74 protein-coding genes (1 of these 74 running past the window's edge) are annotated in these 115,343 nt (G+C 74.8%); 39 read left to right on the top strand and 35 right to left on the bottom strand.

The features are described 5' to 3' along the window. From ACIPXB_RS23480 to ACIPXB_RS23465, 4 genes are all read right to left on the bottom strand, one after another. Positions 1-1,021 carry the 5' portion of an ABC transporter permease gene (locus tag ACIPXB_RS23480; RefSeq protein WP_401452939.1) on the bottom strand. It extends 62 nt beyond the left edge of the window, so the window shows 1,021 of its 1,083 coding nt (coding positions 1-1,021); its start codon is at positions 1,019-1,021; its stop codon lies off the left edge, out of view. Beyond that, a complete protein-coding gene (locus ACIPXB_RS23475; protein ID WP_401452937.1) occupies positions 1,018-2,718 on the bottom strand; it encodes an ATP-binding cassette domain-containing protein in 1,701 nt (566 codons plus the stop codon). Before ACIPXB_RS23475 ends, ACIPXB_RS23480 begins: the two co-directional genes overlap by 4 nt. 174 nt (positions 2,719-2,892) lie before the next feature. Next, entirely contained in the window at positions 2,893-5,721 is a 2,829-nt protein-coding gene (locus ACIPXB_RS23470) for a SpoIIE family protein phosphatase (RefSeq protein WP_401452935.1), read from the bottom strand. Between the two features lie 161 nt (positions 5,722-5,882). Beyond that, positions 5,883-6,833 carry a cyclase family protein gene (locus ACIPXB_RS23465; RefSeq protein ID WP_401452934.1) on the bottom strand — a complete coding sequence of 317 codons (951 nt, stop codon included), beginning with the start codon at positions 6,831-6,833 and terminating at the stop codon, positions 5,883-5,885. 248 nt (positions 6,834-7,081) lie between these two features. Here ACIPXB_RS23465 and ACIPXB_RS23460 point away from each other — a divergent pair, with 248 nt between their 5' ends. Beyond that, entirely contained in the window at positions 7,082-8,266 is a 1,185-nt protein-coding gene (locus ACIPXB_RS23460; RefSeq protein WP_401452932.1) for a PP2C family protein-serine/threonine phosphatase, read from the top strand. Here the strand turns inward: ACIPXB_RS23460 and ACIPXB_RS23455 are convergent. Beyond that, positions 8,245-8,955, bottom strand: coding sequence for a YitT family protein (locus ACIPXB_RS23455; RefSeq protein ID WP_401452930.1), 711 nt, complete (start codon positions 8,953-8,955; stop codon positions 8,245-8,247). The genes ACIPXB_RS23460 and ACIPXB_RS23455 overlap by 22 nt on opposite strands. Before the next feature lie 311 nt (positions 8,956-9,266). Between ACIPXB_RS23455 and ACIPXB_RS23450 the strand changes: the two genes are divergently transcribed. From ACIPXB_RS23450 to ACIPXB_RS23430, 5 genes are all read left to right on the top strand, one after another. Continuing rightward, positions 9,267-11,102, top strand: coding sequence for a VanW family protein (locus ACIPXB_RS23450; RefSeq protein WP_401452928.1), 1,836 nt, complete (start codon positions 9,267-9,269; stop codon positions 11,100-11,102). Between the two features lie 110 nt (positions 11,103-11,212). Further along, positions 11,213-11,845: a hypothetical protein gene (locus ACIPXB_RS23445; protein WP_401452927.1), complete on the top strand. Its 633-nt coding sequence runs from the start codon at positions 11,213-11,215 to the stop codon at positions 11,843-11,845. A 116-nt stretch (positions 11,846-11,961) separates the two neighbouring features. After that, positions 11,962-12,198 carry a ferredoxin gene (locus ACIPXB_RS23440; protein WP_401453081.1) on the top strand — a complete coding sequence of 79 codons (237 nt, stop codon included), beginning with the start codon at positions 11,962-11,964 and terminating at the stop codon, positions 12,196-12,198. Further along, positions 12,191-13,582, top strand: coding sequence for an NAD(P)/FAD-dependent oxidoreductase (locus ACIPXB_RS23435; RefSeq protein WP_401452925.1), 1,392 nt, complete (start codon positions 12,191-12,193; stop codon positions 13,580-13,582). The genes ACIPXB_RS23440 and ACIPXB_RS23435 overlap by 8 nt, the downstream gene beginning before the upstream one ends. 25 nt (positions 13,583-13,607) lie before the next feature. Further along, complete coding sequence (locus ACIPXB_RS23430; RefSeq protein ID WP_401452923.1) at positions 13,608-14,846, top strand: cytochrome P450; 1,239 nt, start codon at positions 13,608-13,610, stop codon at positions 14,844-14,846. 73 nt (positions 14,847-14,919) lie between these two features. On the opposite strand, the gene ACIPXB_RS23425 is transcribed toward ACIPXB_RS23430, so the two are convergent. From ACIPXB_RS23425 to ACIPXB_RS23410, 4 genes are all read right to left on the bottom strand, one after another. Continuing rightward, positions 14,920-15,822, bottom strand: a complete 903-nt coding sequence (locus ACIPXB_RS23425) for a glycoside hydrolase family 19 protein (protein ID WP_401453079.1) — start codon at positions 15,820-15,822, stop codon at positions 14,920-14,922. 148 nt (positions 15,823-15,970) lie between these two features. Beyond that, entirely contained in the window at positions 15,971-17,623 is a 1,653-nt protein-coding gene (locus ACIPXB_RS23420; RefSeq protein WP_401452921.1) for an HAD-IIIC family phosphatase, read from the bottom strand. Between the two features lie 80 nt (positions 17,624-17,703). Then, entirely contained in the window at positions 17,704-18,270 is a 567-nt protein-coding gene (locus ACIPXB_RS23415; RefSeq protein WP_401452919.1) for a dihydrofolate reductase family protein, read from the bottom strand. An 18-nt stretch (positions 18,271-18,288) separates the two neighbouring features. After that, positions 18,289-20,523 carry an ATP-binding cassette domain-containing protein gene (locus tag ACIPXB_RS23410; RefSeq protein ID WP_401453077.1) on the bottom strand — a complete coding sequence of 745 codons (2,235 nt, stop codon included), beginning with the start codon at positions 20,521-20,523 and terminating at the stop codon, positions 18,289-18,291. A gap of 192 nt (positions 20,524-20,715) precedes the next feature. Here ACIPXB_RS23410 and ACIPXB_RS23405 point away from each other — a divergent pair, with 192 nt between their 5' ends. Then, positions 20,716-21,483: a TetR/AcrR family transcriptional regulator gene (locus ACIPXB_RS23405; protein WP_401452917.1), complete on the top strand. Its 768-nt coding sequence runs from the start codon at positions 20,716-20,718 to the stop codon at positions 21,481-21,483. Here the strand turns inward: ACIPXB_RS23405 and ACIPXB_RS23400 are convergent. The 13 genes from ACIPXB_RS23400 to ACIPXB_RS23340 all read right to left on the bottom strand — a co-directional run bounded on the left by ACIPXB_RS23400 (position 21,480) and on the right by ACIPXB_RS23340 (position 45,739). Further along, entirely contained in the window at positions 21,480-22,436 is a 957-nt protein-coding gene (locus ACIPXB_RS23400) for an SDR family oxidoreductase (RefSeq protein ID WP_401452915.1), read from the bottom strand. The genes ACIPXB_RS23405 and ACIPXB_RS23400 overlap by 4 nt on opposite strands. Before the next feature lie 73 nt (positions 22,437-22,509). Continuing rightward, positions 22,510-23,862 (bottom strand): diaminopimelate decarboxylase, encoded by a 1,353-nt coding sequence (lysA, locus tag ACIPXB_RS23395; protein ID WP_401452913.1) that lies wholly within the window; start codon positions 23,860-23,862, stop codon positions 22,510-22,512. Positions 23,863-23,878: 16 nt separating this feature from the next. Next, positions 23,879-24,331: an SAV_915 family protein gene (locus ACIPXB_RS23390; RefSeq protein ID WP_401452912.1), complete on the bottom strand. Its 453-nt coding sequence runs from the start codon at positions 24,329-24,331 to the stop codon at positions 23,879-23,881. A gap of 158 nt (positions 24,332-24,489) precedes the next feature. After that, a complete protein-coding gene (locus ACIPXB_RS23385; RefSeq protein WP_401452910.1) occupies positions 24,490-25,071 on the bottom strand; it encodes a hydrolase in 582 nt (193 codons plus the stop codon). A 178-nt stretch (positions 25,072-25,249) separates the two neighbouring features. Continuing rightward, positions 25,250-26,524 (bottom strand): MFS transporter, encoded by a 1,275-nt coding sequence (locus ACIPXB_RS23380; RefSeq protein WP_401452908.1) that lies wholly within the window; start codon positions 26,522-26,524, stop codon positions 25,250-25,252. A gap of 36 nt (positions 26,525-26,560) precedes the next feature. Further along, positions 26,561-27,775 (bottom strand): alkaline phosphatase family protein, encoded by a 1,215-nt coding sequence (locus tag ACIPXB_RS23375; protein WP_401452906.1) that lies wholly within the window; start codon positions 27,773-27,775, stop codon positions 26,561-26,563. A 22-nt stretch (positions 27,776-27,797) separates the two neighbouring features. Next, positions 27,798-28,802, bottom strand: coding sequence for a galactokinase (locus ACIPXB_RS23370; protein WP_401452904.1), 1,005 nt, complete (start codon positions 28,800-28,802; stop codon positions 27,798-27,800). Further along, positions 28,799-30,835 carry a methyltransferase domain-containing protein gene (locus ACIPXB_RS23365; RefSeq protein WP_401452902.1) on the bottom strand — a complete coding sequence of 679 codons (2,037 nt, stop codon included), beginning with the start codon at positions 30,833-30,835 and terminating at the stop codon, positions 28,799-28,801. The genes ACIPXB_RS23370 and ACIPXB_RS23365 overlap by 4 nt, the downstream gene beginning before the upstream one ends. Positions 30,836-30,977: 142 nt before the next feature. Further along, on the bottom strand, positions 30,978-32,141 hold the full coding sequence (locus ACIPXB_RS23360) for a glycosyltransferase (RefSeq protein ID WP_401452900.1): 1,164 nt from the start codon (positions 32,139-32,141) through the stop codon (positions 30,978-30,980). Continuing rightward, on the bottom strand, positions 32,138-32,941 hold the full coding sequence (locus tag ACIPXB_RS23355; protein WP_401452899.1) for an alpha/beta fold hydrolase: 804 nt from the start codon (positions 32,939-32,941) through the stop codon (positions 32,138-32,140). Before ACIPXB_RS23355 ends, ACIPXB_RS23360 begins: the two co-directional genes overlap by 4 nt. Before the next feature lie 4 nt (positions 32,942-32,945). Continuing rightward, positions 32,946-33,302, bottom strand: a complete 357-nt coding sequence (locus ACIPXB_RS23350; protein ID WP_401452897.1) for an acyl carrier protein — start codon at positions 33,300-33,302, stop codon at positions 32,946-32,948. Continuing rightward, complete coding sequence (locus ACIPXB_RS23345; RefSeq protein WP_401453075.1) at positions 33,292-38,346, bottom strand: beta-ketoacyl synthase N-terminal-like domain-containing protein; 5,055 nt, start codon at positions 38,344-38,346, stop codon at positions 33,292-33,294. Before ACIPXB_RS23345 ends, ACIPXB_RS23350 begins: the two co-directional genes overlap by 11 nt. A 43-nt stretch (positions 38,347-38,389) precedes the next feature. Then, on the bottom strand, positions 38,390-45,739 hold the full coding sequence (locus ACIPXB_RS23340) for an SDR family NAD(P)-dependent oxidoreductase (RefSeq protein WP_401452895.1): 7,350 nt from the start codon (positions 45,737-45,739) through the stop codon (positions 38,390-38,392). 515 nt (positions 45,740-46,254) lie between these two features. Between ACIPXB_RS23340 and ACIPXB_RS23335 the strand changes: the two genes are divergently transcribed. Beyond that, positions 46,255-47,148: a LysR family transcriptional regulator gene (locus ACIPXB_RS23335; RefSeq protein ID WP_401452893.1), complete on the top strand. Its 894-nt coding sequence runs from the start codon at positions 46,255-46,257 to the stop codon at positions 47,146-47,148. Positions 47,149-47,342: 194 nt separating this feature from the next. After that, positions 47,343-48,599, top strand: a complete 1,257-nt coding sequence (locus ACIPXB_RS23330; protein ID WP_401452891.1) for a putative Ig domain-containing protein — start codon at positions 47,343-47,345, stop codon at positions 48,597-48,599. Positions 48,600-48,791: 192 nt separating this feature from the next. Here the strand turns inward: ACIPXB_RS23330 and ACIPXB_RS23325 are convergent, their stop codons facing one another. The 6 genes from ACIPXB_RS23325 to ACIPXB_RS23300 form a co-directional block, all read right to left on the bottom strand. After that, on the bottom strand, positions 48,792-49,418 hold the full coding sequence (locus ACIPXB_RS23325) for a hypothetical protein (RefSeq protein WP_401452889.1): 627 nt from the start codon (positions 49,416-49,418) through the stop codon (positions 48,792-48,794). Positions 49,419-49,570: 152 nt separating this feature from the next. Beyond that, entirely contained in the window at positions 49,571-51,190 is a 1,620-nt protein-coding gene (locus ACIPXB_RS23320; RefSeq protein ID WP_401452887.1) for a molybdopterin-dependent oxidoreductase, read from the bottom strand. A gap of 17 nt (positions 51,191-51,207) precedes the next feature. Further along, on the bottom strand, positions 51,208-52,395 hold the full coding sequence (locus ACIPXB_RS23315) for an oxygenase MpaB family protein (protein ID WP_401452886.1): 1,188 nt from the start codon (positions 52,393-52,395) through the stop codon (positions 51,208-51,210). A gap of 152 nt (positions 52,396-52,547) precedes the next feature. Further along, positions 52,548-53,579 carry a polyprenyl synthetase family protein gene (locus tag ACIPXB_RS23310; protein ID WP_401452884.1) on the bottom strand — a complete coding sequence of 344 codons (1,032 nt, stop codon included), beginning with the start codon at positions 53,577-53,579 and terminating at the stop codon, positions 52,548-52,550. Further along, positions 53,572-53,892 (bottom strand): hypothetical protein, encoded by a 321-nt coding sequence (locus ACIPXB_RS23305; protein WP_401452882.1) that lies wholly within the window; start codon positions 53,890-53,892, stop codon positions 53,572-53,574. Before ACIPXB_RS23305 ends, ACIPXB_RS23310 begins: the two co-directional genes overlap by 8 nt. Before the next feature lie 277 nt (positions 53,893-54,169). After that, a complete protein-coding gene (locus tag ACIPXB_RS23300) occupies positions 54,170-55,840 on the bottom strand; it encodes a ricin-type beta-trefoil lectin domain protein (RefSeq protein ID WP_401452880.1) in 1,671 nt (556 codons plus the stop codon). Positions 55,841-56,011: 171 nt separating this feature from the next. Between ACIPXB_RS23300 and ACIPXB_RS23295 the strand changes: the two genes are divergently transcribed. From ACIPXB_RS23295 to ACIPXB_RS23265, 7 genes are all read left to right on the top strand, one after another. Continuing rightward, entirely contained in the window at positions 56,012-56,653 is a 642-nt protein-coding gene (locus ACIPXB_RS23295; RefSeq protein ID WP_401452879.1) for a TetR/AcrR family transcriptional regulator, read from the top strand. 114 nt (positions 56,654-56,767) lie between these two features. Continuing rightward, positions 56,768-57,688: a serine/threonine dehydratase gene (locus ACIPXB_RS23290; RefSeq protein ID WP_401452877.1), complete on the top strand. Its 921-nt coding sequence runs from the start codon at positions 56,768-56,770 to the stop codon at positions 57,686-57,688. Between the two features lie 155 nt (positions 57,689-57,843). Then, a complete protein-coding gene (locus ACIPXB_RS23285) occupies positions 57,844-58,224 on the top strand; it encodes a hypothetical protein (protein ID WP_401452875.1) in 381 nt (126 codons plus the stop codon). Between the two features lie 321 nt (positions 58,225-58,545). Further along, positions 58,546-59,883 carry an ABC transporter substrate-binding protein gene (locus ACIPXB_RS23280; protein WP_401452873.1) on the top strand — a complete coding sequence of 446 codons (1,338 nt, stop codon included), beginning with the start codon at positions 58,546-58,548 and terminating at the stop codon, positions 59,881-59,883. 35 nt (positions 59,884-59,918) lie between these two features. Continuing rightward, positions 59,919-60,791: a carbohydrate ABC transporter permease gene (locus tag ACIPXB_RS23275; RefSeq protein ID WP_401452871.1), complete on the top strand. Its 873-nt coding sequence runs from the start codon at positions 59,919-59,921 to the stop codon at positions 60,789-60,791. 50 nt (positions 60,792-60,841) lie between these two features. Next, a complete protein-coding gene (locus ACIPXB_RS23270; protein WP_401453073.1) occupies positions 60,842-61,612 on the top strand; it encodes a carbohydrate ABC transporter permease in 771 nt (256 codons plus the stop codon). 103 nt (positions 61,613-61,715) lie between these two features. Then, positions 61,716-64,808, top strand: coding sequence for an alpha-mannosidase (locus ACIPXB_RS23265; RefSeq protein ID WP_401452869.1), 3,093 nt, complete (start codon positions 61,716-61,718; stop codon positions 64,806-64,808). 14 nt (positions 64,809-64,822) lie between these two features. Here the strand turns inward: ACIPXB_RS23265 and ACIPXB_RS23260 are convergent, their stop codons facing one another. The 3 genes from ACIPXB_RS23260 to ACIPXB_RS23250 are packed head-to-tail and all read right to left on the bottom strand — an operon-like array spanning position 64,823 to position 69,132. Beyond that, positions 64,823-66,232 carry a protein kinase gene (locus ACIPXB_RS23260; RefSeq protein ID WP_401452867.1) on the bottom strand — a complete coding sequence of 470 codons (1,410 nt, stop codon included), beginning with the start codon at positions 66,230-66,232 and terminating at the stop codon, positions 64,823-64,825. Further along, positions 66,222-68,396, bottom strand: a complete 2,175-nt coding sequence (locus ACIPXB_RS23255; protein WP_401452865.1) for an AIPR family protein — start codon at positions 68,394-68,396, stop codon at positions 66,222-66,224. Before ACIPXB_RS23255 ends, ACIPXB_RS23260 begins: the two co-directional genes overlap by 11 nt. Continuing rightward, complete coding sequence (locus ACIPXB_RS23250) at positions 68,383-69,132, bottom strand: SAVMC3_10250 family protein (RefSeq protein ID WP_401452863.1); 750 nt, start codon at positions 69,130-69,132, stop codon at positions 68,383-68,385. The genes ACIPXB_RS23255 and ACIPXB_RS23250 overlap by 14 nt, the downstream gene beginning before the upstream one ends. 255 nt (positions 69,133-69,387) lie before the next feature. Between ACIPXB_RS23250 and ACIPXB_RS23245 the strand changes: the two genes are divergently transcribed. Both ACIPXB_RS23245 and ACIPXB_RS23240 read left to right on the top strand, forming a co-directional pair. Then, on the top strand, positions 69,388-71,403 hold the full coding sequence (locus tag ACIPXB_RS23245) for an FAD-dependent oxidoreductase (protein ID WP_401452861.1): 2,016 nt from the start codon (positions 69,388-69,390) through the stop codon (positions 71,401-71,403). 72 nt (positions 71,404-71,475) lie between these two features. Beyond that, entirely contained in the window at positions 71,476-71,889 is a 414-nt protein-coding gene (locus ACIPXB_RS23240; protein ID WP_401452859.1) for a PaaI family thioesterase, read from the top strand. Positions 71,890-72,141: 252 nt separating this feature from the next. Here ACIPXB_RS23240 and ACIPXB_RS23235 read toward each other — a convergent pair whose 3' ends face one another. Continuing rightward, a complete protein-coding gene (locus ACIPXB_RS23235; protein WP_401453071.1) occupies positions 72,142-72,813 on the bottom strand; it encodes a DUF4291 domain-containing protein in 672 nt (223 codons plus the stop codon). A gap of 307 nt (positions 72,814-73,120) precedes the next feature. Here ACIPXB_RS23235 and ACIPXB_RS23230 point away from each other — a divergent pair, with 307 nt between their 5' ends. Both ACIPXB_RS23230 and ACIPXB_RS23225 read left to right on the top strand, forming a co-directional pair. Further along, a complete protein-coding gene (locus tag ACIPXB_RS23230; protein WP_401453069.1) occupies positions 73,121-73,786 on the top strand; it encodes a DUF4142 domain-containing protein in 666 nt (221 codons plus the stop codon). A gap of 9 nt (positions 73,787-73,795) precedes the next feature. Further along, on the top strand, positions 73,796-75,184 hold the full coding sequence (locus ACIPXB_RS23225) for a DUF1996 domain-containing protein (RefSeq protein WP_401452857.1): 1,389 nt from the start codon (positions 73,796-73,798) through the stop codon (positions 75,182-75,184). A 463-nt stretch (positions 75,185-75,647) separates the two neighbouring features. On the opposite strand, the gene ACIPXB_RS23220 is transcribed toward ACIPXB_RS23225, so the two are convergent. Then, complete coding sequence (locus ACIPXB_RS23220; protein ID WP_401452856.1) at positions 75,648-77,198, bottom strand: helix-turn-helix domain-containing protein; 1,551 nt, start codon at positions 77,196-77,198, stop codon at positions 75,648-75,650. 460 nt (positions 77,199-77,658) lie between these two features. Between ACIPXB_RS23220 and ACIPXB_RS23215 the strand changes: the two genes are divergently transcribed. From ACIPXB_RS23215 to ACIPXB_RS23165, 11 genes are all read left to right on the top strand, one after another. Next, the gene (locus ACIPXB_RS23215) at positions 77,659-78,672 is read left to right on the top strand and encodes a hypothetical protein (RefSeq protein WP_401452854.1); all 1,014 of its coding nucleotides are present in this window, start codon (positions 77,659-77,661) and stop codon (positions 78,670-78,672) included. Next, on the top strand, positions 78,669-80,120 hold the full coding sequence (locus ACIPXB_RS23210; protein ID WP_401452852.1) for an NADH-ubiquinone oxidoreductase-F iron-sulfur binding region domain-containing protein: 1,452 nt from the start codon (positions 78,669-78,671) through the stop codon (positions 80,118-80,120). The genes ACIPXB_RS23215 and ACIPXB_RS23210 overlap by 4 nt, the downstream gene beginning before the upstream one ends. Positions 80,121-80,305: 185 nt before the next feature. Further along, complete coding sequence (locus ACIPXB_RS23205) at positions 80,306-81,376, top strand: SCO0930 family lipoprotein (RefSeq protein ID WP_401452850.1); 1,071 nt, start codon at positions 80,306-80,308, stop codon at positions 81,374-81,376. Between the two features lie 85 nt (positions 81,377-81,461). Then, positions 81,462-82,016, top strand: a complete 555-nt coding sequence (locus tag ACIPXB_RS23200; RefSeq protein ID WP_401452848.1) for a hypothetical protein — start codon at positions 81,462-81,464, stop codon at positions 82,014-82,016. A gap of 222 nt (positions 82,017-82,238) precedes the next feature. After that, positions 82,239-83,282, top strand: coding sequence for an SPFH domain-containing protein (locus ACIPXB_RS23195; RefSeq protein WP_401452846.1), 1,044 nt, complete (start codon positions 82,239-82,241; stop codon positions 83,280-83,282). 46 nt (positions 83,283-83,328) lie between these two features. After that, on the top strand, positions 83,329-84,243 hold the full coding sequence (locus ACIPXB_RS23190; RefSeq protein WP_401452844.1) for a C40 family peptidase: 915 nt from the start codon (positions 83,329-83,331) through the stop codon (positions 84,241-84,243). Positions 84,244-84,299: 56 nt separating this feature from the next. After that, the gene (locus tag ACIPXB_RS23185) at positions 84,300-85,589 is read left to right on the top strand and encodes a DUF6545 domain-containing protein (protein ID WP_401452842.1); all 1,290 of its coding nucleotides are present in this window, start codon (positions 84,300-84,302) and stop codon (positions 85,587-85,589) included. Positions 85,590-85,652: 63 nt separating this feature from the next. After that, positions 85,653-86,171: a toxin-antitoxin system, toxin component gene (locus ACIPXB_RS23180; protein WP_401452840.1), complete on the top strand. Its 519-nt coding sequence runs from the start codon at positions 85,653-85,655 to the stop codon at positions 86,169-86,171. A gap of 109 nt (positions 86,172-86,280) precedes the next feature. Continuing rightward, positions 86,281-87,669: a glycosyltransferase 87 family protein gene (locus ACIPXB_RS23175; protein ID WP_401452838.1), complete on the top strand. Its 1,389-nt coding sequence runs from the start codon at positions 86,281-86,283 to the stop codon at positions 87,667-87,669. After that, on the top strand, positions 87,666-88,496 hold the full coding sequence (locus ACIPXB_RS23170) for an FkbM family methyltransferase (protein ID WP_401452836.1): 831 nt from the start codon (positions 87,666-87,668) through the stop codon (positions 88,494-88,496). The genes ACIPXB_RS23175 and ACIPXB_RS23170 overlap by 4 nt, the downstream gene beginning before the upstream one ends. Before the next feature lie 88 nt (positions 88,497-88,584). Further along, positions 88,585-89,745 carry a glycosyltransferase family 4 protein gene (locus tag ACIPXB_RS23165; protein ID WP_401452834.1) on the top strand — a complete coding sequence of 387 codons (1,161 nt, stop codon included), beginning with the start codon at positions 88,585-88,587 and terminating at the stop codon, positions 89,743-89,745. A gap of 23 nt (positions 89,746-89,768) precedes the next feature. Here ACIPXB_RS23165 and ACIPXB_RS23160 read toward each other — a convergent pair whose 3' ends face one another. Together ACIPXB_RS23160 and ACIPXB_RS23155 are read right to left on the bottom strand one after the other, a co-directional pair. Further along, on the bottom strand, positions 89,769-90,452 hold the full coding sequence (locus ACIPXB_RS23160) for a response regulator (protein ID WP_401452832.1): 684 nt from the start codon (positions 90,450-90,452) through the stop codon (positions 89,769-89,771). Beyond that, entirely contained in the window at positions 90,440-91,717 is a 1,278-nt protein-coding gene (locus tag ACIPXB_RS23155) for a sensor histidine kinase (protein WP_401453067.1), read from the bottom strand. The genes ACIPXB_RS23160 and ACIPXB_RS23155 overlap by 13 nt, the downstream gene beginning before the upstream one ends. Before the next feature lie 156 nt (positions 91,718-91,873). Between ACIPXB_RS23155 and ACIPXB_RS23150 the strand changes: the two genes are divergently transcribed. The 8 genes from ACIPXB_RS23150 to ACIPXB_RS23115 all read left to right on the top strand — a co-directional run. Beyond that, a complete protein-coding gene (locus ACIPXB_RS23150) occupies positions 91,874-92,623 on the top strand; it encodes an ABC transporter ATP-binding protein (protein ID WP_401452830.1) in 750 nt (249 codons plus the stop codon). Further along, positions 92,623-94,605: an FtsX-like permease family protein gene (locus ACIPXB_RS23145; RefSeq protein ID WP_401452828.1), complete on the top strand. Its 1,983-nt coding sequence runs from the start codon at positions 92,623-92,625 to the stop codon at positions 94,603-94,605. The genes ACIPXB_RS23150 and ACIPXB_RS23145 overlap by 1 nt, the downstream gene beginning before the upstream one ends. 154 nt (positions 94,606-94,759) lie before the next feature. Then, positions 94,760-95,431: a response regulator transcription factor gene (locus tag ACIPXB_RS23140; protein ID WP_401452826.1), complete on the top strand. Its 672-nt coding sequence runs from the start codon at positions 94,760-94,762 to the stop codon at positions 95,429-95,431. Positions 95,432-95,452: 21 nt separating this feature from the next. Further along, positions 95,453-96,841 (top strand): sensor histidine kinase, encoded by a 1,389-nt coding sequence (locus ACIPXB_RS23135; RefSeq protein WP_401452824.1) that lies wholly within the window; start codon positions 95,453-95,455, stop codon positions 96,839-96,841. A gap of 131 nt (positions 96,842-96,972) precedes the next feature. Further along, positions 96,973-98,412 (top strand): serine hydrolase domain-containing protein, encoded by a 1,440-nt coding sequence (locus tag ACIPXB_RS23130; RefSeq protein WP_401452822.1) that lies wholly within the window; start codon positions 96,973-96,975, stop codon positions 98,410-98,412. Positions 98,413-98,487: 75 nt separating this feature from the next. Continuing rightward, entirely contained in the window at positions 98,488-108,885 is a 10,398-nt protein-coding gene (locus ACIPXB_RS23125; protein ID WP_401453065.1) for an amino acid adenylation domain-containing protein, read from the top strand. Between the two features lie 58 nt (positions 108,886-108,943). Then, the gene (locus ACIPXB_RS23120; RefSeq protein WP_401452820.1) at positions 108,944-109,153 is read left to right on the top strand and encodes an MbtH family protein; all 210 of its coding nucleotides are present in this window, start codon (positions 108,944-108,946) and stop codon (positions 109,151-109,153) included. 76 nt (positions 109,154-109,229) lie between these two features. Continuing rightward, a partial coding sequence (locus ACIPXB_RS23115) for an amino acid adenylation domain-containing protein (RefSeq protein WP_401452818.1) occupies positions 109,230-115,343 on the top strand: 6,114 nt, incomplete at its 3' end.

Genomic DNA, 115,343 nt, shown 5'->3' with positions numbered 1-115,343 from the left:
CGTCGTCGGGGCGCAGCCGGCGGCGGGCGGAGTAGCCGGCCAGCCCGACCGCGACGAGCAGGGTGGAGCCGTTGAACAGCGGGGTCGCCCAGAAGTCGGCGCCGAGCTGGCCGATCCCGGCGAGCCCGACGGCGAGCACGGCCACGGCCACCAGGGTGCCCAGGGCGTTGGCACGTCCCGGCTTGATCGCGGTGGCGCCGAGCAGGGCGCCGACGAACGCGGGCAGCAGGTAGTCCAGGCCGACGCTGGGGTTGCCGATCTGCTGCTGGGCGGCGAGCAGCACCCCGGCGAACCCGACCACCGTGCCCGACGCCGCGAACGCGTACACGCACATCCGGTGCGTGGGGATGCCGATGATCGCGGCGGCGCGGGGGTTGGAGCCGATGACGTACAGGTACCGGCCGAACGGCAGCCGCTCCAGCACCACCCAGAGGACGACGACCAGGGCCAGGACGTAGTAGGCGGGGAGCGGCAGGCCGAGGAGCCGGGTGTCGTAGAGGCCGGTGAAGGCGGCCGGCAGCCCCTCGGGGCCGGGGACGATCCGGCCGCCGTCGGTGATCCAGCCCGTGACGGCGTACATCATGCTGCCGGTGCCGAGCGTGGCGATGAAGGAGTCGATCCGGGCGAACTCGACGATGACCCCGTTCACGGCGCCGGCCAGGGTCCCGCCGAGGATCACCACGAGGCAGGCCGCCGGCCAGGGCCAGCCCTCCTCGACGATGAGGTGCAGCACCATGACGTGCGCCAGGCCCAGTCCGTAGCCGATCGACAGGTCGAACTTGCCGCACGCGACGCAGATCGTCGCGCCGAGGGCGAGGACGGCGGGGATCGACTGGTTGGACAGGATGGAGGAGAGGTTGTCCCGGGTGGGGAAGGTGCCGGGCAGGGCGAGGGAGAAGCCGAGGAACAGCAGGACGGTGAGGGCCAGCAGACCGTACCGGCCCAGGAAATGGCCGTGCCCGTGCCCGTACCCGTGCGGGTGGGCCGGCCCGGAGCGGCGCGAGGAGGGCGGCGGCGTCACGGCCTCTCCGGGGGTTCGGTGGGTCCGACGGGTCCGACGGGTCCGGCGGGGCCTGTGGGGCCTGTGGGGTCGGGCGTGCCGGGGTCCCCGGCCGGTTCGGCGGGTCCGGGCGGTCCCGTGGCCGTGGTGTTCCCGGTGAACGCGGGCAGCGCCGAGGCCGTACGGGTCAGTTCGGTGACGGTCAGCGCTTCGCCCGTCAGCTCGGCCACCACGCTCCCGCGTCCGAACACCAGCGCGCGGTGGCAGAGGCCGGCCACCTCCTCGGCGTCGGTGGAGATGAGCAGGACCGCCAGACCCGCGGCCACCGCCTCGTCGAGGAGCCGGTGGACCGAGGCCTTGGCGCCGACGTCCACGCCCGCCGTCGGGTCCTCCAGGATCAGCAGGCGCAGATCTCCCCGGAGCATGCGGCCGACCATGACCTTCTGCTGGTTGCCGCCGGACAGGGTGGCGATCGGCACCTCGCTGTCCCGGGGGAACACCGAGAACCGCTCGATCAGGGCGGCCGCCTCGGCACGCTCGCGCCGCGGCCCGAGCCAGTGCCGTCCCGGCCCACCGGTGGCCCGGGGGTCGGCGAGGAAGTTCTCCCGTACCGTCAGGTCCGCGGCGCAGCCCTCCTCCTGACGGTTGCCCGCCACCAGGCCGACGCCACGGCCGACCGCGGCGGCGACGTCGCGCGGCCGGTACGGCCGTCCGTCGAGCAGCGCCCGCCCGCCCAGCAGCGGCAGCGCACCGGCCAGGGCCCGGCCCAGGTGTGCGTGGCCGGCGCCGGTCAGGCCCACCAGGGCGAGGATCTCGCCCGCGCGCAGGTCCAGGCTGACGGGTCCGGTGCGCGCGGTCGTCACGCCGTCCAGGCTCAGGACGGGCGGGTGGGCCCGAGGGGCGGGGGTGGTGGGGGCGCTGGGAGTGGTGGGTGTGGTGGCAGGGGGGCGGCCGGCCGGGTCGTGGCCCACGATGTCGCGGACCAGCCGGTCCGGACCGTACCCGGCGAGCGGACCGTGACCGACGAGCCGTCCGTCGCGCAGCACGGCGAAGGTGTCGGCCACCTCGTACACCTCGTCGAGCCGGTGGCTGACGTAGAGGATGCCGTGCCCGCGGTCGCGCAGGGCGTGCAGGACGCCGAAGAGGCGGGCGCAGTCCGCGGCCGGGAGGGTGGCGGTCGGCTCGTCGAGGACGAACAGCCGGGCCTCGCGGGCGAGGGCGCGCGCGATGGCGACCAGGGAGCGTTCGGCGGGGGCGAGGCCGGCGACCGGCGCGTCGGGGTCGAGGTGCCCGGCGACGATCCCCAGCGCCCCGGCGCATCGCTCGCGGGTGCGCCGCCAGGAGATCAGTCCGCCGCGGCGGGGGTATCCGGTGCCCAGGGCGATGTTCTCGGCGACCGTCATCCACTCGACCAGCCCCAGGTCCTGGTGGATGAAGGACAGGGCGCGGCGGGCCGCGTCCGAGCCGAGCGGGTGCCCGGCCACGGTCACCTCGCCCGCGTCGGCGTGGTGGACCCCGGCGAGGATCTTGATGAGGGTGGACTTCCCGGCGCCGTTGGGGCCCAGCAGGGCGAGGACGCTGCCGCCGTACACGTCGAGGCCGACCCCGTCCAGGGCGACGGTGCCGCCGAACCGCTTGCCGAGACCGCGTATCCGGACGAGGGGTGCCCCGCCGGGGCGCGGGAGCGGACTCGTCGGGGGGACGGGAGTGTCATGCACGGACTTCTCCGGGGCCGCCTGGGGAGGTTCTTCCTGGAGCGAGGGGAACAGTGAGGGAAGAGGAGGAAATGGGGGAACGGGGGAAACGGGGGAAACGGGTGGAACGGGAGGGAACAGCAGGGGACATCGGTGATGCTACTGGTCGATACCAGGGCATGACGGATATGTACGCGGTCAGGCCGCGTCCACGGCGCATTCGGCCCAGATGACCTTGCCGTGGGGGGTGTAGCGGGTGCCCCAGGCGTGCGCGAGCTGCGCGACGAGGAACAGTCCGCGTCCGCCCTCCTCGGTGCTGGCCGCCCGCCGCAGGTGCGGGGCGGTACTGCTGCCGTCGGAGACCTCGCAGATCAGGTTCCGGTCGTGGATCAGGCGCACCTGGATGGGCTCGCCTCCGTAGCGGACGGCGTTGGTGACCAGCTCGCTGAGCATCAGCTCGGCGGCGAACGCCAGCTCGTCCAGCCCCCAGTCGGCCAGCTGGCCGGTGGCCGCGGCACGGATGCCGGAGACGAGGGAGGGATCGGCGGGCACGTCCCAGGTGGCGATCCGGTCCGCGGGCAGGGCGAGCGTACGGGCGACGAGCAGCGCGACGTCGTCCGCCGGGTGGTCGGGCGCCACGGCGTCGATGACGGCCTGGCAGGTGTCCTCCGGCGCCCGGTCCGGGTGGGCCAGGGCCCGGCTCAGCTGGTCGACCGCGACGTCGAGGTCGCGCTCGCGGTCCTCGATCAGCCCGTCGGTGTAGAGGACCAGCGTGCTGCCCGGGGGGAGCTGGATCTCGGCCGTCTCGAAGGGCAGCCCGCCCAGGCCCAGGGGCGGTCCGGCGGGCAGGTCGGGGAAGGTCACACTGCCGTCGGGGTGGACCAGGGCCGGCGGGGGATGGCCGGCGCGGGCCATGGTGCACAGCTGCGACGTGGGGTCGTAGACGGCGTACAGGCAGGTGGCGCCGACGATCCCGCTGCTGCCGGCGGCGTTCTCGCCGCCCTCCTCGCGGTCCAGGCGCACCAGGAGGTTGTCCAGGTGGGTGAGGAGCTCGTCCGGGGCGAGTTCGAGTTCGGCGAAGTTGCGGGCGGCGGTGCGCAGCCGGCCCATGGTGGCGGCGGCGTGCAGGCCGTGGCCGACGACGTCGCCGACGAGGAGGGCGACGCGGGTGCCGGAGAGGGGGATGACGTCGAACCAGTCGCCGCCCACGCCGGACTCGGCGGGCAGGTAGCGGTGCGCGACCTCGACGGCGCCCTGCTCGGGCAGGCCGTGCGGGAGCAGGCTGTGCTGGAGGGTCAGGGCCAGGGTGTGCTCGCGGGTGTAGCGGCGGGCGTTGTCGATGCAGAGGGCGGCGCGGGCCGCGAGTTCCTGGGCCAGCCAGCAGTCGTCGTCACCGAACGGGGCGGGGTCCTGCGAGCGGTAGAAGCTGGCGACGCCGAGCAGGACGCCCCGGGCGAGCAGCGGGACGCAGACGAGGGAGTGCACGTCGTGGGCGAGGATCCGGCGGGCGTGCTCGGGCTCCTGGTCGATCCAGCCGACGGAGTGGCGCAGATCGGCCTCCAGGACCGCCCGGCCGCTGTCCAGGCAGCGCATGTGGGGGGTGCCGGGGAGCAGGTCCACCGGCCGGCCGGCGGGGTAGAAGGGGCAGTCGTCGCGGATGCCGTGGACCACCGCCCGGTGCAGCTCGGTGTGCGGGTCGGCCGACTCCTCGCCGCGCAGGACGGCCTCGGGCACGTCGACGGTGACGTAGTCGGCCAGCCGCGGTACGGCCACCTCGGCGAGCTCCTGGGCGGTACGGGTCACGTCCAGGGTGGTGCCGATACGGGTGCTCGCCTCGGCCAGCAGCTCCAGCCGGCGCCGCGCCGCGACGGCGTACTTGCCGACCTCCGGCTCGCCCACCAGGACCAGTCCCCTGACCCCCCGGCCGGGGGCGCCGGGGCCGGACGGCTCGCTGTCGGCGGGCCCCTCGGTGGGCGACGCCGTCGCGCCGGCGGCCGGAGCGGCCGGGGGCCGGCCGGGGGTGCCGCGCGGACCGGCGGGGGCTCCGGTGGCGGGGCCGGCGGGTCCGGCGCGGGGTGCGTCGTGCGGCGGGACGGCGAGGTGGTGTACGGGCGGGGCCTCGCCCGTGAGCACGGCCTCGACGACGACCCCCGCCACCCCGGAGCGGCTCACGAGCGGGCTGCTCACGAGCGTGACGCCGCGCCCGTGCGGCAGGGACACCTCGACGGCGGCCCGCTGCGTCGAGCACAGCAGTTCGGTGGCCTTCTCCTTGAGGATCATCTGGTCGCCGCGGTCGAGCCCGCTGTCGCCGAGCTCGTCCAGGGCGAGCAGGTGCCCGTTCACGGCGTCGCCGCCGGCCCGGGTGAGGTGGCCGGCCTCCAGGTACGTCCGCAGCAGGGCGCGCTCGCGCGCCGAACGCTGCTCCATCAGCCGCCGCTCGATCCTCTCGGCGGCCCGGCGCACCACGGCCGGCAGTTCCGGGTCCTCGTAACTGTGCGGGTAGCCCAGGCACAGGACGCCGACGACGTGTCCGCTCAGCTGGTCACGGATCGGGGTCGCGGAGCAGGCGTTCGCCTGGGAGCGCTGGGCGAAGTGCTCGGCCCCGTAGACCCGGACCAGGCGCCGTTCGGCCAGGGCGAGCCCGATCCCGTTGGTGCCCGCGAAGCGTTCGGCGAAGACGAAGCCGGGGACGCTCTGGATGGGCGGGAGGCTGTGCTGCAGCGACGGCTCGCCGAAGCGGCGCCGGATCACCGTTCCGTTGCCGTCGGCGAGGCAGACGTTCATCTGGCTGCCCGAGAACCGGGCCGCCAGCCGGTCGAGCACGGGCCCGGCCGCGCGGACGAGCCGGCTGTCCGGGTCGAAGTCGTCCCGGTAGGGGAGCTCGGTCTGGTCCGGGGAGAGGCCCAGCGACTGGCAGCGCAGCCAGGAGTCCAGGATGGGGCCGCGCACCCCGTCCGCGACCGGTTCGCCCAGCAGGAACCGCTCACGGGAGCGTACGGGACCGATCTCGTCTCCCGTGACCCCCATACGCATCGCTTCTCCTCACCGAGCCCTTTTGCCGCATGGAGCGCTTGCCTCGAGTAAGTGCTTTTCGAGTATATTCCTCCCGGTTTGTCGGAATCGTTTTCCTGGCCGGACCGCGGCGCGGACCGCGGCGCGGGCAGCGGAAGGCGGGACGCGGGAGGCGGTCAGAGCACCGCGACGGGATCGACGGGCGAGCCCGTCCCGCCCGGTACGTTCAGCGGGGCCACGACGATCATGAACTCGTACCGGCCCGCCGCGGCGCACGCGGCGGAGAGGGCCTCCAGCTCCAGGTTGTCCAGCAGCGGCACCCCCATGGCCGCCACCGCCAGCGCGTGGACGGGGGAGTGGACGCCCTCGACCGGCGAGGGCCGCAGGTCGCTGTCCCCGTCCGCGCCGATCAGGGCGACGCCGCGCTCGGCCAGCAGCGGTACGGCGTCCACGTGGAAGCCCGCGCTCGCCGCCCCCGAGTCCCAGGGGCCGAGCTCCCGGCGACGGCGGAACCGGCCCGAGCGCAGCAGCACCGCGCAGCCCTCGTCGACCGCCACCCCCAGCGCCCGCTCCGCCGCGGTGACGTCCCCCGCGTGCACCGCCCGTCCGGGCTCCAGCCAGTCGACGCCGAGGACGGCCGGCAGGTCGAGCAGCACGCCCTTGGTGACGAGCGGGCCGAGCTCGGCCACCGAACCGAAGCGCGCGCCCCCGGCGCCGACTGCGTCCCGCGCCGGACGGCCGTCGTAGAGGAGCCCCTCGTACGCGACGTGCGACAGCGCGTCCAGGTGGCTGACGCCCTTGCCGTGGTAGTCGACGCCGATGAAGTCCTTGTACGTGGCCGGTTCCGGGGCCTCCACGTCACCGAGGTCGGACATGAGGTGCAGGGCGGGCCTGGCGTTGTCCGGCCCCGGCCGGGTGTCCCAGGGCAGCCCGAGGCGCACCACGGTTCCGGAGCGGACCAGGGCCGCGGCCCCGCGTACGTGGCCGGCGGAGACCCGGTTCCAGGCGCCCCGGTCGGCAGGGGTCCAGCGGCCCCAGGTGCGGACCGCCGCGAAGAGGGCGTCGAACTCCGCGCGGGGGACCGGGGGCTCCCCGGCGGCGGGAGGGGGCGCGGGACTGCTGCTCATCCGGGGTCGGCGCTCCAGGTCTCGGGGGCTCGGGGCTCGGGGGACGGGGACGGGGTCACGGGGCCGGGGCTCGGGGGACGGGGCCAAAGCTCGGGGGCAGGGGGCAGGGGGCAGGGGGCCCGGGTGTTCCGGCCCCGTACGCAAGCCTCCCGCCCGCCGGCCCCGCTCGCCACGCCGCCCGGCCGGTGCGCGGGCCCCATCCGGGCGAAAGGTGGCGGTGAGCAGGGCCGACGGGGCAGGCTGGGAGCATGCGGGTGTTCCCCCGCCGGACTCGTCGACCGGGAGCCGGCGGTCATCACCAGGTCCTCTTCGTCCTCGCGGAGTGCGTGCCCTTCGTGATCGCGCTCGCGGTGCTGGCCATCGAGTTCACGCCCGCCCACTTCCTCTACACCGGCCCGCTCCTGATCGCGACGCCGGCGCTGGCCGCGGTGACCATGGGTCCCCGGGGCACGCTCGCGGCGGTGATCCTGGCGGTGGCCGTGAGCGTGGCCACCGCGACGTACAACGAGGCGTGGGGCAGCGACCAGGTGTACACCAACTTCCTGGCGCTGACCCTGGTGTCGCTGGCCAGCGTCGCGACGAGCAGTGCCGCCCGCACCCGGCGGGAGATCGAACTCGACCAGGTCCGCCGGATCGCGGTGGCGGCCCAGGAGGCGGTCCTGCGGCCCGTACCGGCCCGGCTGGGCCCGGTACGGGTGGCCGGCATGTACCTGGCCGCCGAGACGGGGGCCCAGATCGGCGGCGATCTGTACGAGGCCGTCCAGACGCGGTACGGGGTCCGGGCGATCGTCGGTGACGTCCGCGGCAAGGGGCTGCCGGCCGTCCGGGCGGCCGCCGCCGTGCTCGGCGCGTTCCGGGAGGCCGTGCACTACGAGGACGACCTGGTCGACGTCGTCAACCGCTGCGAGGCGGCGCTGCGCCGGGACGCCGCCGTACCGGGCGTGATCGACCCGGAGGCGCTGGTGGAGGGGTTCGTCACCGTCCTGGTCGCCCAGGTGCCGGACGCCCCCGTCGTCGAGGTCGTCAACCGAGGCCATCCGCCGCCGCTGCGGTGGAGCGACGGCAGGGTGGATGCCCTGATGCCCGCCTCCCCGCTGCCGCCGCTCGGCCTGGAGGAGTTCATCACCGGTCCGCGCGGCCGCACGGAGAGCTACTCCTTCCTGCCCGGCGACCGCCTGCTGCTGCACACGGACGGCGTCATCGAGGCGCGCGACAGCGGCCGGGCCTTCTTCGCGCTGCCCGAGGCGATGACCCAGCTGGAGCCGCGGCCCGAACGCGGCCCGCGGGACTTCCTGGACCGCCTCCACCAGGACCTGCTCCGGCACACCGACGCCCGCCTCGTGGACGACGCCGCGATGATCCTCTTCGACCGGGTCGACGGGGCGGACGCCGCGGGAGCCGGGCCGGGCGGTCAGACGGTGCGGCCGCAGTAGGCGGCGAGCGGGTCGGGCCCAGGAGCGTTGCCCGCGCCGGCCGCGGCAGCCGTGCCGGCCACCGGGGCCGCCGCGACCGCCGGCCCGGGCACGGCGAAGACCCGCAGGAACAGCTGGGACAGCGGGCCGATGGCCAGCGCGTAGGCGAGGGTGCCGATGCCGACGGTGCCGCCGAGCAGGAAACCGGCCGCGAGGACGGTGAGCTCGATGCCGGTGCGGACCAGCCGCAGCGAACGGCCGGTACGGCGGTGCAGGCCGGTCATGAGGCCGTCGCGCGGCCCGGGGCCGAAGCGGGCGGCGATGTAGAGGCCGGTGGCGGCGCCGTTGAGGACGATGCCCGCCGTCAGCAGGGCAGCCTGCGGCACGGCGCCGTGCACGTCCGGCAGCACCGCGAGGGTGGCGTCCATGGACAGGCCGACGGCGAACACGTTCGACACGGTGCCCAGGCCCGGCCGCTGCCGCAGCGGGATCCATAGCAGCAGGACCAGGGCGCCGACGGCCACCGAGACCGTGCCGATGCTCCAGCCCGTCCGCTCGGCGAGGCCCTGGTGGAAGACGTCCCACGGGTCCAGCCCCAGGCCCGCGCGGACGAGGAACGCCGAGCTCGCTCCGTAGAGGGCGAGTCCGGCGTAGAGCTGGAACAGCCGCCGGGGGAGACGGCGTGCGGGGCGGGGAGGGCTGGCGGACACGGCGGACACGGCGGACACGGCGGAGCCTTTCTGGGAGCCAAAGACCGACAGGGGTCACGGTGTGGCACGGTCAGGGCGCCTCGACAGGGCCAATCCGGGGTAAGTGGCCCTTCTCCCGGCCTGCTCCACCCCGGGCGGTGGCCGGTCGGTGACCTCCGGTCGCGAGCTCGGCGGGCAGGTCGTGAGAACCGGCACATTTTTGGCGCATTTAGTCCGAATTGGTGAATCATGGTGTCCGGTCTGGCCTCCTTTGCGGGTTCTCGGGTGGGTGCCAGGCATCGCACTGACGTACCAGCGCCACCGGGAGAGACATGCGACGCGAACACCGCCGGACCTACAACTGGCGGATCGCCCTGCCCGTGGTGGGCGGGGCCGCCGTACTCGGCTTCGGAGGCCTCTACGTCACCGGGCTGGTCGTGACCGGCGACACCGTCGCCGACGGCACGAGCGTGCGCGGCGTCGACATCGGCGGCATGAGCCGTACGGAGGCCAGGGCCACCCTCGACCGCGAGCTCGGCCCCGCCGCCACCGCCCCCATCGAGCTGCGCATAGGCGACCGCACCGAGAAGGCCGCCCCCGCCGCGTTCGGCCTCTCCCTGGACACCGGGGCCACCGTCGACCGCGCCGCGCCGTCCGGAGCCGACCCCTTCACCGTGATCGGGCGCCTGTTCGCAGGGGACGCGAAGCGCGTGGTCCAGCCGGTGATCCGCACCGACGGCCCCACCAGTACGGCCGAGGTCGACCGGATCGCCGCCGCCGGCCGCCAGGCCCGGGACGGCGCCATCACCTTCGAGGACGGCCGCCCCCACGTCACCGACGCCGTCACCGGTGTCACCGTGCGCACGGAGGCGACGGCGGACACCGTCCGCGCCGCCTACCTCGGCCCCCAGTCCGGTCCGGTCGCCCTGCCCGTGGTCCACAAGACCCCGGCCGTGGACGCGCGCGAGACCGAGCGGGCCCTGAAGGAGTTCGCCGAGCCCGCCATGTCCGGCCCGGTCACCCTCACCCTCAACGGCAGGCCGATCTCCATATCCCCGGCCGTCCTCGGCGACCACCTGACGGTCGAGGCCGACGCTCAGGGCCGGCTCGTGCCGAAGCTGGACGCCAAGGGCCTGCTGGCCGACCCCGCCGTCGCCCGGCAGATCGACGCGCTCACCCAGGGGCCGCGGGACGCCACGTTCCGCGTCGACGCCGCCGGCCGTGCCGTCGTCGCCGAGGACGGGCTCAACGGGGCGAAGGTCACCGAGAAGGCGCTGGGCGACGCCGTGCTGCCGCTGCTGACCCGGACCGGCGCCGACGCCCGTACCGGGGAGCTCGCCGTCACGACCGTCCCGCCGAGCATCACGGCCGCGGAGGCCGCCCGCCTGGGCATCAAGGAGAAGGTCTCCTCCTTCACCGTGAACTTCCCGGCCGCCCCCTACCGCACCACCAACATCGCGCGGGCCGTGGAACTGATCAACGGCTCCCTGGTGCGGCCGGGCGAGACGTGGAGCTTCAACAAGACGGTCGGCGAGCGGACCAAGGAGAACGGTTTCGTCGACGGCATCATGATCAATGACGGCCAGTACACGAAGTCGCCCGGCGGCGGCGTGTCGGCGGTCGCCACGACCATGTACAACGCCGCGTTCTTCGCCGGCGTCAAGCAGGTCGAGCACGGCGCGCACTCCTTCTACATCGAGCGCTACCCGGAGGGCCGCGAGGCCACCGTCGCCTGGGGCACCCTCGACCTGCGCTGGAAGAACGACCTGGACAGCGCGCTCTACGTGCAGGCCCAGTCCACCGACACCTCGGTGACCATCACCCTCCTGGGCACCAAGAAGTACGACGAGATCCGCGCCACCCAGAGCCCGCGCAGCAACGTCGTACCGCCGGCCAAGCGCACCGGCGCCGGTCCCACGTGCGAGGTGCAGACCCCGCTGGAGGGCTTCGACGTCTCCGTCGACCGGCTCTTCGTCCAGGGCGGCAAGGAGGTCAAGCGGGAGACGTACCGTACCCACTACACCCCGCGCGACGAGGTCACCTGCACCCCGGAGGGTTCGGCCGGCACGCAGCCCCCGGCCGCCCCGGGCACCGGGCCCACCACGAAGCCGTCGCCCGCGACGGCCGTCCGGGCCGCCGGTACGACGGAGCCCCAGCCCCTCGCCTGACCCCCGGCGTCCCCCGGCGCCACCGGCGTCCCCCGCCCCCGGGGCCCGCGCCGTCACCCGGGCGCGCGGTCCCGCTGGCACGCGGGGCCGGTTCCCGGCTTGCTGTACGGGTGAGACAGCGAGCTCCGGGGACCTCCCGCGAACAGATCCTGCGCACACCGCGGGCCGCCGGGCTGGCGGGCATCGTCTTCGCCCTGCTCCTGGCGGCCGTGATCGTTCTCCTGCGGACGGCCCTGCCCCCCGGGGCGGCCGCCGCCGAGGCGCGGCTCGACGAGGGTCACCGGCGGGCGGTGAGCACGGCCCTGGAGCTCGTCCCCTTCGCCGGCATCGCCTTCCTGTGGTTCATGGGCGCCCTGCGCGAGCACACCGGGGCCGCCGAGGACCGCTTCGTCGCCACCGCCTTCCTGGGCAGCGGACTGATCTTCGTCGCGAGCCTCTTCGGTGCCGCCGCGGCCGCCGGGACCGTCCTGGACGCCGACCAGAGCTCGCAGTTCGGCCGCCACTTCGCGTACACGCTGCTGACGACGTACGCGATGCGCATGGCGGCCGTCTTCGTCCTGGCCACCTCCACCATCGGGCGCAGGCTCGGCGTCTTCCCGCGCCCGCTCGCCCTGGCCGGCTACGCCGTCGGCCTGGTCCTGCTGGCGGTGGGCTCGTCCATCGCCTGGTCCGAGCTGGTCTTCCCGGCCTGGGCCCTGGTCATCAGCCTGTACGTCCTGCGGGCGGGGCGCCGCGCCCGCTGACGCACCGGCCGCCGCCGTCACCCCAACGGCCTTCCGGACGCGCCGCCCGGGCCCGGACCGCGCACGCTGGCCGGTGAGAAGTGTGTGTGGGGGGCGAGCGAAAGGACCGCGTCTTGCTGAGGCTTGTCGTCGACCTCAACCGGTGCCAGGGGTACGCCCAGTGCGCCTTCCTCGCGCCCGACGTCTTCGCGATGCACGGTGACGAAGGACTTCTCTACGACCCGCAGGCCGAGGAGGCCCAGCGCGCCCGCGTCGCCCAGGCGGCCGCCGCCTGCCCCGTGCAGGCCATCCTCGTGGACGAGCTGGACCTGGCGTCCCGGGCCCCGGACACCGCGGAGGCCCCGGATGCCTGACGCTGCCCTGGAACGGCTCCGGCGCGAGGGCCGCATCGTGGTCGTCGGGGCCTCGCTCGCGGGGCTGCGCGCCGCCGAGACCCTGCGCGAGAAGGGGTTCAAGGGGTCCCTCACCCTGATCGGCGACGAGCCCTACGAGCCGTACGACCGCCCGCCCCTGTCCAAGCAGGTCCTGCTGGGCAGGACCACCGCCGAGCGCACCGCACTGCCCCGCCGCCGCGACCTCGACGCCGACTGGCGGCTCGGCGCGGCGGCCACCGGCCTCGACATGGCGGCCCGCCGCGTCCGGCTCGCCGACGGCGACGAGGTGCCCTACGACCGGCTGCTGATCGCCACCGGGGTGCGCGCCAGGCCGTGGCCGAACCAGGCGGAGGGCGAGCTCGACGGCGTCTTCGTGCTGCGCACCCGCGACGACGGCGCGGCCCTGGCCCGCCGGCTGGACGCCGGACCCCGCCGGGTCCTGGTCATCGGCGCCGGGTTCACCGGCTCGGAGATCGCCTCCGCCTGCCGTGAACGCGGACTGGAGGTCACCGTCGCCGAGCGCGGCGACGGGCCCCTGGTCGGCGCGCTCGGCGGGGTCATCGGCGCCGTCGCCGCCGAACTCCAGCGGGAGCACGGCGTCGACCTGCGGACCGGCGTCATGGTCACCGCCCTGGAGGGCGACGCCACCGGACGCGTCCGCGCCGCGCACTTCTCCGACGGCACCATGCTGGAGTGCGACGTGGTCGTCGTCTCGCTCGGCGCCCAGCGCAACACCGAGTGGCTCACCGGCTCCGGGCTCGGCGCGGGGCCGCGCGGCATCGCCTGCGACGCCGGCTGCCGCGCCTTCGACATCCGGGGCATCGTCACCGACGACATCTTCGTGGCCGGCGACGTCGCCCGTTCCCCGCACCCGTTGTTCGGCTACCAGTTCCTGTCCCTGGAGCACTGGGGCAACGCCGTCTGCCAGGCCGAGACCGCGGCCCACAACATGCTCAGCGAGAGCACCGACCGGGTCCCGCACATCTGGGTCCCGGCCTTCTGGTCCTCCCAGTTCGGGGTGAACATCAAGTCGGTCGGCGTGCCCTCGATGGGCACCGAGATCATGATCATTCAAGGGTCGCGTGCCGAGCGGCGCTTCACCGGCGTCTACGGCTACCAGGGCCGTGTCATCGGGGCGGTCACCTTCGACAACGCCCGCTGGCTGTCGTTCTACCAGCAGCAGATCGAGTCCACGGCGCCCTTCCCCCCGCCGTACCCCACCGTCGACCGGCGTTCCGAGGGACAGCGGCCGATGCCCGCCGACTTCCCCGACCCGTCCGTGCCCACGCACGGGCCGACCGTCACCCTCAGCGGGTACTCGCCGGCCGACCGCCGGATGACCTTCACCCCCGCCGGGCACTGACCCGCGTTCCCCCGAAGGACCCGGTATGAAGCAAGGCATCCTGACCGACATCCTCGACTACGCCAACCGCGCGAACCCGTACCCGCTCTACGCGGAGCTGCGCAAGACCCCGGTCTTCCACGAGGGGGACGGCCCGTACGTCGTCAGCACCTACTACGACATCCACAGCCTGCTCCACGACCCCCGGCTCAGCTCCGACTCCCGCAACCTGGCCGCGACGGCGGGCGATCCGCTGGCCGAGAGCGGGGACGAGGGGGCGGCGGCCCTGCCGCCGAGCTTCCTCAAGCTCGATCCCCCCGAGCACGACCGGCTGCGCCGAATGACCAACCGGCCCTTCGGGCCGCCGCACTCCCCGCGCCGCATCGAGGGGATGCGCGAGGACCTGGCGGGCATCGTCACCGGTCTCATCGACGACCTCGGCGACCCGGGCCGCATCGACCTGGTCGACCAGTTCGCCTACCCGTTCCCCGTCACCATGATCTGCCGGCTGCTCGGGGTGCCCCGCGAGGACGAGGCGCGCTTCCACGTCTGGGCCGACACCCTGGCCGCCAGCCTGGACCCCGATCCGGGCGCCGACCCCGGCGAGCGGGAGCGCACGACCCACGACGCCCGGATGGAACTGGGCATGTACCTGGCCGGGCTGATCGAGGAGCGGCGCAAGAACCCCGGCGAGGACATGCTCTCCCAGCTGTCCGTCGGGCACGGCAAGGACGAGGCGATGAGCACCATGGAGCTGCTCAGTACGGCCGCCCTGCTGCTGATCGCCGGACACGAGACCACCGTCAACCTGATCACGAACGGGATGCTCACGCTGCTGCGCAACCCGGACGTGCTCCAGCAGCTGCGCAAGACGCCGGGGCTCGTGGTGCCGCTGGTGGAGGAACTGCTGCGGTTCGAGCCGCCGGTGCAGCTGCTGCCCCAGCGCACCCCGCTCGTCGACATCGAGGTCCGCGGGGTCACCATCCCCAAGGGCTCGTCGATGTGGCTGGTCCTGGCCTCCGGCAACCGTGACCCGGACCGCTTCGAGGACCCCGACCGCTTCGACCCGTACCGCAAGGACATCCAGCACCTGGGCCTCGGCAGCGGTATCCACAGCTGCTTCGGCGCCCCGCTGGCCCGGCTGGAGGCGCAGTTGGCGCTGAGCGAGCTGGCCCGGCGGCTGGAGAACCCGCAGCTGCTGGAGGACCCGCCGCCGTACCGCCAGAACGCGGTCCTGCGCGGCCCCCGGCACCTGCCGATCAGCTGCGACGGCATCCGCCCCTGAGGGAACGCACCGCGGGAGGCCGTCCTCGGATCCGCTCCGGTACGGCCTCCCGCGCCGCTGTGCCGGTGGCCGGTCAGCAGGAGAGGTTGGCGCCCGGCGAGACACCGAGCATCTGGGTGAACCGCTGGTAGTCGGCTATGCGGCTCTGGACCTGGGCGGGGTTGCCGCCGTTGCACTCCAGGGCGCCGTTGATCGAGCGGATGGTCTCGCCGAAGCCGGCGCCGTTGACCATGGCCGCGTGGGCGGTCATGGTGCCCGGGCCGTTCTGGGTGTTCCAGTACCACAGGGCCGTCTTCATGGCGACGGCCGGATCCCGCTCCACGAGGTAGGGGTTGCCCAGCAGGTCGAGGCCGAGGGCGTCGCCGGCGGCCTTGTAGTTGAAGTTCCAGCTGAGCTGGATGGGCCCGCGGCCGTAGTAGGCCGCCTGGCCGGCCGGGCAGCCGTAGGGCTGGTTACGGTCGCAGTAGTGCGGGTAGTTGGCGGTGTTCTGCTCGACGATGTGCACCAGCCCGCCGGTCTCGTGCGAGACGTTCGCGAGGAACGCGGCCGCCTCGCGGCGCTTGGTGGTGTCGTCGCCGGTGTTGGCGAAGCCGGGGTACGCGGAGAGCGCCGCGACCAGGCCGTTGTACGTGTAGAAGGGGTTCCGGTTCGGGAACATCTGGTCGAACTGGGCTTCGCTGACCACGAATCCGGACGGACCGCCCGGATCGCCCGGGTCCTCGCCGCCGCCTCCGCAGCTTCCCTGGTCCGCCCAGACGCCCCACTGCCCGGTGGTCCCGGGCGTCTCGCCCTGGGTCCACCACTTGGCCTGCCAGTTGTGCCCGCCGTACGAAGCGGTCATCCCGCCCGTGTACACGGCCGACGAGGACCAGGCGCCCGCGCAGGGGGCGGCGGCGGAGGAGGTGGCGGGGAAGGCGGCGAACAGACCGACGGCGGCCGCCGCGGCCGCGGCCAGGGCGAGGGCGCGCCGGCGCATCGCACGTATCACGTAACTACTCCTTGAGTGGGGGGGAGTCGCCGAGGTGGGGGTGGCAACTCCCTCACTCAACCGAGAATGGTCTGAACCTGTCAAGGTCTAGACCAAACGATTCCGCGGATCCCCTCGGGTTCACCGCCGCCCCCGCTCAGCCGCCGCGGCCGCCGAACCCCAGGGCAGCGGCGCTCAGTTCTGCCGGGGGCGCCGTCAGGGCCGCGGCGCCGACGACGAACAGCCGCTCGCCGCGGGCGTCGTCGGCGTCGTGACCGGCGTCGTGCGCGGTGGCCGCCGCCGGCCACGCGTGGGTGCGGAGGAAGCCGAGCGCCGGGCCGTTGCGGCCGGTCTCCCGGAAGCGGACCGTCAGGCGCGGCACACCGGCGCGGTCGGCGATCGCCGCGAACAGCGACTCGGCGACCCCGCGGTCCATCGCCCGGCAGCTCATCGCGAAGCACTCCACGTGGACCTCCTCGCCCAGCCGCGCGGTGACGGCCGTCGCGACCGTCCCGTAGTCGCCGAACCGGTCGCGCAGGGTGGCCACCCACGCGTCGGCGCCCTGCCACGCCAGCAGCGCGGGGACGTCCGCGCCGTCGGCCGTGCCCGAGGCGAACTGGTTCGTACGGGCCAGCAGTTGCGAGATGCGGGGCAGGTCCGAGGGCGCGGCACGGCGGACGACCACCACGGTGCCCAGCCGCTCGTTGAGCCGGGCGGTGTCCGCCGCGCCGTCGGCCGCCTCCCGGCGCAGCGCGTCGGCCCGGTAGGTGTCGTTGCGCGAGCGGTCCTCGGGCGTGGCGAAGAACCGGTCCAGTTCCCAGGCGTGCCGCAGGACGGCCGGCGGATCGGTCTCCGGCCCGACGTGCAGCACCGTCACGCCCGGCAGGGTCTCGGCGACCTCCGCGCACACGTACGGGTCGTCGTCGAGCAGGACGAAGCTGTCCGGGCCCAGCCGCAGTTCCTCCGCCAGCGAGGCGATGTTCTGCGACGTGGGCTTCCAGTTGACCCGGCTGGCGACGAAGTGCTCGCGCTCCAGCACCATCTCCCGCCCGCGCTCGGCGAACACCCGCTCCACGCCGGCCTCGTCGCCCCGGCCGCACAGCGCCAGCACGAACCCCTCGTCGCACTTCTGCCGCAGCAGGTGCCGTACGGCGAGGTAGCGGCCGCCGAGATCGAGGTCCTCGGGGGCCGCGTCCCCGCACGCGCCGCCCCACAGCGTGTAGTCGCAGTCGACGGCGATCACCGTCCGGGGCCGGATCAGCGTGGAGTGGACGACCCGGGCCAGGCCCACCGCCAGCGCGGCGAACGCCTCGTCCGTATAGGGGACGCCGGCGATCTGCGCGCCGTGCGGATCGTGCACGTTCCAGCAGCCGTACGCCGTGAACCAGTCGGCGGCGTCGATCACGGCGAGCCCGGGGACGTCCCGCAGCCGCGCCGGCAGGCGAGCGAGCGCGCCGGGGCCCGGCCCCTGCGCGCCGGGCGGGTCGGGGCAGACCACGAGCGCGGTCGGGGTGCCGCGGCCGGCGGCGAACTCCCGGGCCGCCGCGACGAAGGCGGCGACCCGATCGGGGGCCGCCGCGCCGCGGGCGCCGCCGTCCGTCCAGTCGGCGAGCCGCACCAGGCCGACGTTGACGCCGTCGGTGTTGCGGGCGAACAGGCCCGCTGGTGAGGCAAGTTGCTCGACGAGCTGACCGTACGGGGCGCTCTCGACGCGATGCGGGGCCTCGATGTGCTCCAGCGCGTCGCGCAGCAGCGGCAGGAGAGGGTCGGCGGTGAAGGTTGCGGCAAGAGTCAGTGACGGGCGGGTCATACCCCGAAGTACGAGCACTCCGGGGCGGAGGTTCAAAAATCGGTCCTCGTCCGCCGCCGTTTCGTGGGTTCCTCCGGACGTCAGGCCCGGCGGTGGTGCAGGAGCACCACGCCGTTGCCGAAGGTCCGGGTCTCGACGAGCTCCAGCGGCAGCGGGGAGGTGACCGGCGTGCCCGGGAAGAGCGGCGTGCCCCGGCCGACGCGGACCGGATGGACGTAGATCCGGTACGCGTCGACCAGGTCCTGGGCGAGGAAGGAGGCCGCCAGGTTCGCGCCGCTGAGCGCGAGGTCCCCGCCGGGCTCCGCCTTCAGGGCGGCGATCTGCCGGGGATCGACCTCGCCGAGCACGGTGGTGTTCCAGTCGGCCGCGCGCAGGGTCCGGGAGAACACCCACTTGGGCTTGGTGCGCCAGATCTCCGCGAACTCGGCCTCCACCGGGCTGACGTCGGGGTCCTGGTCGGCCGTCGGCCAGTACGAGGCCATCAGTTCGTGCGTGACGCGGCCGCTGAGGATGCCCCCCGCGTCGCGCGTCACCTCGTTCATGTGGGCGTGCAGCTCCGCGTCCACCCGGTGCCAGGAGATGTCCCGGCCCGGCGCCTCGATGAATCCGTCGATCGACACCTGCGCCATCAGCACGATCCGTCTCACAGCGCCCGACCCTACCCCCTACGAGGCCACGTACTGCCGCAGGTGGCGTGCCGTCAGCGTGTCCGCCTGCGCCACCAGCGCCGCCGGGGTTCCCTCGAAGACGACCCGGCCGCCGTCGTGGCCGCCGCCCGGACCGATGTCGATCAGCCAGTCGGCGTGCGCCATCACCGCCTGGTGGTGCTCGATGACGATCACCGAATTGCCCTGGTCCACCAACCGGTCCAGCAGGGCGAGCAGCTTGTCGACGTCCGCCATGTGCAGTCCGGTCGTCGGCTCGTCCAGGATGTACGTCGAGGACGCCTCCGCCATGTGGATGGCGAGCTTGAGCCGCTGCCGCTCACCCCCCGACAGCGTGTTGAGCGGCTGCCCCAGGCGCAGATAGCCCAGCCCCACGTCCGCGAGCCGCCCCAGGATCCGGTGCGCCTGCCCGGTGGGGAAGAAGGCGTGGGCCTCCGCCACCGGCATGTCCAGCACCTCGCTGATGTTCTTGCCGTTCAGCCGGTACGTCAGCACCTCCGGCGTGAAGCGCCGGCCCTCGCACTCCTCGCACACCGACGCCACCCCGGCCATCATCGCCAGATCCGTGTAGACCAGGCCCAGCCCGTTGCAGCGCGCGCACGCCCCTTCCGAATTGGCGCTGAACAGCGCCGCCTTGACCCCGTTGGCCTTGGCGAACGCCGTCCGGATCGGGTTCAGCAGCCCCGTGTACGTCGCCGGGTTCGACCGGCGCGACCCCCGGATCGGGGACTGGTCGGCCACCACCACGCCCTCGCGGCCCGCCAGGTGACCGTGGATCAGTGAGCTCTTGCCCGAACCCGCCACGCCCGTGACCACCGCCAGCACCCCGAGCGGCACCTCGACGCTGACGTTCCGGAGGTTGTGCAGATCGGCGTCCTTGATGGACAGGTGCCCGCGCGGCATGCGCACCGACTCCCGCAGCTCCGCCCGGTGTCCGAGGTGGCGCCCGGTGAGCGTGCCGGAGGCACGCAGCCCCTCCACACTGCCGCTGAAGCAGATCTCCCCGCCCGCCGTGCCCGCGCCGGGCCCGAGGTCCACGACGTGGTCGGCGATCGCGATGACCTCCGGCTTGTGCTCCACGACCAGGACCGTGTTGCCCTTGTCGCGCAGCCGCAGCAGCAGGTCGTTCATCCGCTGGATGTCGTGCGGGTGCAGACCGGTGGTCGGCTCGTCGAAGACGTACGTCACGTCCGTGAGCGAGGAGCCGAGGTGGCGGACCATCTTCACGCGCTGCGCCTCGCCGCCCGAGAGGGTGGCGGAGGGCCGGTCCAGGCTGAGGTAGCCGAGGCCGATCTCCGACAGCGAGTGCAGCAGGTCGCGCAGGCCGGCCAGCATCGGGGCGACGGACGGATCGTCGATCCCGCCGATGAACGCGGCCAGGTCGCTGATCTGCATCGCCGCGCACTCGGCGATGTTCCGCCCGTCGATCCGGCAGGACAGCGCGGCCCGGGTCAGCCGGCTGCCCCCGCACTCGGGGCAGGAGGCGAACACCACGGCCCGGTCCACGAAGGCCCGGATGTGGGACTGCATGGACTCGCGGTCCTTGGCGAGGTACGTGCGCCGGATCCTGGTGATCAGGCCCTCGTACGTCACGTTGCTCGTGCCCGCCTTCACCTTCACCGCGGGCTTGTGCAGGAAGTCGTCCCACTCCTGCTCGGTGAAGTCCTTCAGCCTCTTGCCGGGGTCGTAGAAGCCGGAGTTGGCCATGACCTGCCAGTACCAGGTGTCCACCCCGAAACCGGGGGCCGTGATCGCGCCCTCGTTCAGGGAGAGTTCGCGGTCCACCACCTGGTCGACGTCGATGTCCGAGACCTGGCCGAGGCCCTCGCAGTGCGGGCACATGCCCTCGGGCAGGTTGAAACTGAAGGCGCCCGAGGTGCCGACGTACGGGGTGCCGAGCCGGCTGAAGAGGATCCGCAGCATCGTGTACGCGTCGGTCGCCGTGCCCACGGTGGAGCGGGAGCCGGCGCCCATCCGCTCCTGGTCCACCACGATCGCGGCGGAGAGGTTGTGCAGGGCGTCCACGTCCGGCCGGCCCGGACTCGGCATGAAGGACTGGACGAAGGCCGTGTACGTCTCGTTGATCAGGCGCTGGGACTCGGCGGCGATGGTGCCGAACACCAGGGAGGACTTGCCGGACCCGGAGACTCCGGTGAAGACCGTGAGCCGCCGCTTGGGTATGTCCAGCGAGACGTTCGCGAGGTTGTTCTCACGCGCCCCCCGGACCTGGATCACCTGGTGGCTGTCGGCGGCCTGGGCGGGGGCGGGGGTGGTGGTCTGCACGGAACTCCTCACGGTGGGGGTGGCTCTCGGGCTTTCTCTGTACATTGTACTTTATACGCTGTACGAAGAAATGGCGGCCGCCGACGGACGGGCGGTCACCCCTGCCGGGAAGAGACCGGAAAGAGACCGGAAAGAGAGCAGCCCATGGCCAAGGACACCAGCGGGGCCGGCGACCCCGTCCGCACCCTGGAACTCCTGTGGCGCGAGCCCGGCCAGGACCAGGAGCGCCGCCGCGGACCCCGGCAGGGGCTCAGCGTGGACGCCGTCGTCACGGCCGCCACCGGGCTCGCCGACGAAGCGGGCCTGGACGCGCTCACCATGCGCGCGCTGGCCCAGCGCCTCGGCGTGACACCGATGACCCTCTACACGTACGTCCCGGGCAAGGCCGAGCTGCTCGACCTGATGCTGGACCAGGCGTACGCGGACATGGCACACCGCCCGGTGCCCGCCGGCGCCCCCTGGCGGGCCCGGGTCACGGCCGTGGCCGAGGACAACCGCGACCTGCTGCGCGCGCACCCCTGGATCGCCGGCCTCGCCGTCACCCGCCCGCCGCTGGGACCCGGTGTCTTCGCCAAGTACGAGTACGAACTCCACGCGTTCGAGGGCATCGGCCTGCTCGACGTGGAGATGGACGCGGCCCTCAGCCACCTGCTCGGCTTCGTCCACGCCATGGCCCGGGCCGCCGCCGACGCCGCCGCGCACAACAGCCGGCTGCCCGACGACGAGTGGTGGGCGGCCAGCGCACCGTTCCTGGAGCGGACCGTGGACGAGACGCGCTACCCGCTCGCCACCCGCGTCGGCACCGCGGCCGGCGCCTACGACCCGGAACTCGTCTGGGACTTCGGCCTGCGCTGCATCCTCGACGGCCTGGCCCGCACCGCCGACGGGCCCCAGGGCCCGTCCGAACCCTAGCGGTAGCCGGTGGTGTCCGCCGGGAGGTCGCGGTCCTGGACCTCGACCAGGTAGCGCCAGGCGTCCGGGCGGCTGCCGTCGAGGTCGGTGAAGCCGTACTCCCGGGCCAGCTGCCCGCTGGAGAGCGAGGCCCCGTTCCAGCGCGCGCGGCCGGGGTCGGCGGCCAGCGCCGCGACCGCCCGGCCGACGTACGACGGGGTCTCGGAGATCGCGAAGTGCGGCGAGACGCGGGTGGCGTCACGCCAGTTCTCCTCCGTCACCCCGTAGTTCTCCAGCATCATCTCCGAGCGCAGCCAGCCCGGCGTCAGCGCCACCGCCGTCGCCCCGTGCGGCCCCACCTCGTGGGCGAGGGCGAAGGCCATCCGCAGGACGGCCGCCTTGGCGAGGTCGTAGAAGAACGACACCCGGTAGTGGCCGTCGTTGTACGCCCGGGTGCCGTCGGTCACCTCCACCACCAGCCCGCCCGTACGGCGCAGCAGCACCGGCAGCGCGAAGTGGCTGGTGATCATGTGGGTCTCGGTCGCGCGCCGCAGCAGCCGCAGCCCGCCGGCCAGATCGTGCTCCCACACGGTGCTGCCCCACTCGAAGGCCCGCTCACCGCCCCAGATGTCGTTCACCAGGACGTCCAGGCGCCCCTGTTCGGCGTCGAGGCGCCGCACCAGCGCCTGCACCTGCTCGGGCACCTCGTGGTCGACGGCCACCGCGATGCCCCGCCCGCCGGCCGCCGTGACCAGGTCGGCGGTGTCCTCGATGGTCTCCGGACGGTCGTACTCCGAGCGGCGGGTCCGGGTGCTGCGGCCGGTCACGTACACGGTCGCGCCCCGCGCGCCGAGCTCGACCGCGATGCCCCGGCCCGCGCCCCGGGTCGCCCCCGCCACGAGGGCGACCCGGCCCGCGAGCGTCCCGCGCGGCCCGGCCGGCGCCGGCTGTGCTGCTGGCTGCGTGTTCGGCATGGGCCGACCCTACGCCCGGCCGGGCCGGCGGACCTGACGGGACGTCGGCGACACGGCCCCTCGGCGACACGGCCTACAGGCCGACGTCGCGCCGGCTCATGTCCTCCAGCGACTCCCGGCGCACCAGCGTGCGCGCCGCCCCGTCGCGCACCGCGACCACCGGCGGCCGGCCGACCAGGTTGTAGCCGGAGGCCATCGACAGGTGGTAGGCGCCCGCCGCCGGGACGGCGAGCAGGTCGCCGGGGCGGACGTCGGAGGGCAGGGACACCGACTCCGCCAGGACGTCGCCCGCCTCGCAGTGCCGGCCGACGACGGTGACCTCGGCCTGCTCGGCCGCGCACGTCCGGCCGATCAGCCGGGGCGCGTAGCGCACCCCGTACAGCGCGGGCCGCGGGTTGTCGCTCATCCCGCCGTCCACGGCGACGAAGACCCGCTCGCCGGTGCGCTTGACGGCCAGCACCCGGTACAGCGCGACCCCGGCCGGGCCGACCACCGCCCGGCCCGGCTCGACGGTCAGGCGCGGCACGGCGAGCCCGGCGCGGGCGCAGCCCTCGGCGAGCTCCGCCCGGACCCGGGCCGCCAGCGCGGGGACGTCGAGTTCCGGCTCGCCGGGCCGGTACGCGATGCCGTGGCCGCCGCCGAGATCGAGTTCGGGCAGCTCGACGCCGTGCTGCTCGTGGACCCGGGCCAGCAGGCCCACCATCCGGCGGACGGCCGCGACGTACGGCTTGACGGAGGTGATCTGCGATCCGATGTGACAGTGCACGCCCATGAGTTCCAGGGCCGGCTGGCCCAGGATCCGGCCGATGGCGTGCTGGGCGGAGCCGTCGGTCAGCGACAGGCCGAACTTCTGGTCGTCCGTGCCCGTCCGTACCTTGGCGTGCCCGCCCGCGGCGATCCCGGGCACCACGCGGACCAGCACCCGCTGGCGGCTGCCCGCCGGGACGATGGCGGCGATCCTGGCGATCTCCGAGGCGCTGTCGACGACGATCCGGCCGACCCCGAGCCGGACGGCGGTCCTCAGGTCCTCCGGGCTCTTGGCGTTGCCGTGCAGGACGATCCGCTCGGCCGGGAAACCGGCGGCGAAGGCCAGCAGCAGCTCGCCGGCGGAGCACACGTCCAGCCCGAGCCCCTCCTCCTCGATCCAGCGGACCATCGCCCGCGAGATGAAGGCCTTGGCGGCGTAGAGCACGTCCGCCCCGGGGAAGGCGGCGCGGTAGGCGCGGCACCGGCCGCGCACCTCCTCCTCGTCGAGGAGGTAGAGCGGGGTGCCGAAGCGGTCGGCGGCCTCGGCCAGCGAGACCCCGGCGACGCTGACGTCCCCGTCCGCCGCGGGGCGGGCCGAGGCGGGCCAGACACCGAGCCATCCGGTGTCGGCGGCCGGCAGCGGGCCGGCGGTGCCCGGGGTGTCGAGGGTGGTGGTCATGGTGTTCTCCTCGCGCTCAGCGGGCCGTCGGGGCGGGGGCGTCGGCCGGTACGGGGGCCGGTACCGCGGCCGGTACGGGCGGCGGCACCGGCACCGGCACCGGCACCGGCGCGGACGCGGGCACGGGTGCCGGCGCGGGCGTGGGGGCCGCCGGGCCCCGTACCTCCCCCGTGGAGGCGGCGGGCTGTTTGGCGGAGAACTGCGGGTCGACGGTGAGCGCGGTGACCCCCAGCGGGGCGGCCAGGGCGCGCAGCGCCGGCACGGAGAGCCGGATCCAGGGCTGGTCGTCGCCGAGGGTGGCACGCAGTCCTTCGAGGGAGGTGAACCCGACGGCGGTACGCGCCCCGGGCGGGGTGCGGAAGAAACGGGTGACGTAGCCGGCGGGACCCGGCCGGACCGGGACGTGGAGCGGTCCGGCCGGGCCGGGTTCGAAGGGCTCTGCGCCGTCGGCGCGGGCCTGCGCGGTCATACGGTCCTCCTGGGGCGGACGTGGTCACGGCGGCTGCGGCCGGGACCGGCCGGATGCGCGCCTGCCGTGACGCTATGCCCCTCGGGGCCCGTACCGCTGCGGCCCCTGACGCAGACTTGACGGCTTCGCGCCCCTTGCTGACGGCTCCCATACGTCGCTCATACGGGACCCAGGGCCTTGATCACCTCGGCGCTGGAACGGACCAGCCCGAGCCGGGGGAAGATCTTGGTGAAGGTGTGGGCGTGGGAGTCCGCGTCGAGATCGGCGGTGGCGTCCTCGGCGAACACCAGACCGTAGCCGTGCTCCCAGGCGCTGCGGGCGGTGGACTCCACCCCGGCGCTGGTGGAGATGCCGGCCAGGACGATACGGCGGACCCCGCGCCGGCGCAGCTGCAGATCGAGCTCGGTGCCGGTGAACGCCCCCCAGTGCCGCTTGGTGACGACGAGATCGCCGGCGCCGCCGTCGGTCAGGGCGGCCGGGAACGCCGAGAACGCGGCAGGCGGCGCGGCGGCCGGGCCCGGCCGGTCCACCTCGGCGGGCGGCCGGTCGCCGCCGTCGGGGGACCACTCCACCTTCACCCGTACGACGGGCAGCCCGTGCGCCCGGAAGGCCCGCGCCAGTGCGACGCCGTGGGCCAGCACCTCCTCGGCGGGACGGGCGGTGGGCAGCGCCAGGATGCCCTCCTGGAGGTCGATGAGGACGAGGGCGGTGTGCGCGTCGAGCGTCAGCGGGGTGCTCAAGGGGACTCCACAGGGGTGGTACGCGGGTGCGGGGCGGTGCGGGGCCGGGGGTTCGGGGCTTACCAGGACATGCCGGATGGGCGGCGTGTGCCGCGGGCCCACTATCGCGGCTGCGTGCCGGGCGGGGCCGGATTGACGGCCGGAGCGGGATCCGGAGCCGGAGCCGGACCGGTCGCGGTCACCGGCTGCGCCGGTCTCCCGACCGGGCGCGCCCCGCGGCCGCGACCGTGACCAGCGCGGTCAGCAGCCCGGCCGCCGCGACGGCCAGCGCGGTGTCCGGCCCCCACAGCGTCCACGCGGCCCCGAACAGCACCGAACCCGCGAACCGGGCCAGCGCCTGGCACGTCTGGAGCAGCGCCAGGCCCGTGGTGCGCAGCTCCTCCGGCAGCAGCGGCCCGGCGGCGGCCATCAGGACCCCGTCCGTGGCCGCGTAGAACACGCCCAGCAGGGCCGGCACGGCGACGACGAGGGGCAGCCAGGCCGGTACGGGCACCACCAGCAGCAGGCAGACGCCGATCAGCAGCAGGTGCCCGCCGAGGAAGAGCCGGTGCCGGCCGAGCCGGTCGGCCAGGCGACCGGCGGGCACCGCGCACAGCAGGAAGGCCGCCGCCACCCCGACGGGCAGCAGCGGGAACTGGGCGGCGGGCAGGTCCAGGCGCCGCTGGAGCAGCAGGAACAGGAAGGCGTCGCCCACCGTGAACAGTCCCAGCAGGGCGGCGGTCAGGCAGAGCCGGCGCAGGCCGGGGATCCGCACGAGGGTGCGCGCGGCGGCCGGGCGGGGCCGCGGGCCCGCCGCCCGGGCGGCGGGCGCGGGAGCCTCCCGTACGAACAGCGCGAGCAGCACCACGCCCAGGACCGCGACGCACGCGCTGACCGTGAACACGGCGTCGTAGCCGTCCACCGCCACCCACAGCACGCCGAACGCGGCCAGCGGGCCGAGCAGCGCGCCCGCCGTGTCCATCGCCCGGTGCACGCCGAAGGCCCGCCCCTGTTCCCCGGGCGGGACGGACAGCGAGATCAGAGCGTCCCGCGGCGCCGTGCGCAGGCCCTTGCCGGTGCGGTCGGCGGCCAGCACCGCCGCCACCGTCCACGGCGTACTGACGGCGAGCAGGCCCGCCTTGCACACGGCGGACAGCGCGTAGCCGGCGCCCGCCACCAGCTTGCGGCGCCGGGTGCGGTCGGCGATCCGGCCGCCGAGCAGCCGGAAGAGCGCGGTGGCGCCCTGGTGGAGTCCGTCCAGGGCGCCGAACGCGAGCGGGGTCATGCCGAGTCCGGCCACCAGGTACAGCGGCAGGACGGCGGTGACCATCTCGGCGGAGATGTCGGTGACCAGGCTGACCATCCCGAGCGCGAGGACGGTGCCGGGCACGGCCCGGCGCCCGCGCCACCGCGCCGTGCCCGGCGCGGGAACGCCCTGGGCGGCGTCCGCCGCCCGGTTGGCCGACAGGTACACGTGACTCTCCAGGGATAGGGGCCGGTGCGGGCCGGGTCAGAACCAGGTGAGGGTGAGGGGGAAGGTGGTGGTGGCGGTGGCTCCGGTGGAGTCGGTGACGGTGGTGGTGATCTGGAGGGTGCCGCTGCCCCAGGGTTTGCCGCTGATGCGGCCGGTGGTGGCGTCGGTGGTCAGGCCCCAGGGCAGGCCGGTGGCGGTGTGGCGCAGGGGCGGCCTGCCGCCGGTGGCGGTGATCTGGATGGTGCAGGACTGGTTGAACTTGCAGGTCTGCGGGCCCGGGTTGACGACCTTCAGATCACCGGCGGTCGGCGACGGCGTCGGGGTCGGCGTCGGCTCCGTCCCGGTGCTGAAGACCTCCGAGATCGGCTGCACGTTCGCCGCGTTGCCCGCGTGCGTGGTCCCGAACAGGTCCTCGAACGTGCGCAGCAGGTGGTGGTGGTTGACGGGTGTGCTGTACCGGCCCGTCTTGACGTGCGCGCCGTAGAACACGGTCGCGATCTGGTTCGAGCCCAGGTAGTTGTCCTCGTCCCAGGTCAGCACCAGCAGGCTGTTGTTGGCCTTCGCCCACTGCGCGTAGGCGTCGATGTTGTTCCGGGTCCACGTGTCACCGGTCGCCACCGGGCACGAGTGCATGTCGTTGCACTGGTTGGGCACGATGAACGACAGGTGGGGGAGCGCGGCGAAGTTGCCCTGCGGGAACTGCGCCCAGGTCTTGCCCGTGTTCAGCGGCACGTTGCGGAACGCGAACCAGGGGTTGTGCTTCTGCGCGTACTGCCCGTTGGTGCAGGCCGTCGACCCCTCCGCCGGCAGGTCCTCGTTGTACGTCGCGAAGGTCTTCCCGGCGGCGATCAGCTCCTGGCCGAGGTTGGCCGCGGTCATCGACTGCGGGGTGTAGCAGCCGTCGCCCGTGATGCCCTGGGTGGAGCCGGAGAAGAGGTTGAAGTAGTTCGGCTGGCTGGGGTGGGTCAGCGCCTTCATGCCGGTCAGGCTCGCGCCGGCGTTGGCCAGCCCGTTGATGTACGGGGCGTTGGAGCTGCCGATGATCTCGCCGTACTGCTTGTTCTCGTAGACGACGACCACGACCTTGTCGTACGAGGGCAGCGCCGCCGCGCCCGCGACCGCCCGCGACCGCTCCGGACCGCCTTCGGCGGCCTCGGAGCTGGCCACGGTGAACGCGCCCAGCAGGCCGAGCGTCCCCAGTGCGGCCGCGAGGGCCGACCAGCGGGTCCGATTTCTCGGTGATGGTGGCATGGGTGGTGTTCCTCCTCGGGTGTCATGACTCCCGCCGGGCCGCTCCGGCCACGGCGATGTTCAGGAAGCGGGGTACGGGCCGGCCCCGGCCGCGGAAGTCCTCCGCGACCGCCACCCGTACCGCCGCCACGCGCTCCTGCGGCAGCAGCACCAGCACGCTGCGGCCCGGCCGTTCGCCGGGCGGCCACACGCTGATCGCCCCCGCCCGGCGGGCGCGGGCCACGGCCCGGGCCAGCTCCGCCGCCACCGGTTCCCCGCGCACGGCGAGCAGCACCAGCCGGGAGCCGGCCGCGACCGGGTCGAAGGCCACGTACCGGTCGGGCCGGCCGGGGCGGTCGTACCCGTCGGGGTGGTCGGGCCGGTCGTACCGGTCGGCGCGGTCGGGCCGGTCGGCGCGGTCGGGGTGGTCGGGCCGTTCCGAGGCCGGCAGCAGCGCGTGGCCCGGCCGGGCGAAGAGCACCGCGTGGCGCAGGGCCGCGTCCCCGTCCGGGAGCGCGCCCGCCAGCAGCCGGGCCAGGTGGGCGCGGTCGGGCTCCGTCCCGGTGTGGGCATCGGCCACGGCGAGCGCCACCGCACAGTCGGCGGGCTCGGCGGTGGCCAGCCCGGCGGCGGGGGTGAGCGAGCTCTGGACGTGCAGATCGGTGCCCCCGCGCCCGTACCCGGCCCGCGCCAGCGCCCGCAGCAGCGCGTACGGGCGAGCGGCCCAGTCCGGTGCGGAGGGTGCCGGACCCGACAGCGCCAGCGGCAGGTCGCAGCTGTGCGCGGGATGGCTGAGCGAGCTGAGCCGGACCAGGCCGTCCGTGCGCGGTGCGGCCGCCGCCGCCACCGGCCAGCCGGCGGCCGCCACCAGTCCCGGCGAGCCCAGCCGGAAGGCGTGCGGAGCGCTCCACACGGACGTCGGCGGCCGGCCGTGCGCGGCCTCCAGCGCGTACGCGGCGAGCCGGAACAGCGGGTCGGCGGTGGCCCGGCGGGCGAGCAGCCCGGCCGCGTCGGGTCCGGCGGCGTCGGGCTCGGCCGGGGCGCTCACGGGGCGTCCTTGCGGGCCAGCATCCGGTAGGCGTTGCCGCCGTCGGCGCGGTGGGCGGCGGCCGTACGGACGACGTCCAAGGCGGCGGCCACGGCGAAGCAGGGCAGTGCGGCGGCCCGTACGGCGTGCCGCACCGCCCGGCGCACCGGCGGGGCGGGAGCGGCCCAGGGGCTGTCCGGGTCGGGCGCCAGCCGGGTCAGGGTGAGGGCGACCGCGCCGAAGAAGTCGTTGCCCTGGTGGGCCGCGCCGTGCTCCTCGGCCAGCACCGTGAACCCCCGGTCGGCCAGCGCCTCGCGCAGGTTGGCGGCCGGCACCAGGTGCTGGTGCTGCGGCTGGAACCAGGGCAGCCAGGCCGGCCCGAGCAGCCGCGCCATCCTCGACTCGGGGTCGGGCAGCTCGATCGCGAGCAGCCCGCCCGGGGCGAGGACGGCGGCCGCCGCGTCCAGCTCGGCGAACGGGTCCCGGGTGTGCTCCAGGTAGTGGTACATGCTGACGACCTCGTACCGGCCGGCCAGCTTGTCGGCGAACTCGGGGAACTGGCCCTGGTATCCGGTGCCGATCCAGCCCCGCCGCTCGGCCTCGCGGACACTGCCGCCCATGTCCAGGCCGTCGAACCGGACGGCCGGCCACACGGCGCGGGCGGCGTTGCAGAAGTGGCCGTGGCCGGTGCCGACGTCGAGCCAGGAGTCCGGGCCGGCGGTGTACGGGCGGAGCATCTCGGCGCGCGCCCGGTAGGCGTCGCCGAGCCGTCCGAAGACGGTCCCGGCGCCGTCGCCGCCGTGTCCGTCGTAGAAGTCGCGGTAGTAGAACTCCAGCCCTTCCAGGGACAGCCGGGGGTTCTGGAAGGTGTGCCCGCAGACCGCGCACTGCTCGAGGGTGAACAGGCCCGGCTTGCCCTGGAGGAGATCCGGCACCCGGACCCGTACGGCCAGCTGCCGTGCGCCGCACCACGGGCAGTCGTTGCGGCGCTGCTCGAGGAACCGGTCGGTGCCGTCGGCGAGTTCGGCGCGGTACGCGGCAGCCTTGTCCGCCGCGGGCTGCGCGGCGCCCCGGCCACGGGTGCGCAGGGCGGCGCCCAGCGAGCGCAGCGGCCGGGCGGCGGTCGCGGACCCCAGGTCGGCCGGGCGCAGGGCACCGGCTCCCGCTCCGCCGAGGACGGCGTACGGCTGGAGCCAGTACAGCGCGGCGGCCGCCACGCCCCACCGGCCCTGCCGCAGGGCCGCCCAGGTCAGCAGGGACAGCCCGGCCAGCTGGGCGGCGGCCAGCGGCCCGGCCGGCAGCCCCTGCGCCCGCAGCTCCTCGGCGCGCGCCCCGGCCCGGGCGCCGGCGCAGCGCAGCCCGGGGGCGACGGCGATCCCGGTGGCGTCCGAGGCGTACTCCTTCAACCGTGCGACCAGCGCCATGAGTTCCGCCGGCCCGGGTCCGCTGCGGGCGGCTTCGGCCGCGGCCCGCTCCAGCGCCCGCCGGACCACCACCTCCCGCACCTTGCCCCGCCCCCACCGCACGCCCAGCCCGGGCCCCCCGACCGTGCGGTCCACCGGGTCGGCGGGGTCGGCCCAGGGGCGGGTCCGGTCCGGTGGCCATGGGTGGTCCGGGTCGATGCCCGCGCGTTCCAGGACCTCCTCGGCGACCAGGACCGCGTACCCCGCGCCACGCCCCGGCGCCAGCCGGTCGCGGCGGTAGGCGGCCGGGTCCAGCAGCCGCAGCAGTCCCAGGGCCCGTTCCGCCCCGAGGTCCGCCGGGACCAGGTCCAGCACGCGCAGGCCCTCCTGTTCCGCGTACGCGTACGCGGAGAGGAAGGTGCCAGGGTCGGGCTCCACCCCGTCGGCGGTCAGCAGCCGCCAGCCGCCGATCCTCGGCAGGGCCGTCCCGCCGGCGCCCGCGGCCGGCGCCGGCAGCACCGGCAGCGCCGCCAGCCGCTGCCGCGCCCGCACGGTCCCCGCCCCGAGGCCGATCAGCAGGGCCACCGACAGCCACGGGGCGCGCCGTGCGCGCACCGCCCGCCCCGGCACGTAGCTCGTCGTCACCGTCATCCCCATCCGTCTCCTTGCGTGGTTTCGGAGCCGCGAAGCGGCGTAGTACGCTGCGCACCTGCTTCGGCAGCGGTCAGGGCTTGGCCGCCTTGCGGGTCTTTGAACCCAAGGGGGAAGCCCCCTCGTTTACGAGGGGGAGGAGTCACGAGAACTTCTCCAACCGGTCGGCCGCGGCGGCGGCTCCGCCCGCCGCGGCGAAGGAGGCCTGGACGCGCCGGGCGGCGCGGCGGTGCGCGGGATCGTCGAGCACGGCCGTCAGGGCGTCGCGCAGCTCCTCCGGCCGGGTACGGCCGAACCGCACCCGGATCCCCGCGCCCGCCGCCGCCACCTGCTGGGCGACGATCGGCTGGTCGTCCCGGATCGGGGCGACCACCAGCGGCAACCCGTACGCGAGCGCCTCGCAGACCGTGTTGTGACCGCCGTGGCAGAGCACCGCGTCCAGGTGCGGCAGCAGCTCCAGCTGCGGTACGCGCTCCTGGAGCAGGACATGGCCGGGCACCTCGCCGACCACGGCGGCCGGCGCGGCCAGCACCAGCTGCACCTCGTCGCGCAGCCGCTCCGCCGCGTCGAGCACGGTCCCGTAGAAGCGGCCGCCCGCCTCCCCGTTGAGCGTGCCCAGCGAGACCAGCACGCGCCGCCGGGCCGGGTCGAGCCGCTGCCACGGGAATCCGGGCACCGCCGGCCGGGCCCCGAAGGCGGGGCCGACGAACGCGTAGTGTTCCGGGAACTCACGCCCCGAGCCCACGAGTTCGGGCGTGGAGAAGACCAGGACCAGCCGGTCCGAGAACCGCGGGTCCCAGTCGGCGCCGTGGGACCCCAGCTCCCGCAGCAGCCCGCCGATCTGCCCGGCCACCCACTCCCCGACCTTCGGGAACCCCTGGAACGGCAGCGTGAACTCGGCGGACGTGCTCGCCGACGTCACCCAGGGGACGCCGGCCCGCCGCGCCACGACCGGACCGGCCAGCGCCTGCTGGTCGCACACGATCACGTCGGGTGCGAAGACGCGGACCGCCTCGGTGACCCCCGGCACCATCGCCCGGGCGAGCGGAACCAGCGCCTCCTCCCACAGGAACCGCAGCGCGCCGACCCCGCGCAGATCGCGCCACCGGTCGTGCAGCGCCGCGTATCCGCCCCCGGCCGCCTCACCGGAGGCCAGTACCCGGGCGTGCCCGGGCAGCAGCCGGGCCAGCACCTCCGGCGGGCCGCTCCAGGCCACCTCGTGCCCCCGGGCGGCCAGTTCGGCGCCCACGGCGACGGTCGGATTGACGTGCCCCGCCAGCGGCGGGACCACGAACAGCACCCTCATGGCACCAGCGCTCCCGTCACCGCGTCGAGATGGGCGAGGACGGCCGCGCGCAGCACGCCACTGGTCTCCTTCAGTACGTCGTGGCCCAGGCCCGGCAGGATCTCCAGCGCGCAGCGCGGCGCGTTCTTCGCCAACTCCTGTGCACCCGGGACCAGTTCGGAATGCTCGCCGCACACGGTCAGCACCGGGCAGTGCAGCCGGGCGTAGTCGGCGGGCGTGAAGGTCCGGCTGGCGGCGATGTCGTCGATCAGCGAGGTCCGGTTGAGGAGTTCGTCGGCGATCGCCGTGAGGTTGGCGGCCTTGCGCAGCCGCAGGGAGGTCAGCTCGGCCGGGACCGTGCTGTCCTCCAGGCCGAGGGCGGCGGCCGAGAGGGTGTCCACCATGTTCTCCACCCACGCCCCGCTGAGGGGTGGTTCGAGCAGGGTGAGGCCCACGACGAGATCGGGCCGGGCGAGCGCGGCGTGCAGGGCGAGCGTGCCGCCGTAGCTGTTGCCCACCAGGTGCACCGGGCGGTGGCCGAGACCGAGCGCGCCGAGCACCGCGACGAGGTCGGCGACGGCGGAGCGGGCGTCGTAGCCGGTGGGCGTCCGCTCGGAGCGGCCGTGGCCGCGCAGGTCGTAGAGGACGACCTCGTGACCGGCCCGGGCGACGGGCAGGGCCAGCGGACAGTAGAAGGAGGACAGGTTGTCCACGACCAGCCCGTGCAGGAAGACGACGACGGGCCGCCTGGGATCGGCGTCCGCCGGCGCGGGAAGCCGCTGGACGTGGAAACGCAGGGAGTTGGCGGTGATCTCGGCCATGGCGTCAGCCGGCCGGAGCGGGGGCGGGCGCGCTCGCGCTCGCGGTCGCGGTCGCGGGTACGGGGCGGGAGGCGAGCGACGCGTGGGTCAGGCGGCTGATGTGCTCGACGAGATCGCCGACCGACATGGCCAGGATCTCCTCCATGTCCTTCTCGGCGAGGAAGCCCATGAGGTCGACCTCCGCTCCGTAGCGCTGGTGCAGCAGCTCGGCGAGGGCGACGAACTCGATGCTCTCCAGGGCGAGATCCTCGTTGAACGTGGTCGCCATGGTGACCTCCTCGGCGATCAGGAACGTGTCGCCGACGATCTCCACGAGCATGCCGGTGATCTCGGCGAGGACGGGGCCGTGGTCAGTAGCCATGGGTGGTCTCCATGAGGTGGGAGGAGGGCCGGTCCGCCGGTACGGCGAGCCAGGCGACGACATGGTCGAGCGGGGGCTGCCCCTCGGGGGCGGGCAGCAGGGTCGTCCGTACGGGATGCGTCCGTCCCCGGGGCGAGCGCACGAGCAGACCGCCGCCGCCCGCCGGGTCGCCGGTCACACGCCACTCGCGCGGCCGGCCGCCCAGGCCCTGGCCGGACGCCTTCGCGGCGGCCTCCTTGGCGCACCACAGGGCGGTCAGCGCGGCGGGCAGACCGGCGCCACCGGTGCCGTCGCGGGCGGCCAGCTCCTCGGCCAGGCGCAGTTCGCCGGGGCCGAGCGCGATCCGTACGAGGGCGTCGGGGTCGGCGGTGACGGTCTCGACGTCGATGCCGACGGCCGTCGTGGGGTGGGCGACGGCCACGGCGAGCCGGTCCTTGTGCGCCAGGGACAGCCGGACGCCGCGGGTGAGGTCGCCCCCGGGCACGGGCCGGCCCTCCGCGTCGTTGCCGACCGGCACCTCGGCGGGGAACACCGGCCCGGCGCCGCCGTCCCACAGCAGCTGCCGCAGGGCGTCCTTGGCGGCGATCCGGCCGAGCAGCCAGGGCGAGCGGGCGCGCGGCGACAGCCGCTCGTACGCCGCGCGTTCCGCGGCGCCGAGGTAGCGGCGCATCACCAGCTCCTGCGAGGCGGGATCGCTCCAGCGGCGGCGGGCGGCGCACCAGCCGCCGGGCTGGGGTTCGCCGATCCCGCACACCTCCGGCGTGAACTTCATGGGCCACACCCGCTCGTCGGCGGCGAACCGGCGGTACGTCCAGCCCTCGATCCGGGCCCACAACGCGCCGTCCGGGGACCGCAGTTCGACATCTCCGCGGACGGACAGCGCGCGGACGTCGCGGATCCTGGCGGTGGCCCGCACCAACGCGCCGGCGGGCGGCGGCGGGCCGTGGAACCTGACCCGTTCCACGGTGGCCGGGAACACCAACCGGTCGACGGGCAGGCGCAGTTGCATCCAGTGCCCGAACAACTGGCCTGCGGCGTCGAGCAGCGCGCCGGGCGCCGGGAGCGCCCGCAGCACCCCGCGGATCCCGTCGTCGCCGACCGCCGACACCTCGTGCACCCCGGCGAACCGCGGCCCGTGGAACATCCACCGGTCCCGGTAGAGCGCCTCGGCGCTGACCGGCGCGGCCCCCTCCGCCCGCAGGGGCGCGGGTGGTCCGCCGGCCGGTGCCTGCGGATACCCGCCGGCGAGGAGGACGACCACGCTCGCGCAGTCGCCGAGCTCCACGCGCACCCGCCCGGGCCCGTCGTGCCGGGTCCGCACCTCGATGTCGACCGCCGGCTCGACGGGCAGCCAGCGCAGCGCCCGTACGTCGTCGTAGCCGACGACGACGGCCCCGGGGGCGTCGCGCCGCACGGCGTCGGCGGCCAGCTCCAGCATGGTGGTCATGGGCACGACCGGGAACCGGTCGGAATCCTCGGGCCACGCGTCGGGCTGGAGGTACACGCAGTGGTCGCGGACGGAGGGCAGGGCGGCCAGCGAGAGGCGGAGGCTGTGACGCCGTACGCCGTCGGCGGGTGGCCCCGCCGCCCGCCGGGCCTCGGCGACGGCCACCGCCGCGGCGACGTCGTCGACCGCCGAGCGGGCATCGTCCAGGACGGCGTCCAGCGCCGACAGCAGCACCGGCGAGCCGGCGGGCGCCGCCCGGCGGGGCCCGGGCCCGGCCGGGGCCCGCCCGACCCCGGACAGCCCACCCACCTCCCGGGCCGCCGGCCCGAGCCGCACCAGGGGCGAGCCGAGGTCCAACGCGACGGCGCGGCCGGCGGACCGCGCACGGCCCTCGCCGGTCGACCGGGGTCCGGCGACGGGGGCGGGGGCGGTCCGGGCGGCGGCTGCCGCACCGGAGGCGGCGCCGGGACGCGTGCCGGGCGTGGTGCCGGATTCCGTACCGGCCGTGGTGCCGGCGGACGCGGCGCCGGATTCCGTACCGGGCGTGCCGGTCGTGGCGCCGGTCGTGGCGCCGGACGCGGCGCCGGACGCGGTGCCGGACACGGTGCCGATCGTGGCGCCGGACACGGTGCCGGATTCCGTACCGGGCGTGCCGGACGTGGAGCCGTCCATGGCGCCGGAGGCGGAGCCGGTCGTGGCGCCGGACGTGGCGCCGGCCGCCTCTCGGCCGCCCGCCGCGTCGGTCAGGCGGGACCAGTCGGGGGTCAGGCCCTCCGTCCAGAGCGCGGCCGCCGTACGCCGCAGGCCCGCGAGGCCCGATCGCCGGGGCATGGACATGGCCACCGCCAGGTGGTCCCGCCCCCGCAGGGTGTCCTCGACGAAGCCGGTGAGGCTGCCGGGGCCGGCGGACACGAAGGCGCGTACGCCCGCCTCCTCGTACAGCCGCAGCGTCAGCCGGCGGAAGTCGACCGGTTCCAGGAGGTGGCGTACGACCAGCTCACGGATCGCCTCGGGCGACTCCGGATACGGGGACACCGTCGTCGCCGACCACACCGGCAGCGTCGGCGGCCGCAGCGGCAGCCGGTGGAAGGCGGCGCGGACCTGTCCGAGGTACGGCTCCCACATCGGGGTGTGGAAACCGGAGCGGAAGGGCAGTTCCTGGCCCAGCACCCCCTCGGCCCGCAGCCGCGCCAGGACCTGCGCGACCGCGTCGGGGGCCCCGCACACCACCGACTGGTGGGGGCAGTTGTCGTGGCTGACCACCACTCCGTCCAGTCCGGCCAGCGCCGCCTCGGCCCGCCCGGCGCCGCAGCCGAGCGCCGCGTACACGAGGTCCGGCACGCGGAGCGAGTCCGGCCGCAGCGAGCCGAGGAAGGTGTCCACCGCCCGGCGCGGATACATCCCCGCCACCACCATCGCCGCCCACTCGCCGAGGGAGTGCCCGGCCAGCACGTCGGCGCGGACCCCGAGTTCGCCCACGGCCGCGGCGAAGAAGCGGCCCGCCGCGATCGCGTCGAGGGCGCGCTCCATCAGCTCGCCGCCGCGCGTCAGGGAGGGCGGTTCCAGCGCCAGGCGGGCGGCGACATCGTCGACGACGGGAGCGAACTCCGGTTCCAGGCCGGGGAAGAGCAGCGCCACCCGGCCGCCGCCGCCCGGCTCCAGCAGCCCGCGCGGTGTGAACCACACGTTCCCGCGGCCCCGCCACGCCCGCCCCCGCGCCACCGCCTTGGCGGCCAGCGCGAGCCGCTGCGGTGTCGGATCGAGTACGGCCAGCCGGCACGGGCCCTCCCCGGCCGCGGCCGGACGCCGGCCGGAGGCGAGCAGCGCCGCCAGGGCCTCCGGGTCGTCGGCGGCCAGCAGCAATACGTCGTCCCGCGCACCGGCGGCCCCCCGCACCCCGGCTCCCGAGCCCGGGCCCGGGCCCCGGCCGGCGCGGCCGCCCGCACTGCCCGTGGCCTCGGCCTCGGGCGCGGCCACGGGCGCCCGACGCCCGGCCGCCCCGTCGGTGCCCAGGCCCCGGCCCGTGCCGGCAGCCGCGCCCGCAGCCGAGGCCGCGCCCGCAGCCGAGGCCGCGCCAGCAGCCGAGGCCGCGGCCGGAACCGCGTCCGGGCCGGGAGCACCGGCGGGCGTCGCGCCCCTCGCCGTCAGGGGGGCCGTCGGCCTCGGGGGTGGGAGGAACCGGCGGGTCGGGGCCGGTGGGGACGGGCGGGCGGCCGTCGGGGGTTCCTCCAGGATGACGTGGGCGTTGATGCCGCCGAAGCCGAAGGCGTTGACGCCCGCCCGGCGGGGGGCGGCGCCCCGGGGCCAGGGCTCGGCCGACGTCACCGGGCGCATCCGGGTCCGGGCCAGCCCGGCGTGCGGCTCCTCCACGTGCAGCGTCGGCGGCAGCACCCCCGCGTGCACGGCCAGCGCCGCCTTGATCAGCCCGGCCATGCCGGAGGCCTGCATCGTGTGCCCCAGCATCGACTTCACCGAGCCCAGGGCCACCGGCGCGGCGGAGCCGTCCGCCGGGCCGAACACCGCGGCGAGCGTGTCCAGTTCGGCGGCGTCACCCACCGGCGTGCCCGTGCCGTGCGCCTCCAGCAGGCCCAGCGCGTCCGCGGCCCGAGGGTCGAGCCCGGCCGTCCGCCAGGCCCGCTCCAGTGCCCGTACCTGTCCCGCCACCAGCGGACTCATCAGGCTCGCCGCCCGGCCGTCCCCGGCCACCCCGGTCCCGCGGATCACCGCGTACACCCGGTCGCCGTCCCGTTCCGCGTCCGCGAGCCGCTTGAGGACCACGACCCCGGTCCCCTCCGACAGCAGCGTGCCGTCCGCGCGCCGGTCGAACGGCCGGATCCGCTCGCTCGGGCTCAGCGCCCGCAGCTGTGTGAACACGCTCCACAGCGTGGCGATGTGGCAGTGGTGGACCGCGCCCGCGACCACCACGTCGCACCCGCCGCCCGCCAGCAGCCCCACCGCCTGGTCGACGGCCAGCAGCGACGAGGCGCAGGCCGCGTCCAGGGTGTACGCGGGGCCGCGGAAGTCCAGCCGGTTCGCGGTCCGGGCGGCGGTGAAGCTCGGCACCAGACCGATCGACGCCTCCGGCCGTTCCGGACCCAGCGCCTCCTGGAACGCGGCCCGTACCGACGCGATCCGCTCCTCACCCAGCTCCGGCGCCAGCTCGCGCAGGGTCTGCGCCAACTGATGGGCCGTCCGCACCCGTTGGTCGAGACGGGCGGTCGCCACCCCCATGAACCCGCCCCGGCCGAGCACCACCCCGATCCGAGACCGGTCGGCGGGCAGCCGGTCCTCGCCGCCCGCGTCGGCGATCGCCTCGGCCGTCGCGTGCAGGGCGAGCATCTGGTCCGGCTCGGCGCCGTCGACTACGGACGGCATGATGCCGAACCGCGTCGGGTCGAAGGCGGCGAGCCCGTCGACGAAGCCGCCGCGCCGGCAGTAGAAGCGGTCGCTGACCGCCGGACCCTCGGCGCCGGCCGGGTCGTAGTACACCTCCGGGTCCCAACGCCCGGGCGGCACCTCGGTGATGGCATCCGTACCGGCGAACAGGTTCCGGCGGAACGCGGCCAGATCGGCGGCGCCCGGGAAGACCGCGCCCATGCCGACGATCGCGGCGTCCGTCGGCCGGGGGCCCCGGCGCCGGTCAGCCACGGCCGTTCCTCTCCGGCTCTGCGTCCGTGTCGTCGTCGGCCGCCATGAGGACCACCTGGACGTCGCCGTGGGCATCGCCGCCGTCGCCGTCGCCACCGCCCAGACGGTGCGCGAGTTCGGCCAGGAAGGCCTCCGTGCCCGCGTCCGGCGCGATCAGCGGGATGCCGCGCCGTGCGTAGGCCCGCTCCAGCTCCGGCGTGACCATCCCGCCCGCCTCCGCCGCCCACGGGCCCCAGTCCACGGCCAGGACCCGGCCCGGGAAGGACTCCGCCCAGGAGTGCGCCAGGCCGTCCAGCGCGTCGTTGGCGGCGGCGTAGTCGCACTGGCCGCGGTTGCCGTACACGCCCGCGACACTGCCGAAGAGGACCAGGAACCCGGGCGCGGGAGCCGCGCCGTGCTCGGCGGCCGCGGCGGCCAGGTGCCGGGCACCGGCCACCTTGGTGGTGAACACCTCGGTGAAGGCGGCCGGTTCCTTGTCGCACAGCAGCGCGTCGCGCAGCGTGCCGGCGCCGTGCACGATGCCGTCCAGCCGCCCGTGCCGGGCCCGTACGTCCGCGACGACCGCCCGTACGGCCGCCTCGTCGGTGACGTCGGCGCAGTGGTAGCGGACGGAGGCGGCGGTGCCCTCGAGCGCGGCGAGCGTGGCCCGGACCTCGCGCCCGGCGAGGATCCGGCTCGCCGCGGCCTCGATGGCCGAGGGCGCGCGCAGCCCGTTCGCGATGAGCGCGGCCCGGAGGGCGACCCGGTCCCCGGCGTGCGGGAACTCGTCCTCGTCCGCCGCGGGCAGCGGAGTGCGGCCGATCAGCTCGACATGGCAGCCGGTGGCCCGGGCGAGCGCCCGGGCGGTGCGGGCGGTGATACCGCGGGCCCCACCGGTGAGCAGGACGACGGAGCCGCTGTCCAGGGGCAAGGAGCCGCCGGCCGGGAGCAGGGGTGCGGGCACCGCCTGGCGGGCGTGGCGGCGGGCCTCCGCGGTGTACCCGACGGAGGCGGGTTCCTCCGGCGCGCAGAGCTCGGCCAGCAGCTGCTGCGCGATCCGCTCGGTACGGTCCTTGGGGGCCACGTCCACGGCGCGCACCAGCGCGCCCGGGTACTCGATGGCGGCGCTGCGCGCGAAGCCGTGCAGCCCTGCGCCCGGGACGGGGTCCGCGGCGCTGTCGCCCGCGCCGGTGACCAGCAGCAGCCACCGCACGCCGCCGGTCAGGGCCCGCTTCAGCCCGGGGAAGGTGTCGGGCAGCACCGGATGCGGTCCGGGCCGCAGGGCGCTCAGATCGATGAGCCCGTCGAGCCCGCCGAGCCCGTCGAGCCCGCCGAGCCCGTCGAGCCCGCCGAGTCCGCCGAGTCCGTCGAGCCCGCCGATCCCGTCCGGCGCGTCGGGCCCGTCGGAGGCGCCGTCCGTGTCGGTGGTCCCGGCCAGCGCGCCCTCGGTGAGCGGACGGACCTCGGCGCCGTGCGCCCGGAGCAGGCCGGTCAGCGCGAGCGCCACGCCCTGCCCGTCCTCGACCACCCCGAACAGCCGCCCGCCGAGCGCCTCCCCGGCGTCCCGGGACCGCGGCGCGTCCAGTGCCACGGCCTCGACGCGCAGCCGCCGTACGGGCGTGGTGGGCGCCGGCGGGTCATCGGGCGCTGCCACGCCGCCGGGGGAGGCGGTGTCCCGGGTGTCCCGCACCGTGCTGTCCAGCGCCGGCCCCGGTGCCGGTGCGGGCTGCGGTGCCGGTTCCGGCCGGGGTGCGTGGTGGGCGGTGAGCCAGTCGACGATCCCGCGCAGCGTCTTGATCCGCGCGAGCTCCTCCACGGCCGACTCGGCGGAGTCCCCGGGCTCGCGGGACAGGCCGATGCGGTCGGCCAGGGCTCCGATGATCTCGACGCGCTTGATGGAGTCGATGGAGAGGTCGGCCTCCAGGTCCAGCTCGGGTTCGAGCATGTCCAGGGGGTAGCCGGTGCGCGTGTGCACGATGTCGAGGACGATGTCCATGACCTCCGCCGCCGTCCGGGCCACGGGGGCGTCCGCCGCCCCGCCGGCCGGTGCCCGCACGCCCGCGCCAGGGCCGGAACCCGTCATGCCGGCGTCGGCACCGGAAGCGGCACCCGTCCCGGCGCCGTAGTCCGGCATCGTCGTCGTGGCGTCGAGGGGGACCGACCACACGGGGGCCGGCGGTGCGGCCGGCCGGGGCGCCGGGTCCGCGCCCAGGTACCCCAGGAGTACGTCCCGCTGGGCGGCGATGAGTTCGCGCATCCCCCGCAGGTACTCCATGACCGTCTCCTCGCGCCGGTCGGCGCCGCCCCCGCCCCGCGGCGGAACCGGGCCGGCCGGAACCGAGCCGATCGCGGCCGCCGGGCCGGTGCCCGCCGGCACCACCCCGCCCCCGGCCACCCCGCCCCCGGCCACCCCGCCCCCGGCCACGCCCGCCACGGGCGCCGCCCCCGCCACGGGCGCCGCCCCCGCCACGGGCGTCACCCCCGCCACGGGCGTCACCCCCACCACGGGCATCACCCCCGCCACGGGCATCACCCCCGCCACGGGCGCCACCCGCGTCGCCGGGCGCAGGCCGCCCGCCACCGGGGCGCCGTCCGCCGTCCGTACCAGGTGGCCGTCGACCAGCCAGCCCGGCTGACGCGGGGCGCGGTCCGGGAGCGGGGCCGTGCGGCCCCGGAAGAGGGGGTCGGGGGTGACCGGCACGCCCGCCGCCGCCAGTTCGGCGAGCGCGTTCAGCAGCCGGACCAGCCCCGGTTCGCCGGGTACGTCCAGCGGGACCACCGTGTGCGGGCGCTCGCCCAGGATCCGGCCGACCAGGGAGGTCAGCACGCGCCCGGGGCCCGCCTCCACGAACGTCCGTACCCCGGCCGCGTACATGGCCTCGATCTGCTCCACGAACCGGACCGGTTCGGCCAGCTGACGGGCCAGCAGTTCGCGTACGCCGTCCGGGTCCGCCGGATACGGCCGGGCCGTCGTGTTGGACCAGACCGGGACGGAGGCGTCGGCAACCACCGTCCCGGCCAGCTCGTCGGCGAGGGCGGCGGAGGCTCCCGCCACCACCTCGCTGTGGAAGGCGCACGCCACCGGGATCCGGTCGGCACCGAATCCGGCCGTGCGCAGGGCCGCGACCGCCGCGTCCACCGCCTGCGCCGGGCCGGAGATCACCGTCTGGCGGGGCCCGTTGTGGTTCGCCACGGCGCAGCCGGACCGCGTCACGAGGTCCCGGATCTCCTCCGGCGCGGCGGCCACCGCCGCCATCGTCCCGGGGGCGTCGCCGGCCGCCGCCACGATCGCCTCCGCCCGCCGGGTGCTCAGCCGCAGCAGGGTGTCGGTGTCGTAGGCACCCGCCGCCCACAGGGCGGTCAGTTCGCCGTACGAGTGCCCGGCCACGCAGTCCGGCCGTACCCCGGCCGCCGAGAGCAGCAGGTACGCCGCCGCCCCGGCCAGCCCCAGCGCCGGCTGCGCGATCCGCGTGTCGGTCACGGCGGCCCGCTGCTCCGCCTTCGCCCCGGCCGTGAACGCCGACGGCGGGAAGAGCGCCGCGGCCACCTCGGGCGCCCCGTCCAGCAGTTGCCGCAGCGCCGGGAACGCCATGAACAGCCCGCCCAGCATGCCCGGCCGCTGACTGCCCTGGCCGGGGAAGAGGAAGGCGACCTGCCCGGGGTCGGCCGACTCGGCCCGTACGTGCACCCCGTCGCCCGCGGTGAAGGCGCGCGCCCGCTCCAGCCGTTCCGCCAGCTCGTCCAGGTCCGCCGCCACGACGGCCACCCGCACCGGGCCGGAGCCGCCGGCCGCGGCCTCCGCCGCCAGGTCCCGCAGCGCCCACGGCCGCCCGGCGGCGTCGTTCTCCTCCAGCCGGGCCGCGAGCCGCGCCATCGCCCGGCCCGCCGCCCGCCGGTCGGTGCCGCGGAAGCAGAACAGCTCCGCAGGCCAGTCCCGCAGCCCGTGGGCCGGCTCCGGCGCTCCGCCGTAACCGGCGAGCACCGCATGGTAGTTGGTGCCGCCGAAGCCGAACGCGCTGACGCCCGCCACCCGCTGCTCCACCGGCACCGGCCACGGCCGGGCGTCGGTGTCGAAGACGAACGGACCGGCACCGTCGCGCCACGCCGGGTTGGGCTCCGCCACGTGCAGGGTCGGCGGCCGGACCCCGGTGTGCACCGCCTGCGCCGCCTTGATCAGCCCGGCCAGCCCGGCCGCGCACTTGGTGTGGCCGATCTGCGACTTCACCGATCCGAGGGCGCAGCTGCCCTCCGGTGCCCCGGCCTCGGTGAACAGGTCGGTCAGAACGGCCAGTTCGGTGGAGTCGCCCACCACCGTGCCCGTGCCGTGCGCCTCCAGGAGACCTACCTCGCCGGGGCTGATCCCGGCCCGCTCGTACGCCCGGTCCAGCGCCCGGCGCTGGCCCTCCGGCCGGGGCGCGGTGAGCCCGAGCGAGCGGCCGTCGCTGGATGCGCCGACCCCCTTGATCACGGCGTACACCCGGTCGCCGTCGCGTTCGGCGTCCGCCAGCCGCTTGAGGACCAGCGCGCCCACGCCCTCGCCGAGCGCGATCCCGTCGGCGCTCGCGTCGAAGGGCCGGCAGCGCCCGGTGGGGGAGAGGGCCCGTACCGAGGCGAACATCAGGTAGTCGTTGATCCCGTTGTGCACGTCGGCGCCGCCGCACAGCACCATGTCGCTGTCGCCGTCGCGCAGCTGACGGCAGGCCAGGTCCAGGGCGGCCAGCGAGGACGCGCAGGCCGCGTCCACGGTGCAGTTCGCGCCGCCCAGGTCGAGCCGGTTGGCGACCCGGCCCGCGATCACGTTGGCCAGGATCCCGGGGAAGGAGTCCTCGGTGAGCCGGGGCAGCTGTTCGTCGAGCCCGGGCGGCAGCTCGCCGAGGTAGGAGGGGTGCAGGGCGCGCAGCCCGTACGCGCCGGCCAGCTCGGTCCCGGCCTCCGCGCCGAACACCACCGAGGTGCGGGAGCGGTCGAAGTCGCGCCCCTTGCCGTAGCCGGCGTCGTCCAGGGCCCGCGCCGAGATCTCCAGGGCCAGCAGCTGGACCGGTTCGATCCCGGCGAGCGAGGCGGGCGGGATACCGTGCGCGAGGGCGTCGAAGGGCAGCGGTGCCAGGAAGCCGCCCCACCGCGACGGGGTGCGCTCACCGGCCCGCGCCGGGTCGGCGTCGTAGTACAGCTCCGGGTCCCAGCGCTCGGCGGGCACCTCGGTCACCGCGTCCGTCCCGGCCACGACCTGCGCCCAGAACCGGTCGACGTCCGGCGCGCCCGGGTAGGCGCAGGCCATGCCGACGACGGCGATGTCGAGCGGGTCGGGGACCGGCCCGTGGGCGGCCGCCGGCGCGGTGGGCGCGGCCAGTTCCCGGGCCCGCCGCTCCAGCAGCTCCGTGGCGCCCTCGCCGACCTCGGCGTGCAGTTCGGCGACCGTGGTGGTGGCCCGGCGCAGCGTCGCCGCCTGGCCGATCATGAACAGCCCGTCCGTGCGCTGGACCTCCTCGTCCACCGGCACCGGCCGGCCGTCCTCGCCGTGCCGCAGCCCCTTGCTCGCGATGCGCAGCCGGCCGAGGTTCAGCCGCTCCAGCTCCTCCCACACCTCGCGGGGCGCGGTCCCGGACTGCGCCAGCCGCTGCCGGGTGGCCTCGAACGTGTCCGCGTACGGGGTGTCGGCGCACCGCGTGGCATGGCCCGGCGCCGTATGCAGAAGAACCGTTTCCTCGCAGTCCAGTGCGGCCTGCTGGAACCCGGGCAGGACCGCCCCGGCGGCCACCGCCTCCGCCGTGAACAGGTACGCCGTCCCCATCAGGACCCCGACCCGCGCGCCGGCCCCGGCGAGCGGCCCGGCGGCCGCGGCCGCCATCGCCGCGGACCGCGCGTCATGGATGCCGCCCGCGAACAGCACGTCCAGCGCGGCCACGTCACCGCAGCCCAGCAGCCGTTCGATCTGCTCCTCCCAGAGCGGGAAGGAGGCGCGCGGCCCGACATGGCCACCGCACTCCAGCCCCTCGAAGACGAACCGGCGCGCCCCTTCGGCCAGATACTGCTCCAGCAGCCCGGGCGAGGGCACGTGCAGATGGGTACGCGTCCCGGCCGCCTCCAGCGGCGCCGCCTGCGCCGGGGTGCCGCCCGCGATGATCGCGTACGGCGGCCGCACCCCGGCCACCGCCGCCAGCTGCTCCCGGCGCAGCTCGGGCGGCGCGAAGCCGAGCAGCCCCACGCCCCAGGGCCGGTCCCCCAGCCGCTCGGCCGTCTCCGCGAGGAGCCGCGCGACGTCCGGGCCCGGCATCACCGCCAGCGCCAGGTACGGCACGCCGCCCTCCGCCGCGACGGCCTGCGCGAACGCCGCCTGGTCACTGACCCGTGTCATGGGGCCCTGTGCCAGCGGGAGGTGACGGTCCGTCGGGAGCGGTCGCAGCGGCCGGGCCCGTACGGCGTCGGCCAGATGCCCGGTGACGGCCGCCCGTACGGCCTGCACGACCGCGCCCGTGGTCCGGTACCGCCGCGCCAGCCGGGCCGCCGCCGCGCCGTCCTGGCCCACGGGCAGCGGCTGCCGCTCCAGGCCCCGCGCGCCCAGCAGCCCGGCGACGGGCCCGGTGGGCCGGGCCAGCCCGGGCCGGGTGTAGACGCGGTGCCCGTCCGTCACCCGGGTCTCGGAGCCGTCCATGGCCCGCAGCGCGGCCACCACGTCGGCGGGCAGCTCCGCCTCGCCCTCGGTGGTCAGGGCCAGTTGGACGTCGAGCACCACCCCCGCCGCGCCGCCCGCCACCGCCGCGGCGGCGGTGTGCGGGCCGATACCGCCCAGGGCCCGCACCGGGACCCCGATGCGCGGGTCCGACAGCAGCTGCTGGAGCAGGACGAACGTGGTGCTCCCGGCCACCCGGCCGCCGGCCTCGTGGCCCTTGGCCACGAGCCCGTCCGCTCCGGCCGCCACCGCGGCCAGGGCCTCCCGTGGCCCGGTGACCTCGGCCCACACGCGGCGCCGTCCGCCGTCCGCCCAGGCGGGCGCCTCGCCGTACCGGTCCGGATCGGCCAGCAGTACGGTGTCCACGGCCCCGGGCAGCTCCCCGGGCCCGAGCGGGCAGAACGCCGGGACGCGCACCCCGTACGGGCGGCCCAGCCGGCGCGCCAGCTCGGCGAAGGCCTGCCGGGCGGCGGCGGGATCCCGGCCGAGATCGAGCAGGCCGAGTGCCCCGGCCCGGGCCGCGGCCGCGACGACGCGGGCGCCCGGCTCCTCGAAGGGGCTGAGCGCGACGACGAGATCGCGGTCGGAGGCGGGGTCGGAGGCGGAAGCGGGGGCGGAAACGTGGGAGGGAACGGGGGCAGAGATGGGGACGGGGACGGAGACGGGGGCGGACTCGGCGGGCGTGGGGGTCACGGGCGCTCCTCTTCCGGTGCAATCCGGTGCGGTGTCACATGTCACGGCGCGCTACTGCACGGGGGGACGGGGTGCGGCGCGGCGCGGAGCGGGGGTACGCAGGGGGTATGCGGGGGGTACGCGAGCCGCACCGCCGGGATGCGGGGGCTCGGGTGGCCGGGCGGCCCGCCGTGGAGAGCGGGCTTGAGCAGTGGTCAATGTCCCTGATGCCGCGATGAATCGTGCGGTGACCGCCGTTCAGTGTCAACGGCGGCGCAGAACGTGTTCTATCGCCCCCCGGACTCCGGCCAAGGTCGCCCGGACGGCCGCGGCGGATCCCCTTCCGCGGCGGTGGCCTGCGGTGTTACCCGAGGTTCACATGGGGCCGGGCGGCCGGCCGTACGGAGCGTCGGAAGCCGTGTCATGCCGCAGCGGTATGCCTCGGAGCCGACCGGGCATGAAGGTTGCCGGTGAAGCGGACGGTTGTTCACCTTGCGGCCCTTACAGCGGAACGGTCCCGCCGTTACCTTCCGGGCATGACCCCCACACTCGCGCAGCTTCGCTACCTGGTCGCCGTCGCCGACTGTCGCTCGATCACGAGCGCGGCGGCCTCGGTCTTCGTCGCGCAGTCCGCCCTCTCCCGGGCCGTCCAGGCCATGGAGCGTGACCTGGGCGTCGAACTCCTCGCCCGCCGGGGCAGGGGAGTGGATCTCACCCCCGAGGGCGCCCGCGTGGTGCGCCTCGCCCGTACCGTGCTCGACGCCGTCGAGGCGATCGACGACATCGGGGCGGCGCACGGCAGGAACGCGCGGGCCACCCTCGCCGTCGTCGCCACCCCCACCCTCGCCCTCGACCTGGCCGTCGACCTGGTTCCGGACTTCACCATGCGACATCCCGGCGTGGAAGTGCGGCTCAACCAGTGCGGCAGCCGCGAGGCCGTGGTGCTGGAACTCACCGAAGGCCGCTCGGAGCTGGCGCTCGTGGACCTGCCCATCGACAAGGAACTGTCCACGCATCACATCCAGGAGCGTGAAGTCGTCCTGATTTCACCCCTCGGTTCCGCCTTACCCGATCCGGTGCCCTTCCGCGCGCTCGACGGGCTGCCGATGGTGCTGCCCACCCCCGGTACGGGCCGCCGCACCGAGATGGAGGCGATGTTCAGCTGCCTCGGCGTGCGCCCCGTACCGACGCTGGAGGTCGACGAGCGCCTCGCCTGGGTGACCGGCGTGACCGACGGCCGCGGTTCGCTCATCTGGTACCGGGACGTGGTGCTCAGGGCCTTCGGCCACCGCGCGGAGATCCGCTCCTTCACCCCTCCGCTGCTGCGCCCGGTGGGCATCGCGCACGCCCGGCGCCCGCTCAGCCGGGCCGCCCGCGCGTTCATCGCCCACGCCCGGCACAACGCTCCCGTACGGGAACCCGCGCGCTGACCGGAACGCTGGCCGGAACACCCACCGGAACGCCGACCGGAACACCCACCGGAACGCCGACCGGAAGCCGACCGGGGGCGCCGACCGGAACGTGCCGCCGGGCGCCGTAGTCATGCCGTCCCGGCATTGAACCATGTTCGAAGAGGGGACGGCTCCCCCTGGCCTCGCTGCTGACGAGCCGTCACCTTGGGGGTATGCCCCGACTCCTCACACCCCCCTGGGCCGCCGCCCTGCTGACCGCGGCCCTCGCGGCGACGCTGCCGGCGGTCGCCCTGATGACCACCGCCTCCGCCGCGCAGGTCCCGCGGCCGGGCCCGGCCCACGCCGCCGCGGGCGCGGACCTCACGGCCGCCGCCCTCGCGCCGGAGAAGAAGTGCACGCTGCCCGGCGGCCTGGCCGAGCTCAGCGGCCTGGCCATGAGCCGTAAGCACCCCGGCGTCTTCTACGCCGTCAACGACAGCGGCAACACCAACCAGGTCTTCGCCGTCGACTGCTCCACCGCCGTCGGGCGGCTGCGGGCCACCCTCACCGTCTCCGGCGCCGCCAACACCGACTGGGAGGGCCTGGCCCTCGGGCAGGACGCCACCGGCCGGGCGACCGTCCTGGTCGGCGACATCGGCGACAACCTCAGCGGCCGCGCCGAGATCACCGTCCACGCCTTCCCCGAACCCGACACCCTCGCCAACGCCACCGTGACGCCGACCTCGTACCGCTTCGCGTACGCCGACGGCCGGCACGACGCCGAGTCCCTGCTCGCCGACCCGGTCACCGGCCAGTGGTACGTCGCGAGCAAACTGATCGGCGCGGCGGGCCGGCTGTACGAGGCCCCGCTGCCGCCGCAGCCCGACCGGGTCAACACCCTCACCGCCGTCCGGCCGGGCCCCGTCTTCGCCACCGACGGCGCCTTCTCGCCCTCCGGCGCCTCGTACGCGCTGCGCAGCGGCGGCCCGCTCGGCGCCAACACCGCCTCCGTGTACGACACCTCCGGTACCAAGCTCGCCGACGTCGCCCTGCCGGCCCAGTCCCAGGGCGAGACCCTCACGTACGCCGACTGCACCTCCCTGCTGGTCGGCTCGGAGAACGACCCCCAGATCTGGCGGGTCCCGCTGCCGCCCGAGGCCACCCCGGGCTGCACCGGCACCCCGACCCCGACCCCGACGCCCACGCCGACCCCCACCCCGACGCCCGGTGATCTGAAGGTCGTCAACCCGGGCCCGCAGACCTGCACGTTCAACCAGTCCTGCACCATCCAGATCACCGCCACCGGCGGCAGGCCGCCCCTGCGCCACACCGCCACCGGCCTGCCCTGGGGCCTGACCATCGACGCCACCACCGGCCGCATCAGCGGCAAACCCTGGGGCAGCGGCACCCTCCAGATCACCACCACCGTCACCGACTCCACCGGAGCCACCGCCACCACCACCTTCCCCCTCACCCTCACCTGGTTCTGACCCACCGGACGAACGCCCTTGCCCCACCGGGGAGCGGTCCCGGCGACCGCTCCCCGGACGGCAGCCCCGACGGACAGGCGCCTACGTGAGCGCGGTGCCGCTCGACGTCCTTCGCCTCGCAGGTGACTTCGCACGCGGTGGAGCCGGTGCGATCCGTCCCCATGGCCGGGGGCGCGCCACGGCGGCGCGCGGTTACTGGAGCAGGTTCCAGACGGCGGCCCGGGCGGCCTCCCGGACCAGTTCGTCCTCCAGCCCGCCGGTCCCGCCGCCCACGGGCTGCGCCGGCAGCGCCGCGGGGAAGGCCTCCCACGCCGGGCTGCCGCCGGGGGCGGCGGCCACGCACAGGAAGCGCAGGTCGCCGCAGAACCACACCAGGCCCCGGCCGTCGGTCATGCCCCGCCACACGTCCTCGGGCATCCGGCAGACGAACGCCGCCGCCACCGTCCGGTCGGGCGCCAGCAGATGCAGCCCGTGCGGCCAGTTCTTGTCGCCCGTGGTGACGACCCGGGCGGGCCACACCTGCCAGGGCTGCGTCCGGAGCACCTCCTCCGCGTTGGCCAGCGGCTTGCGCATACGGGACGACGCCCACACCCCGAGACCGGCGAAGAACACCGCGACGGCCAGGCCGATGAGGAGGTGCGTCGCGGCGAACGTGATCACGAGGAGCGCGACACAGAGAACCAGGAGGGTGGTGGTGCCCGGCCCCCACGTCTTGGACTTGCGTGCCTGCCACGTCGCCCGTAACGCGGCCGCCGCGCCCGGCGTCTGTAACAGCGCGGGCCGCGCCGCGACCTGATACCCGAATTCCCTCGCCAGCATGTCGTCCCCCGTCGGTCCGCCCGTTCCCGTTCCCGTCCGCGTGCACCCGTCCGATGCGACCCGGGCAGGCCCATCATCGAGCGGCCGTCGCGCGCCCGGCAAGGAGTCGCCCGGGATCCGTCCCGGAGCCCGGCTTCCGTCCGTGGCGCCGGTCAGGAGCCGTCCGCGACCGTGACCGTCACCGCGTGCCAGCCGCTCGCCCCGTCCGGGGCGGGGGGCGCGCGGTGCTCCGTCTGTACGGCGCCCGTGCCGTCCGTCGCCCGGACCTCCAGGGTGTGGCGGCCCGGGGTCGCCTCCCACGGCCACACCCACTGCCGCCAGGTGTCGGTGCCGTCCGCCGCCCCGAGCCGGGCCTCGTGCCAGGGGCCGCCGTCGACCCGTACCTCGACCCGCTCGATGCCCCGGTGCTGCGCCCACGCCACCCCGGCCACCGCCACGCGTCCCGCGCGGGGCGAGGAGAAGGCGCGCGGGGTGTCGATCCGCGCCTGCGTCTTGATCACGGCCTGGGCCGCCCATCCGCGGCGCACCCAGTACGCGTCGTACGCGTCGAAGGACGTCAGCCGCAGCTCGCGCAGCCACTTGCACGCCGACACGTAGCCGTACAGGCCCGGCACCACCATGCGGACGGGGAAGCCGTGCGCGAACGGCAGCGGTTCACCGTTCATCCCGACCGCCAGCAGCGCCTCGCGGCCGTCCATCACCGTCTCGACGGGCGTGCCGATCGTCATCCCGTCCACCGAGCGCGCCACCAGCTGGTCCGCCGGACCGCCCTGCGACGGCGGCCGCACCCCGGCCTCGCGCAGCAGGTCCGCCAGGCGTACGCCGAGCCAGCGCGCGTTGCCCGCGTACGGCCCCCCGACCTCGTTGGACACGCAGGTCAGCGTGATGTCCCGCTCGACCAGGGGGCGGTCGAGCAGCTCCGGAAGCGTCAGCGTGAGGGGGGTGCGGACCCCGTCGCCCTCGATGCGCAGCCGCCAGGTGCCGGCGTCGATCCGGGGCACGACCAGGGCGGTGTCGACGCGGTAGAAGTCGGGGTTGGGGGTGAGATACGGCTGGGTGCCGGGCACCCGCAGGTCGGCGCCGGGCGGTACCGGGCCGGCCGGTACCGCGGGCGGCGGCAGCCGCAGCCCGGCCCGGGAGGCGGTCGCGTCCGCCGAGCCGTACGCGCCGAGCCGCCGCCCGGCGAACCCGGCGGCCGCCGACAGCGCGACGGCTCCGGCCGCCAGCCGGCCGAACCCCCGCCGGTCCACGGCCCAGGCCCCCCGCGCGCCGGCCCCGCTTCCGGTGGGCCGGGGGGCGGGCCCGGGGACGGGCCGGGTCAGGGCCGTGGACAGGAGCCAGAGCACCGCCGCCGCGACCGCCCCGGCGACCAGGGACGGCAGAGCGTCGCGCCAGGTCGCCCCGGGGCGGGTGGCCGCGGCCGCCGCGCCCGCCGCCCCGAACGCCAGGGCCACCGCCGCACCGGCCGCGCGGCGGCGCAGGGCCAGCAGGCCGGCCGCGGCGGCGACGACGGCCAGCAGGACGACGATCCCCACCGTCAGCACCAGTTTGTCGGCGGTTCCGAACTGGCGGATCGCCCACTGCTTCACGGCCTCGGGCGTCGCGTCGACCACCACCGCGCCCACCGCGCTGACCGGGCGCGCCTCCGGCCGCAGCGCCGCCGCGGCGGGCTCGGCCGCGCACAGTCCGGCGAAGGCGGCGACCAGGCCGGCGAGCGCGGCCAGGCCCCGCTGGTGCCGGGGCCGCCGTACGTCGTTCGTGTCCGCGTTCACCCTTCCAGCATGACGCGTCAGGACGCCGGGCTCGGTGCCGGCGGCACCCAGCGCCCCGTGCGCGGCGGCTTCACCCCGTAGTCGGTCCTCAGTTCCGCCGGGATCGCGTGGTGCATCACCCGCCCCCGGGTGAGCGAGGCCAGCTCGAAGCCGGTGACCAGCGAGCCGGCCTTGTCCATCGCCCACTCGGCCAGCGGGCTGCTGTCCTCGATGGTCTCCAGCAGCCCGAGGACGACCGGCACCGCCTTCGCGGCCGCGTCCCAGGGGCCGCGCGGGATCTCCAGCCAGTCCGCGATCGTGTCACCGACCAGGAAGCGGATGGTCGCCGGCACGATCGGGTCGAAGAAGGTGCCGGGCACCACGTCCTCGTACAGCCGCATCAGCTGGGCGTTCAGCCGCACCCCGTCCTGCGACGGCCCGAGATTGCGGATCAGGTACAGGTCCGTGTACTGGCGCGCCTCCGTCAGATCGCGCGGAACGGAGTCCATGTCGCACCCCAGCATCGCTCCGACCACCCGCCACGCGTAGAAGTACGCCTCCGCGCCCTCCTCGCTCATGTGCACCCCGAGCCGGTGCATGGCGTCCAGCACCAGCAGCGAGAAGCAGACCTGACCCCCGATCATGTCCTCCTGGGACAGCGGCAGTCCGTCCGCGGCGACGTCCCAGTGGCCGCCCTCGCGCAGGTGGTGGCGGACGGCCGCGTGCAGCAGCCGCACCTTCTGCACGGCCGGGATGAACTTGCTGCCGTCCTCGAAGGCGTTCGTCTGCATCAGGTACGTCACGAACTGGCCGGTGTTGGCCATCCGCCGCGAGGGGTAGTCCATGGAGTGGCTCGCTGCCAGCAGCCGGGCCACCCGCGGGATCGCGTAGCAGGCGGGCATCGACGCGAAGGACAGGCCGGTGTTGATGTGCGCGGCGTTGTCCATGAAGAACAGCCGGGCCTGCTCCATCACGTCCCAGTCCACCCAGGACGGAGGGACGGAGGTGGCCTCGAAGTACGCGGCCGCGGCGGCCGGCATCCGGTCGGGCAGCTGGTGGCCGGCGGTGGTGAAGAACCGCATCAGGGTGTTGAGGTCGCCGACCTCGCCGCGGGCGAACATCGTGGCCACGGTCTCGTCGGCGAGCGGATCGCCCTGGGTGGCGAGCGCGTCGAGCGCGGTGTCGTCGTAGCGGGGGCGCGGCGGGGCGGTGGGGGTGGGGTTCACTTCGGTCCTCGTTCTCTCGAGATCAAGTCGTCGTCGCGGCGGGAGCGTTCCGCCGCGGTCACGGGGCGCGGCGTGCGGCCACGGCGTCACGGGGTGCCGCCGAACGCGTCACGGGGTGCCGCCGAACGCGTCACGGTGCCCGGCTGGCCGCGTCACCGGGCGCGGTCGGCCGCCGTACCGGCCAGCTCGTGCAGCGCCGTACGCGCCTCGGCCGGCATCGCCACGAGGTCCAGCGCGCCCGTGGCCCGGTGGATACGCCGGGTGATCATGTCCTCGACGCGCTCGCGCGCCCCGCAGCGCTCCATCAACTCGCGCACCGACCGCGCCTCTTCGTCGCCGAGGTCGGGATTGCCGACCAGCTTGCCGAGCAGCCGGCGCTCGTCCCCGGTCGCCGCCGCCAAGGTGAGGGCGAGCAGGGCGGTGGGTTTGCCGTCCCGGAGGTCGTCCAGGTTCGATTTGCCGGTCAGGTCCGGCTCGCCGAAGGTGCCCAGCAGGTCGTCGCGCAGCTGGAAGGCCTCGCCGAGCGGCAGCCCGTACGCGGTGAAGGCCTCCAGCAGGGCGCGGGGGGCGCCGCCGAGGGTGGCGCCCAGGTGCAGCGGCCGCTCGACCGTGTACTTGGCGGTCTTGTAGCGGGCCACCTCCAGCGACTGCGTCACGCTCGGCTCGCGGGCGGGCGCGTCGGTGCGCAGCACCTCCAGGAACTCGCCCGCCACGGTCTCGCGCAGCAGCGTCGACCACAGCGGCACGGTCCGGGCGAGGTAGCCGCCCGGCAGCCCGCACGTGGTGAAGACGTGCCCCGCGTACCCCATCAGCAGATCGCCGAGGATCATCGCGAGGGCGACCGGGCGCCGTCCGGCCGCGGCGAACGCGGCGTGCGCGGTGAGCCGGCCGTGCCGCATCCGGCTGTCGTCGATGATGTCGTCGTGCGTACAGGCGGCCGCGTGGACCAGCTCCATCGCGGCGGCCGCCCGGATCGCGCCCTCGCAGTCCGGCTGCCCCGTCGCCCGCCACCCCCAGTACAGGAAGGCGGCCCGCAGTCGTTTGCCGCGCGCCAGGGAGCGCCGCACCTGTTCGGACAGCGGATGGAGTTCGGGGTGCAGGGCGAGGAGGGCCGCCTCCTCCTCGTCGGCCAGGGCCGTCAGCACGCCGTCGATGCGCTCCTTGAAGCCGGCGTGGTCATGCACGGGGGCGGCCGGCCTTCTCGGCGGCGCGCCGGGCCATGATCTCCAGGTAGTTGTCGGAGGCGCCGCCGACCCGCCGCGTGGCGAGCTCCCCGCGCTTGCGCAGCTCCACCACGCCGTCGGTGAGCAGCTCGCGCAGATCGGAGCGGCGCATCGCGTCCTGTGCCCGGTCGGCGGACTGCCGTAACTGGTCGAGGGCGAGGTCGGCGACCCCCGCCGCGAGATGGGCCAGCAACTCCAGTGTGGCGGCGGGGGCCCATCCGCCGGCGGCGGACGACGCGGCCCCGGCCTGACGCTCCTGCTCGGTCTCGGACATCGCTCGGTGCACTCCTGTGGATCGGGCGGCCGCGCGGCCGGGTGGTCGCGTGACCGCGGTCGCGGTCATCGCAAGGGGCGGCCGCCGGATCCCTCCGGAGACCGCCCCTGGTCAGCACCTGGTCAGTGAACCGAGTGCCCCGCCCCGCGCGCCAACCGCCCGGGGCACTGTCGCCCTCACGAGTGCCCGGATTCCCACGGGAGGGTGATCTTTCCCGGCTTCCGGCGCGGCGGACCCGGCTGCCGCTTCGCGCGGGGACGGGAGTTCGGCGCGACCGTCAGACCGGCAGCGCCCAGAGCTGGTCCACCTGGTGGTCGCCGCACGCGGCCAGGCTCACCCGGGCCGCGGCTCCGGTGGCGCCGGCCGCCGGGGCCCGCAGGCACTGCCCGCCCACGTCCTCGATCAGCGTGCCGTTGCGCAGCGCCGTCCAGCGCTGACCGTCCTGCCCGCCCGCGCACGCGGCGAGCTCGACCGTGCCGCCCTCGCCGGCCGAGAGGCACTCGTCCCCGAGCCGCACCGAGGAGTCCTCGCCCAGGGTCCACCGCTGGTCCGCGCCGCCCGTGCACGCCGAGAGCACCACCGCGCCCACGCCGGTGGTGTTCTGGCCGTCGAGGCACCGGACGCCGTCGCCGGTGATCTGCCCGGTGGCCACCGGCTCCGCGCAGCCGTGCGGGGTCAGCCGCCACACCACCGTGTCGTGCGCGGCCACCGTCGCCGTCAGCGCGCTGGAGACCTCGGCGCTGCGGCCGGTCCACAGGTTCTTCGCGGTCACGGTGCAGGTGCGCAGCCCGATGTCGGCCAGCGCCACCGACACGTCCCGGGCGGCGGACGTCCGGTTGAGCACGGCGACGGCGCGGTCGCCGTCCGCCAGCGGCCGTACCAGGACGTCGGAGCCGCCGTCGGCGGAGACCACCGCGCCCTGGCGGCCCAGCGGGTCCTGGTCGAGGGCGATCAGGTCGGTGTTGCCCAGGGCGGCGAGACCGCCGGGCGTGAGCCGGGAGACGTCCGAGGAGAGGATGAACGGAGCAGCCATCATCGCCCACAGCGCGACCTGGCTGCGGGACTCGGCGTCGGTCAGGCCGGGCGCCCCGGCGATCAGGAAGTCGGGGTCGTTCCAGTTGCCGGGGCCCGCGTAGCGGGTGAGCCAGCGGTTGTAGCCGTAGTTGCCGAGCACCGAGCTCCAGCGCGAGGTCGCGGGCGCGGCCGACTGGTAGACCTTGATGTCACGGCCCTCGCGCCACAGCTGGCCCGTCTGCCCCACCCAGCCGAGCACCTTGTGCCAGTCGGAGCCGCCCCACTCGCCCTGCTGGAAGTACGCGGGCGCCGAAGCCGACAGGACCATGGGCCGGCCGGTGTCGCGCAGGGCCCGGGCGACCGCCTCGTACGCGGTGCGGTAGGCCTGTTCCTTCGTCCGGCCCGGCGGCACCCACATGTTGCAGCCGTCCATCTTGACGTAGTCCACCTTCCAGGACGCGAACAGCCGCGCGTCCTGGGCGAAGTGGTCCTGCCCGCCGCCGTCGGGGGTGCCGCTGCCGGGATAGCGCTCGCAGGTCAGGAAGCCGGCGTCCTCGTAGATGCCGAACTTCAGCCCCTTGGCGTGCAGGTAGTCGCCGAGCCAGGCCATGCCGTGCGGGAACTTCGTCCGGTCGACGACCAGGTTGCCGTCGGCGTCGCGCTGCTTCTCCATCCAGCAGTCGTCGACGGTCACCGTGTCGTAGCCCTTGGCGGCGAGCCCCGTGGACACGAGCGCGTCGGCGTTCGCGACGACCTTCCGCTCGTCGATGTCGCACATGTAGTGCGCCCAGTTGTTCCAGCCCATCGGCGGGGTGAGGGCGAGCGGGGTGTCCGAGGTGGCGGTGGGCTCCGCGACCGAGGGAGCGGCGGCCAGCGCCACGGCGAGCAGGGCGGACGCGGTCAGGCAGGGAAGCGCGCGCAGGCGAAGCGGCACGAGGACTCCTTGACGTGGGGGGCGTACCGACGGGCTGTTGTTCGCTCAGTGCACCGGTCCGGCTACTCCCTGTCAACGCGGGAGGGTGTTTTGTGCCGCCATGACCAGCAATATGGGTGCGGTCGCGGCGAGGAGGGATTGGATGATACGCCGTATGTTACGGTGTATCTCATGCCGAGGAGATCAGCCGCCCTGGACCGCGCCACCCCCGAGGCGATCGCGGTGGCCGCCCTGCGCCTCATCGACGAGGAAGGGCCGGACGCCCTGAGCTTCCGCGCCCTCGCCGACCGGCTCGACGTCTCGCACGCCACCGTCCAGCGCCGCTGCGGAGACCTCGCGGGGCTGCTGGACCTGTGCACCGAACACCTCGCCGGCCGGCTCCCCGAGGTGCCCGCCGGGACCGACTGGGCCGAGGCCACCGAACGGCGCTTCACCGGCCTGTACCAGCTGCTCACCGCCCACCCCGGACTGCTGGTGCTGCGCGGCGGCCGCCCCTGGCTCGGCCGGCAGCTGCTCGCCCGCCTGGTCGAACCCGCACTCGCCGACAGCGTCGCCGCCGGAATGACCCCGGCCGAGGCCATGACCGCGTACCGGCGGATGTACCTGCTCACCCTCGGCAGCGCCGCCTTCGTCGACCACCGCGACCCGGCCGCCGCCACCGCCGCCTCGCGCGCGGCCCTGGCCGCCCTCGACCCGGCCGAGTTCCCCGTGCTCGGCGGCGAGACGGCCGCCGTACTGCCGCCGCTGACCGATCACGAGGTGTACTACGGCGCCCTGCGCCAGCTCATCGAGGCCGCCCGCCCAGCCCGCTGACCGGCCCCGGCCCCGGCCCGGGAGCGCCGCCCGCCCAGCCCGTCCCGTCCGCCCAGCCCGTCCCGTCCCGTCCGTCCAGCGTGTCCCGCCCGATGCGCGAAGTGGAGTCCTCCGATGGAACAGCAGCTCGACCACGCCGCCGTACGCGCCGCCGCCGGCCGGATCGCCGGACACATCCGCCCCGTGGCCCTCGCGCCCGCCGCCGACGGAGTCCGGTACGCCCTGGAATTCCTCCAGCACACCGGCTCCTTCAAGGCGCGCGGCGCCGCCAACTTCCTCGCCGCCCACCGCGCGGCCGGCGCCCTCCCCGACGCGGGCGTCACCATCGCCTCGGGCGGCAACGCGGGCCTCGCCTGCGCCTGGGCGGCCCGCGCCCACGGCATCCCCGCCACCGTCTTCCTCCCCGTGACCGCCCCGCGCGTGAAGGTCGACCGGCTGCGCGGCTACGGGGCCGACGTACGACTGGCGGGGGAGCGGTACGCCGAGGCGCAGGCCGCCTGCGAGGAGTTCGCCGCGCGCAGCGGGGCGCTCGGCAGCCACGCGTACGACCACCCGCTCGTCGCCGCCGGCGCGGGCACCCTCCTCGAGGAGATCCGCGCCGGCCTGCCGGACCTGGACACCGTGGTCGTCGCGGTGGGCGGCGGCGGGCTGTTCGCCGGGGTGGCCACCGCCGCCCGCGCGCACGGCATACGGGTGGTCGCGGCCGAGCCCGAGAACTGCCGGGCCCTGCACGCGGCCCTGGAGGCCGGCCGGCCCGTGGACGTCACCGTCGACTCGATCGCCTCGGACTCGCTCGGCGCGACCCGGGTCTCGGCGGACGCCCTGGCCGCGGCCCGGCACGAGGACGTGGTATCGGTCCTGGTCCCGGACCCGGCCATCGCCGCCGCCCGTCGCGCGCTGTGGGAGGAGCACCGGATCGTGGTCGAGGCCGGCGCCGCCACCGCCCTCGCGGCCCTGCGCGAGGCTCCCGCACCCCTGGGCGAGCGGGTCGCCGTCGTCCTGTGCGGCGCCAACACCGACCCCTCCGACCTGTAGCGCCCTGGAGGACCTGTAGGACCTGTAGGGCCCGTCCGGCGGCACCGCCCGTACCCGGCGACGATCGTCGGTACGGCGTACGACTTTGGAGGACAGCGCGGGGCCCCGCCCCCCTGCGAAGGTCTGAACGTCAGCAGATCGCAGGACAGCAGGGCATGGAGGAACGGGCAGTGGCGCAGCGCAAGGGGTGCTTGATCGGATGCGGCGTGGGGCTGGTGGCCCTCGTCGGCATCATCGTGGCTCTGTTCTTCGGTGTCGGGGCCATCGTGGACGCCGCCGACAAGACGCTCGTCGACCCCGCCGTCTACGAGGCCGTCAAGACCGGCGACGCCGAGAGCGAGGTCCGGGGCAAGCTCCCGACCGGCGAGACCTTCATCAAGTCCGCCCTCAAGGACGGCGGCCCGGCCGAGCCGGCCGGCGCGACCTGCTCGTGGTACATCTCCAGCGCGGACCCCAAGGGCGGCAAGGAGACGGTCTTCCGGTTCTGCTACAAGGACGGGAAGCTCGCGGAGAAGGTCCAGTACGCGATGCAGTAGCCGTAGGGGCTGCGGGAGCTAAAGCGCATTAGTGCACGCCTTCCCGGACCGTCGATAAGAAGTCAACCTCGGGCGGCGGGACCGGTTCCGCCGGGAATCGGGCCCGCCGCGCGGGGCTTTGCGACTAAAGCGCATCAGCCCAGGTCGCCGGTACGGCCGTCGGAGGGGTCCGCGGGCCGCGCAATCCGCTGTCCGCGGCCGGTGACCGAGGCGGTGTCGGCCAGCGCGAGCGCCCGCCGCATTGACGGCATCCCGCTTTGCGGACACCGTGGTCCGCGCCCTTCCGGCAGCGGGGCCGGGACTCCTCCAAGGCGGCTGACGATGACTCGTTCCACGGTGTCCCGTACGGCCCTCGCCACCCTGGTGGCCGGCGCCCTGCTGGCCGGTTCGGCCTGCGGGGTCGGCGGGAGCGGGCAGGAGGTGCCCGAGGCCCGCAGAACGGGCGAGGTGGCGGGAAAGATCACCTTCCGCACCCTCCAGCTGAAGCCCACGTTCACCGGATACGTCCAGGGCGTCATCGACGCGTTCGAGAAGGAGCACCCGGGCGTCGAGGTCGTGTGGGAGGACGTCCCCGGCGACGGCTACAACGAGAAGCTCGTCGCCGACGCGCAGGCCGGGGCCCTGCCGGACGTCGTCAACCTCTCCACCGACTCCTTCCAGCTGCTCGGCGACCGCGGCATGCTCGCCGACGTCGCCCGGCTCGACCCCGGGGCCGCCGGGGACTACGTCCCGGGCGCCTGGGAGCAGTTCAAGCTCCCCGGCAGGGGCGAGAGCGTCTACGCGTACCCCTGGTACGTGACCCCGGAGATCCTCACCTACAACAAGCAGCTCTTCGCGAAGGCCGGCCTGGACGTGAACCGGCCGCCGACCAGCGTCGAGCAGTTCTTCGACTACGCCGAGCGGATCGCCGCCACCTCCGGCGGCCGGTACGCCGCGTTCATGGCCGACCCCAAGGGCCGCCTGCCCGGGGACTGGCAGAAGATGGGCATCCCGATCCTCAACGCCCGGGCGGACGCGTTCACCTTCGGCACCGAGGCGGCCGTGGCGTGGGTGGAGCGGATGAAGAAACTCTACGCCGCCGGCGCCATGCCCAGGGAATCGCTGCTCAAGGCCGACGACGTCAACCAGCTCTACGGCGGCGGCAAACTCGTCTTCGGTCCCGGCTCCCCGGGCTTCGTCAAGGACATCAAGCGCAACGCCCCGCAGATCTACGCCGACACCCACGTCGCCGGCGCCGTCACCGGCACCCTCGGCCACATCGGGATCTACGCCCAGTCCCTCGGCATCCGCAAGGACACCCGGCATCCGGACGCCGCCGTCGAGTTCGCCAAGTGGGTCACCAACGGCCCCAACCAGGTGGCCTTCTCGAAGCAGGCCACCATCTACCCCTCGAACGCCAAGGGCCTGGACGACCCGTACTTCTCGGACCGGGGCGACGGCACGGACGCCGAGACCCTCGCCCGCGCGATCGGCGCCGAACAGCTGCGCGGCGCCCAGCTCGACGCCAACACCCCCGTGCAGTGGACCAATCAGGTCGGCGACGCCGTCGTCCGCGAGGTGCAGAAGGCCATCACGGGGGAGCAGGACGCGCGGACGGCGGTGAACAAGGCCCAGGAGGAGGCGAACCGGCTGCTGCACGCCGGCGCCGGCCGCTCGTGACCGCGCGCACGCCCCCCGGGGCCGACACCGGTCTCGTGCACCGCAGATGGTGGATCCCCTACCTGTTCCTCGCCCCCGGCCTGGGCCTCGTGGCGCTGTTCAGCCTCTGGCCGTTCGTCAACACCGTCGTCCTCTCCCTCACCGACGCGCAGATCCTGCGCGGCGGCGGCTTCGTGGGACTGGCGAACTACCGCCGGGCGCTGGCCGACCCCGACTTCTGGACCGCCGCCGGCAACAGCGTGCTGTACCTGGTGGTCGTGGTCCCGGCACTGGTGCTGCTGCCGCTGGCCCTCGCCGTCCTGGTGCGGGCGAAGGTCCCCGGCATCGGGCTCTTCCGGTCCGCCTTCTACACCCCGGTCATCGCCTCGGCCGTCGTCGTCGGCCTGATCTGGCAGTGGGTGCTGCGCAGCGACGGCCTGGTCAACACCGTCTTCCTGCGGCTGCGCATCGTCTCGGAGCCGATTCCCTTCCTGACCGACTCCACCATGCTGCTGTTCTCCGCGATGATCGTCACCGTGTGGAAGGGCCTCGGCTACTACATGGTCTTCTACCTCGCGGCCCTCGGGAACGTCCCCGTCTCCCTGTACGAGGCCGCCGCCCTGGACGGCGCCGGGCCCGTCCGCCGCTTCTTCAGCATCACCGTCCCCCAGGTCAAGCCGATGATGCTGCTGGTGGGCACCCTGTCGGCGATCTCCGCGCTGCGCGTCTTCACCGAGATCTACATCCTCGGCGGCGAGAGCGGCGGCCCCGGTGGCGGCGCCCGTACCCTGCCGTTCCTCATCCGGCAGGTCGGCCTCGGCTTCGCGGGCGAGACCGGTTACGCCGCCGCCCTGTCCCTGCTGCTGTTCCTGCTCACGCTGGTCTTCAGCCTGCTGGGGCACCGGCTGTCGAAGGGGGACGAGCCGTGAGCCACCGGCGCCGGATCGGACCGGCCGTCCGCTACCTGACTCTGCTGCTCATGCTGGTCGTCATGCTCGGCCCCCTCGTATGGCAGTTCCTGACCTCCCTGCGCGGCCGCGGCGAGAACGTCTACGACGGGATCCTCCCGGCGCACCCCACCCTCGACAACTACGTCCGCGTCGCGGAGTCCTTCCCGCTGCTGACCTACGCCGGCAACACGCTCACGGTGGCCGCGCTCGCCGTCACCTCGAACCTGGTGTTCGCGGCGATGGGCGGCTACGCCCTCTCGCGCGCCGCCTGGCCGGGCCGCAGGGCCGTGTTCACGGTGCTCGTGGCGACCCTGATGTTCCCCTTCGAGTCCGTCATGATCTCGATGTTCCTGACCGTCCGCGACATGGGTCTGGTCGACACCCTGATCGGCGTGTGGCTGCCCGGCGCGGTGTCCGTCCTGAACATCATGGTCATGCGGGCGGCCTTCCTCGCCGTGCCGAAGGAGCTCGAGGAGGCCGCCGTGCTGGACGGCGCGAACGAGTGGACCCGGTTCACCCGGGTCTTCCTGCCCGGAGCCAGGGGCGCGCTGGCCGTCGTATGCATCACCAGCTTCATGGGCGCCTGGGACGACTTCCTGTGGCCGCTGCTGGTGCTGACGGACAGCGACCACTACACGCTGCAACTCGGACTGAAGACCCTGGCGGGCGCGACCACCGTCAACGACCAGCGGCTGATCGCGGCCGGCGCCATGTCCGCGCTGCTGCCGATGATGCTGCTCTTCCTCCTCCTCCAGCGGTTCTTCTTCAAGGGCGTCGGGGAGGGAGCCGTCAAGATCTGAGCCGCCCGAGCCCCCCTGCCCCGCCCCCTGCCCTTCCCCTGCCCCGCCACCCGCACTGCCACCTGCCCCTCTCCGGACTCCTCGCCTCCCTGGAGCAGCCGCCATGCATGACGACCGCAGCATCACCGAGCACCGCCTGCGCCGCGTCCTGGCCGAGCGCATCAAGCCCGCCGTCCACGGGACCCGCGTCCCGCTGACCGTCGAGCGCTGGCAGGTCCCGGGCGAACCCGTGCCCGTGGCCGAGGGCCTGGCCGCGCCGTACGAGCCGTGCGCGGTCGGCGAGACCTGGGGCCCGGCGTGGGGCACCACCTGGTTCCGGGTCACCGGCGCCGTCCCCGCCGCCTGGGCGGGGCGCACCGTCGAGGCCGTCCTCGACCTCGGCTTCGACGCGATGATGCCGGGCTTCCAGTGCGAGGGCCTGGTCCACCGGGCCGACGGCAGCGAGATCAAGGCCCTCAACCCGTACAGCGCCTGGGTGCGCGTGGCCGACCGGGCCGAGGGCGGCGAGCGCGTCGAGTGGTACGTCGAGGCCGCCTCCAACCCGGTCCTGGTCGACCACCGGCCGACGTACGAGGGCGACCGGCGCACCAGCGGGACGGAGCCGCTGTACCGGCTGGCCCGGATGGACCTGGCCGTGTTCGAGACCGGCGTCTGGGAGCTCGTCCAGGACCTGGAGGTGCTGTACGAGCTGATGACGCAGCTGCCGGTGGAGGACGCCCGGCGCCACGAGATCCTGCGCGCGAGCGAGCGGGCGCTGGACGCGCTCGACCTGGGCGACGTCCCGGGCACCGCGGCCGCCGCCCGGGAGCGGCTCGCCGGGGTGCTGGCCGCCCCCGCCGCCGGCTCCGCGCACCGGATCAGCGCGGTCGGCCACGCGCACATCGACTCGGCGTGGCTGTGGCCGCTGCGCGAGACGGTCCGCAAGGTGGCGCGGACCACGTCGAACGTGCTCGCCCTGATGGACGAGCACCCCGAGTTCGTCTTCGCGATGTCCCAGGCGCAGCAGCTGGACTGGATGAAGACCTACCGGCCGGAGCTCTTCGAACGGATCAAGAAGAAGGTCGCCGACGGGCAGTTCGTGCCGGTCGGCGGGATGTGGGTGGAGTCCGACACGAACATGGTCGGCGGCGAGGCGATGGCCCGGCAGTTCCTGTACGGGAAGAAGTTCTTCCGGGACGAGTTCGGCATCGACACGCAGGAGGTCTGGCTGCCCGACTCCTTCGGCTACACGGCCGCGATGCCGCAGATCGTGAAGCTGTCCGGGTCCCGGTGGTTCCTGACGCAGAAGATCTCCTGGTCGCAGGTGAACGCCTTCCCCCACCACACCTTCTGGTGGGAGGGCATCGACGGGACCCGGGTGTTCACCCACTTCCCGCCCGTCGACACCTACAACGGCGACCTCGGCGGGGCCCAGCTCGCCCACGCCGCCCGCGGCTACCGCGAGAAGGGCCGGGCCTCGTCCTCGCTGGCGCCCTTCGGCTGGGGCGACGGCGGTGGCGGCCCCACCCGCGAACACCTGGCGCGGGCCCGGCGCCAGCGGGACCTGGAGGGCTCGCCGCGGGTGGACATCGAACGGCCGTCGGCGTTCTTCGCACGGGCGCAGGCCGAGTACCCGGACGCGCCGGTCTGGGCCGGCGAGCTCTACCTGGAGCTGCACCGCGGCACGTACACCTCGCAGGCGAAGACCAAGCAGGGCAACCGGCGCAGCGAGTCGCTGCTGCGGGAGGCGGAGCTGTGGGCGGCGACGGCGGCCGTCCGGGTGGCGGGGTACGCGTACCCGTACGAGGACCTGGAGCGGATCTGGAAGACGGTGCTGCTGCACCAGTTCCACGACATCCTGCCCGGCTCGTCCATCGCCTGGGTGCACCGCGAGGCGCGGGCGACGTACGCGACCGTACGCGAGGAGCTCACCGCGATCACCCTCGCCGCCCAGATCGCGCTCGCCGGGCAGGGCGGGACCGAGCTGGTCTTCAACTGCGCCCCGCACGCCCGGCGCGGTGTCCCGGCGGGCGGCGCGGGCGCGGCCCGCCGGGACGGTGCCGGGACGACGCCCGTGACGGTGGAGGAGCGGCACGGCGGCGGACACGTGCTGGCCAACGGCCGGCTGCTGGTGGAGATCGACGGCCGGGGGCTGGTGGTCTCCGCGTACGACCTGGCGGCCGGCCGCGAGGCGGTCGCGCCGGGCGCGGCCGCGAACCTGCTCCAGATCCACCCCGACTTCCCCAACATGTGGGACGCCTGGGACATCGACGCCTTCTACCGCCACAACGTCACCGACCTGGTGGACCTCGACGCGATGGAGGTCACCGAGGCCGGCGCGGAGGCGGCCACGGTCACCGTCACCCGCTCCTTCGGCGCCTCCAGGGCCGTCCAGTCCCTGACCCTGCGGGCCGGCGCGCGGACGCTCGACATCGTCACGCAAGTTGACTGGCACGAGAGCGAGAAGCTGCTCAAGGCCGCCTTCCCGCTGGACGTGAAGGCCGAACGCTCCACGTCCGAGACGCAGTTCGGGCACGTCCACCGGGCCACGCACACCAACACCTCGTGGGAGGCGGCCAAGTTCGAGATCTGCGCCCACCGCTGGATCCGGGTGGCCGAGCCGGGCTGGGGGATCGCCCTGGTCAACGACTCCACGTATGGCCACGACGTCACCCGCGACATGCGCGCCGACGGCGGCCAGACCACCACGGTCCGGCTCTCCCTGCTGCGTGCCCCGCGCTACCCCGACCCGGAGACCGACCAGGGCACGCACACGCTGCGGTACGCGCTGGCCCCGGGCGCGGACATCGGCGACGCGGTCCGCGAGGGCCACTGGCTGAACCTGCCCGAGCGCACCGTCCGGGGCGCCGGACCGGTCGAGCCGCTGGTCACGGTGGACGAGGACGCGGTGGTCGTCGAGGCGGTCAAACTGGCCGAGGACCGCGGCGGCGACGTGATCGTCCGGCTGTACGAGTCCCGCGGCGGCCGCGCCCGCGCGACCCTGACCCCGGGCTTCGCCGTCACCTCGGCGGTCGAGTGCGACCTGCTGGAACGCCCGCTGGAACCCACCCCCACCGGCCCGCCCCCCGCGGTGGGCCCGCTCCCGCCCGCCGGCCCCCCGACCGCCACCGACACGTCACCCCGGCCCACCCGGGTGCCCCTGACCCTGCGCCCGTTCCAGATCCTCACCCTGCGCCTGGCCCGGCCTGGGGTGTGACGTCGGCCGCTGCTTCAGCCGCCGGTCCGGATCCGGTTGAGCGCGGCGCGCACCTGCGCCGTCTCCGCCGCGTCCTTGCCGAGGACGGCCACGAGCGTCGGATAGACGTTCGCCAGCGCCTCCAGGGCCGGTCCGGGCTGACCCGCTTCCGCGAGCAGCAGGCCGACGTGCCGCATGGCCGTGAGCAGCAGGGGGTCCTCGGGAGGACGGGAGGCCGACAGCTCCGCCGCCAGCGCCCGGAACTCGTGCAGCGCCCGGTCCGTGTCGCCCAGGCGTTGGCAGCAGTACGCGGCCCGCACCCGGCAGTCGGCCGCGGCGTCCGGCTGCGGGGGTTCCACGGCCGTCAGTTCCTCGGCCAGGGCCCGGTAGGCGGGTAGGGCGGCGCCGTACCGGCCGTCGTCGAAGAGAGCGGCTGCCTGCACCAGGCGGACCTGGACGGACAGCGCGGACGCTACGGCGGGAGCGGGAGCGGGAGCGGGAGCGGAGGCGGGGTCGGGGGTGGGGTCGGGGGTGGCGGGCCGCGGAGCCGGCTGCGCGGTCCGCGGGGATCCGGCCGCCCCCGGCCCGGTCTCCGCGGCGAGCCGGCGCAGCCGTTCGTTCACCGTCCGTGCGGACGACGGACGGTCGCCGGGCCGTTTGGCCAGCGTCTCCAGGACGAGGGCCTCGAGATCCGGCGCGACGTCGGGGCACACCTTCCGCAGCGGAACGGGTGCCCGGAAGCGATGGTCGTACATCACGTTGCCCGAAGGACCGGTGAAGGGCGGCTCGCCGGCCAGCAGGTGGTACAGCACACAGCCCAGTGCGTAGAGATCGCTGCGGGGGGTGAGGGGCAGGTCGGAGTCGAACTGCTCCGGTGCCATGTAGCCCACGGTGCCCAGCACCTGTCCATCGGTGGTGAGCCGGGCGTGGCCGGTGCCGAACACCGCCGCCGTACCGAAGTCGAGCAGTTTCACCCTGCCATGGCCGGTGAGCATGATGTTCGCGGGCTTCAGATCGCGGTGGATCACAGGTTCGGCGTGCAGGTGGTCGAGGACGTCGCAGATCTGGACGCCGATGGACACCGCCTCGTGCGCCGGCAGCCGCGTACGGCGCCGCAGGACCTGGTCGAGGTCCTCGCCCAGGATCAGCTCCATGACCAGGTACAGGGCGCCGGCCTCCCGGCCGAGCCTGGCGTCGTAGAGGACCGGGATGCCGGGATGCGGGAAGCGGGCGATGAGCCGGGCCTCCCGCCGGAACCGTTCGGTCAGCACGTCCAGCTGCCGACCGCGGTCACCGGCCGCGAGCCGGTACGGATTGATGACCTTGATCGCGACGGCCCGCTCCAGCTCGCGGTCGTAGCCGTGCCAGACCTGGCCCATGGCCCCTTCGCCCAGCGGGGTGCGCAGTTCGTAGCGGTCGTCCACGACCCGGGCGTCAGGCAGCATCGGTGCCGTCACCCGCCGGGCCGTCGCCGAGGACCGCGCGCGCGAGCTCGTCGAGCGAGCCCTCGCCCGGCAGGATCCAGCGGCTGGTCCCCTGCACCGCCACCGGCGCCGTGCGCCACCCGGCCTCCGCCCAGATGTGCACGACCAGACCGGACGGCGAGTACCGCTTCCCGTCCGCTTCCCAGACCAGGGGGCGGCGGGCGTCGTTGACCCAGGTGGCGAGGAACCGGGCGGGATCCGAACTCAGCCAGGTGCCGACCTCCGCTTCCTCCGGCGCCGTAGCGGGCCGGTACACCAGCCGGGCCCCGTCCGGGATCCGGCCGTGCTCCACCAGCAGCTTGACGCTGTTCGGCCGCCGGGGCCGGCGCGGCGCACCTGCTGCGAGTTCCACCGCGTCGGCCTGTGACGCGAGCGCGCGCAGGACGGCCTGCGTGAGTTCACGGCACTTGAGCTCGTCGGTGAACATGCTGGCCAGGAAGATGTGGGGGCCGTAGAGGCGGTCCACGAGAGCGATCAGCAGGGAGAGCACCTGGCCGCTGCGCTCCAGTGCCGAGTCCAGCCGGGACTCCCAGTCGCCGTCCGGCTCGTCGATGCCGTCCAGGCCCACGGTCTGGAAGACGATGTGTGCCACGAGCAGGCGCCCGCTGTCGCATACCGCCCGGGCTCGCGGCGGCAGGCTGTCCGACATCTCGTGCATCGCCTGGCTGACCGCGCGCAGCAGCAGGACGGAACGCCAGATCTGCCGGGCCGGCGGTCCGGGCGAGAAGAGCTGGGTGTACGCGCCTGCCGGGGCCCGCCGCCACAGGAATTCGCTGTCGCCGTGCAGCCTGGCCACGAGCGAGCTGTCCGGGTGGGCGCAGGCGAGGGCCGTGGCCGCCTCGACCACTGAGCAGCCCGCCGCCGGCGCGGGGCCGAGCGCGCCGCGCTTGTAGACGTACTCCTTGCCGAGTTCGCGGGCGAACTCGTCCCGGATCTGTGCCTGTTGGTCGTCCAGGGCGATGAAGTCGCGAGCCTCCATGTGGTTCTGGGTGTTGGTGGCCAGCGTGATGTGGGCGGCGAGCGCGCCGGGTGCGTCCTCGACACAGATGACCCGCAGCAGCACCCGGGCCTGGGCCGCCGCGTCAGGCGCCTCCTCGTAGGCCCGGAAGACCGAGGTGAGCGTCTGCGCGCCGTTCGCGACACGGGCGCCGGACAGTTCGAGACGCGCGGGCTGACCCTCGGCGCGGCGCGCGAAGTAGTCGACCCGCACCGCGTCGCACAGCACGGTGATGCCGTTGTTGAAGTACCAGAAGTCCTGGGGGTCCTTGGTCAGGCTCGACACCAGGCCCTGGTTGACCTTGGTCAGCCCCAGGCTCTGCCGCAGGTTCCCCTCGTAGAGCCGTTCGCCGTGCCGCTGGTACCACAGGGCGAGTTCGTCGGCTGCCACCGTGCCCACGTAGGCGCGGTAGGGGAGCGATGTCGCGTACCAGCCGTCGCTCAGGGTCGCGGTGACGGAGAGGGGCCGGGGGGCCGATGCGTACCGGGCGGCCGAATGGAAATCGGCGATGCCGAGCAGCCGTACGTCGACCACGCGGGCGTCGACGAAGTTGAAGTCCGCCACCTCCCGGTACAGCTGGGACTCCGCCTGTGCGGACAGGTGCCCGTCCCCCATGACGGCGGCGACCAGGTGGATCCTGCAGTGCGGGGACGCCAGGACCTCGTCCACCCGGTCGGCCAGGCGCTGGAAGCGGTGGTTGAAGCGGTCGTACTGGAGCTCGGCGAGGTGCCGCAGCCCGGCGACCAGCCTGTGGACGTCCTGGGTGCGCAGGCGGGCGTTGCCGCCGTTGCTCCACTTGGACTGGATCAGCCAGATGTCCGGGGACGTGAGCGAGAAGGCCACCGCGTCGATGCCGTGGTCGTCCCGGCCGTCGATCACGCTGTCGGCGGCTTCGGCCGCCGTGCATCCGGTGACGAGGCGTACGGCCTTCGCGGCGAGGGCGCGGGAGAGGAAGAGGATCTGGCGGGCGTCCGGGCCGTCCACGGGCGCGTCGCCCATCTCGACGAGGCCGCCGAACTCCTCGGTCAGCGCGTCACGGACGAACCGCACCCGCGGGTCGGGCTCCGTGCCGGACGGGGCGGGGGTGGGGGCGTCGTGATCGGGGCGCGTCACGTCAGGGCGCTTCATGGACGAACTCCACCGTCAGCGGGGTGGCCACCAGGCACCGGGTTCCGGTGGCCTCCGGACCGAAACTGCGGGTCACGCGTGCGTAGCCGCGCATCCAGGAGGCGGTGCCGACCAGCTCCGGCGCGGCATCGAGGGCGTTCAGCAGGGCGCGGACGCCCGCGCCCGGCAGGGCGGGCCCCGCGTGTCCGTGCGCGGGCGACGGCGCGGCCGGGTCGGTCTCGTCGGCCCGGGCGCCGGGCTGCAGTGCCAGGGCGTGAACGGCCTCGCCCGCCCGGGTGACGAAGGTCGTGCCGAGGCTGGCGCCGCCCTCGATGTCCTCCAGCAGCGGCCCGTCGATCGGTACGGGTAACCGCCCGAGGAGGTGGTGGGCCGAGCCGTGCATCAGCAGCCGGCAGTCGCCGGCGTGGTCCGGCTCCTCGCCCGGGGCGGGGTCGGCGAACAGCACCATGTGCCGGTAGGGGCCGTTGAGGGCGACGCAGCGCAGCAGCACCTCGAACTGCACCCACTGCCCGGCCCGCAGCCCCGGTTCCTCGAACCAGCGGGCGGACTTCTCCAGGTGCTTGTCCACGCGGTCCAGCTGCCGCAGCCGGGACTGCTCCCCGTCCGGGGCGGGGGCGTCGAGGTCGACGCCGCCGACGGGGGTGGTCAGCCGCAGGGCCCTCGCCCGGGGTGCACGGGCCCCCTGTGGCACGAACTGGCTGAGCTTGGCGTCCGACACATAGATGAACTCGCGCAACGTGGCCCCCCGGCTCGGACTTCGCTCCGCCGCCCATCCTGCCACCGGGTGCGGCCCGGGCGGGGGAAGATCGCGAAGCCCGGCCGCGGGCGGGGGGAGGTGAGCGCATGAGGTGTGTCACAGGGCGGGCGCGTCGGGCCGGTGGCGGTGCGGGAAGGGGCCGCAGGGCCTCCCACTCGATTATGCACTTAGTTGCAAAAGGGGTCCGCGCTCGCTACAACAGGGGGGACCCCACCTGTGTGACGAGGAGCCCCCATGAGCCAGTACCCGCACCTGCTGAGCCCCCTGGACCTCGGCTTCACCACCCTGCCCAACCGCGTGATCATGGGGTCGATGCACACCGGGCTGGAGGAGCACGAGCGCGGCTTCGAGCGGCTCGCCGCCTTCTACGCCGAGCGGGCGCGCGGCGGGGTCGGGCTCATCGTCACCGGCGGTATCGCCCCCAACGACCGGGGCCGTCCCCTCGAGGGCGGCTCCCGGCTCACCACCGAGGCGGAGGCCGAGGAGCACCGGCTGATCACCGACGCCGTGCACGCCGCCGGCGGCAAGATCGCCATGCAGATCCTGCACTTCGGCCGGTACGCCTACCACAAGGACCTCGTCGCCCCCAGCGCCCTCCAGGCCCCCATCAGTCCCTTCGTCCCGCACGCGCTGACCGACGACGAGGTCGAGGAGACCGTCGAGGACTTCGTCCGCGCCGCCCGCCTGGCCCGGCTCGCCGGCTACGACGGTGTCGAGATCATGGGCTCCGAGGGCTACCTGATCAACGAGTTCATCGCCGCCGCCACCAACCGGCGCGAGGACCGCTGGGGCGGCAGCTACGAGAACCGGGTCCGGTTCCCGCTGGAGATCGTCCGCCGCACCCGCGAGGCCGTCGGCGAGGACTTCATCCTGATCTACCGGCTCTCCATGCTGGACCTGGTCCCGGGCGGCTCCACCCTCGACGAGGTCGTCCACCTCGCCAAGGAGATCGAAGCGGCCGGCGCGACCATCATCAACACGGGCATCGGCTGGCACGAGGCCCGTATCCCCACCATCGCCACCTCCGTCCCGCGCGGCGCCTACACCTGGGTCACCCAGCGGCTGATGGGCGCGGTCTCCGTACCGCTCGTCACCAGCAACCGCATCAACACCCCCGAGACCGCCGAGCAGGTGCTCGCCGAGGGCCGCGCGGACCTGGTGTCGATGGCCCGCCCCTTCCTCGCCGACGCCGACTTCGTCGCCAAGGCGCAGGCCGGCCGCCCCGGGTCCATCAACACCTGCATCGGCTGCAACCAGGCCTGCCTCGACCACACCTTCAGCGGCCGGATCACCTCCTGCCTGGTCAACCCGCGGGCCTGCCACGAGACCGAGCTCGTCCTCGCCCCCACCCGGCTGAAGAAGACCGTCGCCGTCGTCGGCGCCGGCCCCGCCGGCCTGGCCTGCGCGGTCTCGGCCGCCGAACGCGGCCACACCGTCACCGTGTTCGAGGCCGCCGGGCACATCGGCGGCCAGCTCGACATCGCGCGCCGCATCCCGGGCAAGGAGGAGTTCGACGAGACCATCCGCTACTTCGGCAGCCGCCTGGAGGAGTGCGGCATCGAGGTCCGCCTGAACACCCGCGCCGACGTCGCCGCCCTCGCCGGCTACGACGAGGTCGTCGTCGCCACCGGCGTCACCCCGCGCATCCCGGACATCGACGGCGTCGGCCACGAGCGGGTGGTCAGCTACCTCGACGTCCTGCGCGACGGCGCCCCCGTCGGCGAGCGCGTCGCGGTCCTCGGCGCCGGCGGCATCGGCTTCGACGTCGCCGAGTACCTCACCGACAGCGGTGAGGGCGCCGCCCAGGACCCGGAGGTCTACTTCCGTCACTGGGGCGTCGACACCTCCTACGCCGGCCCCGGCGGGCTGGCGGCCCCCGAGCGCCCGGCGCCGCCCCGCCAGGTCCACCTGCTCCAGCGCAAGACCACCAAGGTCGGCGCCGGCCTCGGCGTCACCACCGGCTGGATCCACCGCGCCGAGCTCAAGCACCGCGGCGTGGTCAGCGTCGCCGGCGCGACGTACGACCGCATCGACGACGAGGGCCTGCACATCACCGTCGACGGCGAGCAGCGGCTGATCCCTGCCGACACGGTCGTGCTCTGCACCGGCCAGGAGCCGCGCCGCGACCTGTACGACGCGTTGCGCGCCGCCGGCGTCGAGGCCCACCTGATCGGCGGCGCGGACGTGGCCGCGGAACTGGACGCGAAGCGGGCGATCCGCCAGGGCACCGAACTCGCCGCGACGCTCTGAGCGAGGGAGCCGGGCGCCGGGGTGTTGTCGGCGGTGTTGTCGGCGGCCTGTCCGGGGGTCACAATCGCGCGTGTGACGCTGACTCCCGCAGACGCCGACAAGATCCTCGCCGACAACTTCGCCCCGTGGGTCCTGGCCCTGGGCCTGACCGTCCAGGAGACCGGCGAACGCCACGCCGTGCTGCGCCTGCCCTGGTCCGACACGCTCGCCCGGGACGGCGGCGGCCTGTCCGGGCAGGCGATGATGGCGGCCGCCGACACCGCCACGGTGATCGCCATCTCGGCGGCCCGCGGCGCGTACGGCCCGATGACCACGGTCCAGCAGTCCACGAGCTTCCAGCGGCCGGTGACCGGCTCGGACGTCCTGATCGAGGTGACCGTCACCAAACTCGGGCGCCGCATGGCCTTCGCGGACGTCACCCTGACGGCTGAGGGCGACGAGGCCCCGGCCGCGAAGGCCTCCACCGTGTACGCCCTGCTGGGCTGAGCCTCGCGGGGCCGCGGGGCCGCGGGGGCGTGCGGGCCGCGCGCGACGGACTTCCTCGGCTGCGGCCCTCCTCCGTCCGGGGGGGGGGAGTGGCCGGTCCGCCGGACGAGGATCATGGTGGGGCCGTCGCAACCCCGCCGGGGGTCCACCGTCGGCCGGGTGGGCCCGCGAGTTCCCGATGACGGTCACCGGCAAGATCCGCAAGGTGGAGATGCGCGAACGGGCCATCGGCATCCCGGGCCTGACGGAGCGCTAAGGACCGGCGACCTGATCGGTTACCTGTTCGGCGATGGGTTCGGCGACCGGTTCGGCGACCTGTTGGGCGAGCGGCGCGGGCAGTGGGTAGGGCCGTTCGCGGGGGAGCAGGGACGCCGCCGTGGACAGGTCTCCGGAGCGGACCGCCGCGTGGATCTCGTGCGCGGTCGTCGTCACGTCCCGGATCCCGGTGATCCAGTCCTCCACGTACCGGTCGACGGCCGTCCCCGACAGCCCGATCTGGATCGCGCGGTACGGCAGCGGGTTCAACGACAGGTCCCGCTCGGGGTCCCACTGGACGCGGACCGGGCTGGAGCGTACGGCCGCGCTCCACTCCTCCCGCGTCGCGTACCGCGACCGGTCGAAGTGGCTCAGGACCGCCTGAGACAGCGCCTCCTCGAAGCCGCGGCGCGTGATGTCGATGGCGAGGATCCGCTCCTGGTCGGGCTTTCGGCCCCACCCGGCGCGGTACATCATCCACAGGAACGACGGCTTGATCCACGTCATACGGGCGCGCTTGAAGGGATCCACGAAGGTCCCCGCGGCCAGGGCCGGTACGGCGATCCGCGCGGCGTACGCCTGGTACACGGTGATGGTCTCGTCGTCGTACCGGGCGCGGACCTCGCGCCGTGGCCGGCCCGCGTCCGCCGCCGTCGCGATCTGGTTCATCGTCACGTACTTGTCCTCCGGGCCGGGCCCCGGCTCTTCTTCCGGCCCGGACTCCTGTACGGAGTCTCGCAAGAACGCGCGCCGGCCTCGAACGGATTACGGCCCGGCGACGGGCACCGGGCGCGGCGGCCGGGCGCACCGTAGCAGCGTTTCGGGGCCTCGCCCGGATGTTTGTCCGTTCGTGATGGTCCTTCGATCCGGGTACCACAACCGCCACTAACGTCCCTTGCCACCCGCAGGTGCAGGAGCACCCGGCACGTAGCAAGGAGGCACAGTGCTGTCATTGCGCAGGTCGGCCGTCGGCGGCATGTCGGTCGCTTCGAGACACGTGGTGGGCACGGCCGTCGTCATCGGCGCCCTCGCGTTCACGCTGATCGCGTTGCTGATCCCCGTGCAGAACTTCGGCGGCGGCTCCGCCACGGCCGCCACCGCTCCGGCCGCCGACGACGACGGCGCCGGAACCCTGAGCACGGCCTTCGGACCCCTCACCCCCCAGGACCGGGACTTCGTCCGCAAGGTACGGCTCGCCGGCCTGTGGGAGCTGCCCGCCGGCCGCCAGGCCCTGCAGCGCGGTACCCGGCCCTCCGTACGGACCGTCGGCGAGCACCTCATCGAGGGCCACTCCGACCTGGACCGGCGCTCCCTGGAGGTGGGCGGGGCCCTCGGCATCGACCTGCCCGCCCGGCCCACCGACCAGCAGCAGGGCTGGCTCGACCAGATGGACCGGGCGCAGGGCGCCGAGTACGAGCGGTTGTTCGTCCAGCTGCTGCGGCGCGCCCACGGCAAGGTCTTCGCCCTGGTGGCCCAGATCCGCGCCCAGACCCGCAACTCCATGGTCCGGGCCCTGGCCACGGAGGCCAACGCCACCGTCCTGGACCACATCTCGGTTCTCGAGGCCACCGGTCTGGTCGACTTCGACGGCCTCGCGGACACCGCACCACCGAACCCCTCCGTTCCCCGACCGACGAAGTGAAGTGATCGCATGAGGCAAGAGGGCCGCACACGCCGACTCCGGCCGTCGTACAAGGCCGTCGCCCTGGTGTCCGCCCTGGTCCTGGGCGGTGGCGGAGTCGTGATCCTGGCCCAGCAGGCCTCCGCGGGGCAGGACTCCCGCAGAGCGCCCGTGACCGCGACCATCGACTGCCCCGACGTGGGCGACCAGTTGAAGGACGTGCCCGGCCAGGTCCGTCCCGAGGTCGACAAGAACCTCGCCGAGCTGGACACCCAGATCGCCGACGCCTACCGGCAGCTGGCCACGGGGCAGGCGCAGGGCAATGCCCTGCTCGGCCGGCTGAAGAGCCAACGAACCGGAACCATAGGCAAGTTGTCGGACACCATCGGAAAAGCCGCCGCCCGTCCCGCCGGGCTGGACGCGCTCAGCGGCTGCGCGATGAAACAGGCCCCGGCCGCCGACCCGGCCGACGTGTCCGCCGACGCGGCCAAGGGGCAGAGTGGCGCCGCGGCCGCCGCGGCCGCCGGGCAGAACCGCGGTGGCCCGGCCCGCAGCGACTTCGTCGCCATCGGCACGGTCCGCCCCAACGTCCGTACCCCCGCCCGCGGTCCCGGGGCGTCCACCGGCTCGTTCTCCGTCAACTGCGGCCGCAACGAGAACAAGCACTTCAACCCCGACAACGTCATCGTCGCGCCCGGCGTCAGCAACGGCGCCCACCACATGCACGACTACGTCGGCAACAAGACCACCGACGCCTTCTCCACCAACAACAGCCTGGCCGCCTCCGGAACCACGTGCACCAACGGCGACCAGTCCACGTACTACTGGCCGGTGCTGCGGCTGCGCGACGGGAGGGCCGAGCGGGACGCCAACGCGCCCGGCGGCGGCCTGGACGCCAACGTGGGCACCATCCTGAAACCGAAGCAGGTGACGATCGAGTTCAAGGGCAGCCCCGTCTCCCGGGTCGCGGCCATGCCCCGGTTCCTGCGGATCATCACGGGTGACGCCAAGGCGTTCACGAACGGCCCCGGCAACGCCAACGCCTCCTGGAGCTGCACCGGCTTCGAGAACCGGCAGCTGAAGGACAAGTACCCGGTCTGCCCCAAGGGCAGCGACGTGGTGCGTACGTTCACCTTCCAGAGCTGCTGGGACGGCAAGAACATCGACAGCGCCAACCACCGTACGCACGTGGCCTTCGCGGGCCGTAACGGCGCCTGCCCGGCCGGCTTCAAGGCGGTGCCGCAGCTCGTGCAGCGGATCACCTACGGCGTGCCGCCCGGCGCGCGGTTCGCGGTGGACAGCTTCCCCGAGCAGCTGCACAAGCCCGTCACCGATCACGGCGACTTCATCAACGTCATGTCGGACCGGCTGATGGGCGACGCGGTGCGCTGCATCAACGGCGGGCGCGCCTGCCGCTGAGACCTCGGGGCGGCGCGCGTCCTCCCACCTCCCCCCGCGCCGCCCCGAGAACGGTGCCGGCCCGCAGAGCAGATTGCGGGCCGGCACCCTTCGCGTTCCCCGGTGCGGGGTACGGAGTCCGGGGCCGGCGTGCGGAGCTCCGGCCTGGCGTACGGAGTCCCGGTCCGGCGTACGGTGCCGGGCCCGGCGCAGGGCATCGGCCGGCGGTCGCGCGGGTCGGGTTCCGCCGTACCGGCCGGCTTCCCGCGTGAGGTCCGGCTCTGCGGGTACGGGCCGGATGCCGTCGTACGGGACCCGCTTCCGGTGACTGTCGCGGGCCCGTGCCGACGGCGCCCCGGGAACACGGGTGGCGGGCGGGCGGGCGGCTGCGGCGGCCGGATGCCGGTACGGGAACGACTGCGGCCCCTCGGCCGCCGTGCGGGCGGACGAGGGGCCGGAGCCGGAACTGCGGGTCGGGGTCGGGTCACAGGCCGTTGACGCGGGCCATGCGGCCGACGCCCAGCGGGCGGAAGTCGGCCGTCATGGCGCGCGCCCGGCGGCCCACCCGTGAGTGCTGGCGCCGTACCTGTGCCATGAGGCGGCGGCTGCGCAGGGCCATCTCCAGTTCGAAGCGGGTGCGCGGGTCGCGCAGCCCGGGGCCGAAGAGCTTCTCCAGTTGCCGCATCCGGTAGCGCACGGTCTGCGGGTGCACGCTCAGCGCCTTGGCGGCCTCGGGCGCGCCGCCGCCCTCCAGCCAGGCCAGCAGGGTCACTTCGAGCCGCTCGCTCTGGCGCGGGGTCAGGTTCGCCAGCGGCCGCAGCCAGCGCGCGGCCAGCGCGTGGGCCAGCGGCTCGTCCTGGAGCAGCATCAGGGTCGAGAGGTGGTCGTCGACGAAGACGGCCCGTGCGTCGGGGGCGGAGCGGGCCGGGGTCAGGGTCAGCAGCCGCAGGGCCCAGCGCAGGGAGGAGGCCGTGTCGCGCAGGGCGACGGTGTGGCCGACGGCGGCGAACCGCCCGCGCAGTGCGGCCTCCAGCGCGGTGCGGGCATCCGGGTCGGGGCTGGGGACCAGCAGGCACGGCTGGCCGCCGACCATGCCGACGAGGCCGTCGTCCAGGACGGAGGCCAGCTGCTGGGTCTCGCCCGGGGTGGCCAGGGCGATGGCCCGGAGCGCGGCCGGGAGCGGCCAGCCGGCCGCGGCGGCGAGTTCGGCGAGCGCCTGGTCAGGCATGGTCATGTCACCCGTAAGGACGGTGAACAGCTCGCGCCGGGCGGACTCGGGGCCGCTGCCGCCGAACGCCGCCGTGGGGAGGGTGGTCACGGGGGCGATCCGGGGCCGCTGGCGCGGGATCAGGCCCGGCGCGCGGTCGCGGCCGTGCTTGCGTTCGTGGTCCCGGTCCAGCACCCGGCCCGGGTCCCGGTCCAGCACCCGGCCGGTGTGCCGGTCGTGGTCGTGGTCGTGGCCGGGGCGGTCCTGCCCGTGGTCGGGACGGTCCTGCCCGTGGTCGGGACGGTCCTGCCCGTGGTCGGGAAGGCCCTGCCCGTGGTCGGGACGGCTCTGCTCGTGGTCGGGACGGTCCCGCTCGTGGTCGGGACGGCTCTGCTCGTGGTCGGGACGGTCCCGCTCATGGCCGGGGCGGTCCTGCCCGTGGTCGGGAAGGTCCCGCTCACGGCCGGAGCGGCGGTCCTGGCCGGCGGCCCGGTCCCGGGCGCGGCCGGTCTCCGCCGCGCGGCGGGGGCCCGCGTCGGGGCGGCCGGACCCGGGGGCGGCGGCCGCCGCGTGGTCAGCGGTGGCGTCCGGGCCCGGCTGCTGCCCCCGCGCCGCGGACTCGTCGTATCCGAGGGCCGCGAGCAGGGCCGCCTCCACCGCCTCCCGGACCACCTCGTCGCCGGTGTCCTCGATCAGCTCCGCGAAGCCGGGTATGGACTCGCGGAGCTCTTCCACCATTCCCTCGGCCAGCGCGGGCAGTTCCCTGCGCAGGACCCGGGTCCATTCGCCGCGGGGGCGGGCCCAGATGCGGTTCAGAAGTTCGCACATTGTTACCTCGTTCATGCCGGGGTATGGCCCGCTCCGCGGGAGGGCGACAGGCCTGTGGAGGCGGGTCAGCCGCCCCACCGGCGCCAGTGCCGACGGGGGAGTCGTGCACCTCGTACTCCCTCCAGGAGCGTGCCATCCACTTGCAGTCCCGCTACGCCGCGCCGACGCGCCGCCGGGACCCGTGGCGGAGGACAAGACGTCCGTCCTGTCACAACCGCACCTCTGGAAGGGCATCTTCCGGGGGTGTTGGAGGTGATGATGCCGTGGCCGCAAGAACTTGTCACGATTCGATAAATCCTGTGGAGGGGTTGCGAAGCTCCACAATGCTTCAACACTCCGGCCCCCGCTCCCGGTCGGCGGCGCGAACAACTACCGCCCGCTGCCGAGCAGTTACGACGACTACCCCGGGCGCCGAGCGCGAGGTGGAGTGCTCGCGGACCCGGGCGTATGGGAGAACTCGATGCCCCTGCCCCATACCCGCACGCCCCGCTCGCACCGGGCCCGCCGCACCAGACGCCACGCCGGCGCGGCCGCGGCAGCGGCCGCGGGACGGCGGGCCGTACGGCGGCCGCCCCTGCTCTCCGCCGGCGGCGGTCCGCACCCCGCGGCCCTGTGCGTCGCCGCCCTCGCCGCCCTGGTCGCGCTGATCGTGGCCGCCCGGGCCGGTGCCCTGACGAACCTGTGGGAGTTCCTGGACTACGGCGCGGGCGTCCTCTCGCTCGTCTCTCTGACCTCCGCCGTGCTGTGGGGCCTGGCCGCCACCGACCGCACCCTGCTGACCTCGGGCCACCGCATCGTCGCCCAAGGGGCGCACCGCGGCCTCGCCGTGGCGGGACTGGGCTTCCTCGCCCTGCACGTCTGGGTCAAGATCGCGGAGAGCCGGACCTCCGCCGCGGCCGCGGTCCTCCCCTTCGCCGACCGCGAGCAGCCCCTGCTCATCGGGCTCGGAACCTTGGCCGGTTACCTGTTCGTCTCCGTCGCGGTCTCCGGCGCCGTGCGCAGCGCGTTCGCCACCAAGGGCCGCTCCCTGTGGTGGCGGGCCCTGCACATGGGCGCCTACCCCGCGTGGGGCGCGTCCCTGGTGCACGGGCTGAAGGCCGGCCGCGCCGCCAGCGCCTGGGTGACCGTGGCGTACGCCCTGTGCGTGGTCGCCGTCGCCGGCGTGCTCGTCGTACGGCTGAGGGCGCGGCTGCTCGCGACGCCCGCCAGGCCGGCCGGTGCGCCGGCCCCGTCCGTACCCCGCTCGGCGCCCGCGGAGCCGCCGCGTGCCCCCCGCCCCTTCGTGCGCCAGCCCGCCCAGGCGCCCACCGAGCAGCTCGTGGCCCGGCTCACCGGACCGGCCGCCGCCGCCCGCCCGGTGCCGCCGCCCCGGCCCGGACAGCCGCCGTACGGTGCGGTGTTCGTCCCCAGTGGGCTCCAGCCGGCCCCGGACCGGGGCGGTGAACCCCTCGACGGGATCCGGGGGCGGCTGTGAACCCCGTACCGCGCCCGGCCCTCGGCTGCGTGGGGCAGCCCCGGCTGCTCGCCGGCCTCGACACCGCCCCCCGGCTCGACCGGGCCGGGCACCTCGCCGTACACGGCCAGGTGCCCGCCTACCACGTCGACGAACTCGTCGAACTCACCGAGTACATCGACCTGCGCGGCCGCGGCGGGGCCGGCTTCCCCTTCGCCCGCAAGCTGCGGGCGGTCACCCGCTCCGCCCGGGCGCGGGAGGGCGGCCGTACCGCCGTCGTCGTCAACGGCAGCGAGGGTGAACCCAGTTGCCTCAAGGACACCGCCCTGCTCCTGCACGTCCCGCACCTGGTCCTCGACGGCGCCCTGCTGGCGGCCGGCGCGCTCGGCGCCGAGGACGTCGTCGTCGGTGTGACCCGGCAGGACGTGGAGCAGTCGGTGCGCGCCGCCGTCGCCGAACGCGGCCCCGCCGGCCGCCGGGTACGGGTCACCCTGCTGCCCGAGCGCTTCGTCACCGGCGAGGGGACCGCCATGGTGCGCGGGCTGGACGGCGGGCCCACGCTGCCCTCCGGGCAGAAGGTCCGTACCAGCGAGCGGGGCCTGGGCGGGGTGCCCACCCTGCTGTCCAACACCGAGACGTACGCCCAGCTCGCCGTCGCCGCGCGGCTCGGCGGGGCGGAGTACCGGGCCGTGGGACTGCCCGCCGAGCCCGGCACCCTGCTGCTGACGGTCGGCGGGGCCACGGTGGTCGAGGTGCCCACCGGCACCTCGCTGCCGTACGTGCTGGACCTGTGCGGCTCCGGGCCCGGCCAGGGCGTCCTGGTCGGTGGCTACCACGGCCGCTGGCTGGAGCCCGGGGCGGCCCGCTCGGCCGCGCTCTCCCGGCAGTCGCTGTCCGGGTTCGACGCGGTGCTGGGCGCCGGCGCCGTCCTGCCGCTGCCCGAGGACACCTGTCCGGCCGGTGAAGTGGCCCGGGTGACCCGCTGGATGGCCGACGAGTCGGCGGGCCAGTGCGGGCCGTGCGTGCGCGGTCTGCCCTCGCTCGCCGACGCCGTGGAGAACCTGGTCGGCGGGGGCGGCCGGGCGGCGCTCGAGGGGGTCCAGGCGCGCATGCGGGCGGTGCGCGGCCGCGGCGCGTGCAGCCACCCCGACGGTACGTCCGCCTTCGTGGCCTCCGCGCTCGCGGTGTTCCCGGAGGAGTTCCGCGATCACGCACTCGGCAGCGGCTGCGGCCGCCGGGTGCTGGGCGCCCTGCCGCTGCCGGCCGACGAGAACCCCGAACGGCTCGTCGTGGACTGGACGTTGTGCAAGGGCCACGGACTGTGCGTGGACCTGCTGCCCGACGTCGTCCGGCTGGATGCCGACGGCTTCCCGGCCCAGGGGGTCATGCCGGTGCCCGGACGGCTGCGGCCGAAGGCGCTGCGCGCGGTCCGCCGCTGTCCCGCGCTCGCCCTGCGCATCCAGGAATGAACGCCCGGTGAGCGGCCGGTGAGCGGTCGCAGCCGTCCCGAGTTCATGCGGAGTTCCTGCTTTGGCGCGATCTGACAAATTCCCGGGAATTCGAATTCGATGGCCCGGGCAGGCCCTATGAATAGGGGTGAGGAATGAAGAGGGCGAGGGCGTCGAGGCGCCGGGCCGACAACGAAGGAGTGACCGTGAACAAGAAGCGTCGAGGGGTGGCCGTCGGCTCGGTCGTCGCCGTCATGCTGCTGGCGGCCGGCTGCGGGAGCGACGGCGGTGGCACCCGCAATGTGAATTCCGCGCAGCCTGCCGGTGGGGCCAAGGCGCTGGGGAACGGATACGGGGCGTCGCCCTACGGCGCGGGCGGATACGGCGCGGATCCGTCCGCCGGCTCGGGGTCCGGGTCGGGGTCCGGATACGGGTCGGGAGCGGGGTACGGGTCCGGTGCCGCCGCCGGGAAGGGCGGTTCGGCCGGGCAGCTGGCCGTACGGGACATACCGGCCGTCGGCAGTGTGGTCACCGACGGCGCCGGTGCCACCCTCTACCGCTTCGACAAGGACACCGCCCAGCCGCCCAAGTCGGCCTGCGACGGCGACTGCGCCGCGGCCTGGCCCCCGGTGCCGGCCGATGACGCCAGGGTCGGGGAGGGCATCGACGCGGGCCTGCTCGGCGAGGTCGTCCGCACCGACGGCAGCAAGCAGCTGACGCTGGCCGGCTGGCCCGTCTACCGCTATGCCAAGGACACCCGGCCGGGCGAGGCGAAGGGCGAGGGGGTGGGCGGCACCTGGCACGCGCTGGCGGCCGACGGCGGGAAGGCCGTCGACCGGCAGGGCGGGGCCGCACCGGGCACGGGCGGCGGCCACGGCGGCATGGCGGGCATGCCCGGCATGCCGGGGAAGGGCGGCGCCGGACTCGTCGTGATGAACGACGAGAAACTCGGCAGGATTCTCGCGGACGGTCAGGGGCGTACGCTCTACCGTTTCGACAAGGACAGTGCCTGGCCGATGAGAATCGGCTGCGTCGATTCCTGCACGGATACGTGGAAGCCGGCCGCTCCGGTGGACAAGTCGAAGGTGTCGGGAATCCCGGCGGAATGGATCGGTACGGTGAAGCGGCCGGACGGGACGGAACAATTGACGATCGACTGCTGGCCGGTCTATTCGTTCACCGGTGACACCGCGCCGGGCCAGACCAGCGGACACAACAAACAGGGGCTGTGGTTCGCGGTGACGGACGCCGGAAAGAAGGCCAAGGCGGCCGGCTGATCCCGTACGCCGGCCCCCGGACCCCGGACCCCCCACTCCCTGGTCCTGCGAACCCTGCGAACTCTGCGACCCCTGCGAGGGAAACGTGTCCCACCCGCCCCGTATCGGTGCCCGCCACTGCCTGCCCGCCGTCGCCGTGCTGGCCGCCGCCCTGCTGTGCGGCGGCTGCGCCGGGCACGGGCAGGGCTCCGGTCCCGCGCACGGGGCGGCGGACCACGAGACCGATCCCGCCGCGTCCCCCGCGCCGGGGCACCCGCAGGGCCACGCGGCGGCGGGCCGGGAGTCCGGGGGCCGTACCGTCACCGTGCAGGAGATCGCCGCGGCCGTCGGCTGCACGGCCGAGATCACGGTCGACGCCGAGGAACTGCGCGAGGGCGCCTGCGGGACGGGCAAGGACGCCTACCGCATGCTCACCTTCACGGCCGAGGAGGGCCGGCGCGCCTGGCTGGCCGAGGCCCGGAACTACGGCGGCAGCTACCTCGTCGGCGACCGCTGGATCGTCACCGCGGCCTCCGCCGAAGCCCTGGCCCCCCTGCGCGACCGCCTCGGCGGCACGGTCGAGTCGGGCGATTCCCACACCGGCGGGCACGGCGGCGGGCACGCCGGCGGGCACGGCGGCGGGCACAGCCCGGGGCCCTGACCGAGGATCCCTTCGCCGGGGTGGCTGGGATCGGGACGGAAGTCCCGCGGGTTCAGGACGTTTGCCGTGCGGCCGACTTGTCCGGTTCCGCGAAGATCGTTTTGCGTTGATGATCTTTCGCCGAACTGTGGGGTGGCCGTGCCGGAAACGTCGAACCGTACCGGGATCCGGACCGGCGGAGCCCTGGTACCCGGGGCGTCGGTGAAGCCGTACAAGGCTCCTGTGATCCTCGGACCGCTGTACCGCGACGAGACGGAGGCCGAGACCGCCGAGCAGCCGGCCGTACCGGCGCCGCCGCGGATACGGGGGGCCGAGGACGGGACCCGGGACCGGAGCGGGGACCGGGCGGAGCGCCGGACGCTGCCACCGGTCCTCGACCGCGAGCTCACCGAGCGGCCGGCGCGGGCCTGTTCCGGCTGGTGGGCCCTGCTCGTGGTGGCCCTCGCGGGGGCCGTCGCGGCCCGGCTGGTGCTCCGGTACGGGGTGCCCCGCCCCGCCCTCACCGCGGACGCGTGGCCCACCGCGGGCCTGGCCGGCTGCCTCACGGCCGCGCTGCTCGCCCTGGCCGGGCTGCGGCGGGTCCGGGCCGGCCAGGCCGCCGCGCTGACCCGGTTCGGGCGGTACCGGGGCACCGTCCGGCGGACCGGCCTCGTGTGGACCTTCCCGTTCCGCCGCCTCACCCGGATCGACGTACGGCTGCGCCACTGGCGCAGTGAACCCCTGCCGGTCGTGGACGCCGAGGGCACCGCGCTGCGGGCGGTGGTACTGGTCGTCTGGCGGGTGCGGGACACCTCGCGGGCCCTGCTCGCCGTCGACGACCACGTCCGCTACCTGCGGGAGCAGGTGGAATCGGTGGCCGCGCGGGTGCTGTCGCGGCTGCCCGCCGACTCCTTCGGCCCGGACGGTCCGGACGCCCCGGAGGGCCCGGCCACGCTGCGCGACACGGACGCCCTCGGCGACGAGCTGACCCGGCTGCTGGCCGCCGAGTGCCGGGCCGTGGGCGTCGAGGTGTTCTCCGCCCGCCCGGTGCGCGTCGAGTACGCACCGGAGGTGGCCGGAGCCATGCAGCGCCGCCGTGTCGCGGCGATCGACGCCCGCAACCGGGACGCGGTGCTCACCTCCGTCATCGACGCCGTGGACGACACCGTCCGACGGATGTCCGCCCGCGGCCTCGTGAGCCTGGACGACTACGAACGCAAGGCCCTCGTCAAGGACTTGACCGTGGCCTTCTACACCGCGCGCGGCCCCGCCGCCGACACCCCCTGAACCACCGTTCTCCCCTCAACACCCCCACTCCGGAAAGGACGGAGCCATGCGAGCACCCGAGTTCACCGAGGAGAGGCCCGGCCACTGCGACTGCGCCGGCTGCGCACACGCCGCCGCCGCGATCGCCGCCACCGGCGACCGCACCCGCTGCACGCTGCGCGGTGCGGTGGTGGCGGCGGTCGGCGCGGCCGTACTGGCGGGCACGGGCGCCGGTGCGGCGTCCGCCGAGCCGGCGCCCAGCAAGGCCGGCTGGGACGGCTCCACATACTGGTACAAGGACGAGACCGGCTGGTGGCGCTGGACCTCGCACTACAGCAAGTACCTGGCGAAGAGCGTCCAGAACCCCCAGCCGCAGTCCCCGACCACGGTCCCGTCGGGGCCCCGCACCTCCGAGCCGGTGTTCCGGGGCCGGCCGGGGTGGGACGCGGTCGACCGCGTGTACTGGTACGAGCGCGCCGGTCAGTGGTGGTGGACCAGCCACAAGGAGAAGTACGAGCGCCACACCGGCACGTCGGCGCAGCCCGTCCCCCCGGCGAACGGCGACCGGGGCAGCGGCTCCGGCCAGGGCAGCGGCTCCGGCTCGGGCACCCCGGTGCGGTACGGCACGGAGGCGGCCGTCTCGTTCGCGATGACCCACCTCGGCGACCCGTACGTGTGGGGCGGCAACGGCCCCCACGGCTGGGACTGTTCCGGCCTGGTGAAGGCGGCGTACCGGAACGCGGGGATCACCCTCCCCCGGGTCGCGGACGACCAGTACCGGGCCACCACCCCCATCTCCCGGTCCGAACTCCGCCGCGGCGACCTCGTCTTCTGGTCCAGCAACGGCCGCGCCTCGGGCGTCCACCACGTGGCCGTCTACCTCGGCGGCGACCAGTACCTGGAGGCCCCGCGCCCCGGCAAGCACGTCCGCGTCTCGTCCTTCAGCGCCTACACCCCCAACCTGTACGGCCGCGTCGGCTAGCGGATGTTACGGTCACCGTCCGGATCATCGGTGGTGCAGGCGCGGGGGAGTGTGCGGTGGGGGTCAACTTCTACGTGCCCGCCGCCGCGCTGGGTGTCGTACTCCTGGTGAAGCTCCCCGCCCTGGTGAGGGGGTGGCGCAGCCCGCTGGTCCGGACCGTGAACAGCCTGATCCTGCTGCACTGCGCGGGCTTCTTCTTCTCCGCCCCGCCCACCATCACGGTGGTCAACCGGCTCACCGGCATCAGCAACTTCTCGGCCCTGCTGGTCCACTGCCTCCTGTGCGCGCACGCCTGTGCCTGCCTGGTGCTGATGGAGAACTGGCGCGGACACGCCAGGGGCCGGGCGGGGACCCGGCGGCGGGTGCGCGGCTGGATCCTGGCGCACGGGGCCGTGATCGCGGCGGTCATCGGCTGCTTCCTCCTCGGCGAGGTGCCCGACGAGAGGCCGCGCGACTTCGACACCTACTACGCCACCACCCCCTTCATCCGCGAGATGCTCCTGCTTTATCTGCTCGCGCACACCGTGGCCGCGGCCGCCGCCACGGCGGTGTGCTGGAACTGGGCCCTCGCCATTCGCGGGAGCACGGGAAGCACGGGAAGCACCGGAAGCACCGGAAGCGCCGGAAGCGCCGGAAGCGCCGGAAGCACCGGAAGCACCGGGGAAGCCGGGAGTTCCGGGAACTCCGGGCCCGCGGACGCGCCGTCGGAGGAGAACGGCTGGCTGCGGGCCGGACTGTACGTCCTGGTCGCCGGATTCCTGGCGAGCCTCACCTTCGGCGTGGTCAAACTGTCCGTGGTCGTGGCCCGTTGGACGGGGCGGGACTGGGACGTGCTCAACGAACGGGTCGGCGCCTTCATCTCCGTCTGGACCCTGGTCGTCGCGGCCGGATTCCTCCTCCCCGTCCTCGGCCCCTGGCTCGACCAGCGGATCGTCCACCCCGTACGGACCTTCCTCGCCCTCGCCCGGCTCCAGCGGGTGGTCCGTCCGCCCGCCTCCGCCGGCCCGAGTGCGCTGACGCTGACCACGCCCTGGTACTCCGGGCCCGACCAGCGTCTGGTCGACCGCATGACGAACGTGCAGGACTGGATCCTCCAGCTGCGCCCCTACTGCGCCGACGGGATACGCGAACGGGCCTACCGCGAGGCGGTGCACAGCGGAATGCGCCGGCCCGACGCCGTGGCGGCCGGCTTCGCCGCCATGCTGGCCGCGGCGGCCGACGCCCGCGCCCGCACCGCACCCGCCGGTGAGGAGGAGAGCCGGCGCGCCGCCCACGCGCTGCGCTCGGCCGAGGCCGAGTACGGCGACCTCATGGTGCGCATCTCCCGGGCGCTGCCCGCCCCGTAGAATGGCCCGACGGGGCGGGACGAACGGCAGGAGAGGGCAGACGCGGTGGGGATGTCCCGCGAGATGAAGCGACACCGGGACGAGCTGTTCACGGGGGTGGCCCGGCCGTTGCCGGACACGGCGGTCGCCCTGATGCAGGCGATCTGCACGTACCTGACGGACAGCGACGGGCGCGAGGTGCGCCTGATGCTCGAACCGTTCCCCCCGGACACGGTCACCGGACTGTGGCTCGACATGGGCGACTTCGAGGTCGTCGCGGTGGAGGAGAACACCACACCGCTGCACCAGATGGTGATCTTCGGCCACGAGCTGTGGCACCGCAAGGAGGGTGGCTGCGCGCAGCACGGCAGCGCCGTCGGCGCGGCGGTGGCGGCGCGCATGCTCGGGGACCGGTGGAGCCTGGCCGAAGCCGTCGCCCACGTCGCCGCCCGGACGCACGTGGATCTCCACGAGGAGCGGCGGGCGGAGACGTTCGGCCGCATGCTGGCCGCGAAGTTCCGCCCCCACCTGGAGGGCTGCCGCCGCGGCCGGGCCCCCGCGTCGGGCGTGGCCGGCCGTATCTGGGCCTCCCTGGAAGGCTGATCGCGGTGACCGCGACAGCAGCGGTGATCGCGGGGTAGGGGAAACCCGACCATCAGGTCTCGACCTGGCCGTCATGACCGGGACGGGGGCGTCCCGTTGCAATGGATGAGTGCTTACTCATCAGGTAGATCGGGCCCACCGGGCGGGAAACCGCGGGCTGTTGTGGTGCGTCGGGTGGCTGGTCGCCGCCGGCTGGGCCGCCGCCTTCCCGCTGGTCTCCACCTTGGACACGCATCGGTTCTGGGGGACCTGCGCCGCCGCCGGATACCTGTGCTCGGCGGCCGTCGCCGGCCTCGCGTGGTCGCGGCCGTGGGCCCGGACCGCCGCTCTCGCCTTCGCCGTCGCCGGGGCCGTCGCGGTGCCCTTCCTCTCCCTCGTCCTGACCGGCGGCGCGCAGAGCGAGGTCGCCGTCATCGAGCGTTCCGGCAGTCTGCTGCTCCAGCAGGCCACGCCGTACCTCGCCGAACCGCGCACGGTCGTCGACGTCACCCCGTACCTGCCCGGGATGGCCCTGTTCGGGCTGCCGCGCGCGCTGTCCGGTACGGACGGAGCGCTGCCGCGGCTGCTGGGTGACGCCCGGCTCTGGTGCGCGGCCGCGTTCCTGGCCTGCCTGTGGGGCGGGCGCCGGGTGCTGCGCGGCACGACGCCCCGGAGCACCAGCGCGGGGGAGTTCCCGTACGGCTTCGCGGTCGGTGTGGTGATCGCCTCGCCCGCGGTGGCGCTGCCGCTGGTCGTCAGCGGGGTGGACCTGCCGCTCGTCGGGCTGCTCTGCCTGGCCCTGGCCCTGGCCGCGCGGCACCGTCCGGTCGCGGCGGGCCTCGCGCTGGCCGCCGCCTGCTCCCTGAAGTGGACGGCCGCCCCCGCCGTCGCGGTCGCCTTCGCCCTGCTCCGGTACGGCGCCGGCCGCCGGGCCGCCGTCCGGTGCGCGCTCGTCGCGCTCGCCGGCACGGCGGCGGCGGTCCTGCCCAGCGCGGTGCTCTCGCCCCGGGCCATGGCCGAGCAGGTGCTGGCCTTCCCCACCGGGCGCGGCCCGTTCCCGACCCCCGCGAGCAGTCCGCTCCCGGGCCGGCTGCTCGCCGACCTCGGCCCGGCCGGGTGGTACGCGGCGGTCGCGCTGCTGCTGGCCGGCGGCCTGGCCGTCGCCGTCTCCCTCGTCGTACGCCCGCCCCGCGACCTCGTCGCGGCGGCCGACCGGCTCGCCGCCGGCCTGAGCCTGGCCTTCCTGCTGGCGCCCGCCGGCCGGTTCGGCTACCTCGCCCTGCCCGTCCTGCTGGTGCTCTGGGCCCGGCTGGCCTGCGCCGACGAGCGCCGGCGGGCCCCGGCGGGCGCCCGAGGCGGTTCCCTGCGGGCGGCCTTGCGACGTACCGGCTCCGTGCGTGCGGGATCCGGACGCACCGACCCCGTACGCGCGGGCTCCGGACATACGGGATCCGGACGCGCCGGCGCCGCCGGATCCGGCGACCGCGCCCCCCTGCTGCCGGCCGGAGGTGCCCGATGAGCCCGTGGCGGCCGGGCGCCACCGCGGCCCGGGACACCGGGTGGCACGAGGGCCGCCAGGAACCGCGCACCGGCCGCCGGGATCCCCGTACGCGCGGCCGGTCCCGGCGGACGGCCGCCGTCGCCGCCGCCCTGCGCTGGGGCGCGCCCCGGCTGCCGTTCGTGGAGAGCGAGGTCGCCGGGCTCGGCGAGCTGGTACGGCCCGGGGCGGTCTGCGTGGACATCGGCGCCGAGTACGGCCTGTACACCTGGGTGCTCTCGGCGCTCGCGGGCCCGCCCGGTCACGTGCACAGCGTGGAGCCGCTGCCCGGCCCCGCCCGCTGGCTGCGGACCGTGTCCCGGCTGCTCGGCTCCGGCAACGTCACCGTCCACCGCACCGCGCTCGGGGCCGGTTCCGGACACGGGACGCTGAGCCTGCCCCGGCGGCGCGGCCTGCCGGTGCACGGCCGGGCCTACCTGACCGAGGGGGCCGACGGACCCGGCCCCAACGCGGAGTTCCGCAGCGCCCGCCCCGTGCCGGTCCCGCTGCGCACCCTCGACCAGCTCGCCGCCGAGCAGCGGCTGCGCCGGGTCGACTTCGTCAAGGCCGACGTCGAGGGCGCCGAACTCGCCGTGCTGGCAGGCGGATCGCGGACCCTGCGGCGCCACCGGCCCACCCTCCTGCTGGAGATCGAGGGCCGGCACCTGGCGAAGTACGGCGCCCGCCCGGACGACCTGCTGCGGCACCTGGGCCGGTACGGCTACCGGGCCCACCGCCGGGACGGCGGCCGGTGGACGGCCGTCGCGCGGATCAGCGACGACTGCCGCAACTACCTCTTCACGACCTGACCTCTTCACGACCTGACCTCTTCCGCACCTGACCTCTCCCGCCCTCCCCGCTTTCCCGCCCTTCGAACCCGAGGCAGCGACGACCGCCATGAGCACCACGTTGATCGTGACCAACGACTTCCCGCCCCGCCAGGGCGGCATCGAGACCTTCGTCCACGCGATGGCGACCCGCGTCCCCGACCACGACGTCGTCGTCTACACCTCCAGCGAGCCCGGCGCCGCCGCGTACGACGCGACCCTGCCGTTCCCGGTGATACGCGACCCCAGCCGCATGCTGCTGCCGACCTCCCGCGTCACCCGCCGCACCCTGGAGATCGCCCGCGCCCACGGCTGCGACCGGGTCTGGTTCGGGGCCGCCGCGCCGCTGGCCGCGATGGCGCCGGCGCTGCGGCGCGGCGGCATCCGCCGCATGGTCGCCACCACCCACGGCCACGAGATCTGGTGGGCCCGCACGCCCGGGGCCCGCCGGCTGATGCGCCGGATCGGTGACCACGTCGACGTGGTCACCTACCTCGGCGAGTACACGCGGCGGCGCATCGCCCCCGCCCTCGGGCCGCGCGCCGAACTGGTGCGGCTGGTCCCCGGCGTGGACGCGGCCGCGTTCCGGCCCGCCTCCAGCTGCGCACGCGACGTGCGCGACGCCCACGGCATCGCGGGCCGGCGGGTGGTGCTGTGCGTGTCGCGGCTGGTGCCCCGCAAGGGCCAGGACACGCTGATCCGGGCGCTGCCGCTGATCCGGCGCACGGTGCCGGACGCCGTCCTGGTGATCGTGGGTCAGGGGCCGGACGAGGAACGGCTGCGCAAGCTGGCCGCGCGGCACGCCGACGGCCACGTGGTCTTCGCGGGCGGCCGGGACCACGCGTCGACGGCCCGCTACTACGCGGCCGCCGACGTGTTCGCGATGCCGTGCCGGACCCGTAGGGCCGGGCTGGAGGCGGAGGGCCTCGGCATCGTCTTCCTGGAGGCCGCGGCCAGCGGACTGCCCGTGGTCGTCGGCGACTCCGGGGGCGCGCCGGACACCGTCCTCGACGGAGTGACCGGTACGGTCGTCGACGGCCGCGACGTGGCGGCCGTGGCCGGCGCGATCGCGGACCAGCTGCTCTCCCCCGACCGGGCGGCGACCGGCGAGGCCGGCCGGCTGTGGGTGGAGCGCAGCTGGTCGTGGGAGGCCTCGGCGCAACTGCTGACCCGGCTGCTCACACCGCGCGCCGACGACCGGGTGACCGTACCGCCCCGGCAGTCCGACTGACGCGCCGGGCACGGGCCGCCGCCTCAGGCCCGGTGGTCCGGGGGGTGGGCGCCGCGGAGGTGGGTCAGGACCGCCAGGACGCGGCGGTTGCCCTCCGTCGGGTCCAGGTCCAGCTTCATGAAGATGTTGCCGGAGTGCTTGACCACCGAGGCCTCCGTGACCGTCAGCCGCTGGGCGATCGACTGGTTGTTCAGACCCTCCGCCATCAGGGCCAGCACCTCCCGCTCGCGCGGCGTCAGGCGCGCCAGCGGCCGGTCGGCGGTCTGCTGCTGGAGCAGCACCCGTACGACCTCCGGATCGATGACGGTCTGGCCGTCCGCGACCCGGTCCAGCGCGTCCAGGAACTCCGACACCTCACCGACCCGGTCCTTGAGCAGATAGCCCAGGCCACCGCCCCCCTCGGCCGGGGACATCCCGCTGAACAACTGCGTGGCGTACGCGGTCGCGACGTACTGCGAGAGCACCAGCACCGGCAGGCCCGGGTGCCGGGCCCGCAGCGCGAGCGCCGCCTTGAGCCCCTCGTCGCGGAAGTCCGGCGGCATCCGCACGTCGGTGATGACCACGTCCGGCCGGTCCGCGTCCACGGCCCGGGCCAGCTCCTCGGCGTCGCCGACGGCGGCGACCACCTCGTGTCCCACCCGGGACAGCAGCTCGACCAGCCCGGCGCGCAACAGGACGGCGTCCTCGGCGAGTACTACACGGAGCACGGGACCTCCACGCGCAGCTGGGTGGGTCCGCCGGTCGGACTGGTCACGATGAGCCTGCCTTTCAATATGGCCACACGGTCCGCCAATCCTTGCAAACCGGTCCCGGCGGCCGGGTCGGCGCCGCCCCGGCCGTCGTCGGTGATCAGCAGGACGAGCTTGTCGCCCTTGAGCCGGCCGACGACCGCGACCTCGTCGGCGCCGCTGTGCTTGGACGCGTTGGTGAGCGCCTCGGTGATGGTGAAGTACGCCATCGTCTCCACCGACGAGGGCAGCCGGTGCGGCAGGTCGATGTCGACGGTCACGGGGAGGGGGTTGCGCAGCGCCAGTTCGGCGACGGCGGCCGCCAGCCCGTGGTCGGTGAGCACCTGCGGGTGCAGGCCCCGTACCAGGCCCCGCAGCTGCTCCAGCGCCTGGCGTGCCTCGGAGCGGGCCCGTGCCAGGTACGGGGAGGCGGGCGAATCCTGTCCGCGCAGCTCCAGTTCGGCCAGGCCCAGGGTCATCGACAGGGCCACGAGCTGCTGTTGCGCGCCGTCGTGCAGGTCCCGCTCGATCCGGCGCCGCTCGGCCTCGAAGGCGTCGATCAGCCGCGCCCGGGACCGGGTGAGTTCGATGACCCGGCTGCTGAGGTCCTCCTCGCGGGCCGACAGCAGCAGCTGGGCGATGCGCACCTGCGCCCCGGCCAGCGCCGCGCCCGCGTACGCCGACAGCAGCAGCCCGACCAGCCCGGCCGCCGTGCCCGGGAGGGCCGCCACCGGATCCGAGATCGGCTGCCCGGGGATGAGCATCACCGTGTCGGGGGCGATCGCCCACACGATCACGGGCGTCGCCACCAGGATCAGCGACAGGCCGAGCAGCGCGGTGAAACCGATCCCGGTGGCGGTGAACACCACCCCGAAGATCAGCGTGTACGCCAGCTCGCGCCACGTCGCGCGCTCCCGCAGCCGGGTCCGCAGCCACGGCAGGGCCCCCGTGCCGGGCAGCGAGCCGTGCGGGTCGAGCAGCGGATCCGGCTCCACCAGGCGCAGCCGCCGCCGCTCCAGGGCGGCGACCGGGATCCCGTACACGGCGGCGCCCATCAGCACCACCAGCCCGATGCCGAACACCGACAGCCCGAGGCCGACGAAGAGCAGCACGACGAAGACCATCAGCACCAGACAGCCCAGGACCGTGCCGCTGAGCAGGAAGGCCCAGGCACGCAGCGGCCAGGCGGTGAACGGGAAACGCGCGGGGTGCCGCCGCAGGGCCTCCCAGACGGCGACCGTCATGGTGGTGTCCTCCCGGAGGTCGTGTCGGATCATGGTCATGGTCTGTCACCGACTCTACGGGGTGTCCGGGCCGGGCCGACGGTAGGGAAAACCCTCCCCCCACATCTCCCCGCAGACCCACTGCGCACCCCGGGCACACCCTGCTGAACTGGGGTCATGTCACTGCTCACGGACACCTTGCTGCCCGCCGTCCACCTGACCGCCGTCACCCGGAGCTACCCCGGTGCCACCGGTCCCGTCCCGGTGCTGCACGGGGTCAGCGTGGGCTTCCCGCAGCGGGCCCTGACCGCGGTGATGGGCCCCTCGGGCTCCGGCAAGACCACCCTGCTGCACGTCGCCGCCGGCCTCGACAAGCCCGACAACGGCTCGGTCTTCCTCGGTGACACCGACCTCGCCGCCTGCGACGAGCGCGCCCTGACGCGGATCCGGCGCGACCGGATCGGCTTCGTCTTCCAGCAGTTCAACCTGCTGCCCATGCTCACCGCGTACGAGAACGTCGCGCTGCCGCTGCGCCTGCAGGGCGGCCGCCGGGTGCGGCGGGCCCAGGTGATGGAGGCCCTCGCCCAGGTGGGCCTGGCCGACAAGGCGGACCGCAGGCCCTCGCAGCTGTCGGGCGGCCAGCAGCAGCGGGTCGCGATCGCGCGGACCCTGGTGGCCGAGCCGGAGATCGTCTTCGCCGACGAGCCCACCGGCTCCCTGGACCGCGGGACCGGACGGCAGATCATGGAGCTGCTGCGCGACACCGTCGACCGGGCCGGCCGTACGGTCGTGATGGTCACGCACGACCCGGCGGCCGCCGCCTGCGCGGACCGGGTGGTCTTCCTCTCCGACGGGCGGATCGTCGGCCGGCTCGACCACCCCACCGCCGAGGCCGTCGCCCACCAGCTCAGCGTGTGGGAGCGGTGATGTGGCGCATCTCGGTACAGGCGGTGCGCCACTACGGCGCGCTGTTCGTCGGCATGTTCGTCGCCCTCGCGCTCGGCGTGGCGCTGATCGGTGTCTCGGCCGTCGCCCTGGCCGCCACCTGGGCGGTTCCCGCCCCGGCCGGCGACAGGCCCTCGGTGACGCTCACCGACGGCACCGGCACGGCCCGCACCCTGTCCACCGGTGACCTGGACCTGGGCGGGGTGCAGAGCGTCCTGGCGATGGCCGGCGTGGTCTCCGCCTTCGTGACCGTCTTCGTCATCGCCGGCACCTGCGCGTTCAGCATCGCCCTGCGCCGCCGCGACATGGGCCTGCTCCGGCTGGTCGGCGCCGGCGGCCGCCAGGTGCGCCTGCTGGTGATGGGCGAGTCCCTCGCCGTGGCCGTGCCCGCCGCCGCGGTGGGCTGCGCGGCGGCGGCCCTCGCCGCCCCGTTCGCGGTGGACGCCCTCAACGGCACCGGGCTCTCCCCGGTCGACCTGCGCCCGGGACCGCTGCTGTGGCCGCTGGTGTGCGCCGCCGCCAGTGGTCTGGTCATCGCCGTCCTCGGTGTGGTCACCGCCTCCCAGCACGCCGCCCGGGTCCGCCCCACCGAGGCGCTGCGCGAGGCCGACCTGGACGCGCGGACCATGACCGCCGGGCGCGCCGTGACGGGCGCGCTCATGCTCGTGGCGGGCGTCGTGATGGTGCTGCTCGCCCCGGGCGCCGGGGCCGAGGCCGCCACCCCGCTGGCCCTGTTCGGCACGATGGCGCTGGCCGTCGCGGCCACCCTGCTCGGCCCCGCCTATCTGCCCCCGCTGCTGCGGGTGTTGACCCTGCCGCTGCGCTGGGCCGACCCGGTCGCCGGGCGGCTGGCCGCCGAGGCCGTCGTCACCTCGCGCCGCCGCAGCGCCTCGCTCGTGGGCCCGGTACTGGCCGTCGTCGCCATCGTCGGGGTCTTCCTCACCGTCCTGTCCACCGCCGGCGCGGCCACCCGCGCCGACGACCGGGCGCGCACCGCCGCGGACCTCGTCGTCGTCCCCGTCCGGGGCACCACCCTGACCCCCGGGGACCTGGAGCGGCTGCGCACCGACCCGCGGGTGGCCGCCGTCTCGGCGCCCGCGCCGCTCGAGGTCGCGGTCGCCGGAGCGCACTCGGTGTGGAAGGACCAGGCGGCGGTCGCCGACCCGGTCGCCCTCGCGCGCACCCACCGGATCACCGTCACCGACGGGCGGATCGGCCCGCTGACGGCCGGAACGGTCGCCGTCTCCCGGGAGTTCGCCGACTGGTACGGCTACCGCGCGGGCAGCGAGGTCACGTACGGGCTCTTCGGCGGCGAGCAGGTCACGGCGGAGGTCGTCGCGGTGCTCGACGGCGGGTCGGCCGTACCGCACCTGCTGCTCCCCGCCGGCGCCGCCGGCGCGGCGGCCGCCCCCGAGCGGGCGAGCGTCCTGCTGGCGCCCACCGCGGGGGCCTCCGTCACGGAGGTGGCCGCCGAACTGACGCGCCGGATCGGCGCGGACCGGGTCACGGCCGAGCCGGCCGCCGACTGGTTCGCGGCCACCGCCACCGAGGGCGACCGGCTCAACCGTCTCGTCCTGCTCGTCCTGACCGGCCCCGCCTCGCTGTACGCGCTGATCGCCGTGGCCGGCACCCTGGTGATGGCGTACAGCCGGCGCGGCCGCGAGATCGCGGGCATGCGCATGGCCGGCGTGAGCGCGGGGCAGCTGCGCCGCATGGCGCTGTGGGAGACTCTCACCACCACCGTGGCGGGGGTGGCGACGGCGGCCCTCGTGGTCGCGGTGGGCGCCCGCGCCTACCGGGGAGCCCTCACCGTCCTCGGCGGCGAACCCCCGCTGAGCGTGCCGTGGGCACCGCTGGCCGCACTGGTGGCGGCCTGCCTCCTGGTGGGCGTCGTCGTCGGCCAGGCGGCGACGGGCCGGCGCCTGCGCAACGCGGGCGTGGCGGCGCTCACTTCGCGCCAGTAGACCTGCGCGTGGCGGGCGACACGGGGGAGCGGCGTAGCGTTTTCCGCCGGGTCGCCCCTATGCTGAGGCCCCCCACACGCAAGTCATACAACACGTTCACCATTCGACGGCTCAGGTCCGTCAACTGGCACGATCCTTACGAGCAGGAGTCTCCATGCGCGTCGCGATCGCCGAGGATTCCGCGCTCTTGAGGGCCGGAATTACGCGGCTGCTGGCAGACGAGGGAATTGACGTCGTCGCCTCGATGGGTGACACCACCGATGTGCTGGAAGTCGTCCGGCGCACGCGGCCGCACGTGGTGATTCTCGACGTCCGTATGCCGCCCACGTACACGGACGAGGGGATCCGCGCGGCCATCGAGATCCAGCGCGGCTGCGCGGACACCGCGGTGCTGCTGCTCTCGCAGTACGTGGAGCCCACGTACGCCGAGGAGCTGGTGCGCAACGCCCGTGGTGGGACCGGGTATCTGCTCAAGCAGCGGGTCGGGGACTTCGACGAGTTCCTCAGCGCCCTGCAACGGGTGCGGCGCGGCGAGACCGTCCTCGACTCCGACATCTTCAAGCAATTCGTGGGCAGCCCGCGCGAGAAGAGGGCGACCGATCTCCTGACGCCCCGTGAACGCCAGGTCCTGGAACTCATGGCGACCGGACTCACGAACGTCGGAATCCTCAATCGCCTCGGGATCTCCGAACGCGCGGTGGAAAAGCACGTCACCTCGATCCTCGGAAAGCTGCAGATTCCCAACTCCGGGGAGAATCACCGGCGAGTGCTGGCCGTACTCGACTATCTCCGGGGCATGGACAGGCTGCAGGAGGGCACCGAATGAAATGCAGTGGTTCGTAGCTTCGTGAAATTGCCGACCCCGTACCGCGTCGCGGCCGCGCTCATCTACCTGTCCGTCGGCAGCCTGGTCGGTCTCCTGCTGGCCCCGCTCGTCGTCGTCTCCCTGGGCCTGCGCGCCCTGTCCTGGCTGCTGCTCGTCGGCCTGCCCACCGCGCTCGCCCAGGCCGTGCGCGCCGTGGCCGCCGTCGTGCGCTGGACGGGCGGCCCGGCGCCCGAGGACCGGCCGCCCAGGCCGGCCCACGCCCTGCTGGAGGCCGTACGGGCGGTGCCGGCCAACATGACCGAGCTGCACCAGGGCCTCTCCTTCAGCCTCCCGCTGCTGCGCGCCGTCGCCGACCTCGAGCGGCTGCTGGCCCACTCCGTCGAGGGCGACCCCTCCTCCCGCTCCGGTGACCCGCCGCACCGTACGGCGTCCCTGCGCGAGGAGCCGCGCCGGCCCGTCGAGACCAACTGGGACGACATCGGCTACCTCGGGCTGCTGCTGCTCGGCAGCATCTGGCTGGTGCCCATGGCCGCCCTGGCCGTCCCCGTCGTCTCCTTCGTCGTCGCGCTGCCCATCGGCCCGGCCGAACAGCTCGCCTTCGGCCCCGGCAACACCATCGTGGTGGCCGGCGCCACCACCCGGCTGCTGGTCGGCGCGGGCTCCCTGGTGGTCTTCGCCGTCCTGCTGTGCCTGCTGTTCTGGATGGGCCGGCTGCGCGCCCGGATGGTACGGCGCATCCTGCGGCGGATCGACGTCGCCGAGAGCCAGCGCCGGGCCGAGGCCGCCGAACGCCAGCGCATCGCCGCCCTGCGCGTCAATGACGCCGATTACCGCCGGCTCGAACGCGATCTGCACGACGGCGCCCAGGCCCGGCTCGCCGTACTCCTGATGAGCCTTTCGCACGCACGCCGCCGCAAGGGCAATGACGCGGCCTTTCTCGCCGCGCTGGTCGAGGAGACCCACGACGAGATCAGCCGGGCCCTGGACGAAATACGCGACCTGGTACGGGGCATTCAGCCGCCGATTCTCAGCGACCGCGGACTGGACGCGGCCGTCACCGCCTTGACCGAGAAATTCCACGTACCCGTCACGGTGTCCAGCAGCCTCGACCGGCGGCCCGATGTGAACGTGGAATCAACGGCGTATTACATCATCGCGGAATGTCTCGCGAATGCGGTCAAGCACGCCTCGGCCACGAGCATCCAGGTCTGTCTGGAGAGCGACGACAACCTCCTGGTCGTCTCCGTCACCGACGACGGGACGGGAGGCGCGTCCTTGCAGGCCGGAACGGGCCTGCGCGGCCTGGAGGACCGGGCCGCGGCGCTCACCGGACGACTGGAAGTCACCAGTCCGCCGGGCGGTCCCACGACGGTCCGCGCCACCCTTCCGTGGTCGATAAACACTATCTGACCTGCGATTTTGCCTCACATCGAAACTTCTTGCCCTTTTTTGACCGCGTGGCCGAGGATGAGGGGGTGCGGCTACCCGCACCCCCCGAGGTGCGGCTACCCGCACCAAGGGACTCGATGAGGGGAGAGAGATTGCAAGCGCACCCAGCGGCGGAGCGGCTGCGTGAACTCGCGCACGCCCACTCGGTTCCCGGCGCGCAACTGACCGTCCACCGGGCGGGGGAAAGCCTTTCCACGGTCACCGGGGTGATGCGGTCGGGAACCGCCGAAGCGGTGACCACGCGGACCGCCTTCGCATTCGGATCCGTGACCAAGGCCTTCACCGCCACCGTGGTCGCCCAGCTCGTCGGCGACGGCGATCTGGAACTCGACGACCCCGTCGCCGAATACCTTGCGGAGTTCGACGCGGCAGCCGATCCCCGGATCGCGTCCGCCACCGTGCGCGACCTCCTCGGCCACACCGCCGGACTGGTCGCCGACCACGAACTCGACAATGCCGACGAGGCCTCCCTGGCCCGTTATGCGGCGAGCGTCGCGGCCACCACGGCACTGCACGCGCCCGGCGACTGCTTCTCCTACTCGAATTCCGGATACAACATTCTGGGACGGGTCGTCGAAGCCGTCGTCGACATGAAGTGGCAGGCCGCGATGGAGAATTTCCTCCTGCGCCCGCTCGGCATCACCCCGCTGTTCCTGCACGATCCCTCGCCCGCCGGACGGGCCCGGGCCGACTGCCACGTGGTCCGCCCCGGCTCGTCGGGCGAGCGCACGGCCCACCCCGTGGACCTGTTCCTGCCCGCCAGCTGGGCGCCCGCCGCCGGACTCGCCGGCAGCGCCGACGACCTCGTCGCACTGGCCCGCCTGCACCTGGGCACCCACCCCGAGTCCGCCGCCCTGCTGGACGAGGAGCACCGCACCGCGATGCGGACCCGCCTCCCGGCGGCCGACGCCTTCGGCATGGCCGACGGCTGGGGCCTGGGGCTGGCCCACTACGCCCCGCCGGCGGGCGACGCCACGGGCGCGTACGAGGGTGCGTATGAGGGCGCGTACCAGGGCCAGTTCGAGGGCGACTTCGAGGGCGACTTCGAGGGCGACTGGCTCGGGCACGACGGCACCGTCGACGGCGGCACCGCCCACCTGCGGTTCCACCCCGCCTCCGGCACCGCCGTCGCGCTGACCACCAACGCCACCACCGGCACCTCGATGTGGGCCGACGTGGTGGACGCCCTGCGCGCCGACGGCCTGCCCGTCGGCGACTACCGGCCCACGCTCCCGCAGCGCCCCGTCACCACCCCCGCCGGCCCTGACGCCATCGCCGGACTGCTCGGCGCCTACCGCAACGGGGACACCTGTTTCCGCGTCCGCACCGACGACGGCGGCACCGGACTGCGCTTCTCCGACGGCACCGGCCTCACCGCCGAGATGACCCTCCACGACGGACACGTCTTCACCGCCCGGCGCACCGACGCCGACGAGGCCCCCTACACCGGCCGGTTCGTGATCGACCCCGCCACGGGCGAGGCGGCCCTGCTCCAGCTCGGCGGCCGCAGCGCCCGGCGCGCGGCGGCCTAGGGGGTGTCCGGCGGATCAGGGGCGGACACCCCCTGACCGCCCCGGCGCCCTCCCGGGCCGGCGGCCCGGCCCGACCTGACCACACGCCGGGCCGCCCCCCCTCTTCTCCCCGTTCTTCTCTTCTCCCCGCATCCCCCGTGCCGGATTCCGGGCCGCCACCACGGCACACCCCTGCCCGGAATCCGCTCTTTCTGGAGGTACACAGTGGCTCGCGCCGACGCGTCGGTTAACCGGGATCTCCCCCGCCAGGTGGAGTTCTGGCGGGGCCGGCTGGAGGGCATCGCCCCCCTCGAACTGCCGGCCGACCGCCCGCGCCCCGTCATCCGGTCGACCAGCACCGCGACGTACGAGTGCGCCCTCCCGGCCGCCGCGGCGCGGGCCCTGACCGCCGGAGCGGACCCCGCCACCGCCGTGCTGGCGGCCGCCGCGTTCGCCGTCCTGGCCCGGTACTCCGGCCAGGAGGACCTCGCCCTCGGCACCCCCTCCCCGCGCACCGGCAACACCCTCGTCCTGCGCACCCCCGCCGACACCGCCGCCCCCTTCGCCGCCCTGCTGCGCGACACCGCCCGCGCCCTGGCCGACGCCCTCGCCCACGACGGCGTCCCGCTGGACGAGCTGGCCCGGACCCTCGCCCCGCACAGCGACACCAGCACCACCCCCTTCGTCCAGGCCACGGTCGCCGTGCCGAGCGAACTCCCGCTCCACCACCGTGCGTTCGACCCGCTCGACCTCTCCTTCGAGGCCGATACCGACCAGGCCCTGGTCCGGATCCGCTACAGCACCGCCCTCTTCGACGAGGCCACCGCCGCCCGGCTCGCCGGCCACCTCACCGTCCTGCTCGCCGCGGCCGGCGAAGAGCCCGGCCGGACGCTCGCCGCCCTGCCGATGCTCACCGACGGCGAGTTCGAGCAGGTCGTCCGCGCGTGGAACGACACCGCCCGCGAGGTCCCGCTCGCCACCTTCCCCGAGCTGTACGCCGTCCACGTCGCCGCCCGCCCCGACGCCACCGCCGTCATCGACGAACAGGGCCCGGTCAGCTACCGGGAACTGGACGAGCGGGCCAACAGAATCGCCCACCACCTCATCGGACTCGGCGCCGGCCGCGACCAGTTGATCGGCCTGTGCGTCGAACGCGGAGCCGCCCTGGCCGCCGGCCTGCTCGGCATCATGAAGGCCGGCGCCGCCTACCTGCCGCTCGACCCCGCCTACCCGGCCGACCGGCTCGCGTACATGCTCGAGGACTCCGGCGCCCGCATCGTGCTCACCCAGCACGCGCTGCGCGACAGGATCCCGGCCACCGCCACCGGCCCCGCCGGCACCGTCGCCACCGCCGTCGTGGTGGACCTCGACCAGGAACGCGCCGCGATCGAGGCCCGCCCCGCCACGGCCCCCGAGGTCGCGCTCGCCCCCGAGGACCTCGCCTACGCCATCTACACCTCCGGCTCCACCGGCCGCCCCAAGGGCGTGCTCGTCTCCCACGCCGGCATCGGCAACCTGGCCGCCGTCCAGGCCGAGGCCTTCGACGTCACCCCAGACAGCCGGGTCCTGCAGTTCGCGTCCACCAGCTTCGACGCCGCGTTCTGGGAGGTCTGCATGGGCCTGCTCACCGGCGCGGCCCTGGTCATGGGCAGCAAGGAGACCCTGGCGCCCGGCGAGCCGCTCGCCGCCTACGCCGCCGAGCACGGCGTCACCCACGCCACCCTCACCCCGGCCACCGTCGCCGTACTGCCCGAGGGCCGCGGCCTGCCCGCCGCCGCCACGCTCATCGTCGCAGGCGAGGCCAGCACGGCCGACCTGGTGGCCCGCTGGTCGGCCGGCCGCCGCATGATCAACGCATACGGCCCGACCGAGAGCACCGTCTGCGCGACCATGAGCGCCCCGCTCAGCGGCGCGACCGTGCCCCCGATCGGCACCCCCATCGCGAACTTCCGCGTCTACGTCCTCGACGAGGCCCTGCGGCCCGTACCCGTGGGCGTGCGCGGCGAGCTGTACATCGCCGGCATCGGCCTGGCGCGCGGCTACCACGGCCGCCCCGGCCTCACGGCGGAACGGTTCGTCGCCAACCCGTACGGGGCGCCCGGCGAGCGCATGTACCGCTCCGGCGACATCGCCCGCTGGAACGCCGACGGCACCCTGGACTACCTCGGCCGCGCCGACGACCAGGTCAAGGTCCGCGGCTTCCGCATCGAACTCGGTGAGATCGAGAGCGCCCTCGCCCTCCACCCCGACGTCGCCCAGGCGGTCGTCCTCACCCACAACACCAACCTGCGGGCGTACGTCTCCCGGGCCGGCGAGCGCCGCCCCACCGCCGAGGAACTGCGCGCCCACCTCGCCGCCGGCCTGCCCGCGCACATGATCCCCGCGGCGATCGTCGTCCTCGACACCCTCCCGCTGACCCCCAACGGCAAGATCGACCGCAAGGCGCTGCCCGAACCGGGCACCGACCGGCCGTGCCAGGACGGCGAGGACGGGGCCGGCGACGCGCACGACGCACCCCGGGGCGCCGTCGAGCAGACCCTCGCCGGCGTCTGGTCCGAGGTCCTCGGCGTCTCCCGCGTCGGCATCCACGACGACTTCTTCGCCCTCGGCGGCAACTCCATCCTCTCCGTCCGCGCCGTCTCCCGGATGCGCCAGGCCCTCGGCGTCAAGCTGTCCCCGCGCGTGCTGTTCGACACCCCGACCATCGCCGCCCTCGCCGCCTCCGTGGCGCCCGAGGAGGACACCGCGGCCGCCGCCATCCCCGTCGTCCGCCGCGAGGGCGCCCTGCCGATGTCGTTCGGCCAGCAACGCCTCTGGTTCCTGGAGGACTTCGACCCCGGCAGCGCCGAGTACCACACCGCCCTCGGCCTGCGCCTGACCGGCACCCTCGACACCGACGCCCTGCGCGCCGCCGTCACCGACCTCACCGCCCGCCACGAGTCGCTGCGCACCACCTTCGGCGTGGTCGGCGGCCGCGGCGTCCAGGTGGTCCACCCCGCCCTCGCACCGCGGTGGCGCACCGCCGACCTCACCGACACCGCCGCCGACCTGCGCGAGGAGCGGCTGCGGGAACTCGTACGCGGTGAGACGGCCCGCCCGTACGACCTCAAGGCCGGCCCCCTGGTCCGGGTCCTGCTCGTCCGCCTCTCGGCCGAGGAGCACGTGTGCGTGCTCGGCATGCACCACATCGTCACCGACGGCTGGTCGATGGGGGTCGCCACCCGCGAACTGGGCGAGTTCTACGCCGCCCGTGTCGAGGGCCGTCCCGCGCGCCTGCCCGACGCGCCCGTGCAGTACCCCGACTTCGCCGCCTGGCAGCGCGGCCGCCTGGAGGACGGCGGCCTGCTGCGCGAGCAGCTCGGATGGTGGCGCGAGCGGCTGGCCGGCATCACCCCGCTGGAACTGCCCACCGACCGGCCCCGTCCGGCCGTCCGCTCCTCCGCCGGCGCCGTCCACACCTTCGCGGTGCCCGCCGGCACCGCCGCCTCCGTCAAGCACCTCGCCCAGGAGCACGGCGCCACCCTCTTCATGGCGCTGACCGCCGCCGTCAAGGCCGTCCTCGCCCGCTGGTCGGGGCAACAGGACATCGCGGTGGGCACCGCCACCTCCGGCCGGGGCCACGGCGACCTGGAGCACCTGATCGGCTTCCTGGTCAACACCGTCGTGCTGCGCTCCCACGTCGAGCCGGACATGACCTTCGGGCAGCTGCTGGGCCAGGTCAAGGAGACCGTCCTGGAGGCCTTCGCCCACGAGGACGTCCCCTTCGAGCGGCTCGTCGAGGCCGTCCGCACCGAGCGCGACACCAGCCGCACCCCGCTCGTCCAGGCGATGGTCGTCCTCCAGAACGCGCCCGCCGACCCCGTCGCCCTGCCCGGCGTCCACGCCGCCGGTTACGAGGTGCACCGCGAGGCCGCCCCCTTCGACCTGACCGTGGAGTTCCACGAGGACGGCGAGGGGTCCGGGGGCCTCACCGCCCGGATCGGGTACAGCACCGCCCTCTTCGACGAGGCCACGGTCGCCCGCTTCGCCGGGCACCTGAACACCCTGCTGCTCGCCGCGGCCGTCGCCCCCGACCGGTCCCTGGCCACCCTGCCCATGCTGACCGACGAGGAGTTCGACCGGGCCGTACGGGACGGCAGCGGCCCGCGCACCGAGGTGCCGGCCGGCACCTTCCCGCAGCTCGTCGAGGCCCAGGCCCGCCGCCGCCCCGACGCGCCCGCCGTCGAGGACACCCGCACCACCCTCGGCTACCGCGAACTGGACGAGCGGGCCAACCGGCTCGCCCACCGGCTGGCCGCCCTCGGCGCCGGCCCGGGCACCTTCGTGGGCCTGTGCGTCGAGCGCGGCACCGACCTCGTCGTGGGCCTGCTCGGCATCATGAAGGCCGGCGCCGCCTACCTGCCGCTGGACCCGAACTACCCGGCCGACCGGCTCGCCTTCATGCTCCAGGACTCCGGCGCCCGGATCGTCGTCACCCAGACCCCGCTGCTGCCCGAACTGCCCGCCACCGACGCCGTCCTGGTCGACCTCGTGGCCGAGCGGGAGCAGCTGGCCGCCCTGCCCGGCACCGCCCCCGCCACCACCCTGCGCCCGGCCGACCTGGCGTACGTGATCTACACCTCCGGGTCCACCGGCACCCCCAAGGGCGTCCTCGTCCCGCACGCCGGCGTCGGCAATCTCGCCGCCGCCGAGGCCGAGCGGCTGGCGGTCACCGAGGACAGCCGCGTCCTGCAGTTCGCCTCCTCCTCCTTCGACGGCGCCGTCATGGAGATCCTGATGGCCCTGCCCGCCGGCGCCACCCTGGTGCTGCCGCCGCACGGCCCTGTCGTCGGCGAGGCCCTGCAGACCTTCCTGCGCGAGCGCCGCATCACCCACGCCCTGCTCGCCCCCTCCGCCGTCGCCACCCTGGTCCCCGAGGGCCTGGAGGAGCTGCGCACCCTGGTCGTCGGCGGCGAGGCCAGCACCGGCGACCTGGTCGCCCGCTGGTCCGAGGGCCGCCGGATGATCAACGCGTACGGGCCGACCGAGGCCACCGTCGTCGCCACGATGAGCGAGCCGCTCACCGGCTCCGCCATCCCGCCCATCGGCACCCCGCTGCCCAACACCCGCGTCCTGCTGCTCGACGCCGCGCTCCAGCCGGTCCCGGCCGGCGTGCCCGGCGAGCTGTACATCGCCGGCCCGCACCTGGCCCGCGGCTACCACGGCCGGCCGGGCCTGACCGCCGAGCGGTTCACCGCCGACCCGTACGGCGAGCCCGGCGCCCGTATGTACCGCTCCGGCGACGTCGCCCGCCGCCGCGCCGACGGCAGCCTGGAGTACCTCGGCCGCGCCGACGACCAGGTCAAGGTACGCGGCTTCCGCATCGAGCTCGGCGAGATCGAGACCGCCCTGGGCGGCCACCCGGACGTCCGCGACGCCGTCGTCGTGGTCCACCAGGACGAGTCGGGCCGCAAGCGGCTCGTCGCGTACGTCGTGGCCGACCGCACCCCCACCACCGGCGAACTGCGCTCCCACCTCTCCGGCAGCCTCCCCGACTACATGGTCCCCGCGCTGTTCGTCCCGCTGGAGCGGCTGCCGCTGACCCCCAGCGGCAAGGTCGACCGGCGCGCCCTGCCCGAGCCCCAGCCGCAGGCGGCCGGCCCCGACGCCGGCCACACCGCGCCGCGCGACGCGACCGAGGAGGTCCTCGCCGCGGTCTGGGCCGAGGTCCTGGGCGTGGCGAGGGTCGGCGTCCACGACAACTTCTTCGACCTCGGCGGCGATTCGATCCTGTCCATCCAGGTCGTCTCCCGCGCCCGCCAGGCCGGCCTGCTGCTGACCTCCAAGCTGCTCTTCGTCCACCAGAGCATCGCGGCCCTGGCCGGCGCCGTCACCCCCGTCGCCGAGCCGGGCGCCGACGCGCCCGCCGAGGTCAGCGGCCACGCCGAACTCACCCCGATCCAGCGGTGGTTCTTCGCCGAGCACACCGTCGACACCGACCACTACGGCATGTCCGTCCAGGTCGAGCTGGCCCCCGACACCGACACGGCCCTGCTGGAGCGCGCGCTGGCCGCCGTCGTCGGCCACCACGACGCCCTGCGGATGCGCTTCACCCGGGACGCCGCCACCGGCGCCTGGACCCAGGAGTACGGCGACCACCCGGCCGCCCCGCTCTCCGTACGCGACCTGTCCGCCCTCGGCGACGACGCCCGCGAGGACGCGCTGCACGAAGCCGCCTCGGCCGCCCAGCGCTCCCTGGACCTCGCCTCCGGGAACCTGGTCAAGGGCGTGTTCTTCCGGCTCGGCGCCGCCCGGCCGCCCCGGCTGTTCCTGACCGTGCACCACCTGGTGATGGACGGCGTGTCCTGGCGCGTGGTCCTGGAGGACCTCGCCACCGCGTACGGGCAGCTCGCCGAGGGCCGCCCCGCCGACCTCGGGGCGAAGACCAGCAGCTACCAGCAGTGGTCCCGGCGCCTGACCGACCACGTCCGCTCCGGCGGCCTCGACCACGAGATCGGCCACTGGCAGCGGGCTGCCGCCGCCACCCGGGCCCTGCCCCACGACGTACCCGGCGCCGAGCACGACCCGCACACCTTCGGCGCTGCGGCCACCGTGTCCGTCAGCCTGGACCGCGCCGACACCGAGGCGCTGCTCCAGCGGGTCCCCGCCGCCTACCGCACGCAGATCAACGACGTCCTGCTGACCGCGCTCGGCCGGATCCTCGGCGACTGGGCCGCCGGCCCCGTCACCGTGGCCCTCGAGGGCCACGGCCGCGAGGAGCTCTTCGCCGACCTCGACCTCTCCCGCACGGTCGGCTGGTTCACCACCATCCACCCCGTCACCCTCGACGTCCCGGCCGGCGACTGGGGCGCCGCGCTCAAGAGCGTCAAGGAGGACCTGCGCGCCGTCCCGGGCCGGGGCCTGGGGCACGGCGCCCTGCGCCACCTCGGCGAGCCCGGCAGCGCGGCCCACACCGCGCTGGCCGCCGCCGGGCACCTCCACCCGCAGATCAGCTTCAACTACCTGGGCCAGTGGGACGGCACCACCAGCCGCACCGGCCTGGTCCGCGCCCGCCTCGGCGCCCTCGGCGCCGACCAGGCACCCGAGCAGCCCCGCCCGCACCTCATCGACATCGTCGCCGCCGTCGGCGACGGCGAGCTGCGCATCGACTGGATCCACTCCCCGGGCACCCACAGCACCGCCGCCGTCCAGCGGCTCGCCGACGCCTTCGCCCAGGCCCTGCGCGACCTGATCGCGCACTGCCTGCGGCCCGGCAGCGGCGGCGCCACCCCCTCGGACTTCCCCCTGGCCCGCCTGGACCAGGCGGCCGTCGACCGGATCGCCGGCGACGGCCGGGGCGTGGAGGACATCCACCCGCTCACCCCGATGCAGAGCGGCATGCTCTTCCACAGCCTTTCCGAGCCGGGCGCGGGCGCCTACTTCGAGCAGATGACGTTCGAGCTCGACGGGGTCGCCGACCCCGCCCTGCTGGAGCGCGCCTGGCAGCTGGTCGCCGACCACACCGACGTCCTGCGCGCCGGCCTGGTCTGGCAGGACACCGAGCGTCCGCTCATGGTCGTCCACCGGCAGGCACCGATCCCCGTCACCCACCTCGACTGGCGCGAGGCCACCGCCGACGACCAGGAGCGGGACGTACGCCGCTTCCTCGCCGAGGACCGCGCCCGGCCGCTGGACCTCGGCGCCGCCCCGCTGATGCGGCTGACCGTGATCCGGCTCTCCGACACCACCGTCCGGCTCGTCTGCGCCTTCCACCACGTGCTGCTCGACGGCTGGTCCACCTTCGACGTGCTGACCCGGACGTACGCCGCGTACGCGGCGCTGGCGGCCGGGGAGCAGCCCGTCCTGCCCCCGCGCCGGCCGTTCTCCGCCTACGTGGAGTGGCTGGAGCGCCAGGACCTGGCCGAGGCCGAGGCGTACTGGCGCGAGCTGCTCGCCGGCTTCGAGGCGCCGACCGCGCTGCCCGCCGCCGGGCGCGTCGCGCCCGGCCACCGCACCGGTTCCACCGGACGGCGCGCCCGGCGGCTCTCCCCGCAGACCTCCAGGGCCCTGTTCGACTTCGCGCGCGGCAACCGGATCACCGTCAACACCGTGCTCCAGGGCGCCTGGGCGCTGCTGCTGGCCCGGCACGCCGGAACGCGCGACGTCGTCTTCGGCGCGACCGTCTCCGGCCGCCCCACCGACCTGGCCGGTGTGGACTCCATGGTCGGCATGCTCATCAACACCCTGCCCGTCCGCGTCGACGTCGACCCCGCCGCCCCCGTCGGACAGTGGCTCGCCCGGGTGCAGGCCGCCCAGGTGGAGGCCCGCCAGTACGAGTACGTGCCGCTGCCGCAGATCCAGGGCTGGAGCGCCGTCGAGCGCGGCACCGCGCTCTTCGAGAGCCTGGTCGTCTTCGAGAACTACCCGATGGACGACGAGGCGGCCGCCGCCCACGGGCTGCGCCTGCGCGGCCTGGAGGGCACCGAGGCCACCAACTTCCCGCTCAACCTGATCGCCTACGCCGGCGCCGAGCTGGCCTACACCCTGGCCTACGACGCCGAGCTGTACGACGAGGAGAGCGCCGAGCGGATCTGCGCCCACCTCGACGCCCTGCTCGCGGACATCGCCGCCGGCGGCCCGGACCGGCCGGTCGCCACCCTGTCGATGCTCGGCGCGGCCGAGGCCGAACTGACCCTGACGGCCTGGAACGACACCGCCCGCCCGCTGCCCGAGGCCTCGCTCGCCGAGCTGTTCGCGGCCCGCGCCGCCGAGCGGCCCGACGCCGTCGCCCTCGTCTCCGGCGGCCGGGAGACCACGTACCGGGAGCTGGACGAGCGGGCCAACCGGCTCGCCCACCACCTGACCTCCCTCGGCGCCGGCCCCGAACACCTCGTGGGCCTGTGCCTGGAACGCGGCCCGCACGCCGTCACCGCGCTGCTCGCGGTGCTCAAGGCGGGCGCGGCGTACGTCCCGCTCGACCCCGAGTACCCGGCCGACCGGCTCGCGTACATGATCGAGGACGCCGGGGTACGGCTGCTGCTCACCGAGGAGACCCTGCGCGAGCGGCTGCCCGCCTCCCCGGCCCACGTGGTGGACCTCGACCGGGACCGGGAGCGCATCGCCGCGCACCCGGCGACGGCCCCCGAGGTCACCCTGTCCCCGGAGAACCTCGCCTACGTCATCTACACCTCCGGCTCGACCGGCCGGCCCAAGGGCGTGCTGACCAGCCACCGGGCCGTCGTCCGGCTCGTCCACGGGGCGGCGTACACCGACATCGGCCCCGGCGACACCGTCGCGCAGTTCGCCTCGCTCTCCTTCGACGCCTCCACCTTCGAGGTCTGGGCCGCCCTGCTCGGCGGCGCGCGGCTCGCCGTGCACCCGCCGCGGCTGCCCACCGCCGAGGAGCTCGGCCGCTTCCTGAAGGAGCACGAGGTCACCCACCTCTGGCTCACCGCCGGCCTGTTCCACCAGGTCGCCGACGACGCCATGGGCGCCTTCGCCGGGCTGCGCCAGCTGCTCGCGGGCGGCGACCGGCTCTCGCCGGAGCACTGCGCCCGGGTGCTGGCCGCCCACCCCGCGCTGCGCCTGACCAACGGCTACGGGCCCACCGAGGCCACCACCTTCACCACCGCCCACGATCTGCGCGCGGGCGCCACCGGCGCCGTCCCGCTGGGCGCGCCGATCGGCAACACGCGCGTGTACGTGCTCGACGAGGCGCTCGCGCCCGCCCCGGTCGGGGTGCCCGGCGAGCTGTACATCGCCGGCGCGGGCCTGGCCCGCGGCTACCTGGGGCGGCCGGGCCTCACGGCGGAACGTTTCCTCGCCGACCCGTACGGCGCCCCCGGGGAGCGGATGTACCGCTCCGGCGACCTCGTGGCCTGGCGGCCCGAGGGGACCCTGGAGTTCCTCGGCCGCACCGACGGCCAGGTCAAGATCCGCGGCTTCCGGATCGAGACCGGCGAGATCGAGACCGCGCTCACCGCCCACCCGGCGGTCGCCGAGGCCGCCGTCGTCCCGTACACCGAGGGCGGGCGGACGCTGCTGGTGGCCCACGTGGTCCCGGCGGCCGGCGAGGGCGCCGCCCCGGACACCGACGCGCTGCGCGCCGCGCTGTCGGCCTCGCTGCCCGCGTACATGGTCCCGGCCGCGTTCGGCACGCTCGCCGCCCTGCCGCTCACCGCGAACGGCAAGGTCGACCGCCGGGCCCTGCCGGACCCGGTGCGCGGCGCGGACACCGGCCCCGCGTACGAGCCCGCGGCCACCGCCGTCGAGGAGGTCCTCGTCGAGCTCTGGCAGGAGCTGCTGGGCCACGACCGGATCGGCGTCCACGACAACTTCTTCGCGCTGGGCGGCGATTCCCTCCTCGCCCTGCGCATGACCTCGCGGATCAACACGGTCTTCGGCACCACGCTCTCACCGCGGGCGGTCTTCGACTTCCCGACCGTCGCGCAGAGCGCGAGCGCGGTCGAGGAACTCGTCCTCGCCGAACTCGAGGCCGCCGCCGCCCTCTCCTGACCCCTTCCCCGCTGTCCCGGCTTTCCGTTCCGGTTCCTCCCCACCGAAAGGCACCACCGTGTCCAACCCGTTCGAGCAGGCCGACCGCCCCTACAGCGTCCTCGTCAACGACGAGGGCCAGCACTCCCTGTGGCCCGCCGCCACCGCCGTACCGGCCGGCTGGCACACCGTCCTCGCCGACCGGCCCCGCGAGGAGTGCCTGGCCTACGTCGAGACGCACTGGACCGACATGCGCCCGCAGAGCCTGACCGCCGCCACCACCGGCTGACCCGGCGGCCCCGCCGCCGACCGCCGCCCGTACCGCTCACCACCAGTACTCCTGTACTCCCTTGGGGGATCCCTCGATGAACACGCCGTCTTCCCGCGCGGACCGGATAGCCGCTCTGCCCGACCGGCTCCGGGAGGCGCTCGCCGAGCGCCTCTCCGGCCGGGCCGGCGCCGCCGGGGCGGCCGCCGCCGGACCGCTCGTTCCCGCGGTCCCCCGCGGGGGCGAACTGCCCCTGTCCTTCGGACAGCAGCGCCTGTGGTTCCTGGAGGACTTCGAACCGGAGAGCGCCGACTACCACTCGGCGCTGCCCCTGCGGATCACAGGAGCTCTGGACGCCGGCGCGCTGCGCGCCGCCGTCGGCGACCTGGTGGACCGGCACGAGTCGCTGCGCACGACCTTCCGGGCCGTCGACGGCCGCCCCGTCCAGATCGTCCACGACACCCTCGCGCCCGGCTGGACGGCCGCCGACGCCCGGGACGAGGACGAGGCGCGTGCCGTCGTACGGGCGGAGATGGCCCGCCCGTACGACCTCGCGGCCGGACCGCTGGTGCGCGTCCTGCTCGTACGCCTCGCCGCCGACGAGCACATCTGCGTGCTCGGCATGCACCACATCGTCACCGATGGCTGGTCCATGGGCGTCGTCGCCCGCGAACTGGGCGAGCTGTACGCGGCCCGCCTCCAGAACCGCCCGGCCCGCCTGCCCGAAGTCGCCGTCCAGTACCCGGACTTCGCCGCCTGGCAGCGCGCCCGGCTGGCGGACGGCGGCCTGCTGGAGCGGACCACCGACTGGTGGCGCGAGCGGCTGGCGGGCATCTCCCCGCTGGAACTGCCCACCGACCGGCCCCGCCCCGCCGTGCGCACCTCCGCCGGCGCCGTCCACGCCTTCGAGCTGCCCGCCGGCACCGTCGACGGCCTCAAGGACCTCGCCCGCGACCGGGGCGCCAGCCTCTTCATGGTGCTCACCGCCGCCGTCAAGGCCGTCCTCGCGCGCTGGTCCGACCAGGAGGACATCGCGGTGGGCACCTCCTCGGCCGCCCGCGGCCACCAGGAACTCGAAGGCCTCGTCGGCTTCCTCGTCAACACCGTCGTCCTGCGGACCCAGGTCGAGGCGGACCTCGCCTTCACCGACCTGCTCGACCGGGTCAAGGACACCGTCCTGGACGCCTTCGCCCACGAGGACGTCCCCTTCGACAAGCTCGTCGAGGCCGTCCAGCCCGAACGCGACCCCAGCCGCACCGCGCTCGTCCAGGCCATGGTCGTCCTGCAGAACGCCCCGGCCGACGCCCTGGACCTGCCCGGCGCCCGCACCACCGGCTACCCGCTGGAGCGCGACGCCTCCCTCTTCGACGTCACCTTCGAGTTCGAGGAGCGGGACGGCCGCCTCGCCGGACTCGTCGAATACAGCACCGACCTGTTCGACGCCGCCACCGTCGCCCGCCTCACCGGCCACCTCGGCGTCCTGCTCGACGCGGCCCTCGCGGCCCCCGGTACCGCCGTCGGCGCGCTGCCGCTGCTGACGGACGCCGAGGAGGAGCAGATCCGCCACCGGTGGAACGCCACCGAACTGGCCGCCGTCGACCCCGCCCTCATCCACGAGCGGCTCGCCGCCCAGGCCGCCCGGACGCCCGACGCACCGGCCGTCATCGCCGAGGACGCCACCCTCACCCACCGCGAACTCGACGAGCGGGCCAACCGGCTCGCCCACCACCTGACCGCGCTCGGCGCCGGCCCCGGCTCCCTCGTCGGCCTCAGCGTCGCCCGGGGCTCCGCCATGGCCGTGGGCCTGCTCGGCATCCTCAAGGCCGGCGCCGCCTACGTACCGCTCGACCCCGGCTTCCCCGCCGACCGGCTCGGCTACATGCTGGCCGACTCCGGCGCCCCCCTCGTCGTCACCCACGGCGCCGTCCGCGACCGGCTGGCCGGCTCCGGGGCCCGCCTCGTGGACCTCGACGCCGACGCCGCCGAGATCGGCGCCCGGCCCGCCACCGCCCCGCACACCACGGTCACCGCCGACGACCTCGCGTACGTCATCTACACCTCCGGCTCCACCGGCAACCCCAAGGGCGTCGCCATCGAGCACCGCAACGTCCGGCACATCTGCGCCGCCTGGGACGAGCGGTACGGGCTGGACGAGCTGAAGCTGCGCTTCCTGTCCGTCTCCAGCCTCTCCGTGGACCTCTTCTTCGCCGACCTCATCCGCTCCCTGCCCTTCGGCGGCGCCCTCGTCATCGCCTCCAAGGACGTCACCACCGAACCCTCCGCGCTCCTGGACCTGATCGCCCGGACCGGCGCCACCGGCCTGGAGATCGTCCCCTCGCTGCTGAACGCCGTCCTGGCCGAGGTCGACCGGCGCGGCGACGGCTTCCCTCCGCTGCGTCTGATCTCCGTCGGCTCCGAGGGCTGGCGCGTCGAGGACTGCCGCGCCCTGCTGCGCCGGATCAGGCACGACGCCGTCGTCGTCAACGCCTACGGCGGCACCGAGGCCACCATCGACTCCACCGTCTTCGTCCCGGCCGAGGAGACCCTGCGCGACAGCGTGTACGTCCCCATCGGCCGCCCGCTGCCCGACACCCGCGTGTACGTCCTCGACGCCCGCCGCGGCCTCGTCCCCGTCGGCGTGCCCGGCGAGATCTGGATCGGCGGCGCGGGCATCGGCCGCGGCTACCACGGGCGGCCGGACCTGACCGCCGAGCGGTTCGTCCCCAGCCCCTTCGTCGAGGGCGACCGGCTCTACCGCACCGGCGACCGGGCCCGCCTGCTGCCCACCGGCGACCTGGAGTTCCTCGGCCGTGCCGACGACCAGGTCAAGATCCGCGGCTTCCGCATCGAGCTCGGCGAGGTCGAGAGCGCCCTGCTCGCCCACCCCGACGTCACCGACGCCGTCGTCCTCGCCCGGCAGGAGGACACCGGCCGGCGCCGCCTCGTGGCGTACGTCGTCGCCGGACCGGACACCGATACCCCGGGCCTGCGCGCGCACCTCTCCGGCAGCCTGCCCGACTACATGGTCCCGGCCGTCTTCGTCCCCCTGGAGCGGCTGCCGCTGACCCCGGGCGGCAAGGTCGACCGGCGCGCCCTGCCCGCGCCCGACCCGGAGGCCGGGCGGCCCGGCACCGAGTACACCGCGCCGCGCGACGCCACCGAGGAGATCCTGGCCACCATCTGGGCCGAGGTCCTCGGCGTGCCGAAGGTCGGCATCCACGACAACTTCTTCGACCTCGGCGGCGATTCGATCCTCTCCATCCAGGTCGTCTCCCGCGCCCGCCAGGCCGGCCTGCACCTCACCTCCAAACTGCTCTTCCTGCACCAGAGCGTCGCCGCCCTGGCCGGTGCCGCCGGCGCGCCCGCCGCCCCGGCCGCCGCCGCGGCACCCGGCGAGGTCGGCGGTACCGCCGACCTCACCCCGATCCAGCGGTGGTTCCTCGCCGAGCACACCGTCAACCCCGACCACTACGCCATGTCCGTCCAGCTCGGACTCGCGCCGGACACCGACGCCGCCCTGCTGGAGCGGGCCCTGGCCGCGGTGATCGCCCACCACGACGCCCTGCGCCTGCGCTACCGGCGTGACGCCGCCGACGGCACCTGGACCCAGGAGTACGGCGACCTGCCGGCCGCCCCGTTCTCCGTGCGCGACCTCACCGCCCTGGACGCCGCCGCGCGCGAGCAGGCCCTGCACGACACCGCGCTCGCGGCCCAGCGCGCCCTGGACCTGGCCTCCGGAACCCTCGTCAAGGGCGTCCTCCTGCGCCTCCCCGAGGGCGAGGCCCCCCGCCTCTTCCTCGCCGTGCACCACATCGTCATGGACGGCGTCTCCTGGCGCGTGCTCCTGGAGGACCTCGCCACCGCGTACGCGCAGCTCGCCGCCGGCCGGCCCGCCGACCTCGGGCCGAAGACCAGCAGCTACCAGCAGTGGTCCCGGCGCCTGACCGACCACGTCCGCTCCGGCGGCCTCGACCACGAGATCGAGCACTGGCGCGCCGTGGACCCCGGTCACGCCCCCGCCCTGCCCGTCGACCACCCGGCCGGCCGCAACGTCACCGCGCACGAGCGCACCGTCCGCGTCGCCCTCACCCGCGAGGAGACCGAGGCCCTCCTCCAGCGCGTACCGTCGGTCTACCGCACACAGATCAACGACGTGCTCGTCAGCGCCCTGGGCCGCACCCTGGCCGACTGGACCGGCACGGACCGCCTCGTCCTCGGCCTGGAGGGCCACGGCCGCGAGGAGCTCTTCGAGGACCTCGACCTCTCCCGCACCGTCGGCTGGTACACCACCCACTTCCCCGTCGCCCTCGCCCTGCCCGGCGGCCGCGGCTGGGACGAGACCGTCAAGGCGGTCAAGGAGCAGCTGCGCGCGGTTCCCGGCCGGGGCCTGGGCTACGACGCCCTGCGCTTCCTGTCGCCGCCCGGCACCCCGGGCCACGCGCTGGCCGCCGACCCGCTGCCGCAGATCAGCTTCAACTACCTCGGCCAGTGGGACCGCACCACCGCCGACGACGGCCTGGTCCGCGACCGGCTGCCCGCCCTCGGCCTGGACCACGAACCGGACGAGCCCCGCCCGTACCTCCTCGACGTCGTCGGCATGGTCGAGTCCGGCACCCTCGGCTTCAGCTGGATCTTCTCCGGCGAGGTCTTCGACGAGGCGACCGTCCAGCGGGTCGCCGACGCCTTCCGGGACGCCCTGCGGGCACTGATCACCCACTGCCTGCGGCCCGGCAGCGGCGGTGCGACCCCGTCCGACTTCCCGCTGGCCCGCCTGGACCAGGCGGCCGTCGACCGGATCGTCGGCGACGGCACGGGCATCGAGGACATCTATCCGCTCACGCCCATGCAGAGCGGCATGCTCTTCCACACCCTGGCCGAGCCCGGCTCCGGCGCCTACTTCGAGCAGATGTCCTTCCTGCTGGACGGGGTCACCGACACCGCGCTGCTGGAGCGCGCCTGGCAGCACGTCACCGACCACCTGGAGGTGCTGCGCGGCGCCGTGGTCTGGGAGCAGGTCGACCGGCCGCTGCTGGTCGTGCACCGCCGCACCCCGCTGCCCGTGGTCCACCTGGACTGGCGCGGGCTGACCACCGAGGAGCAGGCGGGCGCGCTCACCGCCTACCTGGCCGAGGACCGCGCCCGGGGCATCGACCTGGCCGCGGCGCCGATGACGCGGCTGGCGCTCGTACGGATCTCCGACACCTCCGTACGGGTGGTGCGGACCTCGCACCACGTCCTCCTGGACGGCTGGTCCACCTTCCAGATGCTCGACGAACTCGCCACCGCCTACCGGGCACTGGCCGCCGGGCAGCAGCCGGTGCTGCCCGCGCGCCGGCCGTTCTCCGCCTACGTGGAGTGGCTGGAGCGCCAGGACCTGGCCGAGGCGGAGGCGTACTGGCGCGGCCTGCTGGGCGGGGTCACCGAGCCGACCGCGCTGCCCTTCGACCGCCGGCCGGCCGCGAGCCACCGGGCGCAGTCCGCCGAGCGGCTGGTGACCTGGCTGTCCGCCGAGGACTCCCGGCGGCTGTACGACTTCGCACGGGCCGGCCGCCTGACGGTCAACGCCGTCCTCCAGGGCGCCTGGGCGCTGCTGCTGGCCCGCTACTCGGGCGAGCGGGACGTCGTCTTCGGCGCGACCGTCTCCGGCCGCCCGGCCGATCTGCCCGGTGTCGACTCCATGGTCGGCATGCTCATCAACACCCTGCCCGTGCGCATCGAGATCGACGGCGCGGCCCCGGTGGGGGAGTGGCTGGCCCGGGTGCAGCAGGCCCAGGTGGAGGCCCGCCAGTACGAGTACGTGCCGCTGCCGCAGATCCAGGGCTGGAGCGGCGTCGAGCGCGGCACCCACCTCTTCGAGAGCCTGGTGGCGTTCGAGAACTTCCCCGTGGACGGGGACACCGGCCAGGACGGCGACCCGGTCCGCCTGCACGGCCTGGAGGGCGCGGACGTCACCAACTTCCCGCTGAACCTGGTCGCCTACGCCGGTGAGGAGCTGGCGTACGCCCTGGCCTACGACCCCGCGCTGTTCGACGCGGACACCGTCGCCCGCATGGCGGCCCACCTGCGCGCGCTGCTGGCGGGGATGGTCGCCGAGCCCGCGCGCGCGGTGTCGGCGGTGCCGATGCTCACGCCCGGCGAGTTCGAGCGGGTGGTCCACGAGTGGAACGCGACGGGTGGGGTCGAGGCGCCGGAGGGGACGGTGCACGGTCGG

It is taken from the genome of Streptomyces sp. NPDC090022 (assembly GCF_044748145.1).
Classification (GTDB): Bacteria; Actinomycetota; Actinomycetes; order Streptomycetales; family Streptomycetaceae; genus Streptomyces.
This window is presented reverse-complemented; position numbering and strand designations above follow the sequence as displayed.

What these genes read in the sequence shown, in the direction of transcription:
- ACIPXB_RS23425 (WP_401453079.1), bottom strand. Translation starts at nt 15,822, where the DNA reads ATGCGCCGGCGCGCCCTCGCCCTGGCCGCGGCCGCGGCGGCCGCCGTC.
- ACIPXB_RS23180 (WP_401452840.1), top strand. Translation starts at nt 85,653, where the DNA reads ATGAAGCGACACCGGGACGAGCTGTTCACGGGGGTGGCCCGGCCGTTG.
- lysA (WP_401452913.1), bottom strand. Translation starts at nt 23,862, where the DNA reads ATGACCACCACCCTCGACACCCCGGGCACCGCCGGCCCGCTGCCGGCC.
- ACIPXB_RS23280 (WP_401452873.1), top strand. Translation starts at nt 58,546, where the DNA reads ATGACTCGTTCCACGGTGTCCCGTACGGCCCTCGCCACCCTGGTGGCC.
- ACIPXB_RS23230 (WP_401453069.1), top strand. Translation starts at nt 73,121, where the DNA reads ATGTCGGTCGCTTCGAGACACGTGGTGGGCACGGCCGTCGTCATCGGC.
- ACIPXB_RS23345 (WP_401453075.1), bottom strand. Translation starts at nt 38,346, where the DNA reads ATGGGCGCGGTCTTCCCGGGCGCCGCCGATCTGGCCGCGTTCCGCCGG.
- ACIPXB_RS23270 (WP_401453073.1), top strand. Translation starts at nt 60,842, where the DNA reads ATGCTGGTCGTCATGCTCGGCCCCCTCGTATGGCAGTTCCTGACCTCC.
- ACIPXB_RS23295 (WP_401452879.1), top strand. Translation starts at nt 56,012, where the DNA reads ATGCCGAGGAGATCAGCCGCCCTGGACCGCGCCACCCCCGAGGCGATC.
- ACIPXB_RS23220 (WP_401452856.1), bottom strand. Translation starts at nt 77,198, where the DNA reads ATGTGCGAACTTCTGAACCGCATCTGGGCCCGCCCCCGCGGCGAATGG.
- ACIPXB_RS23375 (WP_401452906.1), bottom strand. Translation starts at nt 27,775, where the DNA reads ATGCCACCATCACCGAGAAATCGGACCCGCTGGTCGGCCCTCGCGGCC.
- ACIPXB_RS23355 (WP_401452899.1), bottom strand. Translation starts at nt 32,941, where the DNA reads ATGGCCGAGATCACCGCCAACTCCCTGCGTTTCCACGTCCAGCGGCTT.
- ACIPXB_RS23285 (WP_401452875.1), top strand. Translation starts at nt 57,844, where the DNA reads ATGGAGGAACGGGCAGTGGCGCAGCGCAAGGGGTGCTTGATCGGATGC.
- ACIPXB_RS23215 (WP_401452854.1), top strand. Translation starts at nt 77,659, where the DNA reads ATGCCCCTGCCCCATACCCGCACGCCCCGCTCGCACCGGGCCCGCCGC.
- ACIPXB_RS23390 (WP_401452912.1), bottom strand. Translation starts at nt 24,331, where the DNA reads ATGACCGCGCAGGCCCGCGCCGACGGCGCAGAGCCCTTCGAACCCGGC.
- ACIPXB_RS23430 (WP_401452923.1), top strand. Translation starts at nt 13,608, where the DNA reads ATGAAGCAAGGCATCCTGACCGACATCCTCGACTACGCCAACCGCGCG.
- ACIPXB_RS23435 (WP_401452925.1), top strand. Translation starts at nt 12,191, where the DNA reads ATGCCTGACGCTGCCCTGGAACGGCTCCGGCGCGAGGGCCGCATCGTG.
- ACIPXB_RS23450 (WP_401452928.1), top strand. Translation starts at nt 9,267, where the DNA reads ATGCGACGCGAACACCGCCGGACCTACAACTGGCGGATCGCCCTGCCC.
- ACIPXB_RS23460 (WP_401452932.1), top strand. Translation starts at nt 7,082, where the DNA reads ATGCGGGTGTTCCCCCGCCGGACTCGTCGACCGGGAGCCGGCGGTCAT.
- ACIPXB_RS23350 (WP_401452897.1), bottom strand. Translation starts at nt 33,302, where the DNA reads ATGGCTACTGACCACGGCCCCGTCCTCGCCGAGATCACCGGCATGCTC.
- ACIPXB_RS23140 (WP_401452826.1), top strand. Translation starts at nt 94,760, where the DNA reads ATGCGCGTCGCGATCGCCGAGGATTCCGCGCTCTTGAGGGCCGGAATT.
- ACIPXB_RS23305 (WP_401452882.1), bottom strand. Translation starts at nt 53,892, where the DNA reads ATGTCCGAGACCGAGCAGGAGCGTCAGGCCGGGGCCGCGTCGTCCGCC.
- ACIPXB_RS23465 (WP_401452934.1), bottom strand. Translation starts at nt 6,833, where the DNA reads ATGAGCAGCAGTCCCGCGCCCCCTCCCGCCGCCGGGGAGCCCCCGGTC.
- ACIPXB_RS23365 (WP_401452902.1), bottom strand. Translation starts at nt 30,835, where the DNA reads ATGACGGTGACGACGAGCTACGTGCCGGGGCGGGCGGTGCGCGCACGG.
- ACIPXB_RS23330 (WP_401452891.1), top strand. Translation starts at nt 47,343, where the DNA reads ATGCCCCGACTCCTCACACCCCCCTGGGCCGCCGCCCTGCTGACCGCG.
- ACIPXB_RS23225 (WP_401452857.1), top strand. Translation starts at nt 73,796, where the DNA reads ATGAGGCAAGAGGGCCGCACACGCCGACTCCGGCCGTCGTACAAGGCC.
- ACIPXB_RS23145 (WP_401452828.1), top strand. Translation starts at nt 92,623, where the DNA reads ATGTGGCGCATCTCGGTACAGGCGGTGCGCCACTACGGCGCGCTGTTC.
- ACIPXB_RS23245 (WP_401452861.1), top strand. Translation starts at nt 69,388, where the DNA reads ATGAGCCAGTACCCGCACCTGCTGAGCCCCCTGGACCTCGGCTTCACC.
- ACIPXB_RS23155 (WP_401453067.1), bottom strand. Translation starts at nt 91,717, where the DNA reads ATGACGGTCGCCGTCTGGGAGGCCCTGCGGCGGCACCCCGCGCGTTTC.
- ACIPXB_RS23335 (WP_401452893.1), top strand. Translation starts at nt 46,255, where the DNA reads ATGACCCCCACACTCGCGCAGCTTCGCTACCTGGTCGCCGTCGCCGAC.
- ACIPXB_RS23405 (WP_401452917.1), top strand. Translation starts at nt 20,716, where the DNA reads ATGGCCAAGGACACCAGCGGGGCCGGCGACCCCGTCCGCACCCTGGAA.
- ACIPXB_RS23165 (WP_401452834.1), top strand. Translation starts at nt 88,585, where the DNA reads ATGAGCACCACGTTGATCGTGACCAACGACTTCCCGCCCCGCCAGGGC.
- ACIPXB_RS23290 (WP_401452877.1), top strand. Translation starts at nt 56,768, where the DNA reads ATGGAACAGCAGCTCGACCACGCCGCCGTACGCGCCGCCGCCGGCCGG.
- ACIPXB_RS23470 (WP_401452935.1), bottom strand. Translation starts at nt 5,721, where the DNA reads ATGGGGGTCACGGGAGACGAGATCGGTCCCGTACGCTCCCGTGAGCGG.
- ACIPXB_RS23170 (WP_401452836.1), top strand. Translation starts at nt 87,666, where the DNA reads ATGAGCCCGTGGCGGCCGGGCGCCACCGCGGCCCGGGACACCGGGTGG.
- ACIPXB_RS23260 (WP_401452867.1), bottom strand. Translation starts at nt 66,232, where the DNA reads ATGCTGCCTGACGCCCGGGTCGTGGACGACCGCTACGAACTGCGCACC.
- ACIPXB_RS23325 (WP_401452889.1), bottom strand. Translation starts at nt 49,418, where the DNA reads ATGCTGGCGAGGGAATTCGGGTATCAGGTCGCGGCGCGGCCCGCGCTG.
- ACIPXB_RS23400 (WP_401452915.1), bottom strand. Translation starts at nt 22,436, where the DNA reads ATGCCGAACACGCAGCCAGCAGCACAGCCGGCGCCGGCCGGGCCGCGC.
- ACIPXB_RS23265 (WP_401452869.1), top strand. Translation starts at nt 61,716, where the DNA reads ATGCATGACGACCGCAGCATCACCGAGCACCGCCTGCGCCGCGTCCTG.
- ACIPXB_RS23235 (WP_401453071.1), bottom strand. Translation starts at nt 72,813, where the DNA reads ATGAACCAGATCGCGACGGCGGCGGACGCGGGCCGGCCACGGCGCGAG.
- ACIPXB_RS23420 (WP_401452921.1), bottom strand. Translation starts at nt 17,623, where the DNA reads ATGACCCGCCCGTCACTGACTCTTGCCGCAACCTTCACCGCCGACCCT.
- ACIPXB_RS23360 (WP_401452900.1), bottom strand. Translation starts at nt 32,141, where the DNA reads ATGAGGGTGCTGTTCGTGGTCCCGCCGCTGGCGGGGCACGTCAATCCG.
- ACIPXB_RS23150 (WP_401452830.1), top strand. Translation starts at nt 91,874, where the DNA reads ATGTCACTGCTCACGGACACCTTGCTGCCCGCCGTCCACCTGACCGCC.
- ACIPXB_RS23190 (WP_401452844.1), top strand. Translation starts at nt 83,329, where the DNA reads ATGCGAGCACCCGAGTTCACCGAGGAGAGGCCCGGCCACTGCGACTGC.
- ACIPXB_RS23255 (WP_401452865.1), bottom strand. Translation starts at nt 68,396, where the DNA reads ATGAAGCGCCCTGACGTGACGCGCCCCGATCACGACGCCCCCACCCCC.